The 111,793-nt window shown below is 53.4% G+C and carries 101 protein-coding genes and 2 tRNA genes (1 of these 103 cut by a window edge); 38 read left to right on the top strand and 65 right to left on the bottom strand.

The features are described 5' to 3' along the window. The 12 genes from JOE25_RS22450 to JOE25_RS22395 form a co-directional block, all read right to left on the bottom strand. Positions 1-269: lysozyme (locus JOE25_RS22450; protein WP_209639038.1), on the bottom strand; the 269-nt coding region annotated here is incomplete at its 3' end. Continuing rightward, positions 256-603 (bottom strand): phage holin, lambda family, encoded by a 348-nt coding sequence (locus JOE25_RS22445; protein ID WP_153860781.1) that lies wholly within the window; start codon positions 601-603, stop codon positions 256-258. The genes JOE25_RS22450 and JOE25_RS22445, both read right to left, overlap by 14 nt. Positions 604-937: 334 nt before the next feature. Next, positions 938-1,759: an antitermination protein gene (locus JOE25_RS22440; protein ID WP_209639036.1), complete on the bottom strand. Its 822-nt coding sequence runs from the start codon at positions 1,757-1,759 to the stop codon at positions 938-940. Next, positions 1,756-2,793: a DUF968 domain-containing protein gene (locus JOE25_RS22435; RefSeq protein WP_209639034.1), complete on the bottom strand. Its 1,038-nt coding sequence runs from the start codon at positions 2,791-2,793 to the stop codon at positions 1,756-1,758. The genes JOE25_RS22440 and JOE25_RS22435 overlap by 4 nt, the downstream gene beginning before the upstream one ends. Beyond that, positions 2,790-3,920, bottom strand: coding sequence for a DNA methyltransferase (locus tag JOE25_RS22430; RefSeq protein ID WP_209639033.1), 1,131 nt, complete (start codon positions 3,918-3,920; stop codon positions 2,790-2,792). The genes JOE25_RS22435 and JOE25_RS22430 overlap by 4 nt, the downstream gene beginning before the upstream one ends. Next, positions 3,917-4,159, bottom strand: coding sequence for a hypothetical protein (locus JOE25_RS22425; RefSeq protein WP_209639030.1), 243 nt, complete (start codon positions 4,157-4,159; stop codon positions 3,917-3,919). Before JOE25_RS22425 ends, JOE25_RS22430 begins: the two co-directional genes overlap by 4 nt. Then, positions 4,156-5,253: a hypothetical protein gene (locus JOE25_RS22420; protein ID WP_209639029.1), complete on the bottom strand. Its 1,098-nt coding sequence runs from the start codon at positions 5,251-5,253 to the stop codon at positions 4,156-4,158. Before JOE25_RS22420 ends, JOE25_RS22425 begins: the two co-directional genes overlap by 4 nt. Then, entirely contained in the window at positions 5,250-5,429 is a 180-nt protein-coding gene (locus tag JOE25_RS22415; RefSeq protein ID WP_209639027.1) for a DUF4222 domain-containing protein, read from the bottom strand. Before JOE25_RS22415 ends, JOE25_RS22420 begins: the two co-directional genes overlap by 4 nt. A 1-nt stretch (position 5,430) precedes the next feature. After that, on the bottom strand, positions 5,431-6,108 hold the full coding sequence (locus JOE25_RS22410) for a phage antirepressor KilAC domain-containing protein (protein WP_209639025.1): 678 nt from the start codon (positions 6,106-6,108) through the stop codon (positions 5,431-5,433). Beyond that, complete coding sequence (locus tag JOE25_RS22405; protein WP_142814793.1) at positions 6,105-6,293, bottom strand: hypothetical protein; 189 nt, start codon at positions 6,291-6,293, stop codon at positions 6,105-6,107. The genes JOE25_RS22410 and JOE25_RS22405 overlap by 4 nt, the downstream gene beginning before the upstream one ends. 63 nt (positions 6,294-6,356) lie before the next feature. Beyond that, a complete protein-coding gene (locus JOE25_RS22400) occupies positions 6,357-6,830 on the bottom strand; it encodes a YmfL family putative regulatory protein (RefSeq protein ID WP_209639023.1) in 474 nt (157 codons plus the stop codon). 46 nt (positions 6,831-6,876) lie between these two features. Continuing rightward, positions 6,877-7,116 carry a YdaS family helix-turn-helix protein gene (locus tag JOE25_RS22395; protein ID WP_315902393.1) on the bottom strand — a complete coding sequence of 80 codons (240 nt, stop codon included), beginning with the start codon at positions 7,114-7,116 and terminating at the stop codon, positions 6,877-6,879. Positions 7,117-7,243: 127 nt separating this feature from the next. Here JOE25_RS22395 and JOE25_RS22390 point away from each other — a divergent pair, with 127 nt between their 5' ends. The 13 genes from JOE25_RS22390 (at position 7,244) to JOE25_RS22330 (ending at position 16,326) form a co-directional block, all read left to right on the top strand. Next, complete coding sequence (locus JOE25_RS22390) at positions 7,244-7,936, top strand: helix-turn-helix transcriptional regulator (protein ID WP_209639054.1); 693 nt, start codon at positions 7,244-7,246, stop codon at positions 7,934-7,936. A 1,057-nt stretch (positions 7,937-8,993) separates the two neighbouring features. Further along, positions 8,994-9,365, top strand: coding sequence for a hypothetical protein (locus JOE25_RS22385; RefSeq protein WP_209639021.1), 372 nt, complete (start codon positions 8,994-8,996; stop codon positions 9,363-9,365). Between the two features lie 52 nt (positions 9,366-9,417). Continuing rightward, positions 9,418-10,239 carry a DUF2303 family protein gene (locus JOE25_RS22380; protein ID WP_209639019.1) on the top strand — a complete coding sequence of 274 codons (822 nt, stop codon included), beginning with the start codon at positions 9,418-9,420 and terminating at the stop codon, positions 10,237-10,239. A gap of 83 nt (positions 10,240-10,322) precedes the next feature. After that, positions 10,323-10,856, top strand: coding sequence for an HD family hydrolase (locus JOE25_RS22375; RefSeq protein ID WP_209639017.1), 534 nt, complete (start codon positions 10,323-10,325; stop codon positions 10,854-10,856). Next, positions 10,856-11,038 carry a DUF1482 family protein gene (locus JOE25_RS22370; protein WP_209639015.1) on the top strand — a complete coding sequence of 61 codons (183 nt, stop codon included), beginning with the start codon at positions 10,856-10,858 and terminating at the stop codon, positions 11,036-11,038. The genes JOE25_RS22375 and JOE25_RS22370 overlap by 1 nt, the downstream gene beginning before the upstream one ends. Then, positions 11,035-11,229: a hypothetical protein gene (locus JOE25_RS22365; RefSeq protein ID WP_209639013.1), complete on the top strand. Its 195-nt coding sequence runs from the start codon at positions 11,035-11,037 to the stop codon at positions 11,227-11,229. The genes JOE25_RS22370 and JOE25_RS22365 overlap by 4 nt, the downstream gene beginning before the upstream one ends. Beyond that, entirely contained in the window at positions 11,216-11,782 is a 567-nt protein-coding gene (locus JOE25_RS22360) for a helix-turn-helix domain-containing protein (RefSeq protein ID WP_209639011.1), read from the top strand. The genes JOE25_RS22365 and JOE25_RS22360 overlap by 14 nt, the downstream gene beginning before the upstream one ends. Then, entirely contained in the window at positions 11,779-12,624 is an 846-nt protein-coding gene (locus JOE25_RS22355) for a hypothetical protein (RefSeq protein ID WP_209639058.1), read from the top strand. The genes JOE25_RS22360 and JOE25_RS22355 overlap by 4 nt, the downstream gene beginning before the upstream one ends. Next, on the top strand, positions 12,599-12,835 hold the full coding sequence (locus tag JOE25_RS22350; RefSeq protein ID WP_209639009.1) for a hypothetical protein: 237 nt from the start codon (positions 12,599-12,601) through the stop codon (positions 12,833-12,835). The genes JOE25_RS22355 and JOE25_RS22350 overlap by 26 nt, the downstream gene beginning before the upstream one ends. Continuing rightward, a complete protein-coding gene (locus JOE25_RS22345; protein WP_209639007.1) occupies positions 12,828-13,406 on the top strand; it encodes a 3'-5' exonuclease in 579 nt (192 codons plus the stop codon). Before JOE25_RS22350 ends, JOE25_RS22345 begins: the two co-directional genes overlap by 8 nt. Positions 13,407-13,454: 48 nt before the next feature. Then, positions 13,455-13,673, top strand: coding sequence for a hypothetical protein (locus JOE25_RS22340; RefSeq protein ID WP_013813848.1), 219 nt, complete (start codon positions 13,455-13,457; stop codon positions 13,671-13,673). Next, complete coding sequence (locus JOE25_RS22335) at positions 13,673-14,851, top strand: phage integrase Arm DNA-binding domain-containing protein (protein ID WP_209639005.1); 1,179 nt, start codon at positions 13,673-13,675, stop codon at positions 14,849-14,851. Before JOE25_RS22340 ends, JOE25_RS22335 begins: the two co-directional genes overlap by 1 nt. Positions 14,852-15,168: 317 nt before the next feature. Next, positions 15,169-16,326 carry an acyltransferase gene (locus tag JOE25_RS22330; RefSeq protein ID WP_209639003.1) on the top strand — a complete coding sequence of 386 codons (1,158 nt, stop codon included), beginning with the start codon at positions 15,169-15,171 and terminating at the stop codon, positions 16,324-16,326. Between the two features lie 184 nt (positions 16,327-16,510). Here the strand turns inward: JOE25_RS22330 and JOE25_RS22325 are convergent. The 4 genes from JOE25_RS22325 to blaSPR all read right to left on the bottom strand — a co-directional run bounded on the left by JOE25_RS22325 (position 16,511) and on the right by blaSPR (position 18,265). Beyond that, a tRNA-Thr gene (locus tag JOE25_RS22325) sits at positions 16,511-16,586 on the bottom strand. 6 nt (positions 16,587-16,592) lie between these two features. Further along, positions 16,593-16,680: transfer RNA gene (locus JOE25_RS22320), tRNA-Ser, on the bottom strand. Between the two features lie 156 nt (positions 16,681-16,836). Then, the gene (gene osmE, locus JOE25_RS22315; RefSeq protein ID WP_037420878.1) at positions 16,837-17,166 is read right to left on the bottom strand and encodes an osmotically-inducible lipoprotein OsmE; all 330 of its coding nucleotides are present in this window, start codon (positions 17,164-17,166) and stop codon (positions 16,837-16,839) included. A gap of 202 nt (positions 17,167-17,368) precedes the next feature. Continuing rightward, on the bottom strand, positions 17,369-18,265 hold the full coding sequence (blaSPR, locus tag JOE25_RS22310) for an SPR family subclass B3 metallo-beta-lactamase (protein ID WP_209639002.1): 897 nt from the start codon (positions 18,263-18,265) through the stop codon (positions 17,369-17,371). Between the two features lie 79 nt (positions 18,266-18,344). On the opposite strand from blaSPR, the gene JOE25_RS22305 reads away from it, so the two are divergent. Then, entirely contained in the window at positions 18,345-19,247 is a 903-nt protein-coding gene (locus JOE25_RS22305; protein WP_209639000.1) for a LysR family transcriptional regulator, read from the top strand. A 6-nt stretch (positions 19,248-19,253) separates the two neighbouring features. On the opposite strand, the gene JOE25_RS22300 is transcribed toward JOE25_RS22305, so the two are convergent. Next, positions 19,254-19,712: a nuclear transport factor 2 family protein gene (locus JOE25_RS22300; protein WP_209638997.1), complete on the bottom strand. Its 459-nt coding sequence runs from the start codon at positions 19,710-19,712 to the stop codon at positions 19,254-19,256. 112 nt (positions 19,713-19,824) lie between these two features. Here JOE25_RS22300 and JOE25_RS22295 point away from each other — a divergent pair, with 112 nt between their 5' ends. Beyond that, positions 19,825-20,403 carry a TetR/AcrR family transcriptional regulator gene (locus JOE25_RS22295; protein ID WP_209638995.1) on the top strand — a complete coding sequence of 193 codons (579 nt, stop codon included), beginning with the start codon at positions 19,825-19,827 and terminating at the stop codon, positions 20,401-20,403. On the opposite strand, the gene JOE25_RS22290 is transcribed toward JOE25_RS22295, so the two are convergent. Both JOE25_RS22290 and ompC read right to left on the bottom strand, forming a co-directional pair. Continuing rightward, positions 20,397-20,813, bottom strand: a complete 417-nt coding sequence (locus tag JOE25_RS22290) for a VOC family protein (RefSeq protein WP_209638993.1) — start codon at positions 20,811-20,813, stop codon at positions 20,397-20,399. The two genes, JOE25_RS22295 and JOE25_RS22290, sit on opposite strands and share 7 nt — an antisense overlap. Before the next feature lie 154 nt (positions 20,814-20,967). Next, the gene (gene ompC / locus JOE25_RS22285; RefSeq protein WP_037420895.1) at positions 20,968-22,098 is read right to left on the bottom strand and encodes a porin OmpC; all 1,131 of its coding nucleotides are present in this window, start codon (positions 22,096-22,098) and stop codon (positions 20,968-20,970) included. Between the two features lie 712 nt (positions 22,099-22,810). Here ompC and JOE25_RS22280 point away from each other — a divergent pair. The 4 genes from JOE25_RS22280 to rcsB are packed head-to-tail and all read left to right on the top strand — an operon-like array spanning position 22,811 to position 27,792. Continuing rightward, positions 22,811-23,215, top strand: a complete 405-nt coding sequence (locus tag JOE25_RS22280) for a DUF4186 domain-containing protein (protein WP_209638991.1) — start codon at positions 22,811-22,813, stop codon at positions 23,213-23,215. A gap of 55 nt (positions 23,216-23,270) precedes the next feature. Further along, positions 23,271-24,425 carry an MFS transporter gene (locus tag JOE25_RS22275; RefSeq protein ID WP_209638989.1) on the top strand — a complete coding sequence of 385 codons (1,155 nt, stop codon included), beginning with the start codon at positions 23,271-23,273 and terminating at the stop codon, positions 24,423-24,425. 21 nt (positions 24,426-24,446) lie between these two features. Further along, a complete protein-coding gene (rcsD, locus tag JOE25_RS22270; protein WP_209638987.1) occupies positions 24,447-27,149 on the top strand; it encodes a phosphotransferase RcsD in 2,703 nt (900 codons plus the stop codon). Continuing rightward, entirely contained in the window at positions 27,142-27,792 is a 651-nt protein-coding gene (gene rcsB / locus JOE25_RS22265) for a response regulator transcription factor RcsB (protein WP_037420903.1), read from the top strand. The genes rcsD and rcsB overlap by 8 nt, the downstream gene beginning before the upstream one ends. A gap of 53 nt (positions 27,793-27,845) precedes the next feature. Here the strand turns inward: rcsB and rcsC are convergent, their stop codons facing one another. Together rcsC and gyrA are read right to left on the bottom strand one after the other, a co-directional pair. Then, positions 27,846-30,716, bottom strand: a complete 2,871-nt coding sequence (rcsC, locus tag JOE25_RS22260) for a two-component system sensor histidine kinase RcsC (protein WP_209638985.1) — start codon at positions 30,714-30,716, stop codon at positions 27,846-27,848. Between the two features lie 159 nt (positions 30,717-30,875). Further along, positions 30,876-33,527, bottom strand: a complete 2,652-nt coding sequence (gene gyrA, locus JOE25_RS22255; RefSeq protein WP_209638983.1) for a DNA topoisomerase (ATP-hydrolyzing) subunit A — start codon at positions 33,525-33,527, stop codon at positions 30,876-30,878. A gap of 212 nt (positions 33,528-33,739) precedes the next feature. On the opposite strand from gyrA, the gene ubiG reads away from it, so the two are divergent. From ubiG to yfaE, 4 genes are all read left to right on the top strand, one after another. Next, positions 33,740-34,465 (top strand): bifunctional 2-polyprenyl-6-hydroxyphenol methylase/3-demethylubiquinol 3-O-methyltransferase UbiG, encoded by a 726-nt coding sequence (gene ubiG / locus JOE25_RS22250; RefSeq protein ID WP_209638981.1) that lies wholly within the window; start codon positions 33,740-33,742, stop codon positions 34,463-34,465. A gap of 437 nt (positions 34,466-34,902) precedes the next feature. Then, entirely contained in the window at positions 34,903-37,191 is a 2,289-nt protein-coding gene (gene nrdA, locus JOE25_RS22245) for a class 1a ribonucleoside-diphosphate reductase subunit alpha (RefSeq protein WP_209638979.1), read from the top strand. Between the two features lie 70 nt (positions 37,192-37,261). Then, complete coding sequence (nrdB, locus tag JOE25_RS22240; protein WP_209638977.1) at positions 37,262-38,392, top strand: class Ia ribonucleoside-diphosphate reductase subunit beta; 1,131 nt, start codon at positions 37,262-37,264, stop codon at positions 38,390-38,392. A gap of 3 nt (positions 38,393-38,395) precedes the next feature. Then, a complete protein-coding gene (yfaE, locus tag JOE25_RS22235; protein ID WP_209638975.1) occupies positions 38,396-38,656 on the top strand; it encodes a class I ribonucleotide reductase maintenance protein YfaE in 261 nt (86 codons plus the stop codon). A gap of 129 nt (positions 38,657-38,785) precedes the next feature. Here yfaE and JOE25_RS22230 read toward each other — a convergent pair whose 3' ends face one another. Then, entirely contained in the window at positions 38,786-39,580 is a 795-nt protein-coding gene (locus tag JOE25_RS22230) for a helix-turn-helix transcriptional regulator (RefSeq protein ID WP_314591704.1), read from the bottom strand. Positions 39,581-39,733: 153 nt separating this feature from the next. Here JOE25_RS22230 and JOE25_RS22225 point away from each other — a divergent pair, with 153 nt between their 5' ends. Continuing rightward, a complete protein-coding gene (locus tag JOE25_RS22225; protein WP_209638971.1) occupies positions 39,734-40,936 on the top strand; it encodes an NAD(P)/FAD-dependent oxidoreductase in 1,203 nt (400 codons plus the stop codon). Positions 40,937-40,970: 34 nt separating this feature from the next. Here JOE25_RS22225 and JOE25_RS22220 read toward each other — a convergent pair whose 3' ends face one another. After that, positions 40,971-42,167 carry a nicotinamide mononucleotide deamidase-related protein YfaY gene (locus tag JOE25_RS22220; protein ID WP_209638969.1) on the bottom strand — a complete coding sequence of 399 codons (1,197 nt, stop codon included), beginning with the start codon at positions 42,165-42,167 and terminating at the stop codon, positions 40,971-40,973. A 244-nt stretch (positions 42,168-42,411) separates the two neighbouring features. Here JOE25_RS22220 and tyrP point away from each other — a divergent pair, with 244 nt between their 5' ends. Further along, complete coding sequence (gene tyrP, locus JOE25_RS22215; protein WP_209638967.1) at positions 42,412-43,620, top strand: tyrosine transporter TyrP; 1,209 nt, start codon at positions 42,412-42,414, stop codon at positions 43,618-43,620. Between the two features lie 48 nt (positions 43,621-43,668). Here the strand turns inward: tyrP and JOE25_RS22210 are convergent, their stop codons facing one another. Next, positions 43,669-44,211, bottom strand: coding sequence for a YfaZ family outer membrane protein (locus JOE25_RS22210; RefSeq protein ID WP_209639052.1), 543 nt, complete (start codon positions 44,209-44,211; stop codon positions 43,669-43,671). A 334-nt stretch (positions 44,212-44,545) separates the two neighbouring features. Here JOE25_RS22210 and katA point away from each other — a divergent pair, with 334 nt between their 5' ends. Further along, positions 44,546-45,982 carry a catalase KatA gene (gene katA, locus JOE25_RS22205; RefSeq protein ID WP_209638965.1) on the top strand — a complete coding sequence of 479 codons (1,437 nt, stop codon included), beginning with the start codon at positions 44,546-44,548 and terminating at the stop codon, positions 45,980-45,982. Between the two features lie 42 nt (positions 45,983-46,024). Here the strand turns inward: katA and menE are convergent, their stop codons facing one another. The 6 genes from menE to menF form a co-directional block, all read right to left on the bottom strand. Then, positions 46,025-47,410 (bottom strand): o-succinylbenzoate--CoA ligase, encoded by a 1,386-nt coding sequence (menE, locus tag JOE25_RS22200; RefSeq protein WP_209638963.1) that lies wholly within the window; start codon positions 47,408-47,410, stop codon positions 46,025-46,027. Next, a complete protein-coding gene (gene menC / locus JOE25_RS22195) occupies positions 47,398-48,369 on the bottom strand; it encodes an o-succinylbenzoate synthase (RefSeq protein ID WP_209639050.1) in 972 nt (323 codons plus the stop codon). The genes menE and menC overlap by 13 nt, the downstream gene beginning before the upstream one ends. An 11-nt stretch (positions 48,370-48,380) precedes the next feature. Continuing rightward, complete coding sequence (gene menB, locus JOE25_RS22190) at positions 48,381-49,238, bottom strand: 1,4-dihydroxy-2-naphthoyl-CoA synthase (RefSeq protein ID WP_209638961.1); 858 nt, start codon at positions 49,236-49,238, stop codon at positions 48,381-48,383. Between the two features lie 11 nt (positions 49,239-49,249). Next, complete coding sequence (gene menH / locus JOE25_RS22185; RefSeq protein ID WP_209638959.1) at positions 49,250-50,017, bottom strand: 2-succinyl-6-hydroxy-2,4-cyclohexadiene-1-carboxylate synthase; 768 nt, start codon at positions 50,015-50,017, stop codon at positions 49,250-49,252. Further along, positions 50,017-51,690 (bottom strand): 2-succinyl-5-enolpyruvyl-6-hydroxy-3-cyclohexene-1-carboxylic-acid synthase, encoded by a 1,674-nt coding sequence (gene menD, locus JOE25_RS22180; RefSeq protein WP_209638957.1) that lies wholly within the window; start codon positions 51,688-51,690, stop codon positions 50,017-50,019. Before menD ends, menH begins: the two co-directional genes overlap by 1 nt. 252 nt (positions 51,691-51,942) lie before the next feature. Next, positions 51,943-53,235 carry an isochorismate synthase MenF gene (gene menF, locus JOE25_RS22175; protein ID WP_209638955.1) on the bottom strand — a complete coding sequence of 431 codons (1,293 nt, stop codon included), beginning with the start codon at positions 53,233-53,235 and terminating at the stop codon, positions 51,943-51,945. A gap of 288 nt (positions 53,236-53,523) precedes the next feature. Between menF and JOE25_RS22170 the strand changes: the two genes are divergently transcribed. Beyond that, positions 53,524-62,166, top strand: coding sequence for a glucoamylase family protein (locus tag JOE25_RS22170; RefSeq protein ID WP_209638953.1), 8,643 nt, complete (start codon positions 53,524-53,526; stop codon positions 62,164-62,166). A 44-nt stretch (positions 62,167-62,210) separates the two neighbouring features. Here JOE25_RS22170 and elaB read toward each other — a convergent pair whose 3' ends face one another. The 3 genes from elaB to idnO all read right to left on the bottom strand — a co-directional run bounded on the left by elaB (position 62,211) and on the right by idnO (position 64,429). Then, entirely contained in the window at positions 62,211-62,522 is a 312-nt protein-coding gene (elaB, locus tag JOE25_RS22165) for a stress response protein ElaB (protein WP_209638951.1), read from the bottom strand. A gap of 86 nt (positions 62,523-62,608) precedes the next feature. Continuing rightward, complete coding sequence (gene idnD, locus JOE25_RS22160; protein WP_209639049.1) at positions 62,609-63,640, bottom strand: L-idonate 5-dehydrogenase; 1,032 nt, start codon at positions 63,638-63,640, stop codon at positions 62,609-62,611. A gap of 24 nt (positions 63,641-63,664) precedes the next feature. Then, entirely contained in the window at positions 63,665-64,429 is a 765-nt protein-coding gene (idnO, locus tag JOE25_RS22155; protein WP_209638949.1) for a gluconate 5-dehydrogenase, read from the bottom strand. Between the two features lie 268 nt (positions 64,430-64,697). On the opposite strand from idnO, the gene JOE25_RS22150 reads away from it, so the two are divergent. After that, positions 64,698-65,681 (top strand): substrate-binding domain-containing protein, encoded by a 984-nt coding sequence (locus JOE25_RS22150; protein WP_209638947.1) that lies wholly within the window; start codon positions 64,698-64,700, stop codon positions 65,679-65,681. A gap of 1 nt (position 65,682) precedes the next feature. On the opposite strand, the gene JOE25_RS22145 is transcribed toward JOE25_RS22150, so the two are convergent. From JOE25_RS22145 to JOE25_RS22125, 5 genes are all read right to left on the bottom strand, one after another. Continuing rightward, positions 65,683-66,177 carry a DUF1097 domain-containing protein gene (locus JOE25_RS22145; RefSeq protein WP_209638945.1) on the bottom strand — a complete coding sequence of 165 codons (495 nt, stop codon included), beginning with the start codon at positions 66,175-66,177 and terminating at the stop codon, positions 65,683-65,685. Between the two features lie 225 nt (positions 66,178-66,402). After that, positions 66,403-67,647: an MFS transporter gene (locus tag JOE25_RS22140; RefSeq protein WP_209638943.1), complete on the bottom strand. Its 1,245-nt coding sequence runs from the start codon at positions 67,645-67,647 to the stop codon at positions 66,403-66,405. Positions 67,648-67,831: 184 nt separating this feature from the next. After that, entirely contained in the window at positions 67,832-68,695 is an 864-nt protein-coding gene (locus JOE25_RS22135; protein WP_209638941.1) for a DMT family transporter, read from the bottom strand. A 104-nt stretch (positions 68,696-68,799) separates the two neighbouring features. After that, a complete protein-coding gene (locus JOE25_RS22130; protein ID WP_209638939.1) occupies positions 68,800-69,228 on the bottom strand; it encodes a cupin domain-containing protein in 429 nt (142 codons plus the stop codon). 93 nt (positions 69,229-69,321) lie between these two features. Continuing rightward, positions 69,322-71,154 (bottom strand): thiamine pyrophosphate-binding protein, encoded by a 1,833-nt coding sequence (locus JOE25_RS22125; protein WP_209638937.1) that lies wholly within the window; start codon positions 71,152-71,154, stop codon positions 69,322-69,324. Between the two features lie 336 nt (positions 71,155-71,490). Between JOE25_RS22125 and JOE25_RS22120 the strand changes: the two genes are divergently transcribed. Continuing rightward, positions 71,491-72,366 (top strand): LysR family transcriptional regulator, encoded by an 876-nt coding sequence (locus JOE25_RS22120; protein WP_209638935.1) that lies wholly within the window; start codon positions 71,491-71,493, stop codon positions 72,364-72,366. A 74-nt stretch (positions 72,367-72,440) separates the two neighbouring features. Here JOE25_RS22120 and nuoN read toward each other — a convergent pair whose 3' ends face one another. The 14 genes from nuoN to lrhA all read right to left on the bottom strand — a co-directional run bounded on the left by nuoN (position 72,441) and on the right by lrhA (position 89,285). After that, positions 72,441-73,898, bottom strand: a complete 1,458-nt coding sequence (gene nuoN, locus JOE25_RS22115; RefSeq protein WP_209638933.1) for an NADH-quinone oxidoreductase subunit NuoN — start codon at positions 73,896-73,898, stop codon at positions 72,441-72,443. A gap of 6 nt (positions 73,899-73,904) precedes the next feature. Further along, positions 73,905-75,434 carry an NADH-quinone oxidoreductase subunit M gene (gene nuoM / locus JOE25_RS22110; protein WP_209639047.1) on the bottom strand — a complete coding sequence of 510 codons (1,530 nt, stop codon included), beginning with the start codon at positions 75,432-75,434 and terminating at the stop codon, positions 73,905-73,907. A gap of 205 nt (positions 75,435-75,639) precedes the next feature. Beyond that, the gene (nuoL, locus tag JOE25_RS22105) at positions 75,640-77,487 is read right to left on the bottom strand and encodes an NADH-quinone oxidoreductase subunit L (RefSeq protein WP_209638931.1); all 1,848 of its coding nucleotides are present in this window, start codon (positions 77,485-77,487) and stop codon (positions 75,640-75,642) included. Then, positions 77,484-77,786, bottom strand: coding sequence for an NADH-quinone oxidoreductase subunit NuoK (gene nuoK, locus JOE25_RS22100; protein ID WP_012146014.1), 303 nt, complete (start codon positions 77,784-77,786; stop codon positions 77,484-77,486). The genes nuoL and nuoK overlap by 4 nt, the downstream gene beginning before the upstream one ends. Then, positions 77,783-78,343 carry an NADH-quinone oxidoreductase subunit J gene (gene nuoJ / locus JOE25_RS22095; RefSeq protein ID WP_209638929.1) on the bottom strand — a complete coding sequence of 187 codons (561 nt, stop codon included), beginning with the start codon at positions 78,341-78,343 and terminating at the stop codon, positions 77,783-77,785. Before nuoJ ends, nuoK begins: the two co-directional genes overlap by 4 nt. A gap of 13 nt (positions 78,344-78,356) precedes the next feature. After that, positions 78,357-78,899, bottom strand: a complete 543-nt coding sequence (nuoI, locus tag JOE25_RS22090) for an NADH-quinone oxidoreductase subunit NuoI (protein WP_004947256.1) — start codon at positions 78,897-78,899, stop codon at positions 78,357-78,359. 14 nt (positions 78,900-78,913) lie between these two features. Next, a complete protein-coding gene (gene nuoH / locus JOE25_RS22085; RefSeq protein ID WP_037420984.1) occupies positions 78,914-79,891 on the bottom strand; it encodes an NADH-quinone oxidoreductase subunit NuoH in 978 nt (325 codons plus the stop codon). Further along, a complete protein-coding gene (nuoG, locus tag JOE25_RS22080) occupies positions 79,888-82,626 on the bottom strand; it encodes an NADH-quinone oxidoreductase subunit NuoG (protein WP_209638927.1) in 2,739 nt (912 codons plus the stop codon). Before nuoG ends, nuoH begins: the two co-directional genes overlap by 4 nt. A 77-nt stretch (positions 82,627-82,703) precedes the next feature. Continuing rightward, positions 82,704-84,056, bottom strand: coding sequence for an NADH-quinone oxidoreductase subunit NuoF (nuoF, locus tag JOE25_RS22075; RefSeq protein WP_209638925.1), 1,353 nt, complete (start codon positions 84,054-84,056; stop codon positions 82,704-82,706). Continuing rightward, positions 84,053-84,604 carry an NADH-quinone oxidoreductase subunit NuoE gene (nuoE, locus tag JOE25_RS22070; RefSeq protein ID WP_104410952.1) on the bottom strand — a complete coding sequence of 184 codons (552 nt, stop codon included), beginning with the start codon at positions 84,602-84,604 and terminating at the stop codon, positions 84,053-84,055. The genes nuoF and nuoE overlap by 4 nt, the downstream gene beginning before the upstream one ends. A 2-nt stretch (positions 84,605-84,606) precedes the next feature. Next, positions 84,607-86,403, bottom strand: a complete 1,797-nt coding sequence (nuoC, locus tag JOE25_RS22065) for an NADH-quinone oxidoreductase subunit C/D (RefSeq protein ID WP_209638923.1) — start codon at positions 86,401-86,403, stop codon at positions 84,607-84,609. Positions 86,404-86,499: 96 nt separating this feature from the next. Next, the gene (locus JOE25_RS22060; protein ID WP_004947278.1) at positions 86,500-87,174 is read right to left on the bottom strand and encodes an NADH-quinone oxidoreductase subunit B; all 675 of its coding nucleotides are present in this window, start codon (positions 87,172-87,174) and stop codon (positions 86,500-86,502) included. Positions 87,175-87,197: 23 nt separating this feature from the next. Then, positions 87,198-87,638: an NADH-quinone oxidoreductase subunit A gene (locus JOE25_RS22055; RefSeq protein ID WP_209638921.1), complete on the bottom strand. Its 441-nt coding sequence runs from the start codon at positions 87,636-87,638 to the stop codon at positions 87,198-87,200. A gap of 711 nt (positions 87,639-88,349) precedes the next feature. Beyond that, entirely contained in the window at positions 88,350-89,285 is a 936-nt protein-coding gene (gene lrhA, locus JOE25_RS22050; RefSeq protein ID WP_209638919.1) for a transcriptional regulator LrhA, read from the bottom strand. 862 nt (positions 89,286-90,147) lie between these two features. Here lrhA and JOE25_RS22045 point away from each other — a divergent pair. Both JOE25_RS22045 and yfbR read left to right on the top strand, forming a co-directional pair. Continuing rightward, the gene (locus JOE25_RS22045; RefSeq protein ID WP_209638917.1) at positions 90,148-91,362 is read left to right on the top strand and encodes a pyridoxal phosphate-dependent aminotransferase; all 1,215 of its coding nucleotides are present in this window, start codon (positions 90,148-90,150) and stop codon (positions 91,360-91,362) included. A gap of 208 nt (positions 91,363-91,570) precedes the next feature. After that, complete coding sequence (gene yfbR / locus JOE25_RS22040) at positions 91,571-92,170, top strand: 5'-deoxynucleotidase (RefSeq protein ID WP_037421003.1); 600 nt, start codon at positions 91,571-91,573, stop codon at positions 92,168-92,170. Positions 92,171-92,200: 30 nt separating this feature from the next. On the opposite strand, the gene JOE25_RS22035 is transcribed toward yfbR, so the two are convergent. The 4 genes from JOE25_RS22035 to yfbV all read right to left on the bottom strand — a co-directional run bounded on the left by JOE25_RS22035 (position 92,201) and on the right by yfbV (position 95,907). Next, positions 92,201-94,096 (bottom strand): SLC13 family permease, encoded by a 1,896-nt coding sequence (locus JOE25_RS22035; RefSeq protein WP_209639045.1) that lies wholly within the window; start codon positions 94,094-94,096, stop codon positions 92,201-92,203. Between the two features lie 41 nt (positions 94,097-94,137). Then, the gene (locus JOE25_RS22030; RefSeq protein ID WP_209638915.1) at positions 94,138-94,794 is read right to left on the bottom strand and encodes a sugar phosphatase; all 657 of its coding nucleotides are present in this window, start codon (positions 94,792-94,794) and stop codon (positions 94,138-94,140) included. A 15-nt stretch (positions 94,795-94,809) separates the two neighbouring features. Further along, entirely contained in the window at positions 94,810-95,304 is a 495-nt protein-coding gene (locus tag JOE25_RS22025) for a YfbU family protein (protein WP_037421009.1), read from the bottom strand. A gap of 147 nt (positions 95,305-95,451) precedes the next feature. Next, positions 95,452-95,907 (bottom strand): terminus macrodomain insulation protein YfbV, encoded by a 456-nt coding sequence (yfbV, locus tag JOE25_RS22020; protein ID WP_209638913.1) that lies wholly within the window; start codon positions 95,905-95,907, stop codon positions 95,452-95,454. Positions 95,908-96,262: 355 nt separating this feature from the next. Here yfbV and ackA point away from each other — a divergent pair, with 355 nt between their 5' ends. Then, positions 96,263-97,465 carry an acetate kinase gene (ackA, locus tag JOE25_RS22015; RefSeq protein ID WP_209638911.1) on the top strand — a complete coding sequence of 401 codons (1,203 nt, stop codon included), beginning with the start codon at positions 96,263-96,265 and terminating at the stop codon, positions 97,463-97,465. A 152-nt stretch (positions 97,466-97,617) separates the two neighbouring features. Continuing rightward, on the top strand, positions 97,618-99,780 hold the full coding sequence (gene pta, locus JOE25_RS22010) for a phosphate acetyltransferase (protein WP_209638908.1): 2,163 nt from the start codon (positions 97,618-97,620) through the stop codon (positions 99,778-99,780). Between the two features lie 138 nt (positions 99,781-99,918). Here pta and JOE25_RS22005 read toward each other — a convergent pair whose 3' ends face one another. Beyond that, positions 99,919-100,857, bottom strand: coding sequence for a LysR family transcriptional regulator (locus tag JOE25_RS22005; protein ID WP_209638906.1), 939 nt, complete (start codon positions 100,855-100,857; stop codon positions 99,919-99,921). 220 nt (positions 100,858-101,077) lie between these two features. Between JOE25_RS22005 and JOE25_RS22000 the strand changes: the two genes are divergently transcribed. After that, the gene (locus JOE25_RS22000) at positions 101,078-102,328 is read left to right on the top strand and encodes a dicarboxylate/amino acid:cation symporter (RefSeq protein ID WP_209638904.1); all 1,251 of its coding nucleotides are present in this window, start codon (positions 101,078-101,080) and stop codon (positions 102,326-102,328) included. 48 nt (positions 102,329-102,376) lie between these two features. After that, positions 102,377-103,567 (top strand): cystathionine beta-lyase, encoded by a 1,191-nt coding sequence (gene metC / locus JOE25_RS21995; RefSeq protein ID WP_209639043.1) that lies wholly within the window; start codon positions 102,377-102,379, stop codon positions 103,565-103,567. Positions 103,568-103,621: 54 nt separating this feature from the next. Here metC and yfcD read toward each other — a convergent pair whose 3' ends face one another. Together yfcD and yfcE are read right to left on the bottom strand one after the other, a co-directional pair. Then, on the bottom strand, positions 103,622-104,179 hold the full coding sequence (yfcD, locus tag JOE25_RS21990; protein WP_209638902.1) for an NUDIX hydrolase YfcD: 558 nt from the start codon (positions 104,177-104,179) through the stop codon (positions 103,622-103,624). Between the two features lie 90 nt (positions 104,180-104,269). Continuing rightward, positions 104,270-104,821, bottom strand: coding sequence for a phosphodiesterase (yfcE, locus tag JOE25_RS21985; protein WP_209638900.1), 552 nt, complete (start codon positions 104,819-104,821; stop codon positions 104,270-104,272). 248 nt (positions 104,822-105,069) lie between these two features. Between yfcE and yfcG the strand changes: the two genes are divergently transcribed. The 3 genes from yfcG (at position 105,070) to JOE25_RS21970 (ending at position 107,116) form a co-directional block, all read left to right on the top strand. Continuing rightward, entirely contained in the window at positions 105,070-105,699 is a 630-nt protein-coding gene (yfcG, locus tag JOE25_RS21980) for a GSH-dependent disulfide bond oxidoreductase (protein WP_209638898.1), read from the top strand. 104 nt (positions 105,700-105,803) lie between these two features. Next, a complete protein-coding gene (gene folX / locus JOE25_RS21975) occupies positions 105,804-106,175 on the top strand; it encodes a dihydroneopterin triphosphate 2'-epimerase (RefSeq protein ID WP_012146035.1) in 372 nt (123 codons plus the stop codon). A gap of 26 nt (positions 106,176-106,201) precedes the next feature. Continuing rightward, positions 106,202-107,116, top strand: a complete 915-nt coding sequence (locus JOE25_RS21970; protein WP_209638896.1) for a TIGR01777 family oxidoreductase — start codon at positions 106,202-106,204, stop codon at positions 107,114-107,116. A 41-nt stretch (positions 107,117-107,157) separates the two neighbouring features. Here the strand turns inward: JOE25_RS21970 and hisP are convergent, their stop codons facing one another. From hisP to purF, 6 genes are all read right to left on the bottom strand, one after another. Next, positions 107,158-107,931 carry a histidine ABC transporter ATP-binding protein HisP gene (gene hisP / locus JOE25_RS21965; RefSeq protein WP_209638894.1) on the bottom strand — a complete coding sequence of 258 codons (774 nt, stop codon included), beginning with the start codon at positions 107,929-107,931 and terminating at the stop codon, positions 107,158-107,160. Positions 107,932-107,950: 19 nt separating this feature from the next. Further along, a complete protein-coding gene (locus JOE25_RS21960; protein ID WP_209638892.1) occupies positions 107,951-108,655 on the bottom strand; it encodes an ABC transporter permease in 705 nt (234 codons plus the stop codon). Continuing rightward, positions 108,652-109,338 carry a histidine ABC transporter permease HisQ gene (locus JOE25_RS21955; protein WP_209638890.1) on the bottom strand — a complete coding sequence of 229 codons (687 nt, stop codon included), beginning with the start codon at positions 109,336-109,338 and terminating at the stop codon, positions 108,652-108,654. Before JOE25_RS21955 ends, JOE25_RS21960 begins: the two co-directional genes overlap by 4 nt. An 85-nt stretch (positions 109,339-109,423) precedes the next feature. Next, positions 109,424-110,206 carry a histidine ABC transporter substrate-binding protein HisJ gene (hisJ, locus tag JOE25_RS21950; RefSeq protein ID WP_209638887.1) on the bottom strand — a complete coding sequence of 261 codons (783 nt, stop codon included), beginning with the start codon at positions 110,204-110,206 and terminating at the stop codon, positions 109,424-109,426. Between the two features lie 301 nt (positions 110,207-110,507). Further along, positions 110,508-111,080 carry a UbiX family flavin prenyltransferase gene (locus JOE25_RS21945; protein ID WP_209638885.1) on the bottom strand — a complete coding sequence of 191 codons (573 nt, stop codon included), beginning with the start codon at positions 111,078-111,080 and terminating at the stop codon, positions 110,508-110,510. Between the two features lie 132 nt (positions 111,081-111,212). Next, on the bottom strand, positions 111,213-111,793 hold the final stretch of the coding sequence (gene purF, locus JOE25_RS21940) for an amidophosphoribosyltransferase (protein WP_209638883.1). It continues 937 nt past the right edge of the window; the window shows 581 of its 1,518 coding nt (coding positions 938-1,518); the start codon falls outside the window, past its right edge; it ends in the stop codon at positions 111,213-111,215.

The following is a 111,793-nucleotide window of genomic DNA, read 5'->3' as shown; positions in this document are numbered from 1 at the left end:
TTGAACGCCAGCGACACCATCGCGTCAAACTGGTTCTGCGTCATTGGACGCTTGATAGCGCTGTTTACCGTCAACTCATACACGGCCAAATCATCGGACAGGAATTGCTCCGCCTGCTCCTTCGTGATGCGGTCACCCTGCTTCACTCCCTTGGTATGGCCCCAACCAACCGTCCACGGTTTACCACCAGTGCCTGGGTCTGGATAAGCCACCAGCTCAAGGGACTCGAACCCTTTTATAAAATCACGACCCTTTTTACTTGTTTGCATCCTGATTGCCTCCACCAAAGCGGTTGCCAACGTACCCGGACAGGAACGAGCTGAGTTTTTTCACACCTACGAACCCGATAAAACCGCCGATGCCGACAGTAAGTGCCTTCGGCACATCGAAGTAATCCAGTGCGGAATACGTCGTCAGTGCCAGGGCGCCACACATCAGCCCTTCGAAAATGGTTTCTTTCCAACTGCTGCCGGAGTAAGCCATACGCAATACCGCCATCACGATAGCCATGATGACGCCACCGATCGGCACGTCACCGCGCCACCAGGCAGCGAGAATTTCACTGATATCCGCCCAGCTATGGGGACTGTTTGGCATTTTCATCCCTCCCCCTTGCCGGGGCTTGGCCCGATCTACGGGTGATAAAAACAGAAAAGGCCACGCAGCTAGCGCAGCCCAAGAACGGAAAAGCCCCGGCGTTTATAGCCAGGGCTTGAATGGTTGCCGGTCTTTCCCGGCTGTCACTTCACATCGAGGGGCGCACTTAGAAACTCCCCACCAAAGGGTTCGATAGTGCGTATCAAAACTAAATGCGCCCTTCTGCTGCGTCCATAAAAAAACCTGCACATCGGCAGGTTTTCTGTAACGGGCGTATATACCCCATCGTTAAAGCTGATATTAGGAAAAAACGGCAACTATTGCAAGTGCACGTTTTCCATCACCGCGTGACCTTGCTGAAGACACGCTCTAACTCACTCTCTTCCTGATAGCATTTTGTCAGCAACGACTCATAGAAGGGTTTCCAGCTATACCGCCATGTGCGCTCTGGCAGCTCAGGGATTAGCTTTTTAACCGCGTGGTGGATCACTGACGGCTGAACCCGTTTGAAGCCTCTCCCCTTGCATTTCGGGCACTCCTTCATTACCGGCACACCTTGCAGCTCGCTATTCTTTTTATCCAGCACGGTACCTGTACCCTGGCAGCGGCAACGTGCGCTGATATTGCCTCTACCCTTACATACTGGGCAGGCCACCATCATAACGTCTTCCCAAATTGTCTTTGCGGGTGGCTGGCATTGGTCTTTTATCATCCACAACCCATTCTTGATGCTGAATTTGTTCTCTTCCCACTCGATTGCCAGCTCGTTGCGGTTAATCTGGGTTTTACGCACCAACCCTCTACCCTGGCAGCCCGAACACGACTCAGCTGACAATGCCGAACGACAAAACTCACCGTAAGCCATTGCGGCCATGATACGCAGGCAACGACCAAACTTAGCCCCGGCGGCTCGCTTTATCGCCCTTGGCGCTTTCTTGCTGGCAAATTGAGTCAGCATATCAACCGACCGCTGGCGATCCTCTTCACTGACACCATACTTGCCGAGACAAAGTGCCATGCCAAATACTGCCTTGGCTTCTACCATGCCGAGTGCTGCCATGATGTCAGTACCCGTTAATGCTTCGCTCGCCGTGGCTCTGGACGAGTCGGAAATATTCAGACTTTTAGGGCTGAAGTGTTTCAGTGCTGATTCGAGATTCATCGTTTTGCCCCGCGCTTGTTTGCCGTGCTGATCGCCCCAATACCAAATGCCTTGTTCAACGTGCGCACCAGGTGGAATAACTGGCTGCCGTGCTTGGCCTCCCATGCGTCCACATCATCATGCAGCTCGTCATGGCATTCACGGGTCAGGGGGATGGTGAAAATGTCGTGTGGTTTGGTGCCGGTGCCGCCGAGCCCGTGATCGATAATGTGGTGCGGGTCGTCTGCCGGCCGCTTGCAGCCACAGCAGCACGGCTGTGACTTCACCCACTGGGTGTATTTCACGCACTCCCAGCGGGTAAGCTTAGGCAGCAGCATAAAGCCTTCAGGGGGCGCGGGGTCGACATCAATGGTCAGCGCTGGCTTAACCTTCTCCACGCACTCGTTAATGATCGCCTGTGGGGCTTTCTCCCACACAATATCGGCCTCTCTGCGTGTTCCCGTTGGGATGGTGGCTGGTGGAAGGCGTAGAGAAAAGCGGGCTACCGCATCAGGCAACAGATCAGACACCTCTTTCAGTACCGCCCACCAGCACAATTCCGGCAAGCTAAGCTGGTGGTCTTCACCAAACATGAAATGAGAGCGAGCGCGGTAAACTACCCAGTCCGCGACGTTCTGCGCGGCGATGGCATCCAGCTCCGGCAACGTTTGCTCCCGCAGGAGGTGCTCATGGTGCCAGCACAGGCGGATCGGTCGACCGTCATAGTCCAGGATGTCCATATTATGATGGTGGTAATCGTCGCCGGTGGTCCATTGACATTCTGTGCTGCGCATCAACCACTCTTTCAGGCCTGCAATACCACCAGCTGCATCTATGACCCGTTCATTCTGGAAGAAAGAGGACAAACGCGGATCCGCCGCCAGGTTCTGATCTACTGCTGGCAGCAGGCCGGAAGGCAGCGGTTTTAACTCTTCCGGCTCACTGGCGATCAGCAGACGGCTGCGCCCGCTGAAATAATGCAGCAACTCACTACCTGGGCGTAGCAGCACCACACCCAGCTCACGCTGCAGGTAAGAAGTAAGTAACATCCTCATAATTCACTAACCGCCTTAGCGGAATGCGCAATCCGCGCCGCGGCAGTTGTCAGGTGATCAGGGTCCAGCTCAATACCGATAAAACCCAACCCTTCAAGCAAGGCGGCTTTACCGGTGGAGCCTGAACCCATGAATGGATCAAGGACTACGCCACCAGCAGGTGTAACCAGCCGGCAAAGGTAACGCATCAACTCAACAGGTTTCACTGTCGGGTGGTTATTTCTGGCTCCACCTGTACGGCCAGCGCCGGCGCGTGGGTCATTAAGGCCTGCACTTCCCTCTTTTCTTCCACCGGTCATATCACTGGCCGTGTACGGCACAAAACGCTCCATCCCTTCGTCACGCTCTGATTTACTGACCTTTGCACAGTAGAAGAATCTCGCAGCGCTACCCTGATCACCATGGTGGTAGCTGGCAACCCGATCAATCATGCCGCCAAACTTAACAGGGCCGCTGAAACCATTGGTTGTTGGCTCGGTTCCCTTTACTGGCGCCCGGGCGCCGGCATTTTGTGGGAACTCGGTGATCACCTCTTCACTTCCATCATGCAGGACGTTTGCAGGCCACCGGCCGAACTGGTCCGCTTTCCACTCCCCACACTCGGGGGCTTTCTCGTCACGCACATGCGACAGTAAGCCTCCAACACCACCGGTTAAATCTTCCTCTGTCGGTACCCTGCAAAGATCGATATTTAGAGCACCAGTGCCGAACTGGACAACATTGCCTTCTACCGTGCCAACCAGTGGCTTACGGGCCATTACGATCGGCTCATGCGCGGGTTTTAAGGCGGTACCCTTCCCCTGGTTATCACCGGTGAGGTTTTTCGACTTCGGGAAGCCGCTGCCATAAATCCACATCAGCTGATCGCGGATCTCAAAGCCGGCATCCTCGATGTTCACCACCAAGCGGTGATAAGTACGCGCCCCACCAAATGCCAGCAGATGGCCGCCGGGCTTCAGAACACGCAGGCATTCTGCCCACTGGTCAACAGTCGGTACCTGGTAATCCCATTTATGACCCATGAAGCTCAGCCCATACGGCGGATCTGTGACAATGGAATCAACAGAGTTATCAGCCATACCGCGGAGAACATCCTCACAGCGGCCTACATTGAGTTGATAAATCACAGGAATCCCCTTTGCTGTTCAGCGGTGGCCAGCAGCTTGATGAGGCGATAACGCGCCTCGATGTTGAACTGGGTCAGTACGCGCACCCAGTTACGTTTCCGGGCGATACGGCGTAGATCCTGATTATCAGCCCAATACCCGCGCAAATACCGCAATGACCACCAGCGGCGAACCTGTTGCAGTACGGCCACCAGCGGGAATACGGTGACGCCTAAAATTTGATGTGTTACTGGTTTCATCCTGCCAATCTCCCCAAATCGTTCTCGCTGGCTTGGTCCACGGCCTTCGCCCAAATACCTGTCCATGCCCGGCGGGCGTCGTAATCTGTCATGCGCCCCAGTGATCCAGCCATTTCCTTGGCAAGGCGTTCTACCTCGTTTTGTGGTTTACGGCGCTGGGAGATCAGACGGGTGTACGCGTCGTCCCGGGCTGTGGTGTCCAACCTATGAACCTTGGGCAGATCGTCAGCACGAAACTCCTTGACCTTGAGGTAGCATTTCTCGGTGATCAGGTAGTCGAAATCCTTCTTGCGCCACGTCTTGCCGCTGTTCGTGTCCGGACGGTCTTCCAGCATCCACTGGCATTTCTTGGCGATGTAACGCAGGTAGGCGCCCCACTTGTCCTGGTTTAGGTCGTAATCCTTCCAGAGTTTGCGCAGCACCTTCCGGCGACCATCAGTGATTTTGAGAACCTTTGGCATGGTGGGTAGCGTGGTGTGAAATACGTCCAGCACGGCTTGGTAGTCAATTTTCAGAGAATCATCCGCTTGCGGGTCGGCTGGCTCAGCCAGTTGACCAACAGGTTTTATGATCTGTTTGTTCTGATCTGAGTAATGATCTGTATAGAGATAGGATTCCGTAGAATCGCGGCGTTGTTCCTGCACTTCTGCGTTTTCCACTCCGTGATTCTGCGTAATGGACTCCGTAACTTCGCGTTTTCCATTCCGTGATTCTGCGGAGTCCACTGCTGGTGGGAAAATCAGAGCAATTAGCTTGTCGCCGTCGATACGATAATGGTTCTTCGGAGTGCCATTTACCTTACGTGTAGATACTTCAATAACACCCGGCAAATATTTCTTACGAAGCTTGCTCACAACGCGCTGCACCTGGTCTTCACTGACCCCGCGCAGTTCACTCGCAAGCTCTTCATGCGTCTTGTAAAACCAGCCATCATCTTGTGATGACTTCCCTGTCCAGAACACCAGCTGATTCAGCACGGCGGCCAAAGCAAAGGACTGCTGATCACTGGAAAAGAAATCCAAGTACGGGCCAGGGATCACAATGCAGTTCTTCTGCCCAGACATGGCCTGAACAACTTCAAATATTCTGCTCATACTTCAAACCTGATAAATCGGGACCGAAAAATAATCATCGCCGTGGTGATCGCCCATTCTTGCCCGATTGGACTGTATGTAACCGTCTCGCGCTCCGGATCCGTACTGTGCACCAGTACCACTGAGTTATTGCGGTCGCGGTAATGGCAGCCAGCCTGAATAAGTAAGCTCGCCATATCAGCCTCCCATCAGCTCAGAAGCGTAACGCTCAGCAATCCACTGGATTCCGCGCGGCGTCACGCGTGTTTGCGTATAGGCATGGCCTGAATGGTCGGAGGTGCCCGTTTTCACAGTTAGCAGCCCCTCACGCTGACGTTGCGAATGCGGAAGGAGGTTATTGGACTGACGGAACAAAACCCGATCGCGGATCAGCGCCTCAATCATTGCCTTCTCTGGCATGTTCAGGATTTTTGCTGTCTCACGCAGGCTCTTGGCACCGCTGGCGTCAACGTAGTGATCGACAAAGGCCACTTTCGGCGCATCAGCCTGCACCTTCTGCTCCAGGGCGGCTTTCTGTTCGGCCATATCAGCGGCCAAACGCAATGCTTCAGGCAGTGACTGAGGTACCGACGGGGTGCGCCCTTCTTCCAGCTCCTGCCAACGGTCAACCACTGCGGCGGTGAACTGAGGGGAAAGGCGGGCAACCAGCACCAAAGAATCCCGCTTATTGAAACGGTACTCGGTGTAGGTGTTGCCATTGTGGACAAATTCGAACTCAGCCAACGGCTGGGTTAAAAGATGAGCTGCATGGAGACGTTCAGCCGAGCGCTTCACATCTGAATGGTTGCTCTGAACCAAAGCGGCGATTTCGCGGCTGCTCATGGTTGGCAATACGGAGTTGGTTAAAGTGTTCATATCCCCTCCTGACCACGGGCCAGCCAGTGACCGCTATCTACCACCCAGCGCGCAAACTGGTAGTTGCTGGCAATCCACCGACCCATTACATTTACTTCATACCGGAACGGAGACGCAGATTTACCGCCAGTCATTGCACGGCAACGAATTTGCGGCACCACTGAATTTCTGGTTAAATTGCTCATGCGATTATTTCTCCACACACTGATTTACTCGCGCCGACGCCCAGGGGCTGCAACCTCTGGGCGTTACCCTTTCTGACATTTGGCTTTTTTGCCAAACAACGCCAGTACAGCCCTAACCTCTGCATCACGCGCCTGCAGGTGCTTGCGGTGATAGCGCATAATCTCGGCAGCTTCTTTCTCATCAATGACTCCATCAGCAAGTGACTCCTGAATGATTTGATCCACATGGCCACGGTGCGCGGCGGTGCGGATGCTTTTGCTGAACAACTCCACCTGGTCCAATTCTTCCAGGGCCGGGATCTCAACCACCAGCAAGCCACGGCGCCGGGCGAAATACTCGGTCAGCAAGTTGGTGCCGGAAATATCCTCCATGGCTTCCAACTCGCCGATCTCGAAGAAGCGGCAGCCGTTCTTCTCGTACAGGTTGTTGTTGAAGCCCGTCTCAGACATGCCCAGTGCGCCGGCCATAGCCGATCGGCCACCAGCAACCGCCTTACACATGCCCTTCACTACATCTTTCAAATTTGGCTCTACCATGTTGTTTTTCCTTTGGTAGTTATGACTTGAGTCGTTTATTGATAAATTATTTGTACAAATCGGGACGTAATTCAGTGCGAAGTACTCCTGTCACTTTTTCGATAAGAACGACCTGATTCGAAGGCGTTTTTTTCTCCCGATGCAGCCAGTTCCATACCTGTTGTTGTTTCACCGGCTTTACTGACTGATCAGACATTTTTCGAGCAAGGCCGGATTGGCCGCCAGCGAGGCTGATCGCCTTCATCAATGCTTCTTGCTCCGGGGTATTTGAGATAACGCTGTTCACGCAACCACCATTAGTTGTTAAAGGTTGTTAGATAGTAGCATTACCCAAGGCAGAATAACAACATTAGGGTGTTGGAATGCTAAAACATAAAGTTGTAGTCTCGCAGTGCAATCAATTAGGGGCGCTCGTGATGACACTCGCAGAACGACTACAAAACAGGCGAACTGAGTTAGGTCTTAGCCAAGATGAATTGGCGACTAAACTGGGGGTATCCCAGCAATCAATAGGTAAGATCGAATCAGGTAAAACGCTTAACCCAAGAAACCTTAAGGCAATAGCATTTGCGCTAGGTGTTTCTCCTCAGTGGCTTCAATTTGGGGAGCCAGAAGAGTATGACAATGCAAAACGTACCAATTATCAGGTAGAAGAATGGGAAGATGGTGGTTTTGATCCGTCAGAATTTGTTGAGGTTCCAATATTGGATATAGAACTATCGGCCGGGGACGGATGCACTGCTGAAATCATCGAAGACGCGAAAAAATACCCATTCCGCCGCGATGAGTTAAGAACACATGGCGTTACTCCCCATGATGTCAGAATCGTAAAAATCATCGGAAGTAGCTTATTCCCTGTACTTACAGATGGTGATCTTGTTGCTGTTGATATATCTAAACGTTGGCCAATAAAGGATGGTGATCTGTATGCTATCCGTGACGGTGTGTTGTTACGCGTTAAACTGTTGATAAGCCAGCCAGATGGTGGCGTGCTGATAAGAAGCTTTAATCGCGAAGAATACAAAGATGAAACATTAACATTTCAACAAGTTAGAGATAGAATTCAAATCATTGGCCGCGTGTTCTGGTCATCCCGTCGCTGGTAAACTTTAAGGGGCAATCGCCCCTTTTTTGATCCCCTCTCGTTTCTCTCTTCACAACTTTCACCACCATACGCTCAACCAAATTAACTACAAAAAGTTGTTGACATGAATCTACCAGCCATCTAGATTACAACTTATCGATGTTATAGTTGTTTTGTTTGATACTTCCCGGCACACAACGGCATGCTCACTCGCCCTTTCCCTCAGTTCTGGGAGCGGTGGAGGATCCTAACTCATGAGTGAGCATGCCGTTGTGGATCTGGCTGGTGGACTTCGGGGCGTTGTCCGCCGGCCACCACAACCCGATGCGAACCGCGGGATACATCCCCGCCGGAGCATGTACGCCGGTCACACCGGCCGCCAGTCGACCTGGGCGTTATCAGGAAGGTGAGATGCCAGCACTCTCGACGGCAGTGACAGCTCGGAAGTAGACGGCTGACAGCTGGGAAAGACCAGCACCTAATTTGATTCGAAACGGGCCGCCCGGCGTAAGCCGGTGTGTTTTGGAGAAGGCGAACGGCAAGTAACCCTCCCTGTCACGGCAGTGAAACCGGTTGACGGCGTAATCCCGGTTAAAGAATGCCCCGTGAGGCTTAAACATCGCCCGTCCGCTCCACGTTACGGAGCACCCAACTGAAACGGTTTTTAGGGGGCGCGGTCTGCTTGGCAGCGTGACGAAAGAACCGGAGATAAAGCCGTTTCAGTTGTGGTGAATGCGCAGGCTGATGCGCGATGTGGCCTCTGGAAATGACCTCAACCGGGTAAAGCCGCTGGATGGTTCAGTAACTGAGGGTAGCCCCTTGAACACGGGCAAGCCGGAGTTCAGCACCGGCCACCACAACCAAGTAAGTGCTGTGTGTAGTCTTTGGCGGCCACGCCGAGCTTCTACCCCTCGGAGGTGAAGATAATGTTCGTAGGCTGGCCGCCCTTTTTTACACATCAGGTAGCGCACTGGGCAGTTCAATTTTTCATATTGCACAGTATAAAAACCCTGTACCGGTGCGCTACCAGGTGTGTGGAGAAAACCGCGGCGTTCGCCGCTTCGTGTGAGGAGTATTCAATGAGTGAAGACCGCAAGACCAACGTACCGGACTTTCTGGGCGAACTGGATGCCGGTGTGTTTCAAAATAAAATCTCAGCAGCTTTAAACGCTACAGCTCTGGGTGTTCTCAATAACGGTGGTAAGGGAAAAATTGTTATTACCCTTGACCTCGACCGCTTAAGCAATTCAGTCGAAGAGAAACGTGTTGGCATTAAGCACCAACTTAAATTTGTAACCCCTACCCCACGCGGTAAAGTTTCAGAAGAAGACACCACTGAAACACCAATGTATGTCGGTAAAGGTGGAAAGTTAACAATTCTGCAAGAAGACCAAGGCCAGCTATTTACTGTTAACGGAGAAACCGACGGTAAATTACGCGTCGCTAAGTAATACCGCGACTTATTAATCAACACAGTTATTTTCAATATATAGGATTATATTTATGTCTCAATTAGACGGATCAGCCATCGAACAAATTAAAAGCCTCACCCTTGCGGCTTCTTTCATTCATAAAGTTGAAACCACTGATTGCCCTGTAGCTGTATTGCCGAATGATGTTGATCTGCACAGCCTCGAGCATTTCAACGCAAACCGCTTCCGCTTCCGTGGAAACATGACCACTACCAGCATTGAAGACTTCGTTAAATACTCTTCGGAATACGCTGGTGCAGGCGTCCGCTGCTTCATCGATGCCGACCGCATGCAGGCCGAAACCATCTTCAATCTGGGCACTCTGGATAACCCAGGCCATGCCGACAACAAAGCGGCCATTACCCTGAAGAAAACAGCGCCATTCACTGGCCTGCTGGAGATCAACGGCCGCAAACAGGGCCAGAAAGAACTGGCTGAATGGCTGGAAGATAACCGTGATTTCCTGCTGGCCTTTGATGCTGACGGCACTGTGCTGGATATCAAGCAGGCTGTTGGCGCCGTTCGCCGCATCACCATTGAGTCAATCTCAACTTCCGATCATGAAGAGAACGATTTCAGTGGCAAACGCTCGCTGATGGAAAGCGTTGAAGCCAAGAGCAAAGACGTTATGCCGGCGGCCTTCGAATTCAAATGTGTACCTTATGAAGGCCTGAGCGAACGCCCCTTCAAATTGCGCTACAGCATTATCACCAGCGACAAGCCGATCTTGGTGCTGCGAATTGTTCAGCTGGAAACAGCGGAGGAAGAAATTGCCGCTGAATTCCGCGACCTGCTGATCAGTAAGTTTGATGGCGTTGAAGTTGAATCCTTCATTGGTAAATTTAAAGCTTAATTAGACCTGAATAATACAGCCTCAAATACCCCAGCAATGGGGTATTTGGTGAAGTGTTGCCAAAAACTGTGTGGAGAGAAATTATGTCTTGGATTCTAACATTTACTGGCAAGCGTTTTGATTACGCCGCGCCATCTGTGGACGATATTTGCATTGAAGATATCGCTCAAGCGTTATCACATGAATGCCGCTTTAACGGGCATATCCCTGAATTTTATAGCGTGGCTCAGCACTGTGTTATTGCAAGCCAGATAGTGCCTCCTGAGTACGCACTTGAAGCATTATTGCATGATGCTCATGAAGCTTATTGCAAAGATATTCCATCGCCGCTTAAGCAATTAATTCCTGACTATCGTGGCATTGAAAACAATATTGATTTCGTTATTCGTTATAAATTTAATCTCCCAGCTACGAATAGCCCAGCAGTCAAACATGCGGATCTAGTGATGCTGGCCACCGAGCGCCGTGACCTCGATATTGACGACGGTACACCGTGGCCAATGCTAGAAGGGATCGCCCCTTCTGAAGACTTTCTTGTCTCTCCGGTAAACCCGGTGCAGGCACGGACCATGTTCCTGCACCGCTTCCACCAGCTGACCTCTGAGAGGGCTGCGTGATGTTCGGCCTGTTCCTGCTCGTCTGCTACACGTACCAGCCGTGCGAATTCGTGCCGCAAGGCTGGGTGTATCCAGATCAAAGCAACTGCCTGGCGGATATCCACCAGCAGGGATTACCGCCTCAGTATGAGTGCTTGCCTGTTGATGGTGTTATTTCTGCTCAGCCTCCGGAGGCCAAATGAAAGAACTCAACTTTGACCCAACCGATCCGGACAAAATGAAACTCCCTTCGGGCAAGGCGTGCGGAGACTGTGCGCACATTCGCCGCTGCAAGGCAATTTTCGGCCACGTTGAAACTGACACATATTGCGACTGGTCACCTTCACGCGCGGTGTTCATGGACAAGGTTGAGGTGCGTGATGCCAGCAAATGAACGGAATCTATATCCCAACATAAAGCGAGTAGTTTGGAGCGATTGGGCCGAAGGGAAGGTTCGGCAGCAGCGCTGGCACCCGATGCGCACGGCGATGCTGTACCGGTTAGGCCCACAGATAGGGGCGAAGAAGTTTGCAACGATGTTCGGACTAAATCCAGCGACCGTAAGCAAGAAAGCGGCAAAGTTGGGAATCCAATTGCCCAGAACATGGAGATCCTATGAACCTCAAGAGCTGGCATTTATTCGGCGTAACGCACAACTCCTGACCTATAAACAAATGGCTCAGCACCTGGGCCGCACGGAATCCTCGGTAGCATCCATTGCGCATGCCAAAGGCATCGGGGCAGGTACACCGCAGGGAGAGCACCACCCGTGCTGCAAAGCTACGGATCACGAAGTCGAATTGGCGCGCCATCTGTACGATGAAGGGATCACACAGCGGGAGATTGCCAAGAAGATGGAAGTTAACCAGAGCACGGTGACCCGCTGGTTAAACTTCACTTTTCGAACAAACATAAAACTTGAAGATTATGGGAGAGCGAAGGCATGAAACTAACAACTGAAAGACTGCGCGAAATCGCAGAGCGCAGATCACCAAGCCTGCGATGGGGTGAGGCTGAAAAAATCGCTACCGAGTTGTTAGCTACCCGGGAGACGCAGCCGGTGGGGTACACATCAGCAGCGGCATTGGATTTGCTCTCGCATGGACAGGCGGCGCTTATTCATAAAGACGCTGAAACCACGACGTTTATTGAAGAAGAGTATCGGGATGTAGTGCCGCTATTCACCTACGCCCCAGCCGTTGCCAGCGGTGAAAATTGTTGGTCATGCGGTAAGTTTTTCACCTACGCACAGCATTCTGAATGTGATGGATATTGCCCGCACTGCGAGGCACCAGTTGACCTGGATGAAGGAGAAGAAGGAACCGCCCCGCCAGCGCCAGCAGTGCCGCCGGAGGTGCAGTCGGTGCGCTACTTGAAAAAATTTTCTGGGGTATGCGTGATAGAGCAGCAACCAAATTTTACGATTTATGCCCCTATCTACACCACCCCGCCAGCGCCAGCAGTGCCTGGGAAAATTGGTATTCAGGAAGCCAAGGAGCTATTCAACTATTTGATGACAGAAGAAGAGCTTAACGCAACGGTAAATGGTTATAACGCCTGCCGCGCCGAAATGCTGGCTCAACCTGTTAGTCAGGGTTACACGTTGAACTCTCCGGAAATACCGGATGGTTGGAAGATGGTGCCGAACGAACCGACCACAAAGCAGTGGGCAGCTGGACGTAAGGCCATGGATGGAGGGATAGATAAAGTCACTCTCGCATATAGAGCGATGGTGGAAGTTGCTCCGCCCCCAGGAGGCTCCGATGACAGCCACACCACAGCTACCTGATACGGCCATTGTCGATGACCTGATCGGCACGCTGGCCAGATACGGCTGGAACGTCGACCGTCGATCGCTGAGCCCAATACTGGTGGTGATCCTTACTCAGAACAACGCACATCGTGAGGTGGCCAAGATGTGCACCCATTACTTAGAAGACCCAGAGCGCCTGATGATTGAGCGGGCCATGGATAGCAAGAAGGCAAACGTTAATGAATAATTTGATGGTAGACCTGGAAACCATGGGCAACAAGCCCAACGCGCCAATCGTGGCGATCGGTGCTGTGTTCTTCGACCCTGCCACCGGTGAACTGGGTCCGCAGTTTTATACCGCAGTGAATCTTGTCAGTGAGCTGGCCGCTGGTGCCGTTCCCGATGGCGACACCATTAACTGGTGGTTGATGCAAAGCAGCGAGGCCCGGGCGGCGATCACCAATGACCAGGCGAAACCAATAGCTGATGCCCTCAATGCCCTTTCCAGTTTTGTTGCTCTCAGCTGCGAGCAGTCGAAGTACCTGAAGGTCTGGGGCAACGGTGCCGCCTTCGATAATGTCATCCTGCGCGGGGCATATGAGCGTTGCGGCATTGCGCCATGCTGGAACTGGTACAACGATTTGGACGTGCGCACTATAGTGAGCCTCGGCCGGCAGATAGGCTTTGACCCGAAACGTGATCTGCCATTCGACGGCGAACGTCATAATGCGTTGGCTGATGCCATTCACCAGGCGCGGTATGTGTCGGCAATCCACCAGCGATTACTGGCACCCCACCAGCAACCGACCGAGCTGTAATTCTTACCGGCCCGTTGCAGCGGGCCTTTATCGTGTGGAGACAAAACCATGGCGAATGAAGACAAATTGATGCGCGCCAGCAAATGGCTAAAGCGTGAATTTGAAGAGGGTTCAATCCCTGATAAACGTACTGTTAAACGTTGGATTGAGCACGGACAACTTCGAGGAAGGGTAATAGACGGTATGTCATGGGTTTATTCATCTGAGCGTTGGGGAGTTCAATCCGAAGTTTCCCACGCCGTTAATCAACTGATCAGGGAGTCGTAATGGCTGCCCGCCCGCGCCGACGGGAAAATCGGCATCTTCCTGATTTACTCTATTTTGATAAGGCGACGGGCGTTTATCGCTTCACTCTTGTAACCGGGAAGCGTAAATCACTCGGCAATGATCGCGCTATGGCGATCGCTATCGCGCGTGAATATAACAATAGGATGCGCCCTGAAACGTCAGTATCTATCGACTCGCTGATCCGGGAATCTGGCGGAATTCAAGGTGAGGCATTGCCATTCGCTGAGCATGTCGACCGCATTATGGCGCGCGCGATAGAAGACGAGCAACCGTCCGAGAGCACCCGGGATGACTGGAATAACAATGCGACCCGTGTGAAAGAGTTTTTCGACAAGATCCCGGCATGCGATATCGAGCTGGAACATGTCAACGCGTATATAAAGGAATACCACGCTGATTCATCTGCAAACGTGCAAAACCGTAAAGTCAGTTTTCTGAAGAAGCTTTTCAGCTATGCGGTCGATGAATCGCTGATGCTGGATAACCCAGCCACCCGTAAAAAAATGCGCAGAATTGAAGAGAAGAAAAGACAGCGTTTGTCATTCGACAATTTTATGGCCATTCGCAGAGCTGCAGCCCCATGGTTAAGAACGGCCATGGATTTAGCATTGCAGACAACCCATGCCCGGCTTGAGGTTTCACGGATCCGGTATTCTATACGGGAGCCTAAAAACGGCGTTTGCGGTTGCGTATGGTTGGACCAACCGTTAAATGGCATTCACGGCGCCCTCTATATCCACCGCCAGAAAGTGCAGAAAAAAGAGGCATCTCATGTAGCGATTCCGATCGGGGATGAGTTGAAGCGAATTATTGACGATAGTCGAGACAATGTGGCCAGCCCGTACATAGTACACCGCATACCAGAACGTAACGTAAAACGCAGCAAAGAAGTCGCGCACCCTACCCAGGTAGCACCTGACTATCTTAGCCGTTCATTTTCAAAGCTGCGGGATCAGCTTGGGTTATCCGATCATTTAGAAATGGAAGAGCGTCCAACGTTCCACGAGATCCGGGCATTAGCCGCACACTTGTTCGATAACCAAGGGATAGATCCACAGGGGCGCATGGCTCACAGCGATGCAAAATCCACGAAGATTTATACCCAGAACCATATCGATTGGGTGGTGGTTCCCCACGGTGAAATCAAAACAGGGTGATGGTAAAAGCGACTCTAACCCATTGATGTATATAGACCGATTTTGGCGAGAAATGCACTGTTTGTATGAACAGTCAAAACAGAGGAGAGTCAGTCTTGGCGGGGCTTTCAGCGGTTTAGTGTCGGTGTCATGGGGTGTCGGGGGTCGGAGGTTCGAATCCTCTCATGCCGACCAAAATCCTTAGAAAAACCAACCCTTTGTGGTTGGTTTTTTTATATCAACGAACATTTCAAATTGTCCTTCTATACTAAATATCTACAAAAAGTTCACCTGCACGCAGATAACAATAATGAAGTACTGTTCCACGAGGCTCAGCAATGCAACCTGCTAAAAAATGGTCACAGGAGTTGGAGGGGCTGCGTGGTCTAGCTTCCTTCTGGGTTGTTTTGGGCCATATTTGTATTTTAACCAGTTTCCATTTTCCTATCCTTTCGGATCCAGCAATCGGCGTCGATTTGTTTATTTTGCTCTCTGGGTACTTGATGGCAAAAAATTATGTGGAGCGTAAAGAGAAGGAACCATGGACTGCAATGGCCACCTTCAAGAAATTTTGGCTGCGCCGCTTCTTTCGTATCGCACCGCTTTACTACGTGCTCCTGATTGTAGCCATTGGGTTTGGCAACTATTTCGGTGAAGCACGTGACGTTATCGGTCATTTCTACAGCGAAACCCAAACTAATAGTTCACGTTACAGTGACTCTACGTTCTTAAACGTATTTACTCATGTGACCTTTATATTTGGTTTTCTACCAAGCTACTCATTTAATACTGTACTGCCTGACTGGAGTATCGGTCTGGAAATGCAGTTTTATTTCCTATTCCCCTTCATTATGTTAGCCGTAATGAAGCTGGGCTTTGTCCGAGCCTGTTTCGCGGTCATTGTTCTTTGCGCGCTCGCCAAATACCTAACCCCGAATTACTTTGCAGCTTTTCCAATGCCCTCAATGATTCTGATTAAACTGCACTTGTTCATTGCAGGCATGTTTATTGCTGAGGCCATACGCAGAAAAAGCATGTGGTTTGTTATTTTTGCGCTAGTTGCAGCTTTCGGCAGTATATATATGCCAAATGATGTGAATAAGTATCACTTGATTGCCCAGAACGGCATGATTTTAATGATGGCGGTCATTCTTTGGCCTCGACACGAAGGGAGTACATGGAAAAACATGCTACGCCTCCCTCGCTGGATGCTAACGAATAAAGTCAGCGTTTACATGGGGGATGTTTCCTACTCCGTGTACTTGTTGCATTTGTTAATCGTACTTCCAGTCGTCGCCTTCCTGCTGTCAAATACTCAATTTTCTGGGTTATCTCCCTTCATGAGATTTATTGCCGCCTCAGCGATTATTATCCCTCTGACTTATGGGATAGCGGCTCTACTGTATAGATTTATCGAAAAACCAGGAATCAAACTGGGTAAACATGTGATTAGTCGCAGTGAGGCAAAAAATTCTAGTCCTATTGTAACGAACTAATCAAGGAAGATAAGTCTATACCCAGCGACCCGGCATTTTCTTGCCGGGTTTTTCTTTATTATTCCCAAGCTTGGCTTGTCCGGGCCAACAACACTCATTGTGACAAAACCAGAAAACAAAAAACCCCAGTAATCTTAAAGATTACTGGGGTTCGTAGACGTGTTAAACGTCTGTACTGCGTATATGGTGCCGGCTACCGGAGTCGAACTGGTGACCTACTGATTACAAGTCAGTTGCTCTACCTACTGAGCTAAGCCGGCTAAATTTGGCGGAAGGACAGAGATTCGAACTCTGGGAGCTGTTACACTCGACGGTTTTCAAGACCGTTGCCTTAAACCACTCGGCCATCCTTCCAATGGGCGCAGATATTAGCGCTACCGTTATGAAATGTCTATCGTTTCATTCAAAAAAATGCAGGAAAAAGTGCGTTTGGTTAAACTTCGCACCATCAGTGGTTAAAAAATGAAAAACCCCGCATAAACGGGGCTCGATTACTCAACAACACTCAGATTATTTAGGCTGGGAGTCATAGTCTGAACAGGTCTGATACCCTTTGTTCATTACATGGCCCGTGTCGTTGTAGCTGACAAAATAGGTCTGCACCTTGCCGTCACGCGGTGCCACAGCATAAGTGTCGCAAGTGCCCTGCGCATGAACCAGGGTAGCCGTGGTTGACGGTGGGCCCGCAATGGCCCGAACTTGCTGCTTGGTCATCCCTACTTTTACGTCGCTGACCACCGGCTCATCAACATAACTGGCGGCACGGTCATACGCAGTACAGCCAGCCAGGATGGAAAATGCCGCCGCTGTGCAAACGGCTAAAACCAGCTTCTTCGTCATAGCTTGTCCTCTTAGAGTGCGTTTATTGTCCCCTAACTCTAGAAGAAGAAAGGCTTTTCGACAAATTTCGCTTTATCTCTCGGTGCGCTTTTCCCATTCGTTAGTGGATAACGCAGCAGGCGACTCCCTAAAACCGCTCGTCAGCTAACGTCGATCGGCCGCCCTCATCGTCCTGGCGTCACGGCCCCCTCAACTGCAGGATTTACATTTCCTTCTGCTGTTTTTGCAACTGCGCCTCAAAGGCTTTTTGTGATTCTCTCACATAGCGTTGCAACCCCTGACTGTCGACGAAAGCATCCAAATCACCGGCCCGCAGACGTGCCATTTTATTTTCCAGATCGAAACGCGTTCCCTTATTGGCGATAAAAATATCCGCCTGCTGTTTGGCAAGCCGGGCAAAGCTACCGCGGATATCCTGCACCAGGTCGGGGTAATTTTTATTGTCGATCAAATAGTAATCCGGCGTTGCCAGGCTGTCGGCATACACCAGCCGGTAGTTTTTCTCCCCTTGCCGCAGCGTGGCCAACCACGAGGTCGCCCCTGGCAGATGGCCTGGCGTCATCAAGGCTGTTAACGTCAAACCGCCCAATGTAATGCTGTCGCCGTCACCGACGATGATATCGGCCTTCACGGGGGGGAAGCTCAACGCATCGCCGAGAGCAAAATCGTGTTTTCCTCCCAGCGCCAGCTGCCTGGCATTTGCGGCACTGGCAACCACTTTTGCCCCGCTCCATGCCTTCAACCGCGCGATGCCCCCCGCCTGATCAAGGCGCGCATGGCTGTTGAGGATATAGCGTAGATCCTTAATGTCGAAGCCCAGCGCCTCAATGTGCGCCCTTATCGTAGGCGCACTGGCATCTAATGCAGCGTCGATCAAAATCAGCCCTTCAGGGGTACTCAACAATACGGACGAAAGATTGCGGGTACCGACGTAATAAACATGCGGGAACATTTGAAATGGCGCCACTGGCTGCGCCCACTCTTCAAACAAGATATACGGCGGTGCGCTGGAAAGCGGCTGTGCAGGATTGAGTTGTGCCTGCACGTTGAAACACAACGTGACAGTCATGGCGGCCAAATAACCCAATTTCTTTTTCATATTCCAATTCTATGGAGGTAAACGGGGCTGAAGTATACTCAGAGCAATATTGAGACGTATTCAATTTATAAGGCCATTAATGAATATCCTACAAATGGACATGAACCTGCTGAAAGTGCTCTATCTTTTGACCACCACGGGCTCCAGCCAAAAAACGGCAGATAAACTGGGTATCAGCACCTCAGCGGTCAGCCACGCGTTAGCCCGCCTGCGCGAAGTGCTGGATGAACCGTTATTCCGCAGAGAAGGGCACACTCAAGTACCGACCCTGTTTACCCTGTCGCTGAAAGAAAAACTGACGCCGCTCTTCTCTTCACTGGACAATGAACTGTTCGGCCATGTGCAGGACACGCCACGACACTTCACGTTGGTCGCCCCGCCCGCACTGTACCCGATTTTACTGCCGCTTTTAGCGCAGAAAAGTACGCTCGCCAATGCAGCTATCCGCTGCCAGAATTTTGAGCGCCGTTCATGGCGCAACGAACTGCTGGAAGGCAGTATCGATATGGTCATCGCGGTCGGCGATCATCAACAACGCACCAGCGCACTACGGTATGAACTTATTGGCAGTACGCGTCTGGTGGCGGTATTCGGGCCGCCTTTGCATCAGGCGTTACAGCACAAGAGTGGGTTGAGATTCAGCGAATTAGCGGACTATGCGCACTATTACTGCCACCCGTGGCCACAAGAGGAAAATGAGCTGGACCGCCAGCTAAAACGGCAGGGGCTGCAGCGTAGAATTCAACTCAGCTGCGCCGATTATGCTCAATTACCCCCAGTGCTGCGGACGGCCCCTTTAATGGCTGTCGTTCCACAACCTTGGTTCAGTGCCCAACCGGATAAACAGGGACTGCGAACCCTCCCCATTCAGGACAATCTGGCAGTGGGCCATCTGTTCTCGCATTATCGCCAAGGTGAAATAGAGTGGAAAAAAAGGCTTATATCCACTCTTCATGCAGAACTACGGCCCTACTATCAGTAACAAGGATCAGAAGCCAAACTCGCTCAGGGCCGCAATATCATCTGGGCGACGGCCAAGCGGCCAGTGGAATTTGCGGTCCTGCTCGCGGATAGGCATATCGTTGATGCAGGCATGTCGGTTAATCATCAAGCCTTCTGGATTAAACTCCCAGTTCTCGTTGCCAAAACTGCGGTACCAGTTACCGGAGTCATCACGCCATTCATAAGCAAAACGGACCGCAATACGCGCCTCATCAAATGCCCAAAGCTCTTTAATTAACCGATACTCCAACTCTTTCGCCCATTTCCGTTGTAAGAATGCACACACGGCGTCCCGGCCATCAACGAACTCAGCCCGGTTGCGCCAGTGGGTGTCGACAGAATAGACCTGCGAAACCCGTTCAGGATCGCGGCTGTTCCAGGCATCCTCAGCCAAACGGACTTTCTCAATTGCCGACTCACGGGTAAACGGGGGTTTAATGCTCATCACTCACCTCTTGGGTTTTAGTAATGTAGACAAGTCTGTCTACACAAATAAGCTAGCGCATGTAGACAGACTTGTCTACAATCACTGTGACCAATATTTCTGGAGATGTTTGATGTCTGTTGTCAGCAACACTCTACCGCCGCGCCAGCGTATTCTGCTGACAGCCCATGATTTGTTTTACCGTGAAGGGATACGTGCGACAGGTATCGATCGCATTATTAGCGAGTCAGGCGTGGCCAAGGTCACGTTTTATCGTCACTTCCCTAGCAAGAATGAGCTGATTGAAGCGTTCCTGGCTTATCGCCATGCGCAATGGTTAACTTGGTTCAGCGCATCGCTAGAGAAACATGTCGCGCAACGTGGGGATGTTCTCCTCGCTTTAGTGCCCTGTTTTGAAGAGTGGTTTAACGATCCACAGTATCGCGGCTGTGCGTTTATCAATACGGCGGTCGAACTGGCAGATATGCTGCCTGAAAGCCTGAACATCGCGCACCGGCACAAGAAACAGATGTCTGAAGAGATTGCCCGCCATCTCCCCGCTGGCCCAGAACGGGAACAACGGGCAGAGATGCTGGCGATGTTGATTGACGGCGCGATCGTTAAAGTACAGATTGAGCAGCAGGCACAACATGCACTGCAGCTGCTGGAAGAAATGTTGAAGACGCTAGCCGCAACCTGGAACACTCAGTAGTTGGCCCAGATCCCCGGCGTAACCAGCTCCAACAGATGATTGTCGGGATCACGGAAATAGATACTCTCTCCACCATGTTCCCAACTCATGCGCCCTTCTATCTCTATGCCATGCGCCGTTAGGTGTTGCTCCCAATGCGGCAACTGCTCTTTCGTCACCGCAAGTCCAATATGCAGCGGTCCATTGCCATCATGTGGGGGAATATACCCTTCAGGATAATGTGCCCCCTTTACCGAATCTCCTTCAATAAACAACAGCAACACGCTTTGCTGGCCCACGTTGTAGGCGCGGAAGCGCGCGTTGGCGACCATAACCGGCAACGCTAATATTTGCTGATAGAAAGCGGCGGCGCGCTCGATATCTTTGACATACAACACCGTTTCAATCACCCGCTCAATATTGAGTTTCATACTAACCTCCTGATTTATCTAGATGAAGGAAGTGTAGGTAAACGGCAGAACGTCAAAATGGCAATCCGTGCCACAGTTATGTCAATTCGTGCCAAATCACAGGCAAAAAAAACGCGGCCCGAAGGCCGCGTTGGTCACATTCACACTCTGTTGCTTAGAACTGGTAAACCAGGCCCACGGCAACCACGTTGTCGGTGTTGATACCGGCAGCTTTGGTGAAGTCATTCTCGTCCAGCAGGTTGATTTTGTAGTCAACATAGGTGGACATGTTTTTGTTGAAGAAGTAGCTGGTACCCAAGTCCACAAATTTGACCAGATCTTCGTCGCCATAATCCTTGCCGTTAGCTGCCAGACCCAGGTTTTTACCCTTGGTTTGGTTATAACCAACAAATGGACGCAGGCCGAAATCAAACTGGTAGTGTGCATAGGCTTCGAAGCTTTGTGCCTTGTTGGCATAGCCATAGGCATCGCTGCTTGAAGAACCGAAGCGGGCAGCGTTGTAGGATTGAGTGAACATCACGGCCAGGTAGGTGTCGTTCGCGTCATATTTCAGACCACCTGAATAACCTTCAGCGCGATCGCCACGGCCCATGATGCCGCTATAACCGTCACCGCCGTTCTGCTGAGTAGTACGTTTAGAGTTGAAGAAAGCACCTGCGGCGCTAATGCCATAGCCCAGATCGTAGTTCACCGACATACCGTAGCCGTCGCCGTTTTGACCCAGCACATCACGGCCATTGTTAGACTCTTCACCGCTGCCGTTTTTACCTTGGTACTGCAGGGCAAAGTTCAGGCCGTCCACCAGACCGAAGAAGTCGGTGTTACGGTAAGTTGCCAAACCGCTGGAACGCTGGAACATGAACTGGTCAGCGCCGTACGTAGACCCATCAAACTCAGGCTGCAAGTCGGTATAAGCAGCTACGTCATACAGCACGCCGGTATTACGACCGTAATCGAATGAACCGTAGTCACCAAACTTCAGACCGGCAAAACCGTAACGGGTAAAGTTTTTGTTATCCTGGCTTTCCGCGTGGTTAAGGTTTGCCTGATATTCCCACTGGCCATAGCCGGTCAGTTGATCGCTGATTTGTGTTTCGCCGCGCAGGCCGAAACGCATATAAGACATATCACCATCGGAGCCACTGTTATCGGAGAAATAGTGAAGACCATCGATTTTACCGTACAAATCCAGTTTATTACCGTCTTTGTTGTAGATTTCCGCCGCGCCTGCTGTGCCTGCAACCAGCAGAGCGGGTACTATCAGAGAGAGTACTCGAAGTTTCATTGTTATTATCCTCGTTAATTATGTCGAGCTATGGCCACTGCTCTTTTGAGCATTATTAGCACGACTGTGCATTACCATTCTGGTAACAAGGGTAATATTAATCCAGAAAGAAAATGATACCAAGTATCCGATAGTGTTTCATTGTGATTAATAAAGGTTTCCAAATGTAAACCTGAGCGAACTTTCACAAAACATTACAGACAAACAAAATAAGGCACACAATGCCAAAAAATACACTTATAGATATAAAATCATGCATTTATACAAAACTTTAAGAAAAAACAGACTGGCATACAAAAGTCACACCCAATAAGCACATTGTGCCAAAAGCGCCTCTGAACACTGCCGTTATAATAATCCCGCTATCATCATTATTTTCATTATTACCTTCATTATCTGTAAGATAATTTCTGAACACTTCGACCGGCTTCTGGCCGGTTTTTTATTTCCTCACATTTTCGCCACATTCTGCCGTTAAGCGCACTTTTCGCTAAAAAATAATCACCTACAGATATCATCCCGCCAATTAACTTCCGCACTAATCGCTAATCTTTTCTTCTATTATCGTCTACATATTAAGCGCATTAATTTGGAAAGCGTTGTATTGATTAAATAGCTATCCATTGGGGTATAGAACAGTTTAAGACGGCAACATTGGCCGCACAGTGTCTATTTTGATAGTCTGCAATAAATACCCAAAAGAAAATGACCTATGCTATTGCAACCCGAAGCACTATGGCGTCGGCTACAGAGCTCCCCTTTCCGCGCCAAGTTCCGTCTTAACGCCAAAGACCAACTCTATTTTGAAATCAAAGGTCTGCCGCTGATCCTCAGCCACGCTCGAGACTTTATCGAGCAACGACTTGCCGCGCCGTTTCCAAAAAACGACGGCAAACAAACGCCAATGCGCGGGCATCCGGTGTTTGTCGCGCAGCACGCCACGGCCACCTGTTGTCGCGGCTGTCTGGCCAAATGGCATAATATTCCACCAGGCCAAGCCCTGGACGAACAGCAAAAGCACTATATTGTGGCCGTCATTGCTTTGTGGTTGGAACGCAGAGCCAGCGTAAAGGCCGATGACAGCGCAAATCCTTTCGACCCGGATCGCGGATTGTGATAAAAACACTCCATAACTTTCAGCCCATACTCCCACAACAGATCCTGATGCCCACATGACATCCACCTTGTGCAATGAACAGCAAAAACCTGGCGTTCCGGCGCAGATAGCCACGCGGTTGGCCTTTTTTGTCGCCGGCTTCGGCATGGCCGCTTGGGCACCGCTTGTGCCATTTGCCAAAGCGCGCATCGGTATAGATGACGGTTCTCTGGGGTTGCTGCTGTTGTGCATTGGTGCCGGTTCGATGTTGGCAATGCCATTAACCGGCTATCTGACAGGTAAGCTGGGGTGTCGCCCGGTGATTTTGCTGGCCGGTCTGGCATTGTGTATTGATTTACCCCTGCTGGTGCTGATGAATACCACGACAGGTATGGCGCTTGCCCTGCTGCTGTTTGGTGCGGCAATCGGCATGATTGATGTGGCGATGAACGTGCAAGCCGTGGTGGTCGAACGCGCCAGTGGCAAAGCGATGATGTCGGGTTTCCACGGTTTTTTCAGTGTGGGCGGCATTGCCGGTGCTGGTGGAGTCAGCGTGATGCTATGGCTAGGATTATCGCCCTTAGTCGCAACGTGGATCACCGTATTAACCATCGCCGCGCTATTGATGCTCGCCAGCCGCAATTTACTGCGTGAAAGCGGCGGCGAAGAAGGTGGCCCAATGTTCGTGCTGCCACGCGGTTGGGTCATGTTTATCGGTATTCTGTGCTTTATTATGTTCCTCGCCGAAGGTTCGATGCTCGACTGGAGTGCTCTGTTCCTCACCACCTTGCGGGGTGTCGATCACAGTCAGGCAGGGCTAGGCTATGCATTATTCTCTATCACCATGACCATCGGCAGGCTGAATGGCGATCGGGTGGTGAACACGCTGGGTCGATACAAAGTGTTGCTGCTCGGCAGCCTGTGCGCCGCGATTGGCCTCAGTCTGGCCATTATCTTCAATAATGCCATCATTTCGTTGATGGGGTTTATGTTGGTCGGCCTGGGAGCCTCTAATGTGGTGCCGATTTTGTTCAGTGCCGCTGGCAATCAGCACGATATGCCCGCAAACCTGGCCATTGCCTCCGTCACCACCGTGGGTTATGCCGGTATTCTCGCGGGGCCTGCACTGATCGGATTCATCGCACAATTCTCGAGTCTGACAGCGGCTTTTGCCTGCGTTGCAGTATTACTTCTGGCGGTCACCGCCAGCGCCAGAGCCGTAACCCGTTGATTCAGGAATACGCAGTCAACTATGCAAAATAAACAACTGACGATTAGCTCAAGCAATATCACCCGCTGCTTCCTGTTATTTGCTGTACTGCTGACGATTGCTATCGGCCTGTACGGCTACAACTATACCAATGCCTGGGTGGCAGAAAAAAAGTATGCACTGAATAGCATCGCCAACGCCCTGCAAAAACGTATTGATAGTTACCGTTACATCACCTATCAAATTTACGACAAGTTCGGCAATGCCCCCTCTTTAAACGTAGATCCCAGCCTGCAGGAAACTCGACTGCGTCCGGACGTTTATTACCTGGAAAAACCGCATAAGAAAACGGATGCGATAATTTTCGGCAGCCATGACGAAGGCACCTTGGCGATGATCGCCAACATTTCAGATTATCTGGATACCCGCTGGGGAGCCAAGACCGAAAATTACGCCATGTATTACCTCAATGGCCAAGACAACAGCCTGAGTTTGATCACCACTCAACCGCTAAAAGAACTGGCCTCACGCTTCAAAGAAAGTTACCTGACAACCTCGGCGGAGGATCGCCGGGCCGAGATGCTGCAGCAAGCCAACATGCTCGATGAACGTGAAAGCTTTTCTGCACTGCGTAAGCAGCGCTTCCAAAACGCTTATTCATTTTCAATCCGCACCACCTTTAACCAACCGGGGCATCTGGCCACGGTGATCGCCTTTGATCTGCCGATTAATGACATCATTCCTATCAATATGGCACGCGCCAACTTTATGCTGCTGCCTGATGATATGACTCTGGATGACAGCGCGGTTTCGGGAGATACCGCGACCAATGCCGGTGTCTCAATGACCGGCAACTGGGTCGAGTTCAGTGCCCCACTGCCCAATGCACCGCTGAAAGTGGTTTATCGCGTCTCCGCGATCAACCTCGCCATTGATCTGCTGCGCAACAATATCTGGTTGATCGCCATCAACCTGTTGCTGTTGGCGCTGTCGATGGTGGGCATTTACTTTATTCGTCGCCAATACATTCGCCCGAGCGAAAATATGGCCGTGGAGCTGGAAACCGAGCGCGCACTGAATCAGGAAATCATCGCCAGTTTACCTTCGGGCCTGCTGGTGTATAACTTCACCAGTAACACCGTCATTGCCAGTAATAAGATTGCCCAGCACCTGCTACCTCACCTCAGCCTGCAAAAAATTGCCCATATGGCCGAACAGCACCACGGCGTTATCCAGGCGACAGTCAACAACGAGGTGTATGAGATTCGCATCTTCCGCAGCCAGCTGTCGCCGGAAACGTATCTGTTCCTGCTCAATGATCAGGACAAAGAAGTGATGGTGAACAAGCGCCTGCAGCAAGCACAGCGCGAATACGACAAGAACGTGCAGGCGCGTAAACTGATGTTGCATAACCTGGGTATTGAGCTGAATCAGCCGGTGCGTCAAATGCACGACCTGGCCGACCGCCTACGCACCCAACCCGATGAAGAACAGCAGCAAGCACTGCTGAAACAGCTGACGGCACAGTCTTCATCGGTGCTGGGCCTGATTGAAAATATCACCCTGCTCACCCGCCTGGAAACCCAGGATTGGCAGCCTTCGCGCCATCCTTTCAGTCCGTCTGTCTTGATTGATGAATTACTGCGTGAAGCCCTGCCGTCCATCAATCAAAAAGGGCTGACGCTGTTTAACCATTTCCAACTCGATGTTGAGCAGCACTATGTCGGTGACGCCAACGCGCTACGCAAAGTGCTCTCTCTGTTGGTGCATTACGCCATTATCACCACGTCCTGCGGCAAGATTTCGCTGGTGGTCGATCATGAACCCGAACACCCCGATCGCCTGGTGTTCCATATTAACGACACCGGCTCTGGAATTTCCAATGAGGAAATCAGCAATCTGAACTACCCGTTCCTTAGCCAGACGTTGGTGGATCGCTTTAATCATGGCTCCGGCCTCACATTCTTCCTGTGCAACCAACTGTGCAAAAAGCTTAATGGGCAGTTGGATATACGCAGCAAGGTGGATATCGGCACGCGCTATACCATCCGTGTGCCGATGGAGATGGAGAAAAAAGACGCGGAAGCACAGGAAAAACTGCTCGATGGCGTAACGGCGCTGCTGGACATTACTTCTGAGGAAGTCCGCGGCATTGTCACTCACCTGCTGCATGCCTATGGTGCAAGCTGCATCGTAACCGATGAACGACAGATTAATCGCGATTACGACGTGCTACTGACGGATAACCCACAACGGGCTGACGATTATACCTTGCTGCTGACCAGCGATGAGGCCGGGTGGCAACAGCTTGAAAAACGGTACATTCGAGTAAACTATAACCTGAGTGGTGCAATGATCGACGCCGTTCTCATGCTGATTGAGCAGCAAATGGCCGCTCTGGAACAGCAGGAAAGTGCGCTTTCGCTGACCGCAAATGACATCCAACTCTATGAAAAACAATTGAAATCAAGTGATTACTATGGCCTGTTTGTCGATACAGTACCCGACGATGTCAAAAAACTGTATACTGAGGCGGGCAGCAGTGATTTCAATGCTCTGTCACAGACCGCACATCGCCTAAAAGGCGTGTTTGCCATGTTAAATCTGCTTCCCGGTAAGCAACTGTGTGAATCGTTAGAACAGCACATCGCAGACGGTGATGCGCTCAAGATCGAGAATAACATCAGTCAGATTGATTTTTTCGTCAGTAGACTGCTGCAGCAAGGTAGCCAACAACATGAATAACCTGAACGTAATTATTGCTGATGACCATCCTATCGTACTGTTTGGCATCCGGAAGTCACTTGAGCAAATTGAATGGGTGAATGTCGTTGGGGAGTTTGAAGACTCAACAGCACTGATCAACAATCTGTCCAAACTGGACGCTAACGTCCTGATCACCGATCTTTCGATGCCTGGTGATAAGTATGGCGATGGCATTACGCTGATCAAATACATCAAACGCCATTATCCGCAATTGTCGATCATCGTTCTGACTATGAACAACAACCCGGCAATTCTGAGTGCCGTGTTGGATCTGGATATTGAAGGCATCGTGTTGAAGCAAGGTGCACCCACTGACCTGCCGAAAGCGCTGGCCGCATTGCAGAAAGGCAAAAAGTTCACGCCGGAAAGCGTCTCCAAACTGTTGGAGAGGATCAGCGCCAGTGGTTACGGTGATAAGCGTCTGTCACCGAAAGAGAGCGAAGTACTGCGCCTGTTCGCCGAAGGTTTCCTGGTGACTGAGATCGCCAAGAAGCTCAATCGCAGCATCAAAACCATCAGTAGCCAGAAAAAATCGGCCATGATGAAGCTGGGTGTTGAGAACGATATCGCGCTGCTCAACTACCTCTCTTCCGTCAGCATGGCACCGTTGGACAAAGACTAAAACCGTCCGGTGGTGCTCAAAGGGCGCGGCATCATGCTGCGCCCTTTTGCTTTTTATTTCTCTTCCCGCTCAGCGCGCAGACGACGTACCTGTTGACTGTAATATGCCAGCGTTTGTTCTAACGTTTCTAACGTCACCGGTTTTGACAGGCAGTTGTCCATCCCTGCCTCGATACAACGCTGTTTCTCTTCCGCCAACGCATTCGCCGTCACGCCGATCACCGGTGAGGTAAAGTGCAATTGACGCAAACGCTGAGTCAGGAGATACCCATCCATGTTCGGCATGTTAACGTCGGTCAGCACAATATCGACCCTATTGTGATTCAGCACATCTAATGCATCGACACCATCATTCGCCGTCACCACTTGGTAACCCAGCGAGCTCAACTGATCGGACAACAACCGGCGGTTAATAGGATGGTCATCCACCACCAGCAAATGAATATCGCCGTTGTCTACCTTGCTGGCCTTAACCGGCAAAGGTAATTGCATCAGAGTATTGCCACTTTCATCAAGAGTACCAAATAGCCGGTTAAGCAATGCGATGGTTTCACGCGGCGTCGAAGTACTGTGCATCCAGTAACCCGGCCGGGTCTCCTGCGACGGACCAATATGCTCAATAGAGAATTGGATTTGCGCCAGCAGCGGCGTACCGATCATCAGTGGATGGTCACTGAGCATCACATCACTCGCGGCAGTATTCTCCCCCTGATAGCGTAACATCGTAGCGCCATAACCGCCCAGGATCGCCATCAGATAGCTTTCTAGCCGTTGATTGCGGATATCCAGCCACAGTGTTCTCCCCTGCCAGGTGTCACTGGCCTGCGGGATCGGGAACAGTGCATTAAACAGGGGGATGCGGATAGTAAACATGCTGCCCAATCCCGGTTCGGATTCAACAGCAATGTCACCGTCCATCATGTTAATCAGCTTTTCACAAATCGCCAGCCCCAGCCCAGTCCCCTGGAAATGACGCTGAACGCCAGTCCCCACCTGGAAGAACGGATCGAACAAGCGGGTGATTTCTTTCTCAGGAATGCCGACGCCGGTATCGCGAACGCTGAACTCCAGATAACTGCCGCGCGTGCAGACCTGCAAGATGATACAGCCGGTATCGGTAAACTTAATGGCGTTGTTCAACAAGTTAGATAAGACCTGCTGCAACCGTACCGGATCGCCTGAAATACGTTCCGGCACGTTTTGTTCGATAAAGCAGTACAAGCCCAGACGTTTCTTCACCACCAGCGGCAAATAGTTGCCGGCAATATGGGTGATCACTTCCAGGCAGGAAAACTCGCGTGGCTCAATTTTCAGCTGTTCGGACTCAATTTTGGAGAAGTCGAGAATATCACTGATAATCTTCAGCAGCAGTCCCGAGGAGTTGTTCATCGCATTGACCAACCGATCGACGCCCTGCGGCAGTTCCTTGGTTTGCAACAAATCGAGGTTGCCGATGATACCGTACAAGGGGGTGCGCAGTTCGTGACTCACCGTCGCCAGGAACATCGACTTCGACTGGCTGGCCTGCTCAGCCGCCGCCGCCATCTCCTGCAGCGACTCTTCCATTTTCACGCGGGCGCTGACGTCGACCAACACACAGATCGCCACATCCTCGTTGCGGTAGCGGGAATGAACAAAGCTGATTTGCAGGTTATTGTTATTACTGGTCATCACATCGACAAAATTTGCCTGCTGTTCGCAAATGATGCGTGTAATGCGATCGCGGTCTTCATGAGTGAGTAAATTGATGTAGTTATGCGCCAGCTCGTTACTCAGAATGTTCGTGCCATCGCTGATACGTAAAATACAAATCCCCACCGGCGCCGAAGCAACAATTTTGCGGTTAAACTGCTCATGCTCTTCCAACCGGAACGCATTGTCCTCCGCTGGCAAAAACATTTTCCGCTCAAATAGCCAGGCCAGCGTGAACAGCACAATAGCGGACAGCAAATTAAGCAATATCGCATTGAGTATCAGCATCTTGAAACGCTCAACCACGGTCTTCACCGGCACGGAATACACAATGCTGAGCGATGACGGTGGCAGCGCCTTTTTCATGATGAGATCGCGGTAATTATCCACATAGCCAAAGTAGGCTTGCTCGTCCGGGTAGCTGCTGGACGCTTGCACATCGCGCTCGCCATCTGCCAGCCGCAATATCGGATCGTTATTCTCATCGAGCAGAGTCACCGCAATCGGCAAGTTGCCAGCGGTGACGAAGTCTTCTAAACGTATCGTCTGCTCAATGCCCAGCAACGCCTCGAGCTTGTTGCCAATATAAATTGGGGTCAGCACATACAAATAGCCGACATCCGGCCGCTGTTGGCTTGGGCTTATCCAGTACAGATTATTGTCTTTGTCCTGGTTTTTGGCGTTACGGTATTTGAGGATTCGCTCATGCAGGGTTTTGAGCGCGTCTGCCCGGTTGGCGACACCGCTGCTGCCACCAAACTCCGCCATGCACAGGCTGTCGCCGCCGATGAAGAACACCCTATTGAGGTCATAGGCTGCGACAAAATTCTCTTTCCAGTATTGAATCAGCCCGCTCAGCGACGTAAGCGAACTGCGGTATGTGGTGTTAAGTGAACAGTTGGACTCAGGATACAACGGGAAAAACTCCGGGGCGCTGCTCTTGCCGGGGAAGATGCCGCTGAACATGTCCAGACTATTGACCGAACCATTGAGACGATTTTCTGCCATGTACTTAATATCACGAATGATATCGGCAGAATGACGGATATATCCCTGCGCCTGATCAAAATTCAAATTATAGTCTTGGCGGATGTCAGACTCTTTCTGGTGCAGGATATTCAGGATATAGAAGGTGGTGAGCAACGCTCCCAACGACCACAACATAATCGCCAGTACCCGGAACAGATAGCGGGATATTTTTAACGTGGTGCGAAAAGAGGCTAAATATTTCAATCGGATACCATACAGAAGTAAGTGGCGACCAGCGAATTCATATCAGAGACGGTATCTCTGGTTTGGGTTTGGTAATTAAACCATATAACTGAAAAAGGGCCTAGCATCGCTGCCAGGCCCTTCATACCAATGCAACAGGGGAGACACGCCCCCTACAACTTAGGCGTTATCATCATCCGCATTGTCTACCGCGTCAGAATCATCATCGCCTTCGTCCAGCGGCGCTGCGTCTTCTTCTGCGCCTTCCGCACCCGGCTCCAAGCTGTCGAGCTCTTCGTCTTCCACCGGTTCGGCAACGCGCTGCAGACCGACGACGTTCTCGTCTTCAGCAGTACGGATCAGCGTAACACCTTGGGTGTTACGACCCACCACGCTGACTTCAGATACGCGAGTACGTACCAGCGTACCGGCATCGGTGATCATCATGATCTGATCGGTCGTTTCAACCTGCACCGCACCCACAACCTGACCATTACGCTCGCTCACCTTAATGGAGATAACCCCTTGGGTGGCGCGTGACTTGGTCGGATATTCGGTCACGGCTGTACGTTTCCCGTAGCCGTTCTGGGTGACGGTCAGGATATCGCCTTCACCGCGTGGCACAATCAGGGAAATAACGCTGTCGCCTTCACCCAGATTGATACCGCGAACACCGGTAGCAGTACGGCCCATCGAACGCACCTGCGTTTCTGGGAAGCGAACCACTTTACCATTGGCAGAGAACAGCATGACTTCGTTGCTGCCGTCGGTCAGGTCAACACCAATCAACTCGTCACCCTCATTGAGGTTAACGGCGATGATGCCGGCACTGCGTGGGCGGCTAAACTCGGTCAAGGCGGTTTTCTTCACTGTGCCGCTGGCCGTCGCCATAAACACGTGACGCCCTTCTTCGTACTCGCGTACAGGCAGGATAGCGGTGATACGCTCATTGGCTTCCAGCGGCAACAAGTTGACGATTGGACGCCCGCGCGCACCACGGCTGGCTTCAGGCAGTTGGTACACCTTCATCCAGTACAAACGGCCACGGCTGGAGAAGCACAGGATCGTATCGTGGGTGTTGGCAACCAACAGGCGATCGATAAAGTCTTCTTCTTTGATACGTGCAGCTGACTTGCCTTTACCGCCACGGCGTTGCGCTTCATAGTCACTCAACGGCTGATACTTCACATAGCCTTGGTGCGACAGCGTAACGACCACGTCTTCCTGGTTGATCAGGTCTTCGATATTGATATCTGAAGTGTTGGCGGTAATTTCAGTACGGCGACCGTCGTTATACAGCTCTTTGATTGCAATCAGCTCTTCGCGGATCACTTCCATCAGACGGTCTGGGTTTTCCAGAATAAAGATCAGCTCAGCAATCGCCGTCAGCAGCTCTTTATATTCGTCCAGCAGCTTTTCATGCTCCAGACCGGTCAGTTTCTGCAGACGCAGATCCAAAATCGCCTGGGCTTGCTGCTCGGTCAGGTAGTACTTACCGTCACGGATACCGAACTCCGGCTCCAGCCACTCAGGGCGAGCAGCATTGTCACCGGCGCGTTCCAGCATGGCGCTCACGTTGCCAAGCTCCCACGCTTGAGCAACCAGCGCAACTTTGGCTTCCGCAGGGGTTGGCGCACGACGGATCATTTCAATAATCGGATCGATATTCGCCAGCGCAATGGCTAACGCTTCCAGGATATGGGCACGATCGCGCGCTTTACGCAGTTCAAAGATGGTACGGCGGGTAACCACTTCACGGCGGTGGCGAACAAACGCCTGCAAAATATCCTTCAGGTTCAGCAGTTTTGGCTGCCCCTGATGCAATGCCACCATGTTGATACCGAAGGTCACCTGCAGCTGAGTCAGCGAGTACAGGTTGTTCAGCACCACTTCACCGACCGCATCGCGTTTGACTTCAATGACGATACGCATACCGTCTTTGTCAGACTCGTCACGCAGCGCGCTAATGCCTTCAACGCGTTTTTCTTTGACCAGTTCGGCGATCTTTTCGATCAGACGCGCCTTGTTCACCTGATACGGGATCTCGTGAACAATGATGGTTTCGCGACCCGTTTTGGCGTCGGCTTCTACTTCAGCGCGTGCGCGGACGTAAACTTTACCACGCCCAGTGCGATAGGCCTCTTCGATACCGCGACGGCCGTTGATGATCGCTGCCGTCGGGAAGTCTGGCCCTGGGATGTGCTCCATCAGGCCTTCGATGCTGATGTTTTCATCATCGATATACGCCAAACACCCGTTGATAACCTCTGACAGGTTATGTGGCGGAATATTGGTCGCCATGCCCACAGCGATACCGGACGAGCCGTTGACCAGCAGGTTCGGGATCTTGGTTGGCATAACCGCTGGGATCTGTTCGGTGCCATCATAGTTAGGCACAAAATCGACGGTTTCTTTTTCCAGATCCGCCAGCAGTTCGTGAGCAATTTTGGACATGCGCACTTCGGTATAACGCATCGCCGCAGCGGAGTCGCCGTCGACGGAACCGAAGTTACCCTGACCGTCCACCAGCATATAGCGCAGCGAGAACGGTTGGGCCAAACGCACGATGGTGTCGTAAACCGCGCTGTCACCGTGAGGGTGATATTTACCGATCACGTCCCCGACGACACGGGCCGATTTCTTGTATGGTTTATTCCAGTCGTTACCCAGTACATTCATCGCGTACAGTACGCGGCGATGCACCGGCTTCAGTCCATCACGAACATCTGGCAGCGCACGTCCGACAATGACGGACATCGCGTAGTCCAGATACGAGTTTTTCAACTCGTCTTCGATGTTTACCGGTGTGATTTCTCTGGCAAGGTCGCTCATGGAGCTGCTATCCCTCTACTAATGATTCATCTGCCCGCTGCCATAGTGGCAAAGGTGTAAAACTATATCACAAAGCACGCTTTACGGGAAAATAACCGCCGCTCTTTAACTGAAATTGTGCATATATGTGCGGTAAAAATGCATCGGCGCAGACGGCGCTGCGCCGGAACATGTATAATCCGCGCAACGAGAACCAGGAGCCAAATACGCCCATGAATGCAGAATCATCCAGCCAAGCGCAAAACGTAGACCATCATGAAATCGCCAAGTTCGAGGCCGTTGCCTCACGCTGGTGGGATTTGGAAGGTGAATTCAAACCGCTGCACCGTATCAACCCGTTGCGCCTGAACTACATCCTGCAGCGTGCCGGCGGCATTTTTGACAAAAAAGTGCTCGACGTGGGCTGTGGCGGCGGCATCTTAGCGGAAAGCATGGCACGTGAAGGCGCTCTGGTCACCGGGTTGGACATGGGTGCTGAACCACTGCAGGTCGCTCGGCTGCACGCGTTGGAAAGCGGCATGGCCGTGAATTACATACAGGAAACGGTAGAGAGCCATGCGCAGGCCAACCCGCAACAGTATGATGTCATCACCTGCATGGAAATGCTGGAACACGTCCCCGATCCGGCCTCCGTGGTACGCGCCTGTGCTCACCTGGTGAAACCGGGCGGCCACGTGTTCTTCTCCACCATCAACCGCAACACCAAAGCCTGGCTGATGGCGGTGGTTGGTGCAGAATACATCTTGAAAATGGTGCCGCAGGGTACACACGATCACAAGAAGTTCATTCGCCCTTCTGAACTGATCGGCTGGGTTGATGGCACACCGCTACGCGAAAAACACATGATTGGTCTGCATTACAATCCGATTACCGACCATTTCAAACTGGGTCGTAACGTTGATGTGAACTATATGGTACATACTCAGCACGAAGGCTGAGTCATCCGTCCCGCGCCGGGACTGGCTTGCCAGCTCCGGTGCGCAGCTAACAGTAAGATAAATACCTAATTTATCCGCTTTCGATCAAAATCACCGTTGTAAACAGTTTTTAAGAATATTAAATCAGATCAATATGCCGTTTTTTTCTAACGTTTAATAAAGCGGCAAACGATCACGTTTTTCTGATTATAGGGAAATTCTTATCCCACTTATTGACAAGCTTGTCGCGCCAGTCACAGCGCGCACTTCCAAAGACAAGTCACATTTCACCCCCAAGTTATCCACAAATTAGCCCACTTTTGTTCACTTGCAAACGCCCTGTTTTCTCACTATCTTGTTACCTCACCGACATACACCCCCTATATATAGTGTTTACATACTGAGCAGAGCTACTACACTTCTGCTTAGGGGCACCATACGGACAGGTAAAACACCACATGAACCAAAGTCTGCTTGTAACTAAACGCGATGGCCGTAAAGAGCGCATCAACCTCGACAAAATCCACCGCGTCATCGACTGGGCCGCGGAAGGGTTAAATAACGTCTCGGTTTCTCAAGTAGAGTTGCGTTCCCACATTCAGTTTTATGACGGCATCAAAACTGCTGATATTCATGAAACCATCATCAAAGCTGCAGCCGATCTGATCTCGCGCGATGCGCCGGACTACCAGTATTTGGCAGCACGCCTGGCTATCTTCCACCTGCGCAAAAAAGCTTACGGCCAATTTGAGCCGCCAAAGCTGCTCGATCACGTAGCGCGCATGGTAGAAATGGGCAAGTACGATAAGCATCTGCTGGAAGACTACAGCTCTGAAGAGTTCGAGCAGATGGACTCCTTTATCGATCACTGGCGTGATATGAATTTCTCCTACGCGGCCGTTAAGCAGCTGGAAGGGAAATACCTGGTGCAGAACCGCGTCAGCGGTGAGATCTACGAGAGCGCGCAGTTCTTGTATATCCTGGTGGCAGCTTGCCTGTTCTCCAACTATCCGCGTGAAACCCGTCTGGATTACATCAAACGTTTCTACGACGCGATTTCCACCTTCAAGATTTCATTGCCAACGCCAATCATGTCCGGCGTACGCACCCCAACCCGCCAGTTCAGCTCTTGCGTGCTGATCGAGTGTGGTGACAGCCTGGATTCCATCAACGCGACCTCCAGCGCCATTGTGAAATATGTTTCGCAACGCGCCGGTATCGGTATCAACGCTGGCCGCATCCGCGCACTGGGTAGCCCGATCCGCGGTGGTGAAGCCTTCCATACCGGCTGTATCCCGTTCTACAAGCATTTCCAGACCGCGGTAAAATCCTGCTCTCAAGGCGGCGTTCGCGGTGGCGCAGCCACCCTGTTCTACCCGATGTGGCATCTGGAAGTTGAAAGCCTGTTGGTACTGAAGAACAACCGTGGCGTTGAAGGCAACCGCGTTCGACACATGGACTATGGCGTGCAGTTGAACCGCCTGATGTACCAGCGCCTGATCAAGGGCCAGGACATCACCCTGTTCAGCCCGTCTGATGTCCCTGGTTTGTATGATGCGTTCTTCGCCAATCAAGACGAATTCGAACGTCTTTACACCCAGTACGAACAAGACGACAGTATTCGTCAGAAACGTGTGAAAGCGGTTGAACTGTTCTCACTGATGATGCAGGAACGTGCCTCAACCGGCCGTATCTACATCCAGAACGTCGACCACTGCAATACCCACAGCCCGTTTGATCCGCAGATCGCACCGGTGCGCCAGTCTAACCTGTGCCTGGAAATCGCTCTGCCGACCAAGCCGCTGGACGACGTCAACGACGAAAACGGCGAAATCGCCCTGTGTACGCTGTCGGCCTTTAACCTGGGCGCTATCGAAAGCCTGGACGATCTGGAAGAGTTGGCTACCCTGGCAGTACGTGCGCTGGACGCCCTGCTGGACTACCAGGACTACCCAATCAAAGCCGCTCACCGTGGCGCGATGGGCCGCCGTACTTTGGGTATTGGCGTGATCAACTATGCTTACTACCTGGCGAAGAACGGCGTGCGTTACTCTGACGGCAGCGCTAACGCTCTGACCCACAAGACATTCGAAGCTATCCAGTATTACCTGCTGAAGGCATCGAACCGTCTGGCTCAGGAGCAAGGCGCCTGCCCGTGGTTCAATGAAACCACCTATTCGCAGGGTATCTTGCCAATCGACACCTACAAGAAAGATTTGGATGTCATTTGCCAGGAGCCTCTGCACTACGACTGGGAAACGTTGCGTAAAGAGATCGTGGAAACCGGTCTGCGTAACTCCACCCTGTCAGCGCTGATGCCTTCGGAAACCTCTTCGCAGATTTCCAACGCCACCAACGGCATTGAGCCACCACGTGGCCACATCAGTATCAAAGCGTCGAAAGACGGTATTTTGCGCCAGGTAGTGCCAGAATATGAGCGTCTGAAAAACGACTACGAACTGCTGTGGGAAATGCCGAACAACGACGGTTACCTGCAACTGGTCGGTCTGATGCAGAAATTTATCGACCAGTCGATTTCTGCCAACACCAACTATGATCCGACCCGTTTCCCTGGCGGCAAGGTGCCTATGAAGCAGCTGTTGAAAGACCTGCTCACCACCTACAAGTTTGGTGTCAAGACGCTGTATTATCAGAACACCCGCGACGGTGCAGAAGATGTCCAGGAAGATTTGTTGCCGGCTAAAGACGGCGATGATGATTGCGAAAGCGGCGCCTGCAAGATCTAAAGTTTGACACAGCGGGCCGGAACTCTTCCGGCCCCTCTTAATTCAGCACGGCACTAATGGATTCAGGCTTATGGCTTACACCACATTTTCTCAGAACAAAAACAATCAGTTACTGGAGCCGATGTTTTTCGGTCAGTCCGTTAACGTTGCGCGTTTCGATCAGCAAAAACATGAAATTTTCGAAAAACTGATTGAGAAGCAACTGTCTTTCTTCTGGCGTCCTGAAGAAGTTGACGTCTCCCGTGACCGTATTGACTATCAGGCACTGCCGGATCATGAAAAGCACATTTTCATCAGCAACCTGAAATACCAGACGCTGCTGGACTCGATCCAGGGCCGAAGCCCTAACGTGGCGCTGTTGCCGCTGATCTCGATCCCGGAACTGGAAACCTGGGTGGAAACCTGGTCATTCTCCGAGACCATCCACTCCCGTTCTTACACCCATATTATCCGTAATATCGTCAACGATCCGGCGATCGTGTTTGATGATATCGTCACCAACGAAGAGATCCTCAAGCGCGCGAAAGACATTTCCGGCTACTACGACGATCTGATCGAGATGACGGGTTACTACCACCTGTTGGGGGAAGGCACACACCAAGTCAACGGTAAAACTATCACCGTCAGCCTGCGTGCGCTGAAAAAACAGCTTTATCTGTGCCTGATGAGCGTCAACGCCCTGGAAGCTATCCGCTTCTATGTCAGCTTCGCCTGTTCATTCGCCTTTGCGGAACGCGAACTGATGGAAGGCAACGCTAAAATCATCAAACTGATCGCCCGTGATGAAGCGTTACACCTGACCGGCACACAGCACATGCTGAACCTGATGCGTTCCGGTGCAGATGACCCGGAAATGGCGGAAATCGCCGTTGAGTGTCAACAGCAGTGCTACGACCTGTTCGTGCTGGCGGCAGAGCAGGAAAAAGAGTGGGCAGAGTACCTGTTCCGTGACGGTTCTATGATCGGCCTGAACAAGGACATCCTGTGTCAGTATGTGGAATACATCACCAATATCCGCATGCAGGCAGTGGGCCTCGGCCTGCCGTTCGCAACCCGCTCTAACCCGATCCCGTGGATCAACGCCTGGTTAGTCTCCGACAACGTCCAGGTTGCGCCGCAGGAAGTGGAAGTCAGTTCCTATTTGGTAGGCCAGATCGACTCGGAAGTGCATGCCGACGACCTGAGCGACTTCGAACTCTAAGCGATGTCATCATCCAATGTGACGCTGCGTACCACAGGTACGCAGCTATCCTGCCCCAAGAATGAACGCAGCCTGCTCGATGTCCTGGAATTGCACAACGTCGAAGTGGAATACCAGTGCCGCTCAGGCTATTGCGGCGCCTGCCGCCTGAAATTGGTAAAAGGCGAAGTGACCTATCACCAACAGCCGCTGGCGTTTATCAATGACGGCGAGATCCTGCCCTGCTGCTGCATGCCGCTGACGGACATCGAGCTGGAAATTTGATTTTCAAAAATAACCTTCAATCACCTAAATTATCCGCCTTGCCACACCATGCCCAAGACGAACAGTCTCAAACATGCCTCAATCCCTATATCCTTGTAAAACCCCAGCCCTTACTCGCATTGAGGCCTTTTAGGGGCGTCCCGTAAAATAGCGTGCGGGCGGCTCGCCAAAAGCACGGCGAAACATGGCAATAAAATTACTCGGCGACGCGTAGCCCAGCGCCTCCGCGATCTGCGTGACGGCCTCACCGTTAGCTAGGCGGGCCAAGGCATAGGATAATCGGGCCTGTTGCCGCCACTGTGCAAAACTTAACCCGGTTTCTGCCATCATTAACCGCCGCAGGCTGCGCGACGAGATCGCCCCCCATTTTGCCCACTCCTCTAATGAACGATCACTGCCAGGTTCTTCCAGTAATGCACGCAGAATGCGAGTAAGGCGAGGATGCCGCGGCATCGGTAAATGGAGGGGTTCATCCGGTGCACGGCGTATTTCGTCAAACATCACGGATACCATCCGTTCTTGTTCGGGTTGCAACACGTCGTGTTTTTCCCACGTCACCGCCCGTTTGACCAAGGCCCTGAGAAGTTCGCTGGTGCCAATGACACAGGGCTCTGATGGCAAATCAGCACAAACGTCTGGCGTGATCAGCAGGCTCCAACCGGTCAGAGCACCGCAAACTTGCACTTTATGCACTGTCCCTGGCGGGATCCATCCTGCCCGCTGCGGCGGCAGTACCCAGGAACCTTGTACAGTCTGAACGTGAATCAGCCCCGTCTCGACACAAAACACCTGACCGCGAGCATGCTGATGCCAGTCGTACTCACGCGTGCCGAGCCGGAACTCCGTATCTGGCACATCATCGCCGCCAAGTGCAATCAACGATGGCCCCGCCAACCATTCGCTGAAGTCATGTTGATACTGCACGTTTTCATCCCTCACATTGGCCATTAATCACTATTTATAGTCCATATGCCGTTATATCGGCTTTTGCCATGACTCGCATAATGAAATCTTTCCAGAGCGTCACGGCAATACGCTCACGATCTCAATAGAAAAGAACACATATGGAGAGATGTCATGACAACATTCAGCATTGGAATTGTAGGGGCCGGGCTAGGCGGTTTGTGTCTTGCGCAAGGGTTGCGCAAAACCGGTATCGACGTCGTGATTATTGAGCGCGATGCCACACCGCAGATCCGCAATCAAGGTTATCGGCTACGCGTCGATCCCACAGGCCAACAGGCACTTGCCCGATGCCTGTCGGCTGAACAATACCAACTTTTCTGCGCGACTTGCGCACAAAATCTGGGTGAAAGCCGCTTGCTGGATCCTTTCCTCAACCAACTTCATCATCGCCGCCCTGAACATTGGCTCCCCTCGAGTAAAGTGAAAATGGCAGTGCCCAACGGCGATCTAGCGGTTAATCGGCAAACGCTAAGGGAGATTCTTCTTGATGGCCTGCAAGATCATGTGCGTTTCGGCCAAGCATTAAGCGCGTTTGAGGAAACGTCTCAGGGCATTGAACTCCAATTGGCAGAAGGGCAAAAGATGCGAGTTGATCTGCTGATTGCGGCCGATGGCATAAATTCAGTGGTGCGCAAACAGTGTTTGCCTCAGGCAGAGCCAGTGGATAGCGATACCATCACGCTCTATGGCAAAACGCCAATAACCGTAGAAACGCAAGCCCAACTCGCGTCGGCCTGGCTGCAAAAGGTTTCCGTGGTTTTCGCCGAGGGTTTTACCCTGGTGATTGAGCCGATGATATTTCAGGCTTCAATGCCACAATTAGCGGCAGAATACGCGCCTCGTTGCCGACTCAGCCCGATAGATAATTATCTTTATTGGGCCTTCATTGGCACGTCATCACGCCTTGGTGGCGCGTTAGCCGATAACGGCATCGAGCTAAAAGAACGGATACTCGCGCTCACCCATGGCTGGGACACGCAGTTACGGGCATTACTGGCACTAAGCGCCCCTCTTTCGCTAAGCGCCCGCCCCGTTTATATCGCACAGGATATCCCGCAATGGCCCAATGAACGGGTCAGTTTCTTGGGTGACGCCATACATACCATGAGCCCTGCGGGTGGATTGGGGGCGAATACCGCTCTGGCTGATGCCGCCAACCTGGCTGATTGCCTGAGCAGCGCCAGGACCGTACAGCAAGGCATCGCGGCATTGAGGGGCTATGAGCAGGAAATGAGGGACCGTGCGCAACGCGCTATGCAGTTATCGCGTCAGGCATCGGCGCGGCTATCATTGGGCACTGTTCCCGCAGCCTAAAAAACGAATGGGGGAAAATCCCCCATTCGGCGCATCACTCAATACTCTCGACGATTTCCAGCCAAGCGTTCTTGCCACACACGGGCCCACCGTTCAGCCAACGTCGTAACATGTCCAACGCCAGCATGGCGACCGACTCCTGCCGCAGCCGTAAATGGTGACGTGCAGCCCGATAACGCACCGTCTGGCCCATACCGCCTTTCGGCGTATGTAGCACCACGCTGACCTGATCACCGCGCATGGCACTGACGGCCAACGCCAGTTGCGCCCCGGTCAGCTCAGCCAGCGAACGCGCACGCGCCAGCGTGGTTTCCAGCGTTTCTACACAGTGCGACGGCAATAACTCGCCACCGGCCAAGGGTGCACCTTCACTCTGCAACTGCAGGTTGATCAACCCGGCGCTAAACTGCTCGCTCAACGCCAGCTTCAACCCCTGCTGGGTCAGCTTCTGCGTCAGCACCGCAGGCAAACCCAGTGTGCCTTCAAACAAGGTGTTGTCAGCGGCGACCTGGCGAACCTTTTCCCACGCCTGTTCCATCGCCGCACGTTGGGTCACCGGGCCAGTGAGCTTCAGTTCAATAATCGGGCTGGAAGAACGGTAACCGAGTACCACATCAGGTGGCAACGGCATGCCGTCCAGCTCCGCAGCCAGATCGCTTTCAGACGTGCCAAAGGTGGTTAAGCGCAGGCACAGCGGCGGTTCAGGCAGCGTAAATCGCTCACGTAAACGCGGCACAATCTGCTGCTCGACCATGACTTTAAATTCAGATGGCACCCCCGGCGTGAAAAACATCATGCATCGGTTCAGTTTCAAGGCAAAACCGCAGGCCGTCCCCACCGGATTGTCGAGCATCTCTGCGTTAGCCGGGATCTGCGCCTGTTTACGGTTGGAGGCGGCCATTGGCCGACCACGCTCGGCAAAATAGGCCTCAATGCGGGCCATCCATTCCACTTGCTCAACCAGCTCAACGCCGCAGGCTGTCGCCGCCGCCAGGGCGCTGAGATCGTCACTGGTCGGCCCCAACCCCCCGTTTACGATCAGAACATCGGCGATATGGCTGCGCTCCTGCAATGTCTCGATCAAAGAGGAGAGGTTGTCCCCCACGGTTTCACGGCCGCTCATCGGCATGCCCTGCTGGAACAAATAGTCAGCCAACCAGGCAGCGTTGGTATCTACAATTTGCCCGTGTAACACCTCATCACCGGTGCTGAGCATCTCCACCCTTAACATTGATCTCTCCCACATTTTCTGATCTTTCCACTATAGAAGCCCGTAAATAAGTTTTCACTAAGCATCGCCGGATAATTTCTGTCGGAGGCATTTTTTTACGACATCACGCGGCCCTTAACGGTGTAAATATATCTGAACACCATCCGTAACGCCTGTTTGACACAAAATAATGCATCAACTATCCTGCCGCACTTAGAATAGGATACCTATAATTTTCCAAAATCTTTTGCTGATAGAGAAAAACGTGAAAAATCGCACGCTTGGCAGTGTTTTTATCGTGGCAGGAACCACCATTGGCGCCGGGATGTTGGCAATGCCGTTGGCGGCAGCAGGTGTAGGCTTCGGCGTCACGCTGGGTCTGCTGGTCGGACTGTGGCTCTTGATGTGCTATACCGCCCTGCTGCTGGTCGAAGTCTATCAGCACGAGCAAGCAGATACCGGCCTGGGGACCCTGGCAAAGCGCTACCTTGGTGGTGGGGGCCAATGGCTAACCAGTTTCAGCATGATGTTTCTGATGTACGCGCTGACCGCCGCCTACATTAGCGGGGCCGGCGAATTGCTGGCGGCCAGTATCAGCCAATGGACCTCACAAGATTTCCCCACCACGTTAGGCGTGTTGCTGTTTACTCTGGTTGCTGGTGGCGTCGTTTGCATCGGCACCCACTCGGTCGATCTGTTTAACCGCATCCTGTTCAGTGCCAAAGTGGTGTTCTTGATCGTCATGCTGGGTTTGATGCTGCCAAATATTCACCAAACCAACCTGATGACGTTACCCCTGGAACAAGGGCTGGCACTGTCTGCCATCCCGGTGATCTTCACTTCATTTGGTTTCCACGGCAGCGTACCCAGCATCGTAAACTACATGGGCGGCAACATCCGCAAACTGCGCTGGGTGTTCATTATCGGCAGCGCCATTCCGTTGATAGCCTATATCTTCTGGCAATTGGCTACCCTCGGTAGCATCAGCTCAACCACCTTCGTCGGTATTTTGGCGCAACAGGCGGGTCTGAACGGTTTATTGCAGGCAGTGCGTGACGTCGTCGCATCGCCACACGTAGAGCTGGCCGTGCATCTGTTTGCCGATCTTGCGTTGGCGACCTCGTTCCTTGGCGTCGCTCTCGGGTTGTTTGATTTCCTCGCCGATTTGTTCAAACGCCAGGATAACGTCCGCGGTCGTCTGCAAACCGGTGCCATCACTTTCCTGCCGCCGTTGGCTTTCGCCCTGTTCTACCCACGTGGCTTTGTACTGGCTCTGGGTTTTGCCGCCATTGCGCTGGCGATATTGGCGTTGCTGCTGCCGTCGCTGTTGGTATGGAAAACACGCCAGCAGCATCAAGCGAAATACCGTGTTTGGGGTGGGACGCCTGCATTGGCGTTGGTGTTTGTCTGCGGGATAACGGTGATTGCCATTCAGTTGGGCATCGCCAGCGGCATATTGCCTGCGGTGGGGTGATCGATTGTCAGTAAAACAAGGGGCCCACTGGGCCCCTTGTCGTTTGGATCAGAAGCTCAGACCAACACCGACATACGGGCCATCGGCCAAGGTGTTGTCACGACGCCCATCCTTTCCTTCCATCTTCATGTAGCGGTAACCCACATCCACACTCAGCGGACGGAAGATATTCCAGCGCAGGCCGCCGCTGGCTTCGTTGTAGGCCTTCACGCCGCTGGTCAGCGAGTCTGGTGCAAAATAGCCTTCGCCATGCAGGCTGAAGTAACGGTTGATGGCCCAATCCAGACCACCACCCAATGCTACTGCACCACCGCTTTTACCGTCTTTCGGGCTCAGATACAGTGCCTTACCGCCTACCGTCGCGGTCAACGGCCCCAGTGGCAGGCCGAAATTCAACCCCAGGCTACCAACGTTGCCGTCATGGTCACTGCGCGCCCAGTTGCCTGTTAATCCCAACCCGGAAGTGCCGGTATCCTGGCCAAAGCCAAGATTGGTGTAATGCTGCCCGGCCTCGCCCGACAGGCTAAGCGCACTCGCTGCACCCGTCACAAACAGCATGCTTGCTGCGCAGGCGACCAACGTCTTTTTCATCATCTATCCCTCTTGCTACTTCATCCATTACGGACGATATGAGTTAACCCGTAATAATACCGTCACGAGTCTATACCAAAGCACAACCAGTCTTTAAGGGATAAAGGCGAAAAAATCCTTAATTAATCAAATGAATGTAAAGTTGTGCAAACAAAGGCATCACCCTTGATGGCAATGACAACGATAACTCAGACCTATTTGCCGCGAGCGTTCAATAGGTCTACAACTAGTAGTGGCATTAACCGAGGTCAGGGTAAGCCCCCTTGCAGGATTATATGATGAATGCTTAAGCCACCCGAGTTTTACTCGATTGCAATACGATAAGGAGCAAGTAATGAGCAAGAAAGGACTGACTACTGCAGCCGGCGCACCGGTTGTCGATAATAATAACGTGATTACCGCAGGTAAACGCGGTCCGATGCTGCTACAGGACGTGTGGTTCCTGGAAAAGCTGGCCCATTTCGACCGTGAAGTTATCCCTGAACGCCGCATGCACGCCAAGGGATCCGGCGCCTACGGCACGTTCACCGTCACTCACGATATTACCCAGTACACCCGCGCAAAAATCTTCTCTGAAATCGGCAAGCAAACCGACATGTTTATCCGCTTCTCTACCGTTGCCGGTGAGCGCGGTGCCGCGGATGCCGAACGTGACATTCGTGGTTTCGCCATGAAGTTTTATACCGAGGAAGGCAATTGGGATCTGGTGGGTAACGACACGCCGGTCTTCTATCTGCGCGACCCACTGAAATTCCCCGATCTCAACCACGTGGTCAAACGCGATCCCCGCACTAATCTGCGCAATCCAACCTACAAGTGGGATTTCTTCTCGCTGTCACCGGAAAGTTTGCACCAGTTGACCATAGATTTCAGCGACCGCGGCATCCCGAAATCCTATCGTCATATGCACGGCTTCGGCAGCCATACTTTCAGTTTTATCAATGCCAACAACGAGCGTTTTTGGGTAAAATTCCATTTCCGCTGCGAACAAGGCATTGAAAACCTGATGGATGATGAAGCGGAAGCCATCATCGCCAAAGACCGTGAAAGTTCGCAACGGGATCTCTATGAGGCCATCGAACGGGGTGATTACCCACGCTGGAAACTGCAAATCCAGATTATGCCGGAACACGAAGCCTCACAGACCCCGTATAACCCGTTCGATCTGACCAAAGTCTGGCCGCACGGCGACTACCCGTTAATCGACGTCGGTTTCTTCGAACTGCACCGCAACCCGGAAAACTACTTCTCAGAAGTGGAACAGGTGGCTGTAAATCCGGCCAACGTGGTGCCAGGCATCAGCTTCTCGCCGGACAAAATGCTACAGGGGCGTCTGTTCTCTTACGGGGATGCGCACCGTTATCGTCTGGGCGTGAACCATCACCAGATCCCGGTCAACAGCCCGAAATGCCCGTTCCACAATTATCATCGTGACGGTGCCATGCGGGTGGATGGCAATAGCGGCAACGGCGCAACCTATGAGCCAAACAGCTTCGGTTTGTTCCAGGAGCAACCGGACTTTAGCGAACCGCCATTGAGCATTGAAGGGGCAGCCGACCACTGGAACCATCGTGAAGACGATGATTACTACAGCCAACCGCGCGCACTCTTCAACCTGCTGAGCGCCGAAGAGCATGAGCGCATGTTTACCCGCATCGCCGGGGAGCTGTCGCAAGTGCCGGAACAGATCCAACGTCGTCAGGTTGACTTGTTTACTAAAGTGCATCCGAACTACGGTGCAGGTGTAGCCAAAGCACTTGGCCTGAAATAGCCCCCACCGTGATCATTTAGGCCGCCTTTCGGCGGCCTTTTCTTAGCGACCTGCTATCTGTTGCGCCACCCATTGTTGCAACTTCCGGCGCGATACTTTAATACCACTGCTTTTCAATTCGGTTGGCATCGCCAACAGCGCCATCGGCCGCTGGAAATTCACCAATCGCTCCTGCGACCAGGCCAGCAGCGCTTCCAACGACAGGGGCTCTTCGCTGTCGATCACCGCCACCGGTCGTTGACCAAACTCAGCGTCATTCACAGGCACCACCACCACCATGGAAATCTGCGGGTGAGCCGACAACACGCGCTCAATATCCTCTGGCTGAACGCCTTCTCCACCACTGAAAAACAGATTGTCCAATCGCCCGAGGATCCGTAACTCACCCTGTTCCATCACGCCGCGATCGCGCGTATGGAACCAGCCTTGATCATCGGCAAGGGGCTGTAAGGTGCCGTGCTGCCAATATCCCCGCGCCAGGCTCTGCGCACGGATCCAGACCTCTTCATTGACCAGCTTAATTTCCCGTCCAGCCAGCGGCACCCCAACGCCAGGTCGTGCATCAGCGCGTTTGGCACAGACGGTGGATGCAAGCTCGGTCAGACCATAACCACACCAGCAGCGAATGCCCAGCGCTTCCGCCTGTTCGGTCAGTTCTACCGGGATCATCGCGCCACCGAGCAGCACTTTTTTCAACGTCAGTGACGCTAAGGGTTGCGTCAGCAGGCGCCAAAGCTGAGTCGGCACCAGGGATGCATGTGTACATCCCGCTAACGCGTCAGCCAGCAGATGCATGTCGCGGACGACCAATCCACCACCGGCCGTCAACCAACGCCAGACAATGCCCTGACCGGAGACGTGAAACAACGGCAATGACAACAGCCAACGATCCTGAGCTTGGAAATCCATCAGCTGCAACACACCTTCGGCACTGGCAATATGCGCGGCATAGCTGTGCGCAGCCGCTTTTGGCGTGCCGCTGGAGCCGGAAGTCAACGTCAATGTCGCCAACCGCTGGGCATCCCAGCGCGGCGGATTCAGCCAACGGTGCTCAGTCGAGGGTGGGTTTAAACGGATGACCTTTGCCGGTAATGTCGGCAAAAGATCTGGGCTGAAGGCAAAATCCATATCCAGATCGAGCAGCAGCATTGTCAGCAGAGAATCTGGCAATGCCGGGTTGAGCGGCAACAGCCGTGCACCACACTGTAACAGCGCCAGATAGGCTAACAGCAGTGGATAGCTGTTCTTGCCACATAGCGCAACGCCACAGCCAGGCTCAACGCCCTGATGCTGAAAGTCTGCCGCCAGTTTGTCCACCTGACGCCGCAACGCCAGCCAACTAAGCGGCTGATGACCGACCATCACCGCCGTGGCCTGCGGGCGTCGCTGCGCCCAATGCCGCCACGGCCAGTCGTTTAACTGTGCCATACACACTCCAACGCCTGCCGGTCCAGCAGTGGCAGCGTGCTGTCTGGCCAGCGCCGCAACAGTTGAGCCTGCATCAAATCAAGCGTGTCGAGACCGGGGACCGTGGCCGGTGTCAGCCAGTGCGCAATGCGTGCCAACTGCGTTAGCCCCAGACTCGATTCAATACTGGAGCTGATCACTGCCGTTAACCCTGCCGCATGCGCCTGTTCCACCAGCGCACGACAGCGTGCCAGACTGCCGACCAACGTCGGTTTAATCACGATCGCCGCCACGCCCGGCTCGGCCTCCACCACGAAGTCCGGCTCACGCACACTTTCATCCCAGGCGATGGCAATGCCGGTTGCCCGAGCGAAATCCCGTGATTCATCACGGGTTTTGCAAGGTTCCTCAAGGAAGGCAATGCGTTCGCGCAGAGCCGGAGCCACATATTTAGCGAACCCATCCGCCTTGACCCGCGTCCAACTGCGGTTGGCGTCCAGCCGCAGTCTGAGATCCGGCAGCGCCTCCAACAGCACGTTAACGATCATACCGTCACGTACTGCCTCATACAGCCCGACCTTCACCTTCGCCACCTTCTCGCCCGGTAAAGCCGTCAGCACCGCAAACAATTCATCGGGATCGCCCGAACACAACGGTGCTTTGCGGTAGTCAGCCTGCAGCGGCAGCCGCTGTTCCAGCTCCGCCAGCGCACAGCTTGTGCCAAATGCCACCGAGGGTAACAGGCTGTCTGGCGGTAATACTCCGGCCTGCCAACACTGTACCCAGTTCAGCGTGTCTTGCTCGGCTTGCGCCAGCGTTTCCTGACTAAATTCCGGCAAGGGTGCGATCTCCCCCCAGCCTTCCTGCTCACCTTGTTGCAGATGGATCAGTAAACCGTCACGGGTTTTCAACCGCTGGTTGCGCAGCACCACGCCAGCGTCCATCGGCAGGCTGTAACGGTAAACAGCGGCGTTACGGATAGGGGAAATCATTACGGATTGCGCTTGAATTTGCTGAAGTCCGGCTGACGCTTTTCGTTAAATGCGTTGCGCCCTTCCTGGCCTTCATCAGTCATGTAGAACAGCATGGTGGCATTCCCCGCCAGCTCTTGCAGACCAGCCTGTCCATCACAGTCGGCATTCAAGGCCGCTTTCAGACAACGCAGCGCCATCGGGCTGTTTTGCAGCATTTCACGACACCAGCGTACGGTTTCTTTTTCCAGGTCTGCCAACGGCACTACGGTATTGACCAGGCCCATATCCAGGGCGGCTGCGGCATCATACTGGCGGCACAAGAACCAAATCTCACGCGCCTTCTTCTGGCCAACAATGCGCGCCATGTAAGACGCACCCCATCCACCGTCGAACGAGCCCACTTTCGGACCGGTCTGGCCGAAAATAGCATTGTCTGCGGCGATGGTCAGATCGCACATCATATGCAATACATGACCGCCCCCGATCGAATAACCGGCCACCATTGCCACAACCGGTTTCGGGCAAGTGCGGATCTGGCGCTGGAAATCGAGCACGTTCAGGTGATGCACACCACTTTCATCTTGGTAGCCGCCGTAGTCACCGCGCACTTTCTGGTCACCACCGGAGCAGAAGGCTTTGTCGCCCGCACCGGTCAGGATAATGGTACCGATGCCGTCGTCATAACGCGCGTTGGATAGCGCCTCAATCATCTCTTTTACCGTGTGCGGTCGGAACGCATTACGCACCTGTGGACGGTTGATGGTGATTTTAGCAATGCCGTCGCTGGACTTGTGATACAGGATGTCTTCGAAATCACCGGAGCAATCCTGCCAGTCGATGGCGGCATACAGTTGTTCTTCATTCGGATAGAGCATGTTCTGTTCCTTTAACCAGGGTTAACGAGAAAGTCGTGCAGCTCAGCGGCGAAATCCTGCGGATTGGCCAGATGCGAGTTATGCCCGGCCTGTGGCACGATGCGTAACGGCAACTCAGCGTCGCGCGCCAGCTGTTGAAATTTGTGATCATCCGCGCCACACAGCACCACCAGCGGGACCGTCAGTTGCTGCAATTGCGGTACCAGGTAAGGCTGCTTGCCCAGCGATGTGGCCTCCAGCATGTCCGCGACCGCTGGGCCGGAATTATCAGACCGGGCGTCTATCAGCGCAGTACGGTGCACCGCACTGAGATTGGCGAAAACGGGCTGTTGATACCAGTCAGCCAGAACCTGTGCGATAGGTTCGCGACGAAAACGCTCGGCCCAGGCAGCATCATGTGCCAAGCGTTGAGCTCGCAGCGCAGTGTCAGCCAGCCCTGGGTTGCCGCCTTCAATAACCACACCCTGAAGGCCGGTAGTTTCCCCGTAGCACGCGTGATACATGGCAATGCGCCCGCCGAGTGAATAGCCCACCAGCCAATAGCGCTCGATACCATGCATCTGCAAGGTTGCGCTGATCTGCGCACTGATATCGTCAAAGCTGTTACAGGCCACCGCGACGGAGTCTCCGTGGCCGGGTAAGTCGATCGCCAGTGATGGCCACTCAGGGCAGCGAGAGGCAATCACCCGCCATTCATTATTGTTGCCCAACATGCCGTGCAGCCAGATCAACCATGGGCGATCGGCCTCGCCCTGTTGCAATACCTTTGTTGCCAGCATTATTGCTCCGCCATCAATTGCACCAGATGCTGAAGTGTTTGCGCACCATCGCTCGGTGGCACCTGCAGTTCAATCAGCGTAGCGCCGCTGTGGCGCCAGCCCTGCTCCACCGCTTGCAGCAACTGCCCCCAGTTTTCCGGACAGGCGTAAGCGAGGTGGAACATTGCCGCCGCATGGCTGAACTCGACATCCTGCGGCATACAGTAAAACCGCTCTCGATCTTCTTCCGGCGTGGGCAGCAGTGAGAAAATTTGGCCGCCATTGTTGTTGACCACAATCAACACCGTCGGCGCAGAACATTGACGCAGCAGCGCCAACGCATTCAGGTCGTACAGCGCGGACAGATCACCGACCACGGCCAGCGTTGGTTTGGCGGTCGCCCGTTGTACCCCTGCGGCGGTAGAAATCAGCCCGTCAATGCCACTGGCACCGCGATTGCTAAATACCGGGTAACCGGCCGGCAAGCGGGTCAGGGCATCAATCAGCCGGACAATCAGGCTATTGCCGAGAAACAGTTGGCCATTTTCCGGTAACAACTCCGGTAAACGGTGCGCCAACTGCGCTTCACCAAAGCGGTTGACCAAGTGGCCGGAAACGGCATCCAATGCCTTATCTGCCAGCGCCGTCAGCTCGTCAGCCCACGGGGAACGCGGCTGCGCCGGATGCAGCTCAAGCCACTGCGCCACGCTGGAACGGATCCTGCGGCCACGGTGATGTGCCGGATCGAGCCGTCCCGGTAAATCGTCGATCAGCCAATACTCCGCCGGTCGGCATTGTTCCTGCCACTGCAACAGACGTTTGCCGGTCAGGCTACTACCGAACTGCACCACCAGCTGCGCTTCGGCCAACACTTTCTGCGCTTGCGGCTGAGCCAGCCACAAATCGGCGCAGGGCAGTGGTTGCCCGGTTTGAGACAGCACGTCACCGATCAGCGGCCAACCGAGCATGTCTGCCCATTGTGCCAGCTGCTCGCCCTCTTCCGCGCTCATACGCCCAGCCACCACCACGCCACGTTTTTGCCGCCAGAAGAACCAGTCCGGCTGCTTGAGCACCACGTGTGGATCCACTTCTCTCAGCCAGGGTTGGCTGTCTTGCCACCAGTCACCGAGCGCCGCTGACCAATCCGCATACTGTTGCTCATCACCGCCATACAGGGGTTCGGCAAACGGGCAATTAATGTGCAACGCACCGTGCTGCAAGCGTGCCATTGCACTGTCGACAGTAGACACCAACCAACGGGCGGGAATGTCTGGCGTCGGGCGGGGCAAATCGATATTCAGGGATGGGTGGCTGGCATACAGGCCGTTTTGGCGGATCGCCTGATTGGCGCCGCAGTTGATCAACTCAGGGGGGCGGTCAGCGGTAAGAAACACCAGCCGCTCGCCAGTCAGGCCGGCTTCGATCAGGGAAGGATAAAGGTTGGCGGCTGCGGTCCCGGAGGTCACAATCACCGCGACCGGTTCCCGTGACGCCTTGGCCAGACCAAGCGCCAAATGGCCCAGCCCGCGCTCATCAAAATGGGTATGGCAGATAAAAGACTTGTTAGCCGCCGCAGCCAGCGTCAACGGTGTCGAGCGCGATCCCGGAGCGATACAGACATGCCGCACCCCATGGCGAGCCAGCGCTTCCAACAGCAACGCCGCCCACCGGCGATTAAAAACACTTGTCGACATAATTCGCTCACAAGTCGGTTAACAGAATCTGCCTTTGGCGCGTGCCGATTGGCAGCATGCCAAAAATGATGTTCTGCATTATATGAGTAGTTATCTTTACGACTTTTGCGCCAGCGCAAAAACGCCGTATATCCCGGTGACTTTATGGTAGACAATCAATTGATTTAGAACAAAAAATAAACACAAAAATCACAAGCAGTTTACACTCCCGGCAGCATCCACTCAATAAATCCGGATCATAAGCAGGGAAATTCAGCTCAACGCATCGGGTTGCAATAGCGTCAGCAGTCCGGCGGCCTTGTTTTCGATTTCTTGCCATTCTTCTGCCGGATCGGAACCTGCCACAATGCCGGCACCGGCATACAGACGTAAGGCTTTCTCATCGACTTGTGCACAGCGCAGCGCCACGCAAAATTCACTGCGGGGAAAGGACAGGTAGCCGGCAGAACCGGCATACCAGCCACGGGGAAAAGGTTCATGTTGCAGGATAAACTCACGTGCAGCCTGGCGTGGTAAGCCAGCCACCGCGGCCGTTGGCTGCAAGCGTTGCAGGCAATCGGCGTCGCTACTGTGGTTGAGACGGCCTTCAATACGCCGCCGCAGGTGTTGCACCTTACGTAAACGCACCACTTCAGGCGGCAAGACATCCACCGCGTCGGCACCGCCTTGCAAGCGCTGGCAGATATCATCTACCACCAGTAAATTTTCATGCTGATTCTTACCGTCTTGCAGCAACCACTGCGCTAATGCCTGCGCCTGTTGCCGATCGGGGTGATTGGCCACCGTACCTGCCAGCGCCTCAGTCAGCAAAAGGCGCCCTTCGCGCCGATACAGTCTTTCCGGGCTAGAGCCAAGGAATGCGCGGCGTGCATCAAACCGCAACATATAGTGGTAGCAACGGTGATTCACCTGTCGGCTGGCATCCATCATTGCCGGAGCAGACAGCGGGCTATCCAGCGTTAATAGCGTGCTGCGTGCTAACACCACCTTTTCCATCTGCTGACTGTCGATGGCTTGTAACGCTTCATGCAACATCGCTTCCCAGCCGGCGCGTTCCGGCTGATGCCGAACCTGATCCACCTGCACTTTTAAGGGTGTGATGGGCACGGCTGCTAGCAGTTGATCCAGCCACTGGCTGGCCAACGCCGCATCGTCACGCAGCGCGTTCTCAGAAAACAGATTGAGCGTTAAGTGCGCATCCTCGCCACCATTCCATATTTCCAGCCGAGGCAAAAATAAATACGCAGCGCTATCAAAAGCGTTCAGCCCCCATACGCGTGCGTTCTGATGGGTTCTGAGAAAACTTTGCGCTTGCTGAGGCTGGGTGAACTGAAGCACTGCACCGCACACCGCGGCTTCTTCATGCCCATCGCGATGGCGCCAATAAAACTGCGGGAATGCCGGCTGTGCCGCCAGCCACTCCAGCAAGTGGTTGGCCAACGGCGCCGGAACAGGAAGTGAACGTTGCTGGAAACCGCCATCAGCAGGTACATCGTGTTCAAGCTGCTGGCGTAAGCGTCCTAACAATGCAGAGAGTTGTTCCACAGCGACCTCAATAACCAAACCTAATGTAGGGAATTATACGGTAAATCAGCGCAGAGCGGCGGAAAAATCGTGTCGTTGGATCATCGGTAACAACACCTTATTGTTTATTAAAATTAAACAATTAGCTCAAAAAACGCCCAGCAAGATATTAACCGACTATACTAAGTGAGCATATCCCTGCCTGTTGCGAACCCTCGCCAAATCTAAAAATCGGCTTTAATGGGATGTTCACAATCTCCAAGCGATTTTTTCCGGCTGCCTTTTTGGTCAGATGTAAGGAGCTTTTTTGTGAAAGAAATACTAATCAATTGGTTGAAAAAACAACGCAGAATAACCAAAGTCAAACCTTTGCCCCTACGCCGCAGTAAAGGGGAGCCTGAACCGACCGGTGGAACGATCAAGGCCGAACTGTTTTCTGTCGATCAAATGGAGCGCTACGGCCAGCGTCTGGCACGCTCGCACAAGCTGGCAACGCGTAAAACACCTTACTATTTGCTGAAGCGTCTGGACGATAACGAGCGAATTCTGGCAGAAAGCTGCCACCAACTCAGCAACGGCAAAAAAGCCAGCATGACACCCGCGGGTGAATGGTTGCTGGATAACTACTATCTGATCGAAGAACAAATCCGTGTCGTGCGTCATCATTTGCCAAAAACCTTTGGCCGTGGCCTGCCACAGCTGGGCCCACCGCATAATTGCCCGCGTATTTATGACGTCGCTGCCGAGGCGATTACGCACGGTGACGGCCGGTGGGATGCGGAGAGCCTCACCCGTTATATTGCCGCTTACCAAAAAGAAGTTAACCTGACGTTGGGCGAACTCTGGGCACTGCCCGGTATGTTGCGCTTGGCGTTAATCGAAAACCTGCGACGCGTCAGCGTGGAAGTTGCACAGGCACAACGCGAACGCAATTTAGCCGACGCCTGGGTCACGAAAATGCTGGAATCGGCAGAGAACGACCCGGCCAACCTGATCATCGTGATCGCCGACATGGCACGCTCCAATCCCCCTCGTACCAGCGCCTTTGTTGCCGAGCTGGTACGTCGCCTGCAAGGCCATGGCACCATGCTGGCATTGCCGCTTACCTGGGTAGAACAGCGTCTGGCGGAAGTCGGTCTGACCTCTGATGAACTCATCCATCGCTTTAACCAGCAGTTGGCGGTTAGCCAACTGTCGGTCAGCAACAGTATTTCCGGCCTGCGTCAGCTCAGCGAAATGGACTGGGCAGAGTTTGTCGAAACCATGAGTCAGGTCGAGCAAACCCTGCGTGAAGATCCCTCCGGGGTTTATCCCTTAATGCACTTCAACACGCGCGATAACTACCGCCACGTGATTGAAATGCTGGCGCGCCACTGTCCGCACAATGAGGTACAGGTTGCCCAGCACGTGCTCAACATGGCGCGCGTCGCGGCCGAAGATCCCTCCGGCGATCCGCGCCGTAACCACATCGGCTACTACCTGATTGATGATGGCCGCCCAGAGCTGGAACAACAGCTTGATGTACACATTGGGCGCATTACCCAACTGCGCCATACGTTGAATCAGGCCCCACTGCTTTCCTGGCTCGGTAGCCTGAGCCTAATCACCACCGCGTGCTGTGCGGAACTGCTGCGCCATGCCTATAGCACCGGCATCAGTTGGGGGTTGGTCCTGCTGTTTTTCCCGATGGCCATCGTTGTCAGCCAATTTGTACTCAATCTGCTCAGTGAGGTCACGACCCGTAGTCGTACACCACAGCCACTACCGAGACTCGACTTCTCCTGTGGCATTCCCGCCGAGTTCCGAACCCTGGTGGTAATACCGACGCTGATCGGCAGTAAAAACGACATTGATAAGCTGATCAATACGCTTGAGGTCTGTTATCTGGGCAACGCGATGAAGCATCTGCACTTTGCCCTGCTCACCGACTTCAACGATGCCCCCCACCAGCACCATACTGAGGATGCGGCCTTACTGGATTATGCCTGCCAACAGATGAAAGCGCTGAACGGACGCTACCCTTGTGAAGGCCCAAGCCACTTTTTCCTGTTCCACCGCGATCGCCAATGGAATGAAAAACAAGGCGTCTGGATGGGGCTTGAACGTAAACGCGGCAAACTGAATGCCCTAAATAACTGGCTGCGTAACCGGGAAAACGCCTTCAGCACACTGGTGGGTGACGGCCGTGAGGTTCTGAAAAACGTCAAATACGTCATTACGCTGGACAGCGATACCGTTCTGCCACGCGAAAGCGCCCACCAATTAATCGCCGCCATGGCACACCCGCTCAATCAGCCCCAGTATGATATGAACCAGCAACGGGTGGTGGAAGGTTACGCCATCTTGCAACCTCGTATGGCCGAGGAAATCCCGAGCTACGGCCAGGGACGCTATGCCGCACTGTGCAGCAGCACGCCGGGCAATGATCCTTATACGCTGATGGCGTCGGATATCTATCAGGATCTGTTTGGCGAAGGTTCATTTATCGGCAAAGGCATCTATGACGTCGATGTGTTCTCGCACAGCATGAAAGGGACCTGTCCAGCGAATTTGGTGCTCAGCCACGATCTGCTGGAAGGGTGCTATGCCCGTTCCGGCCTGTTGAGCGACGTGCTGCTGTATGAACAATACCCCAGTAATTATCTGGTGGACGTTGCACGTCGTATGCGCTGGATCCGCGGTGACTGGCAATTACTCAACTGGTTACTGCCACGGGTGAAAACTGAAGACGGCACGCGCACCGCCAACCCACTGAGCACCCTGTCACGCTGGAAACTGTTTGATAACCTGCGCCGCAGCCTGACGGCCCCCAGCCTGCTATTACTGCTGTTTTGCGGCTTCGTTTGGTTGCCCAACACCCCTTACTGGTTGGCGGTATTCGCCATTATTCTGCTGCTGCCGACCCTGCTGGGACTGGTGCAAGATATCGTACGTAAGCCCCCCCGCAGGCCGCTGCTAAAGCATATACTGCTGGTACTGAACGGCTCACTCCACCGTCTGTCGCAGATCGGTCTACGATTGGCAACGCTGCCGCATGAAACGCTGTACAGCCTCAACGCCATCGCCATTACCTTGTGGCGGTTGCTGATCACTAAACGCAACCTGCAGGAATGGACCAGCTACGATCAATCCAAAGCCCGTCAGCAGGTCACGTTGGAAAACTTCTACCGCGCCATGTGGATCAACCCGTTAGCCGGGCTGGCGCTGCTGATTTTCACCCTCATGCATAACCCAATGGCGCTGTTTATTACACTGCCCATCACCAGCTTGTGGATCCTGGCGCCATTCCTGCTGTATTACCTCAGCCAAGAGCCTCAGCGCAGTAAAACCGCCATTAACGATGAACAACGGCGGTTCCTGCGCCACACCAGTCGACAGACCTGGGACTTCTTCAATACCTTCGTCAATCAGCAAGAAAACTGGCTGCCGCCGGATAACTATCAGGAGATACCGGAACCGGTGGTGGCGCACCGCACCTCACCGACCAATATCGGGCTATCGTTGCTGGCCAATATCACCGCCTACGACTTTGGCTATCTGACACTCAGTGAAGCGCTGCGGCGTATTGAACTCACGCTCAATACGCTGGACCGCATGGAACACTACCGCGGACACCTCTACAACTGGTATGACACCCGCACATTGGAGCCGCTAAACCCGCGCTATATCTCCAGCGTCGATAGCGGCAACCTGGCAGGCCATCTGTTAACGCTCAGCGCCGGCCTGCCCGCGCTGGCCCACCAACCCTTCATTGAACCGCAACGGGTTCTGGACGGACTCGGCGACAGCCTGCAACTGCTGGAACAGCACTGGGGCGACGCCGCACCAAAGAACCTGTCAAAACTGCGTAACCACTGGGAACAGGCTCATCACAGCCACCCTGCCGCCCTGTTAGCCGAACTGAATGCAATGCGCAATTACAGTAACGGCCTGCAAGAGCCGGCGCTAAACCATGGCGATGAAACCCGACGTTGGGCCGGCGCACTGCACCAGCAACTTAATGAGCTCTGCGCCGAGTGGGCGCAATGGTTCGGCTGGCTGAGCGACAACGTATCTGAACTGGAAACAGTCCCCAGCCTGCATTGGTTGGCGAATCCCCCCTCGTCATTGACGCTGTCGGTGGAGCAACGGAGTCAACTTGATGCGGTCAGCATCCAGGCACAAGAAAAGCTGACGCAATTGGACAGCCTGCAACAGCGGCTGGAAAAAATGGCGCAGATGGACTTCCACTTCCTGTATGACGAATCGACCCATTTGCTGACCGTCGGCTTTAACTGCGATCAAAACCGGATGGACAGCAGTAAATACGATCTGCTGGCATCGGAAATCCGGCTGACCAATTACGTCGCCATCGCTACCAACCAAGTCCCTCAACGCAGTTGGTTTGCACTTGGCCGTCTGTTTACCCTGATCGAAAATGAACCGGCGCTGATGTCATGGAGCGGTTCAATGTTTGAATACTTGATGCCGCAATTGGTGATGCCCGCGTACCCCGATTCGCTCTTGGTACAAATGTGCCGTGCTGCGGTAGACAGACAAATTGCCTGGGGCAAAGAACGCGGCGTCCCTTGGGGTATTTCCGAGTCCGGCTACTTTGGTTTCGATGCCGATCAAAATTACCAATACCATGCTTTTGGCGTACCCGGTTTGGGCCTGAGACGCGGTCTGGGTGACGACATGGTGGTCGCCCCTTATGCGACGGTGATGGCATTGATTGTCGACCCGGATGCGGCCTGCAATAACCTGGTCACGCTGGAAAAAAATGGTGCCAAAGGCCGCTACGGTTTTTACGAAGCGCTGGATTACACCACCGCACGCCTCAGCCGCGGTCAACTGTACGTAATTATCCGTTCCTATATGGCGCACCATCAGGGCATGAGTTTCCTGGCCCTGTCGCACCTGTTGCTGGATGCGCCGATGGTGGCGCGTTTCGCCGACTACCCGGCCTTCCAATCAGCACGTTTGTTACTGCAAGAACGGGTGCCGGATGCCGTCGAGTTGTACAGCACGCGTCGCCACTTTGAGACCCATGAGGGCACCATTACCCCAGCCAGCTTCGTAGCGCGTGAATTTAACCGGGTGGACTCACCAATCCCGGAAGTGCAGCTGCTGTCCAACGCCAACTACCACCTGATGCTCACCCAGGCTGGTGGCAGTTACAGCCGCTGGCAGAACCTCGCGCTCACCCGTTGGCGCGAAGATGCTACCTGCGATAACTGGGGCGCCTTCTGCTACCTGCGCGATCCGCAAACCGGTGAAGTCTGGAGCAATACCTGGCAACCCATCGGTGGCGCCGCCAAGGGGTACAGCGCCGTATTCAACGATGCCGGGGCCGAGTTCCAGCGCCAACAGGGTGCGCTGACGGTAAAAACCCAGGTGGTGGTATCACCGGAAGATGATATTGAACTGCGGCGCGTGACGCTGATAAATCGCGGCAAACAACCACGCACCATCGAAATCACCAGCTATGCGGAAGTGGTGCTGGCACCGGCAAGCAACGATCTGGCTCATCCGGCATTCAGTAACCTGTTCGTGCAGACCGAATTGCTGCCGGAGCAGGATGCTATTTTGTGCCATCGTCGCCCGCGCGAACCCAAAGAGAAATGCCCGTGGTTGCTGCATATGATGACGGTACAGGGCCGTTCCAGCCAAACATCCTTTGAAACCGACCGTGCCAAATTTATCGGCCGCGGGCGCACGCCCACCAATCCGCAGGCGTTGTATCAAAATGCGCCGCTCAGTAACAGTGCCGGGCCGGTCATTGACCCGATCATCGCTATCCGTCAGCGCGTGGTGCTGGAACCGAACGTACCTCTCACGCTGGATATCTTCTATGGCGTCAGTGAAGACCGCGCCAGTGGAATGGTCATGCTGGAAAAATACCGCGATCGCCATCTGGCAGATCGTGTATTTGAACTCGCGTGGTCGCATAGCCAGGTGGTCCTGCGCCAGTTGAACGCCAATGAAGAGGACGCCAATCTGTTTAATCGCTTGGCGGGCGCAGTGGTCTTCCCGGCGCAAGAAATGCGGGCCGCCGGCAGTGAAATCATTAACAACCGCCGCGGCCAATCGGGACTGTGGGGCCACTCTATCTCCGGCGATCTGCCGATAGTCCTGCTTACGGTGACCGACAGCGAGAACATCGAGCTGGTACGGCAACTGATCCAAGCCCACAACTATTGGCGCTTGAAAGGGTTACAGGTCGACCTGGTGATCCTCAATGAAGACGTCGGCGGCTACCGCCAGGATCTGCAAAACCAGATCATGGGCCTGATCGCCGCCGGTATGGAATCCACCCAAACAGATAAGCCCGGTGGCATCTTCGTGCGCACCAGCGAGCATATGGCACCGGAAGACCACCGGTTGTTGCTCAGCGTTGCGCGGATTTATCTCGACGATCGTCGCGGTGGATTAACGGAGCAACTCAACCAGCGTCTGCAAATGCCGCAGGTTCTGCAGCAACCTCTGTCGCCAGTCACCGCGTCGTCGAAACTGGCCACGGTGGACAATCTGCCGCGTAACCTGCATTCGCCACAGCTGCCCGCCATTGACGCGTTGCAGTTTTACAATGGTCTCGGCGGCTTCTCCGAGAATGGCCGCGAATATGTGATCGCAATGAACGAAAGTAAGATCACGCCCGCCCCTTGGTCGAACGTGATCGCTAATCCGATGTTCGGCACCGTTGTCTCGGAAAGTGGTCAGGCCTACACCTGGTACGAAAACGCCCATGAATACCGCCTGACCCCCTGGGATAACGACCCTATCTGCGACCGCAGCGGGGAGGCCTTCTATCTGCGTGATGAAGAGAACGGGCACTTCTGGTCCCCCACACCACTACCTGCCCGGGGCCGTGGGCACTACCTGACCCGCCACGGTTTCGGCTACAGCGTCTTTGACCACCGCGAAAACGGTATCGACAGTCAGTTCACCGTGCTGGTGGCCAAAGATGCACCGGTCAAACTGTTCCTGCTAACCCTGACCAATACCTCGGGGCGCACGCGCAAGTTGTCGGCAACCGGCTACGTGGAATTTATTCTGGGTGATTTGCGGCAAAAATCGGCCATGCACATTGTCACACAGGCCGCATCGCCTGAAAGCGGCTGTGGCATCCTGGCCACCAACCATTACGGCAGCAGCGGTTCAGATCGCACCGCTTTCTTTGGTGTCACCGGCGTGCATTGTTCCATCAGTGGCGATCGGCGTGAATTTATCGGACGCAACGGTTCGCTGGCCAACCCGGTGGTGCTGAAACTGCGGCGACTGTCGGGCAAAGTGGGCGCAGCTATGGATCCCTGTGGGGCCGTTCAGTCGGCGCTCAGCCTGATCGATGGCGATCAACGCAGTCTGGTGTTTGCCCTTGGGTTGGGGCAAAACGCCGATGAGGCTGAGGCCCTGTTGCAAAAATACCTGCGGGAAGACAACCTGCAAGATGAACTGCAACGCGTTACGGCACATTGGGACAGCATTCTCAACAAGGTGCAAATCGGGACGCCGCATCCCGCCGTCGACCTGCTGGCCAATGGTTGGTTACTGTACCAAACCCTCTCCTGCCGTATTCAGGCACGCAGCGGTTACTATCAGTCCGGCGGGGCCTTCGGTTTCCGCGACCAATTGCAAGACACGTTGGCGTTGACCCATGCGGCCCCAGAACGTCTGCGCGAACAGATCCTGCTGTGCGCTTCGCGCCAGTTTATCGAAGGCGACGTCCAACACTGGTGGCACCCGCCACAGGGCAACGGGGTGCGTACGCGCTGTTCGGATGACTACCTGTGGCTGCCGCTGGCCATTTGTCATTACCTGGATGCCACCGACGATCGGTCCATTCTCGATGAGTCCGTCGGCTATCTGGAGGCGCGCAAACTGGCGCCGGGTGAGGAATCCTCGTATGAGCAACCCGCGTCAAGCGCAATACAGGAAACCCTGTATCAGCACGGCGTACGGGCGTTAAAACACGGATTAACCTTCGGTGAGCACGGCCTGCCGCTCATGGGAGCAGGTGACTGGAATGATGGCATGAATATGGTGGGCCTGGAGGGGCGAGGTGAAAGCGTCTGGCTCGGTTTCTTCCTGTTCCATATCCTGCAGCGTTACGGCAACGTCGCTGCTGCGCGCAACGACAACGAACTGGCGGCACTCTGTCGACAACAGGCCGATACCTTGCGCGATAACCTGCGTGACCATGCCTGGGATGGCGAATGGTATCGTCGGGGCTACTTTGACAGTGGAGAGCCGCTAGGTTCTCAACAATCAACTGAGTGCCGCATCGACGCCATCGCCCAGAGCTGGTCTGTGTTGTCCGGTGCAGCGGATAAAACACGCAGCCTGCAGGCGATGCAATCGCTGGATAAACACCTGGTAGACAACCAAGCTGGCCTGATAAAACTGCTGACACCGCCATTCGATGGCAACGGCCCTAATCCGGGTTATATCCGCGGTTATCTGCCTGGCGTGCGGGAAAATGGCGGTCAGTATACCCACGGCGCAGTATGGGCGGTCATGGCCTTCGCCGAAATGGGCAATATCGAACGCGCCTGGGAACTGATGGCGCTCATCAACCCGATCAACCACAGCCTGAACAGCACCGCCGCCGAGCGCTACAAGGTTGAGCCTTACGTGGCGACCGCCGATATATACGCGGTCGCGCCGCACGTCGGTCGTGGCGGCTGGAGTTGGTATACCGGCTCTGCCGGTTGGATGTACCGGCTGATTGTCGAGTCACTGCTGGGATTGAAACGCCGTGGCAATCAGTTGTCCATCAACACCCGTCTGCCTGCGGACTGGCCACAGGTGACACTGAATTACCGGGAGGGTGGCAGCGAGTACCACTTGATTATCCGGCAGGGAATGGGAGCGACACAGATCACCGTTGATGGTGAAGAACAGCCGGAGGCCGTAATAACGCTGGTAGATGACGGGAAAATCCATCACGTGGACGTCATGCTGGGGCAGTAAAACCAAGGGCGCGGTGAATGACCGCGCCCAATACCTTTACGTCGTTATTTACGCGCCAACAACAGACCCAGCACCAATCCGACCGTCGCCCCAATGCCGACACTGTGCCACGGTTTTTCACGCACATAGCCGTCAGTGCGGCAAACCGCGTCCTTGGCACGCGCATAGTAGGATTCGGTAGAGTCAGTCAGCCGTGACTTGACCTCGCTCAACGCCTCTTCGGCATGGGCTTTAATGTCGATATAGGCCTGATCGGCGCGATCGCCGGAGTACTTCAACACTTCTTCCAGCGTGTCGCTCAGCATTCTCAGATCGTCGTCGAGCGTGGTTTGATCTGCATCCGTATTTCTCGCCATGTTAAGTTCTCCGTATTTAAAAAATGAAGCGGCCCTTAACTATAGACAAGGATAGCCGCTCCCCGCCATCAGACTATTGGCTAAAATTAGAACACCAGCTGGACCTTGGCGGCCAGGCGCTTATCGCCGGCGAATGCCAGAGCTTGTTCCAGTTGCTGATTGTTAAACTCAGCGGAGAGCAGCGGCAACGGATTGATCGTCCCGTCGGACAGCCAGGCAACCGCGATATCAAACTCTTCAACAAAACGGAATGAGCCCAGTAAATTCAACTCTTTGGCGATCAGCAGCATCAGTGGAAAATCGGGGAAACTGCCGCCCATGCCCACTTGCACGACCGTCCCCTTGGCACGGGTGACCTCCAGACAGCGCAACAGGGATAACGGATGGCCGGAAACTTCAAACGCGATGTCAAAATAGCCTTTTTCCTGTTGGTAACGGCTAAAATCGTCATTGCTTGCATGCATGCAGATAGACGCCCCCATCTCACGGGCGATATCCAGGCAACGTGGGCTAAGATCGGCACAAACAATTTCGCTGGCGCCCAGTGCCTTCAATGCAGCCACCAGTAAGCACCCGATCGGCCCTACACCGGAAACAAACACCCTTTTGCCGTTTACCTCCCCTGGCTGTTTTGCGGCATGAATCGCGACGGCCAAAGGTTCCGCAAACACCATCACCTTCTCATCGCGATCGGCGTCAAAGGCAATGCACTGCGCACTATCAACCACTTTGTATTGGGTGAAGGCACCATCCACATGGGGAAAATACATGGCGCTGCCGAAGAAACGCATGTGGGTACACTGGTTTTGCTGGTTCGCCAGGCAATATTTGCACAGCCCGCAGGGTTTGCTGGGGTTCAACGCCACCTTTTGGCCAACAGCCAGTCGCGCAGTATCACTGGCCACCACCTCACCAATCACCTCATGGCCAAGCACCATCGGCTGGCGCACTTGAAAGCTGCCAACCTTGCCTTCTTGGTAGTAATGCAGGTCTGACCCACAGATACCACCACGCGTGATTTTCACCAGCGTGCCCGTCCCTTGGTATTCCACCTCCTGCTCCACCACTGCGACGTCATATTTGCCTTTAACCACGCAGGATTGGGTTTGAATTTTCATCATTATTTTCCATTAAGCAGGCGGTTATACCGCAGCAGACATGCCGCCATCGACAAACAGCAGGTGGCCATTAACAAAATCGGATGCCTTTGATGACAAGAATACGGCAGCACCAATCAATTCCTGCGGATCACCCCAGCGGGCAGCCGGAGTGCGTTTGGTCAGCCACGCGGTAAACTCCGCATTGTCTGCCAGCGCCTGGGTCATTTCTGTTTTGAAGTAGCCCGGAGCAATGCCATTTACCTGAATGTTATAGCGCGCCAGCTCTACACACATGCCGCGCGTCAACATTTTTACCGCCCCCTTTGACGCGGCATAGGGTGTAATGGTGTCACGGCCCAGTTCGCTCTGCATTGAGCCAATGTTGATGATTTTTCCGCTTTGGCGCTGCACCATATGGCGCGCCACGGCTTGCGAGACCATAAAGACCGCTTTTTGATTGACGGCAATAATCTCGTCCCACTCTTTTTCCGGGAACTCGGTAAACGGATGACGGCGCTGAATGCCCGCATTGTTGATCAGCACATCGATTCCACCGCACTCTGCCTCGATTTGCTCAATAGCAGCATGAATGGCCTGAGAGTCGGTCACGTCAAAGGCCGCGGCGTCGGCGCGGAAACCTTCGCGTCGCAACGCTTCAACCGCACGCTGCGCATTTTCCTGAGTGGTCGCATTGACCAGAATATGGGCACCATACTGCGCCAGCCCACGAGCCAGCAGAAAGCCAATGCCCCGAGAAGCGCCGGTAATCAGTATTTTTTTATTATCCAGTGAAAACAAGTTGTTCATAACGCACCCCGGCCATGTCATTCAGAAAGAACAGGCGTCTATCTCAGCGGATCGCTGCCAGCAAAAATGTGATTGAGATCACTTAAAACAGTGTTACTAAAACCTGTTACCTTTAACGTGAAGCTACGCATTCCGCCGAGAAAACACATCAACATAGTTTATTGAAAAATATAGTTTTTATACTTTATGAGGCGGATTGTTATCGCCAGATCGATTTGTTAACATGACATCATGCGGGCTCTTTCCGCCCCCCAGCTAAGGCATCAGAATGAAGAACCAACGCGTCACGCTGCAGGATATTGCGCTGCTCGCCGGTGTGACAAAAATGACCGTCAGCCGCTATCTGCGCACGCCAGAAAAGGTGGCTGCAGAAACCGCCGCGAAAATTGCCCAAGTGATGAAAGAGGTTAATTTCACCGACAGCGATGAAGCGCGCTCAACGCAAAAACCGCGTATAGGCGTCCTGATCCCTTCGTTCAACAATCAGATTTTTGCCGACCTGTTAGCCGGTATCGAATCCATTACGCTGGAACACGGTTATCAGACCCTGGTGGTGAACTATGATTACAGCCGCCAACGAGAGGAAGAGCACATCGTCCAACTGCTGGCCTACCCCATCGCGGGGCTGATTCTTACGGATTCAGAGCACACATTACGGGCAGAGAAATACTTGGCGGCAGCAAAAATCCCGGTAGCGCAGGTGATGGATCTTGAAGCCCCGGAGGGGCGGATTGCCGTGGGGTTCGATAACTATCAGGCCGGTTATGACATGACAGAAGCGCTGCTTGCCAGCGGAAAACGTCAGGTGGTTTATTTTGGTGCCATGTCTGATGCCCGCGATAACAAGCGCTTTCAAGGCTATTGCCAGGCGATGGAAAACCAAGGGTTAGCGCCGCGTCAAATCACACCGCATCGGGTGTCGTCTGTCAGTGTGGGTTCCGATATGCTGGCGATGGCCCGTCAACTCTATCCTGATTTGGACGGTATCTTATGCACCAATGACGATCTGGCCGTTGGCGTGTTGCAGGCGTGTCTCCGGCTCGGGTTACAAGTTCCACAGGACGTCGCCCTGTCCGGTTTTCACGGTTTGGATATCGGCAAAGCCACCACACCGGGCATCGCCAGCGTGATCACACCAAGGTTTGATATGGGTAAAGTCGCTACGGAGATCTTGCTCAAACGCATAAAAGGGCTACCCTGCATTGAGCGCGTGGACCTGCACTACCGCATTTCCCTCGGCGGTACCATTTGAATCAGCGGTTAACATTCTCGGTAACAACAGCGGTCGCTTTGGTTTTCTCATTGCGTGCCGCCAACCACAAGCCGCTGTTTTTCATCGCGTAACCGAACACCAGCCCAACCAGTAAAGACAGGGTCACCAACGGCCAGTCACCGCCACCAGCAAAGGTCGCGCAAGCGCCAATGAAGGTACCAGGCACGAACCCCAGCCACTGTTGCTTTGCCTGAATGCACATCAAAAAAGCCACCACGCCGGTCAGCAGATAACCGAGCATACTCCAGCCTGGAGCGAGCTCACTGCCGTGAATGATCGCCATAGCCCAAAAGACGCCGCTGCAACTGGTCAATGTGCTGATTAACAACCCTTTTAATCCCCCCTGCGGGCAGGCGAAATAGGCTGTGCAGCCGAGAAAACCGGCCCAGCTGATTAACCCCAGGCTCACCGCAACCCATCCCCAAACGCCAGAGAGGATCCCGGTAGTCAAAGCAATGGCAAAAATAACGTTCATAAACCGACCCGCTGAAAAGGAAGCGCGCAGTTTACGCGAAAATCGGCAAAAATATATGATGGGCATCACATAAAATATGTAATGAGAAACATGGTAATTACAGAACTGAGGAATTTGTCACAAAAAAAACCAGCGTGGCAAGCACGCTGGAAATGACACACAACAACACCAGGGAAATCGTTTACCAGATTCACTCACGCCCAAATGAGATCGGGCGCTGAAATCTCAGCGTGGGAAGCCCGCGCGGGTCACCATGAGGCTTAACATTAAGCACACCACGGCACTGACCAGGAATAACAGGTTGACCGCCAGATGCAAGCTGGCATGGTCGATCACTACCCCCAACAGGATAGGGATCCAGTTGGCGATATAAGCAATAACGTAAAACAGCGAAATCAGTCTTGCATGGCTTGCCTTCGGTGAAATCAGATTCACCAATGTGGCACTGCCGACAAAGATAGCCCCGTAGGCATAACCCGCAATCACCATACCGGCACTGGCCAGACCCAACGAATGAATCTGTATGGCTTCGGCGAACACCACGACTGACAACGCTTGCGCCAGGCAGCCAAACATCAGCGAGTGACGAGCATTAACGCGGCGGCTCAGAATCTGGCTAATACCGGCAATCACCAGATAAACCGCGATCACATACCCATAAACACCACGGCTATGCATACCCAACAGCTTTTCCGACACGCTTGGGCCAATCGCCAGAATGCTGGCAGCCACAGCCCAACAGATAAACAGCGCACCGGCACACAGGAAGAACTTGCCCCCTGTCGCTCGCAAGCCATCTCCCAGAGAACTCTTTTCCGTTTCGGCCCCTGTTTCTACGGCTCCATTCAGGGGGACAACCGGAGCAATAGCGGGCCATTTGAGCATCACACCTAACGCAGCGATTGCCGCCACCGCCATAATGATAATGAACGGCAATGAGGTGGTATGGAACCCCGTTTGCAACGCAACGCCGCTGAAAATCGGCCCTAATGCCAGACCGGTGGTAAAAGACAATGTCGCAATCAGTGCCGCATTTTTACCGCCGTCTTTCGGCCCAAAACGCACCAGCGCAATATTCGCGGCCCCTGTCAGGGCGCCGGTACCAATACCGGCCAGCAAACGCGCCATAAACATCATCAGGAACGAATCGGCCATCGAGAATAACAAGGCCCCCGCCAGTACCACCAGCAGCGCAGGAACAATCATGCTGCGCAGGTCCTTCACTTTGCCGGCCATATTGCCCACGCCGAACAATGAGATCAGCACACCCGCAGCATAGGCACCATAAATGACTGTCAGGCTGACCGAGCTTAATGCCAACTCATGTTGATAAAGCGGATAAAGCGGCGTCGGCGCACTGCTGTTGAGCAATGCAGACATTAATGCCAAGGCTAGAAACAATAAGATGGCAAAATGTGACTCGCCCGAATTCGCTTGAGCTGCTTTATCAACAGCCACCCCTTCAGACATTTTTCTCTCCCGAAACAATCTGGATAAACACTAAGCCCTGAAAACCAAACTCATCAGGAAACGCGTTTATCATACCGTTCGGGTATAACCGTAAAAATAGCCAAGAATGCATCATAGTGATTCATTAATGCATTCGCGCTGGCAATACTCGCTGGTCTTTATGAAAGAAACGGGCAGAAAGTGGTTACACCGCCTCCGCTTTTTGGACCTTCGCGGGAGCACGTTTCAAAATAGCCAGCGCACCAGAAAGGATAATCAATGCCATGCCCCCGGCGGCAATGTAAGACAGTTTTTCGCCGAACAGCACATAACCGAGCAAGGTGGAAAAGATGATAGTGCTATAGGAAAGAATGCTAACAATGACCGCATTACCGCTGCCATAGGCGCGAGTCATGGTAATTTGCCCCAGGCTGCCGAATACGCCGATGGCACAGACACACAGTATCATCGCGCTATCCAACGCCGTGAACCCCACCACTGACGTCATTACGCCACCGACCAGCGTGCCCACCAGTGAGAAGTAAAATACCACTCGCAGTTCGGGTTCCCCGCTACGTACCAATTTGCCGACGTTAAAATAGGCCAATGCCGTGAGCAAGCCAGAAAACAGGCCGATCAGGGTCGCCGCATACTCGCCGTTCGGCGCGTCAGGGCGCAATAACACCAAAATGCCGATGAATCCCAGCAGTACCGAGAACAACAGTTTTCCGGTTAACTGACCTTTGGAAGTAACAAAGGCAATCGCCGATTGAAAAATCGGGTTGGTGTAACCCAGCGTAGTGGCGGTGGCGATCGGCAGATGGATCAATGAATAAAAACCGCAGTACATCGCCGCATTACCGATAGCCGCACGTTTCATATGCAGGCCCAGGTGCTGGGTACGAAAACCCAGGTTTTTAATATGAATCAGCGCGGCAACGATCAGGACGTTAATGACGGAACGGTAAAAAATGATGTCGAAAAAGCCAACTTTGGCCGAAGCCAATTTGATGCTGGCCCCCATCAGCGCAAAGAACCCGCTGGCGACAACCATCCATAAAGCAACCATGATTTCCTCAGAATGCAGCCCAAACAGGCTGCAAAAAATAATCTATACCCGTAGATTCCAAGCTGCAGCCAGGTAAAGCGGCAACTTGAAAGACGACACCGGCATTATTCGGCGGCTTTTACCGTCAGCGGTTTATTGTCTGCGCAGGCAAAGAACACCAGCATTTCAGCACCTTTATCACCCGATACCCCCTGATGAACAATATCTACCGTGTCGGTAAAAGAGTCACCCTGTTTAAAGGTGTGCTTCACGCCGGTTTTCTTTACCGTCAGCGAGACGCTCCCCCCTGTCATATACACTGCGCTGATGCACGGATGAGTATGCCAGGCCAGCACCTTGTTCGGCTCAACGGTGACCTTCAACATGGTGATCTGCGGAGCGCCGGCAGGATAATGCTGATAGGGCGACCCCTCCCACGACGTTTCTGTTTTCAGAAGCGTTTCTTTGGTAATGCCTTCACCATGATCGTCAGCGGCCTGTGCATGGCCTTGAAATGCCATCATTAATACTGCCAGAAGTGTCAATTTATACATTGTTATCGCTCCATGACTACTGTGAGTAAAATAGAATGGCGTGATGCAAAGGACAATAATAATGACGGCTCCCGGATTAACAGGGCAACGCTCTTACACGCCTTTGATACGCTGCTCGTATTCTACGATGCTCTCGGCATAGTATCGATTAGGCGCCACATGATTTCCTACTAACACTTCTATCAGGAACGGGCCGTCGTGTTCGGCCGCGGCAACCAGCGCGTCATCGAGCTCTTCCAACGTTGCCGCTTTGGCCGAAGAGACGCCCAGACTGTTGGCGAAGGCTTTCCAGTCATGATTGGGCAGCGCAGTATAATCTGCCGATACCCCCCGGTTCTGCAACGTGTCGATATGCATTGCACCGTGGGCACAGTTGTTCATCACCACGAAGGTCATCTTGACCTGATAACGGGCAGCCGTCTGAATTTCCATGCCGTGCATCAGCATACAGCCATCACCGGTGACCACCACGCAGTTACGATGCGGTGCCGCCAGCTTGATGCCAATACCCGCGCAAATCGCCCAGCCCATCGGGGCCAACGAACTTGATGTATGGTAATCACCACGCCCACTGGCCAGCCAGTGATGTGCCATAAAGATACGGTGCGCGCCAGAGTCGACCACGACGTTAGTATCCTGGTCCATATGGCGACGAATGCGTTTAATGGCATCGCCGGGGTACATGTTTGCCTCTGCCACGGCCAGACGTGCCTGCAAGTCAGGGCGCGGTTGTTCCAAGGGTAACTGATTTACCTGCTCAATCCAGCCATCGCGCAGCACGTTGATATCGGCCAGATGCGCATCTTCGTCACTGACCGCATCTAACAGGTGTTGTAGCGCCCCGGTCAGGCTGGAGAAAATCTGCATATCCGGCTGGTAGTGCGAACTGACCTTGTCAAAATCCTCATCGATCACCACCAGCGTTTTCGTACCGTGCAACCGTGCGTTCCAATTGAGGCTATCGCGCTGGCTGAGATCGCAGCCCAACACCAGCAGGACATCAACGTCATCACCATTGATGGTCTCCACAGCCCGGGTATGGCCGGCAAAACCATACAGACCCAATGCCAGCTCATGCCCTTCCGGGAAGGCGCCCTTGCCGGATAGCGTCGTGGCGACGGGCAAACGGTATTTCTCCGCCAGACGCAGCAGCAATGCCGCATCTTGCGGGTTATTCATCCGGTTACCGGCCAGACAGGCCACCTTCAACCCGCGTAACAGATAGTCGTCCAGCACCTGATCCAGCCCCTGCTGATCGATGGCAACTTCGCGGCACTGCGGCGTTGTGCGCGGCGGGCTGGCATCATGATTGCCGGCAACCACGTTCTTTTGCATATCGACCGGTACGCTCAAGTAAGCGCGGCCTTTACGTTGGGTGTTCAGACACGACAAACTGCGTCGCAGCTCGTGTTGCAACGTCAGGTTGTTTTTCACTTCTATCGCGGCGGAAAGCAATGGCTTGACGATGGTCAGCTCATCGATGCCGCTATTGCTGCCATCCTGGAAAGCACCCTGTGCTTCATGATAAGTGGCGATACCGCCAGCCAGATACAGCACCGGGATTTTATCAGCCTGTGCAGCGGCCATCGCGGGCAAAAAATTCATTGTGCCGGGGCCGGAGATCCCCAGGCAAACGCCAAATTTGCGGTTAGCACGGGCATAACCGTCCGCCATAAAACCACAGGCGGTCTCGTGGGCACCGACGATACCGGTGATGCCTGAATGTTCAATGGATTTAATCAGTGGGTACACCAGTTTACCGGGTACCAGGAAGATGTGCTGAATGCCGCGAGCTTCAATACCCTGGATGATCACATCAGCATTACTTTGCGTTGCCGCTTTCGCGCCGGGTGCTGCAATTACCCTAACACCATCCGCCGTTGCCAGCGCAACGGGGGTGTATAACTTCTCTGCGTGAGACTCCATTTTTAATGTCCAGTCGTGGTGGGTCAACCTGATATAGAGTCGATCCCACCAGGCGATTAGCCACAGAGACAGGCTCTCATGCGTATCTGCTTACGCGTTTAAGGTAACATTGGCACAAAATGTGCGCCAGATCACAGCATAAACGTTGATAAGCATAAAGATTGTCGGGTAAAAATAAAGATGCAAAAGTGCTTCACGTTGATGCATTTATTCATATCCTGAAACATAATAAATAATTATGATACGTGGGCCTCATTTGCAGCCTAAACCAGAGCCAGTACGGTTGCGCAAGAATGAACACTGACAAGACCGATAAGCCTGTACAAAGGAAATGGCATGATGAATTGGGATGATGCACGCTTCTTCCTGGCGGTCGCGCGCTGCGGCACTTTACGAAAAGCCGCCAATGAACTACACGTCGATCAGGCCACCGTCGGGCGGCGCATTACTGCATTTGAAGAGAGCCTGGGCTCCAAGCTGTTTATCCGCACGCCAAAATCCTTTTCCCTCAGTCCATTGGGTGAAGAGATGCTGGCCGACGTGATGAATATGGAAAACGCCGTACAAGCGATTGGCCGCAAAGCCACCAGCGGTGACGACAGCCTGTGCGGTAATGTACGCATCGCCACGACAGATACCATGGCTGAAGCCTTTGTCATCCCGGCGCTGAAAGTGCTGCGGGAGCAACACCCGCTAATTACGGTCACGATGCTGACGGCGGTTAATATCTCTGATATCTCTTATCGCGGTGCCGATTTAGCGATCAGGGGGGCACGGCCAGAGTCCGACGAACTCATTATCAAGCGCATGGCCACCATTGAGATGGGGTTGTATGCAACGCAGGACTACCTCGACAAGCACGGGATGCCGACCAAAGGCGACCATCTGCGCGGTCACGATCTGTTGATGTTCCCACGCGAACTGGTACCCCGCCACTGGAACGACTTCTGTGGCGAAGCGCTGATCGACCCTAACGTGGTGCTTCAATGCAATTCGCAGCTGCTTCTGCGTTCGGCGACACGCAACGGATTGGGAATTGGCCTGCTGTCCTCCTTCCTGGCGGATAAAGACCCAGACCTGGTACGCATCTTCCCGGAGAATAAAGACTGGGTCGATATTTGGTTGGTGCTGCACCCTGACCTGCAACGTGCGGCGCGCGTGCGTGCTGTCGTACAGGTTCTGGAAGAATCGTTTAAAAACAATCCCGGCTGAACATTGGCCCCGACTTCCCCACTCACCATAAAAAAAGGTCGCCGAAGCGACCTTTTTTACTGCCGTGATGCCTATCAGAACATCGGCTGTGCCATCTGCACCAGCGTAATCAGCGGCTGCGGATAAACACCCAACAGCAACACCAACGCGGCAGAAATCAGTACTACGACACCACCGGCGGTCAACGCCCAGTTATTCGGGGTATCACGCTGCAATGCTTCCGGTGCGCTGAGGAACAGGCTGACGGTGACACGCAGGTAGTAGTACAAACCAATGGCACTGCCCAGCACCACTGCGCCGGTCAACCACCACAGGTGAGCACTGACACCCATCGCGATAACAAAGAACTTACCGATAAAGCCCAGCGTCATCGGAATACCGGCCAGTGATAACATCATCACCGTCATCACCGCAGACAGGATTGGCTTATGCCAGAACAGACCACGGTAAGAGAACAGTGAATCAGCATCTGGACCACGGTACGGACTGGACATCAAGCTGACCACACCGAACGCACCCAGGCTGCTGAACAGGTAACCTGCCAGATAAACACCGGCGGTTTCCAGCGACAGCTGATGGGTTTGCACCGCAATCAACGCCACCAGCAGATAACCCAGATGGGCAATCGACGAGTAACCCAACAGACGCTTGATGTTGGTCTGGCTGATGGCCATCAGGTTGCCGAACAGAATCGAACAAACCGCAATGATTGCCAGTACCATACGCAACGCTTCGCTATCGGCAGCCGGGGCATACAGGAACAGACGCATCACTACCGCGAAGATTGCAATCTTGCTGGCGGTGGCCAGGAAGGTTGAAACCGGCGCAGGCGCCCCTTGATACACATCAGGTGTCCACAGTTGGAACGGCACCAGAGACAGTTTGAAGCCCAAACCGACAATCATCATGCCCATACCCGCCAGGATCAGCGGCTGGTGCATCATGTTTTCCTGCAGGCTCTTGCCCAGGCCAGCCAGTGACAGGTCACCAGACTCTGCATACAGGAGCGCCATACCGAACAGCAGGAATGATGATGCCGCAGCGGACAACAGCATGTACTTGATGGCCGCTTCCAATGGGCGCTTTTGGCGGTAGGCATAACCCACCAGGCCAAACAGCGGCAGCGAGATCAGTTCAATACCGAGGAACAGCGACGCCAGATGGTTGGCGCTCGCCAGCAGAATGCCACCCAGGGTAGCAATCAGCACCAGCAGGTAGAACTCTTCGCGGTTGTCCGGGTAACCGACCAGCCAAGGATAGGCAAAGGTACAGGTCGCCAGACTCGCCAGTATCACCAGCCCGGTATAGAACATCGAGTAGCCGTCAACCCGCAGCAGCGGGGTGACGTCCATTGGGCCAGCCTGGCCGACAAAGTACAGCGAAAGCAGCGCCAGGTTGAGACCGATCACGGTGAGAGTGGCGTTGATAAAGTGGTCGCGTCGCCACGCAATGCCAAGCATCACAACCACCACCGTCAATCCGACGATCAACAGTGGTAGCAATGCGATCAGTTGTTGAGGAGTTATTGTCATGGCGAATTACGGCCTTGTTGTTGAAATTGCTGAAACTGATGAACCAAACCAGTGTTGCACGTTGCTCATCGCCGCATGAGAAGTGTCCAGAATCGGCTGCGGGTAAACCCCCAGCAGAACCAGCAACACCACCAGTAGCAGAATGATGAACAGCTCACGCGCGGTCATGCCCGGCAACGGTTGGTCAGACTTGGCTTTGCCGTAGTAGGCGCGCTGCATCATGATCAACGAGTAAACCGAAGCAAACACCAGACCGAAGGTAGAAATCACGGTGATCACCGGTACAACCTGGTAGCTGCCGAACAGGATCATGAATTCACCGACGAAGTTACCGGTACCCGGCATCCCCAACGTCGCCACTGCAAAGAACAGCGACAGCGCAGGAATGTATTTAATACGTCCCCACAAGCCACCCATCTCACGCATGTCACGGGTATGCAGACGTTCATACAATTGCCCGCAGATGATGAACATACCGGCCGCTGACAGCCCGTGCGCAATCATCTGGATCACCGCGCCCTGGTAAGCCAGTTGGCTGCCCGTGTAGATGGCAATCAGTACGAAGCCCATATGGGAAACGGAGGTATAAGCAATCAGACGCTTGATATCGGTCTGTGCAAACGCCATCCAGGCACCGTAGAAGATACCGACCACGCCCAACCACATCGCAATTGGCGCAAACTCATGTGAAGCTTCCGGGAACAATGGCAAGCTGAAACGCAACAGACCGTAGGCCGCGGTTTTCAGCAAGATCCCCGCCAGGTCCACAGAACCCGCGGTTGGTGCCTGGCTATGCGCATCCGGCAACCAGCCGTGCAATGGCACTACCGGCATTTTCACCGCAAAGGCGATGAAGAAGCCCAGCATCAGCAGGTATTGCACGTTATGTGACATTGGCGTTTGCAGCAGGTCTTCGTAATCAAAGGTCCACACGCCGGTCGCGTTGTAGTGCACGAACACCAGGCCCAAAATGGCAATCAGCATCACCAGACCGCTGGCCTGGGTGTAGATGAAGAACTTGGTGGCCGCAGTGATGCGGGTTTTCCCGTCCGACGCCTTGTGACCCCAGAGTGCAATCAGGAAGTACATCGGCACCAACATCATTTCCCAGAAGAAGAAGAACAGGAACATGTCGATGGCGAGGAACACGCCGATTACCCCACCCAGGATCCACAGCAGGTTCAGGTGGAAGAAGCCCTGGTATTTCTGGATTTCACGCCAGGAACAGAGGATAGCCAACACGCCCAGCAGGCCGGTCAGCACCACCATCAGCAGTGAAAGGCCATCCAGCGCCAGGTGGATGGAAATACCAAAACGCGGGATCCACGGCAGCAGGAATTCAGACTGCCACTGCGGAATGCCTTTCGGCGTAGTCAACGTGTAGCCACCCTGCATCCACAGATGCAGAGAAAGCGCCAATGTCAGCCCCATTGCGATCAACGCAATCCAGCGCGGCACCTTAGTACCGAAGCGCTCAAACTGCCAGCACAGCAGACCGCCAATAAAGGGGATAAGAATTAGCCAAGGTAATAGCATGGCGTTTTGTGTCCCTATTCTACCGTTGTCTTTCACGCTGTGGCGTTGTTGGCTACGTCTGTTCACCCCGGTCACTTACTTCAGTAAGCCCCTGGGGATTTGCACACTTGCCGCCTAGCCACAACGCGAAATTCATACGGTATAAAACATTCCGCATAGCGCCGTGTTAACGGACGCTACGCCCGATAATTGTGTCTACTCTCTGTTAAACCAAAATCAACAGAGCTAGCACCACCACTGCACCCACACCCATAGACGCTATATACCAACGCACCTGACCGTTCTCGCTGACTGTCAGACCTCGGTTCCCCCAGCGGGAGAAGATGGCCGGCAGGTTCATCATCGAGTTCAGCGGATCGCGTTGCAGCAACTTCGCAATACCCAGGTACGGCTTGACGAACACTTTGTCGTACAGCCAGTCGAAGCCCCAGGCATGGAACCACCAGGTCGAGAAGAAACGCCCTGGTGCGCTTTTGGCGATACGGGTAACCAGGCTACGTTTGCCCAGCCACAGCGCCGCCGCCAGCAGAATGCCGACGATAGCCACTACGCCGGAGGTGATCTCCAGCTGCAGCACGCTACCGTGCGCCAACTCGGTGGTATCTGGCAGTACACCCTGCAACGGCGGCACAATCATCGCGCCGACGAAGGTGGACAGCACCAGCAGAACCAACAGTGGCAGGTGGTGAGTGATGCCTTTACCGGCATGCGCTTTGATTTTCTCCTCGCCATGGAACACGATGAAAATCATACGGAAGGTATACAGTGAGGTCATGAATGCACCGACCAAACCGGCAATCATCAGGTTAATGTGTCCGTTGGCCATCGCGCCGGCCAGGATCTCATCCTTACTGAAGAAGCCCGCGGTGATCAGTGGCAATGCCGACAGCGCAGCGCCCCCCACCAGGAAGCAGACGTAGACCAGCGGAATGCTCTTGCGCAGGCCACCCATCTTGAAGATGTTCTGCTCGTGATGGCAGGCCAAAATCACCGAACCGGAGGACAGGAACAACAGCGCCTTGAAGAAGGCATGGGTCATCAGGTGGAAGATAGCCGCATCCCACGCCTGTACGCCCAACGCCAGGAACATGTAACCAATCTGGCTCATGGTGGAGTAGGCAAGTACGCGCTTGATATCCGTTTGGACCAGTGCGGCAAAGCCCGCCAGTACCAGGGTCACTGCCCCGATAATACCCACCAGATGCAGGACTTCCGGTGCCATCAGGAACAGGCCGTGAGTACGTGCAATCAGGTAGACACCCGCGGTTACCATGGTTGCAGCGTGGATCAATGCTGAAACCGGGGTTGGACCCGCCATTGCGTCCGCCAACCAGGTCTGCAACGGCAGCTGCGCCGACTTACCGACCGCGCCGCCCAGCAACATCAAGGTAGCCCAGGTGATCGCCGTATCGCCGACCGCCAGTTTTTGCGGTGCCAGGATCATCAGTTCACGGATGTTCAGCGTGCCCAGTTCGTTGTAGAGGATGAACAACGCAAACGCCAGGAACACGTCACCAACGCGGGTCACGATGAAGGCTTTCATCGCCGCCGCACCGTTGGCCGGATCTTTATAGTAGAAACCGATCAACAGGTAGCTGCACAGGCCCACGCCTTCCCAACCCAGGTACAGCAGCAACAGGTTGTCTGCCAGAACCAATACCACCATGCTGGCGATAAACAGGTTGGTGTAAGCGAAGAAGCGTGAGTAGCCTTCTTCACCGCGCATGTACCAGGACGCGAACATGTGGATGAAGAAACCCACACCGGTGACCACTGACAGCATGGTCAACGACAGCCCGTCCAACGTCAGCGTCACGCCGATGTTGAAGTTGCCGACGGTCATCCAGTTCCACAGGCTTTGCTCAAACAGCTGTACGCCGGTGGCTTTCTGGGCGAAGAAGTCCATCGCCACATGCACAGTAACCAACGCAGCCAGGCCGATAGAGCCTACGCCAACGGTCGCCGAAACGTTTTCAGACCAGCGGCCACGGGAAAAGGCCAACAGCAGGAACCCGATCAGCGGTAGCAGAATAGTTAAATATAATAGGTTCATCCGCGCATCTCACTGACAGTATCAATATTCAGGGTATGACGACGACGGTAGAGCTGCAGCAGCAACGCCAGACCAATACTGGCCTCGGCTGCCGCCAAACTGATCGCCAGGATGTACATCACCTGCCCATCCGGTTGGCCCCAGTAGCTACCCGCGACGATAAACGCCAATGCCGCAGCATTGATCATCACTTCCAGACTGATCAGCATAAACAGCAGATTGCGGCGAACCAGTAACCCGGTCAGACCAAGGACGAACAGGATCGCCGCCAGGATCAAACCATGTTGAAGAGGGATCATGCTTGCTCCTCCGATTTTCTTCTCGCCATTTCGCTACTGGCCGGGGCGTTACTCAACACTTCACCCGGTTTGTGCTCACGGCCAATGTGGAAGGCAACAACCAGACCTGCCAACAACAGCATTGAAGCCAGCTCGACCGCCAGAACGTAAGGACCAAACAGGCTGATCCCTACCGCTTTCGCGTCGACCATGTCACCGCTGATGCCCTGATCAGACACGCTACGGATAGCGACAATCAGTACCGCTAATAGCGCCAGCGACAACAGGCCCGGGCCAATCCACACAGACGGCTTCAGCCAATCACGCTCTTGCTGCTGCACCGCGTTGCCGAGGTTCAGCATCATCACCACGAACACGAACAACACCATGATGGCGCCCGCGTAAACGATGATTTCCAGCGCTGCGGCGAAATACGCGCCGAGTGAGAAAAAGACTGCAGAGATCGCCAATAGCGAGACGATCAGATACAGCAACGCATGCACAGGGTTGGTATGCGAGATCACGCGAACTGTCGCGACCACCGCAATCAAACCTGCCAGATAAAAGGCAATTTCCATGCTTGCTGGCTCCTTAAGGCAACAGACCTTTGACGTCGATCGGTTTGGCTTCGTTTTCGGCTTCGCCCTTGGCTTTGCCGTCAATCGCCATACCGGCCATCCGGTAGAAGTTATATTCCGGATATTTACCCGGCCCCGAGATCAACAGATCTTCTTTTTCGTACACCAGATCCTGGCGCTTGAACTCACCCATTTCGAAATCCGGCGTCAGCTGGATCGCGGTAGTCGGGCAAGCCTCTTCGCACAGGCCGCAGAAAATGCAGCGCGAGAAGTTGATGCGGAAGAATTCCGGGTACCAGCGGCCGTCTTTCTGTTCTGCTTTTTGCAGCGAGATACAGCCCACCGGGCAGGCAACCGCACACAGGTTACATGCCACACAGCGTTCTTCACCGTCCGGATCGCGCGTCAGCACAATACGGCCACGGTAGCGCGGTGGCAGGTAAACCGGTTCTTCCGGATACATCTGGGTTTCGCGCTTGGCGAAGGCGTGCAAGCCTATCATCCAAATGCTGCGCACCTGGGTGCCGAAACCAACCAATAACTCTTTCAATGTCATGGTTTATTCACCCCTTATTGAGCGTTGTACAAAATGACTGCGGCGGTCGCCAGCAGGTTCAGCAGCGTCAGCGGCAGGCACACTTTCCAGCCGAAGGCCATCACCTGGTCATAGCGCGGACGCGGCAGAGCAGCACGAATCAGAATAAACATCATCATGAAGAAAGCCGTTTTCAGCGCGAACCAGATGAATGGCGGCAGGAATGGACCCTGCCAGCCACCGAAGAACAACGTCACAATCAGGGCAGAAACGGTGACGATACCGATGTACTCACCCACAAAGAACAGACCGAACTTCATGCCGGAATATTCAATGTGGTAACCGTCAGCCAGTTCCTGCTCAGCTTCCGGTTGGTCAAACGGATGGCGGTGGCACACCGCAACGCCGGCAATCGCAAAGGTCACGAAGCCGAAGAATTGCGGGATGACGTTCCACAGATGCGCCTGAGATTCAACGATGGTTTGCATGTTGAAAGAGTCCGCCTGCGCGACCACACCCATCAGCGACAGGCCGATGAACACTTCATAGCTCAGGGTTTGTGCGGAAGCACGCATCGCCCCCAACAGCGAGTATTTGTTGTTGCTCGACCAACCAGCGAACAGCACGGCATATACCGCCAGGCCAGCCATCATCAGGAAGAACAAAATACCGATATTGAGGTCGGACACTGCCCAGGTCGGGCTGACCGGAACAATGGCAAATGCCAGCAACAGGGAAGTAAAGGCGATCATCGGCGCCAGGGTAAAGATCACCCGGTCGGAGAATTTCGGTACCCAGTCTTCCTTGAAGAACATTTTGATCATGTCGGCGACCAGCTGCAGCGAGCCGCCCCAGCCGACACGGTTTGGTCCATAACGGTTCTGGAACAAACCGAGCAAACGACGTTCGCCGAAGCTCATGAATGCCCCACAGCTCACTACGACCAGCAGGATCACTACCGCTTTAAGAATGGCAATCAGAATGTCGATCACCTCAGGGGTAAACCAGCTCATCGTGTCGCCTCCCGCAGATTTTCAACCGTCGCACCCACCAGTACTGGCGGGATCCCAGGTAAGCCAAGCGGTAACCCCACCTGTCCCTGGGTCAGGGCTTCACTCAGGCGTACTGGCAGACGCAATGTCTGGCCCGCACAGCTGAACTCCACCAGCGCACCGGCATTGACGCCAAGCGCAGCCGCATCCGCCGGGTTCACCATGACATAAGCCTCTGGCATACGTTGCTGAATTACACCAGAACGCTGTGACATTTCGTCACTGCCGAACAAATGGTAATACGGCGCAACACGCCAGCCTTGCTCATGACCAAAGGCGGCAGGCACGTTGGTAAAGTAACCCAGCTTGCCCTCCCCTGCTTCGATCAGGCGTACACCCGGATCACCATGACGCAACTTGCCACCCACTTCGGCCTGGAACTTGTTCCATGCCTGCGGTGAGTTCCAACCTGGCGCCCAGGCGAATGGGATCTGCTGACGATCGGCCAGCGGGCTGTTGTTCCCTTCCATTGAGAAGGCAAACATGGTGTCTTTATCCTGCGGTTGACGCGGTTCATGCACGCTAATATTGGCGCGCATGGCCGTACGGCCGCTGGAACGAATTGGAGAACGCGCCAGTTTCTGACCACGAATACGGAAGCTCGCGTCCGGTGCTGCATCGACGATACCCTGCAGTTGCGGCAGTGCATTAACACAGGCGGCGATCACGTCGTCGAGCTGCGTCCAATCCACGTGGCGACTGGTGTAGGTAGAGTGCAGCGAGTGCATCCAGCGCCAGCTTTCCAGCATCACGGTAAACTGATTCTTTTTGGCATCGTCGTAGTAGGCAGGATCGTAGACCTGGAAGAAGCGCTGTGCGCGGCCTTCCTGGTTGACCAACGTACCGTCACTCTCGGCAAAACTTGCCGCCGACAGGATCAGGTTAGCCTTTTCCATCACAGCAGTGCGTTGATGGTCCGCGACAATCAGGTTGCTGACCTTGGCCAGCGCCGCGTCCACTTTCGCCGCCGACGCATGCCGGTAGAGATCGTTTTCCATGACGATAGCGGTGTCGGCTTCGCCGTTTTCCAACTGCGTCAAAGCCTGATCAAGTGAACCGCCGCCGATCATCGACAAACCGATGCTGTTGGCAGCGCTGGCTACGAAGGTGATACCCACGTCAGAACCGCGATCCTTCAACGCTTTGGCGATGTTGGCCGCCGCTTCGATGATAGCTTCGCTACCGGCGTTGCTGCCGGTGATGATCAACGGTTTGCGCGCGTCGGTCAGCGCCTGCACGATGATGTCGACTTTCTTGTTCAGACCGCCAGCCAGATCGCTAACCGCAGGTGCCGCATTGTCCAGCGCATGGGCAATAGCGAAGCCGAAGCGCGCCTGCTCATCCACCGGTGCACGGTAGTTCCATGCCGCAATGTCATCCAGACGCGTGTCGTCCACGTTGGTCACGAACAGCGGGTATTTGGCATGCTGACCAATGTTTTGGATCGCAGCGATCTGCCAGTCGGCAACACGCTGGGCCGCCGCCATGGCACGGGCCTTGCCTTTCACCGCCTGACGTACCGACAGCGCGATACGCGCACCGGTCTGGGTGAGATCTTCACCCAACACCAATACCGCGTCGTAGCCTTCGATTTCACGCAGTGCCGGCGTGTAAACGCCGCTGTTTTGCAGCACGTTCAGCATCAGGTTCAAACGACCCTGTTCGGCCTGCGAGATACCGGTGTAGAAGTTCTCGGCACCCACCAGTTCGCGCAGTGCGAAGTTGCTTTCCAGGCTGGCGCGTGGTGAACCAATACCGATGGTTTTCTTCGCCTGACGCAGAATGTCCGCCGCGCCCTGCATGGCTTGTTCGGCATTCAGGGTGATCCAGTCGTCACCGCGCAGCTGTTGTGGCTGGCGCGGACGATCTTTCTGGTTCACGTAGCCATAACCAAAGCGGCCACGGTCACACAGGAAATAGTGGTTCACGCTGCCGTTATAACGGTTTTCGATGCGACGCAGTTCGCCATAGCGCTCACCCGGGCTGGTGTTACAGCCGATGCTGCACTGCTGGCAGATGCTTGGCGCAAACTGCATGTCCCATTTACGGTTATAACGCTCGGAGTGCGTTTTGTCGGTGAACACGCCGGTCGGGCACACTTCTACCAGGTTACCGGAGAACTCGCTTTCCAGCGTACCGCTCTCGACGCGGCCAAAGTAGACGTTGTCGTGAGCACCGTACACACCGAAATCGGTACCGTCCGCATAATCCTTGTAGTAGCGTACACAACGGTAGCAGGCGATGCAGCGGTTCATCTCATGCGAGATAAACGGCCCCAGTTCCTGGTTGTTATGGGTACGCTTACTGAAGCGGTATTTACGGAAGCTGTGGCCGGTCATTACTGTCATATCCTGCAGGTGACAGTTACCGCCTTCTTCACATACCGGACAGTCGTGCGGGTGGTTGGTCATCAACCACTCAACCACGCTTTCACGGAACTGTTTGGCTTCGCCATCGTCGATGGAAATAAAGGTTCCATCGGATGCCGGTGTCATACAAGACATCACCAAACGGCCACGCGTATCTTCCGCGTTTTGGTATTGCTTTACCGCACATTGGCGGCAAGCGCCGACGCTTCCCAGCGCCGGGTGCCAGCAAAAGTAAGGAATATCGAGGCCGAGAGAGAGACAAGCCTGCAACAGGTTGTCAGCTCCATCTACGTCGTATTCTTTGCCGTCTACATGAATCGTAGCCATAGTCAGCATGCTTCCAAGTGGCCTGCCTTACGGCAGGCGTTAATCAAAAATTCTGGCCGTGTTCGGGCGAGTTCGGCTTACCAGCGCTGCTTCAGCAGGTTGTTCGGCTGAATGCCGCCAATCGCATGCGCGTTACTGAAATGCTTCACGGCGATGCCCGCTTCGAACTCTTCACGGAAATATTTAATTGCGCTTTGCAGTGGCTCTACGGCACCTGGCGCATGGGCGCAGAAGGTTTTGCCCGGGCCGAGGGAACGGCACAGCTGCTCGAGGGTTTCGATATCCCCCGGCTGCCCTTGGCCATTTTCCAACGCACGCAGGATCTTCACGCTCCACGGCAAGCCGTCGCGACATGGCGTACACCAACCGCAGGACTCGCGAGCGAAGAACTCTTCCAGGTTGCGCACCAACGGAACCATGCCGATTTCGTGGTCCACCGCCATCGCCAGCGCAGTGCCAAGACGGCTGCCGGCTTTACCGATGTTCTCGAAGTCCATCGGCAGATCAAGGTGATCGGCAGTCAGGAAGTCTGTCCCTGCGCCGCCTGGCTGCCAGGCTTTAAAACGCAATCCGTCACGCATGCCGCCGGCGTAATCTTCCAGAATTTCACGCGCGGTGGTGCCAAACGGCAGTTCCCAAACGCCTGGGTTTTTCACCCGGCCGGAGAAGCCCATCAGTTTGGTCCCGGCGTCGTTACTCTTACCGGCGGAGATCCCCTTGTACCAGTCAATACCGTTCGCCAGGATCGCCGGAACGTTACACAGGGTTTCTACGTTATTCACGCAAGTCGGTTTGCCCCAAACACCGGAAGAAGCCGGGAAAGGTGGCTTGGAACGCGGGTTGGCACGGCGGCCTTCCAGCGAGTTGATCAATGCGGTTTCTTCGCCACAGATATAACGACCCGCACCGGTATGAACAATCAGCTCAAAGTCAAAGCCGCTGCCCATAATATTCTTGCCCAAATAACCGGCTTCGGTGGCTTCAGCGATCGCACGGCGCAGATGCACCGCCGCTTCGATGTACTCACCACGCAAGAAGATATAGCCACGGTAAGCCTTCAACGCGAACGCAGAGATCAACATGCCTTCAACCAACAGGTGCGGCAGTTGCTCCATCAGCAGGCGGTCTTTATAGGTGCCCGGCTCCATTTCATCGGCGTTACACAGCAGGTAACGGATGTTCATGGATTCGTCTTTCGGCATCAGGCTCCACTTCAGACCGGTGGAGAAACCGGCGCCACCGCGACCTTTCAACCCGGCGTCTTTTACCAGGGTGACGATCTCGTCCGGGGCCAGGCCCTTAATGGCTTTTTCAGCGCCTGCGTAACCGTTCTTGCTGCGGTATTCATCCAGCCAAACAGGCTGTTTGTCGTCGCGCAGCCGCCAGGTCAGCGGGTGCATTTCGGGAGTGCGTACAATGTCTTTAATCATTGATACTGCTCCAGTAGCGTCTCGATATCTTCAGGCTTCAGCTGACTGTGAGTGTCCTCATCAATCATCATGGTTGGCCCTTTATCGCAGTTGCCCAGGCAGCAGGTTGGCAGCAGAGTGAAGCGACCATCAAAGGTCGTTTGACCTGGTTTGATGCTCAGCTTCTTCTCAATGGCAGCCTGAATGCCCTGATAACCGGTGATATGACAAACAACGCTGTCACAATAGCGGATCACGTGACGTCCTACTGGCTGACGGAAAATCTGGCTGTAGAACGTGGCCACGCCTTCTACGTCGCTGGCAGGAATGCCCAGCACTTCCGCGATGGCATAAATCGCACCGTCCGGAACCCAGCCACGCTGCTTCTGCACAATTTTCAGTGCTTCGATGGAGGCAGCGCGTGGGTCCTCGTAATGGTGCTTTTCGTGCTCGATCGCATCACGTTCTTCCGCGCTCAACTCAAATGCATCAACGCCGCTCTGGGGAGCGGCCGCATTGATGGGTTCAAGCGCTTCGTTATTCGCGTGATTGTCTTTTTGATCATGCATAGTTAGCGGTCCACATCTGACATTACAAAATCGATACTACCCAGATAGACGATCAGGTCGGAGACCAGGCTGCCACGGATTACCGCTGGGATTTGCTGCAAGTGCGCAAAGCTTGGCGTACGTACCCGGGTGCGGTAGCTCATGGTGCTGCCGTCGCTGGTCAGGTAGTAGCTGTTGATCCCTTTAGTGGCTTCAATCATCTGGAATGATTCGTTGGCTGGCATCACCGGGCCCCAGGAAACCTGCAGGAAGTGGGTGATCAGCGTTTCAATGTGCTGCAGCGTACGCTCTTTCGGCGGCGGCGTGGTCAGCGGGTGATCGGCCTTGAACGGACCTTCCGGCATGTTGTTCAGGCACTGTTCAAGAATGCGCAGACTCTGGCGCAGCTCTTCCACCTTTAACATCACGCGGGTATAGCAGTCGCTGTTGCCGTCGCCGACAGGAATTTCGAAATCGAAGTTCTCGTAGCCAGAATAAGGACGCCATTTACGCACGTCGAACTCGATACCGGTGGCGCGCAGACCGGCGCCAGTGACGCCCCACTCCAATGCTTCTTTAGCATTGTAGGAGGCTACCCCAACGGAACGGCCTTTCAGGATACTGTTCTTCAGCGCAGCCTTGACGTAAGAGTCCAGACGTTTTGGCATCCACTCAAGGAACTCACGCAGCAGACGATCCCAACCGCGTGGCAGGTCGTGTGCAACACCGCCAATACGGAACCAGGCCGGGTGCATACGGAAACCGGTAATCGCTTCAACCAAATCGTAGATTTTCTGACGGTCGGTAAAGGCGAAGAACACCGGGGTCATTGCACCGACGTCCTGAATAAAGGTACTGATGTACAGCAAGTGACTGTTGATGCGGAACAGCTCTGACAGCATCACGCGAATCGTGTCTACGCGATCCGGCACTTTGATCCCGGCCAGTTTCTCAACGGCCAGCACATAAGGCATTTCGTTCACACAACCGCCGAGGTACTCGATACGGTCGGTGTACGGGATGTAGCTGTGCCAGGACTGGCGCTCGCCCATTTTCTCGGCACCGCGGTGGTGGTAACCGATATCCGGCACGCAGTCGACGATCTCTTCGCCATCCAACTGCAAAATAATGCGGAATGCGCCGTGCGCAGAGGGGTGGTTCGGACCGAGGTTAAGGAACATGAAGTCCTCGTTCTCGGTACCACGCTTCATGCCCCAATCTTCTGGCTTGAAGGTCAGCGCTTCCATTTCCAGATCTTCTTTCTGTTTGGTCAACACGAAAGGATCGAATTCGGTGGCACGCGCCGGGTAGTCTTTACGCAGCGGGTGGCCTTCCCAGGTTTGCGGCATCATGATGCGCGTCAGGTGCGGGTGGCCGTCGAAGGTAATACCGAACATTTCCCAGGTTTCACGCTCATACCAGTTGGCATTCGGGAATACCTTCGTCGCTGTGGGCACGTGCAAGTCTTTTTCAGACAGTGCCACTTTCAGCATGATATCGCGGTTACGTTCGATAGAAATCAGATGATAGAAAACAGAGAAATCCGCAGCAGGCAGGCCGTCGCGGTGGGTACGCAGACGCTCGTCTACGCCATGCAGATCGAACAGCATGACATAAGGCTTCGGCTGTTTTCTCAAAAACGTCATTACTTCCAGTAACTGGTCAGGCTTGACCCATACCACGGGCATTCCGGTACGGGAGGGCTGAACAGTAAAGGCTTCCGGCCCAAAACGGTTGCGCAGTTCGCCAATAACCGGATCGTCAAGGTGATCCCGGGTTTGCCAAGAAGGCAAGGCGTCGTGCGTCGTTGAATCTGTCATAATTTTTTTTCACCACACTAAAGGGTTATTTCGCCGCAAGTTCACTTTTCGCTGTGTTAACCAATAGCGCACTAAGATGGACGTTAAATGAACGTCTTAAATCTCGTCAGGCGTCCGAAGGTTGGTCACCGCGATACGCTCGCCGTGTTTACGCTCTCTTTCAGACTGCATATTGGCGCGATAAACGCCCTGATCGCCGACAACCCAAGACAGTGGGCGGCGTTCTTTACCAATGGATTCCTGCAGCAGCATCAGTGCTTGCATGTACGCTTCTGGGCGCGGTGGGCAGCCAGGGATATACACGTCGACCGGAAGGAACTTGTCCACGCCCTGCACAACGGAGTAGATGTCGTACATGCCGCCAGAGTTGGCGCAGGCGCCCATGGAGATCACCCATTTAGGCTCCAGCATCTGTTCGTACAGGCGCTGAATGACCGGGGCCATTTTGGTGAAGCAAGTGCCGGCCACAACCATCAAGTCAGCCTGACGCGGTGAAGCACGCAATACTTCAGCACCAAAACGGGCCACGTCGTGAACGGCGGTAAACGACGTCACCATCTCCACATAACAGCACGAAAGGCCGAAGTTATATGGCCATATAGAGTTTTTACGCCCCCAGTTCACCATGTCATGCAATGCATGCTCGAGTTTACCCATGTAAACCGTGCGGTGAACCTGTTGGTCCAGAGGATCAGCGACGATCTCCTGTTTTTGCAGGGGGTAACGGTCGTTCTCACCGTTCGGGTCTATGCGGGTGAGCGTATAGTCCATCTTAATGCCTCGTTTTTAACCGACTACTGCGGATGACTGTTGGTGGCGTTCTTGATTGTGCCCGGTTTGCTCTGACGCTTGGAACGCGCCGGAGTCCAGTCCAATGCGCCAATGCGCACCAGGTAAACCAGACCAGCCAATAGCACCAAAATGAAAATGGCGGCTTCGATAAAGCCAACCCAACCGCTCTCACGAATGGAGACCGACCAGGCGTACAGGTATAAGGCTTCAACATCGAAAATAACGAAGAACATGGCGACCAGGTAGAACTTGGCGGACAGACGCATACGCGCCGTGCCGACGGAGTCGATGCCTGATTCAAATGGGGTGTGTTTGGCGCGTGCGCGGGCTCTCCCGCCCAAGAAGAACGCACCCAGCAGCATTAAGCCGCAAAGCCCGATAGCCACGACAAGAAATACGGCGAACGCCCAGTGATGAGCGATAACTTCAGTGGTTGTTGACATACTCTATGCTTACTCATCAAAAGTGGCGTCGATCGCTCTGCTCTTGTATCTGGCAGTTAGTGCACCACATCGATTTAAGGGAAGGATAAATTAACCACACAAACAAACTGCTTTTACAGCGAGTTAGGCAGCGTTTTACTGTGGGCTTTTTACTCCTTTCTATAACCTTTTGTCAACTTTGACAAAAGTATCTACACACTAGTTTACATACATATCATTTAATTAACATTTCATGCGCCTGGCTTAGGCTAAATCGTGTCAGTTAATTGCTGTGTAGAAACAGATAGATATAAACCAACATGCTCATTTCAGTTTTACTATACCATTGTCTCAGGAATCTCCTGTTCTTCCACTCACTACCTAGGGGTATTTTTTTGATCCAGGACACGTTTCCAGCATAAATCCTCAAAAAAAGTGTGGCCCTTTAATAAATTTTGTCAATTTCGGCGGTCAAACACGCCCGTGACAAACTACCAAAATAACCATATTGATTCCAGGCCTTTAGCTGGCGCAATTAATCGTTCAAAAAATCATCGAAAGCGTTTTATTTCGACTGATAAAGGTTCTCACCCATAAATAAAAACAGAAGAAATAACCTTTTCAGATAACAAATCATGTTAACTGCTTATAAATAGAACTCTCTGTGATTTTAGGCCAAAAAAAACCTCCACCGAGGTGGAGGTTTTTCATCCGGTTTAACGCGTTTTGGCGTTATTCCTCATCATCAACCAGACAAGCATCATCTTGCAGCGAAGCACCTGGCCCACTGAAGCTGTAGTTGCTCGTACCGTTCTGCATGGCGCTGAAAATTGCCATTGCCAGCTCGTTGGCGCACTTTGGATCCTTGCACAAGGCATATTGGGTATCCGGCAACGGTGGCAAACCTTCTACCGCGCCTAACACCCGCAAGTCCGGGCTCATCATTTCGATTGGCCGAACGGTGATCCCCAGCCCTGCCTTGCATGCAGCACGAACGGCAGAGAGTGTCGAGGCAACATAGGCGATTCGCCATGGGATCCCGGCGTCATCCAGGTGCTTGATCGCCATGGCGCGGAACGGACTCGGTTCGTCCATCACCACCAACGGGATAGGTTCCCCCGCCTGGAAATGGTAATCTGCCGAGCAATACCACAGGGTTGGCGAAGTCCGCAGCACAATATGCGGGCGGTCTTCGGTCGCCGTTGTGGTAATCGCCAGATCGACTTCACCGTTTTCCAGCATGTCGTTCATAAACGAGCTAGGTTTCACCCGAACATCAATTGCCAGCTTTGGATACACTGACGTGACGCGGTTGAGCAGGAAAGGCAAGATGGTATCGGCGGTATCGTCAGAAGCACCGATAGTCAGAACACCTTTTATATTGTTGTACATCAGTGAAGTACAGGCTTCGTCGTTGAAGCGCAGGATTTTCCTGGCGTAGCCGAGAAGCTGAATACCGTGTTCGGTCAGTAATTTATTGCGCCCATGACGGGCAAACAACTCTTTGCCAACCAGTTGCTCTAACCGCTGCATTTGTTGACTGACGGCTGATTGGGTACGACAAACGGCAACTGCCGCCGCCGCAAAAGTATTCAAATCAGCAACAGCAACAAAGGTTCTAAGCAGATCGAGGTCGAGATTAAGTATCGGACGATTTGCAGTTGTCATAGTGTTTTCTTCACTTTTTGAATTCTAATTTACAAACTACCCTGGTGTGTTTCTAAGACATCGTTTAAAAGGGACGATGCCAGACATGACAGTACCCCACTCATTAGTGGAGGGCAAAAAAATTACTTTTAATTCGTTACCTCTATCGCCTTTTAAAATGTGATCTATCGCAGATGCTTATAGAACACCGTACTTTATTCGTGGTTAAAGTGTTTAATTTTTACCAGCGTAAATATTTTACTCATTCACCGCGCCTGATTTCCACTCCAATTGTGCTGCACAACTTCCGCACCCAGACTGGCCTCGGCGTCCATCGATACGGTAAAACGTAAATTTTTTTTCCCGTATCTTTCGGTTCATTTTTTAACGAATTTAATAAATTCAACCAGTAACATTTATTCTTTAAATAATCCCGGAATAACTACTTAAATTCGGCTTAAGTTAAAAACTGTAATATTGCTAATGTAATTTGGCCTTAACATTGAGTTTGGATCGCCGATTGACAACTCGCCATCAGACAACTCTGGCATTATCATTTCTTTACATTTTATCTGTTTTAATCCTCGGTCCAGCTTAACAATCGTTGACACCTCAGCACTGATACGCCGATGGCCTTGAGCAATTATACCTGTACGCACCCGTCATGACAGAGCAAAAAACCAGAAAAAAAACAAAAACCAGAGTTAAAACCCATCAAATTACTTTAGCGTTGTTTATACCCCCTGAAATTGCCCTCAGCCCCCTTCGTTTGCACCAAAGGCGTGCACAACCCTTCAAAAGCGCTAACGCCAGGAGTACATTGTGCAGGTTGCGGTGTTCCACGGTAGGAACGCCCCCATCCCAGCAAAAGGCTCAACTTTTTATGTCCCCCATTGAGAAATCCAACAAACTGGACAACGTCTGCTATGACATTCGCGGCCCGGTGCTCAAAGAAGCTAAACGTCTTGAAGAAGAAGGCAATAAAGTCCTGAAACTGAACATCGGCAACCCTGCCCCGTTTGGTTTCGACGCCCCTGACGAAATCCTGGTCGACGTGATCCGCAATCTGCCCACGGCGCAAGGCTATTCTGACTCCAAAGGGCTCTTCTCGGCACGTAAAGCGATCATGCAGCACTACCAGGCGCGTAACATACGTGACATGACCGTTGAGGATATCTACATCGGCAATGGGGTTTCCGAGCTCATCGTGCAATCGATGCAGGCGTTGCTGAACAGCGGCGACGAAATGCTGGTGCCGGCACCGGATTATCCGTTATGGACCGCTGCCGTCTCGCTGTCCGGTGGTAAAGCCGTGCATTATCTGTGTGATGAAGAAGCCGGCTGGTTCCCAGATCTGGATGATATCATCAGCAAGATCACCCCCCGCACCCGCGGTATCGTGATCATCAACCCGAATAACCCGACCGGCGCGGTATACAGCAAAGCACTGCTGGAACAGATTGTTGAGATCGCCCGTCAACACAACCTGATTATCTTCTCCGATGAGATTTACGACAAAATCCTGTATGACGAAGCCGAGCACCACTCTATCGCCGCGCTGGCGCCGGATTTGCTGACAGTCACCTTCAACGGGCTGTCTAAAACCTATCGCGTGGCCGGTTTCCGTCAGGGTTGGATGGTACTGAACGGGCCGAAGAAACACGCCAAGGGCTACATCGAAGGGTTGGAAATGCTGGCGTCAATGCGCCTGTGCGCCAACGTTCCAATGCAGCATGCGATCCAAACGGCACTGGGTGGCTATCAGAGCATCAGCGAATTCATTCAGCCCGGCGGCCGCCTGTATGAACAGCGCAACCGCACCTGGGAACTGTTGAACGAGATCCCCGGCGTTTCCTGCGTGAAGCCTCAGGGTGCGCTGTATATGTTCCCTCGCATCGACGCCAAGCGGTTTAATATTCGCGACGACCAGAAATTGGTCCTGGATCTGCTGCTGCAGGAAAAAGTGCTGCTGGTACAAGGCAGCGCCTTCAACTGGCCATACCCGGATCATGTACGAATCGTTACCTTGCCGCGTGTCGACGAGTTGGAAATGGCGGTGGGTAAACTGGGCCGCTTCCTCGAAGGCTACCGCCAGTAAAAATTAACGGCACCCTCGTAATAGCCGAAATGCTTCGCGTTGCATCAAGGCGGCAACTGAGCACATGTCCGGTCACATAGAGAGCTATGTGACCGGGGTGGGCGAAGGCAGCCAACAAAGAGGCAACGTGAAGCATGAAGGATATTTGCATAAGCCGCCGTCACTGCTCACAATGGAACCCTCACTTGCCGTTGTAAAAGAGAGCACCATGAGCCAGAGCCACTTTTTTGCCCATCTGTCCCGCTTGAAACTGATTAATCGCTGGCCGCTGATGCGCAATGTCCGTACCGAGAATGTTTCCGAACACAGTCTGCAGGTGGCGTTTGTCGCCCATGCGTTGGCCGTGATTAAAAATAGAAAGTTCAATGGCAACCTGAGCGCCGATCGCGTCGCCCTGCTGGCGATGTATCATGATGCCAGCGAAGTGATCACGGGTGACATGCCGACGCCTATCAAGTATTACAATCCGCAGATCGCCCACGAATATAAGAAGATAGAAAAAATCGCTCAGCAGAAGTTGCTGGATATGATTCCTGCCGAATTACGCAACGATTTCCGCTCTATTCTTGACGAGCACTATTATACCGAAGACGAAAAATTGGTGGTCAAGCAGGCAGATGCGCTCTGTGCCTACCTGAAATGTCTGGAGGAATTGTCTGCCGGTAATAACGAATTCAAGCTGGCGAAAGCCCGATTGGAAAAGACCCTGCAGCAGCGCAGCAGCCCGGAGATGGATTATTTTATGAACGTGTTTATTCCCAGCTTCAGCCTATCCCTGGATGAAATCAGCCTGGACTCCTCTCTGTAATCTTCATGGCGCAGCACGCTGCGCCGTTAATTAAAAGGCATACAGCCACGGCACAATGATCACGCTGACCAACATCACCAGCAGTGTGAATGGCACGCCCATGCGGACAAAATCACCAAACTTATAGTTCCCTGGCCCCAGCACCAACGTATTTACCGGCGAAGAAACTGGCGTCATAAACGCAGCCGACGCGGCAATGGCGATAATCATGGCGAATGGATACGGCGAAACGCCCATTTCGCGCGCAGCCGCGATGGCTATCGGTGCCATCAGTACCGCAGTCGCCGTGTTGGAGATAAACAGCCCGATAGTGGCGCACAGTGCAAACAGGCACAGCAGCATCACCCGCGGCCCCGCACCACCGGCAACGTCCATCAATCCGCGGACGATCAAATCCACCCCGCCGGTTTTCTGGAGTGCCTGAGCAAAGGGCATCATGCCGACAATCAAGATAATGCTCGGCCAGTGGATCGACTTATAGGCACTTTCCATGTCGATGCAGCGGAACTTGCCCATCAGTAAACAGGCAATCAATGCGGCGATCGGGTTTGGGATCTCGTCAGTCAGCATCATTGCCACCATCAACGCCAAACAGAATAATGCGTGTGGAGCCTGGGTGATCGCCGGTGCGACCTCGTCGACCTCAGCCGGTAGATTGAGCACGATAAAATCGTGGGTTTTCGCCTGCAGTTGACGAATCGCTTTCCAGTCGCCTATCACCAACAAAATGTCGCCCAATGCCAAGGGCTCATCCACCAGTTTGCCAGACAGGGTTACACCATGGCGACGGATCCCGACTACGTTCAGATCGTAACGGCTTCGAAAGGCAGATTCGCGCAAACTTTTGCCCAATAGCGTTGAATCGGGGATTAACGACACTTCCGCCATACCCACGTTGCGCGATTGTTCGGAGAAATAATCGCCGCGTAATACCATCGGCTCCAGTTGCTGCTCGCTGCAAAACTCGCGGAGATCCACCTGGCTGTCCGACATGTCGAGCAAAAGCACATCCCCTTCGCGCAGTTCAGTGCTGCCGGATGCGCTTACCATCACACGCCGGAAGCGCTTCCAGCGTTCAATCCCCACCACGTTTGCGCCGTAACGGGCTCGCAGGTGCACTTCGTCGAGCGAACGCCCCACCAGCGGAGACCCGTTTCGGATAGCCAGCCGGCGCGCCCTGCCCGTCAGCTTGTAGTCACGGATCAGATCGCGGAAAGTACGCCGGTGCCAGGTTTCCCGGGTTTTATCACCGTCGTCATTGCTCAGCCAGCGGCGGGCCACCAGCATGTAACCCACGCCCAGCACCAATACCGCCAAGCCGACGGGCGTCACGCCGAAAAAGCCAAAACCGCTAATGCCTTCACGCACCAATTCGCTGTTCACCACCATGTTAGGCGGCGTCGCCACCAGCGTCATCATACCGCTAATCAGACCGGCAAAACTCAGCGGCATCATCAACCTGCCCGGGGCAATTTTCATCCGTGCCGCGACGCTCAGCACCACCGGAATAAAGATTGCCACCACGCCTGTCGAGCTCATGAACGCACCCAGGCCCGCCACGGTGACCATCAGCAACATCAACATCTTGGTTTCACTGCTACCGGCAACTTTCACCAACCAGTCGCCCACCTGATAAGCCACACCGGTGCGTACCAACCCCTCTCCGATCACAAACAGCGCAGCGATCAGAATCACGTTGGGGTCGCTAAACCCCACCGTCGCCTCAGACAAGGTCAGTGTGCCGCTCAGCACAAAGGCGATGATGACCAACAACGCCACAACGTCCATGCGCAGCTTATTTGTGGTAAACAGCACAATGGCGATCAACAGTAAACTCAGCACCCACAGTAATTCGCTGTTCAAAACGGCCTCATCCGGCAGAGATATCCAAGGGCTTAAAAAGTAGCATAAAAAAACCCCGCCGATGCGGGGTCTAATCAATTAGGGTGAAGATAGGGAACGTCGCGTTAGACTACCTGACGAATCTCTGCACCCTGTTCCGTTTTGTCTACGGCAATCTGCTCAAGCGAAGTCAGCAACAGATCGACCTGGTCCCGCTTTGGCGCATCGGCAGGTGCATTGACTGCAATCACCTGGCAGCCCGCGGCCAAGCCAGAAAGAATACCGGCAGCGGCGTCTTCAACCACGACGCAATCCTGCGGCGCCAACCCGAGACGTTCGGCACCCAGCAGATACGCATCCGGCTGCGGTTTGCCATGTTTTACCTGTTCGGCAGTAATGAAAACGTCAGGTTCCGGCAAACCACCCGCGCGGCGGCGAGCGGTCGCCACCGGGATCGAGCCGGAGGTAACGATCGCCCACGGGATATCGAGTTGATCCAACCGCGCCAGCAACGCCGCTGCCCCTGGCAAGGCAGTCACACCATCGGTGTCCTGCGCTTCTACTTGTTCCAACAGCAGGAACTCTTGCTGAATGGCAGCCTCACTTTCACCCGGCATAAAGTGACGCAACGAGGTAATGGCCTGTTTACCGTGAATAAAATCCAGTACGTCCTGCGGATTAATGCCACGGCGTGTGGCCCAATTGATCCAGGCGCGCTCTACCGCCGGCAGCGAATCCACCAACGTCCCATCAAGATCGAACAGAAAACCCTTACACTCCACAGGAAACCTCTTTATTCAGGCATTAATAATTTGCGCTATCTCAACGGCGCTCAAATGATACTGACGTGGGCATGACAGCCAGATCGCTAGCATACGCTGGTACTTTTCCCACATTTTGGTTTGGGCGTTAAAGCCGTGGCTGCCGGAATCGAAATGAGTATAACGTCCTTCGGTATTAACAAGGAAACGCACGTAGCTCAAATGACGAGCCTCGGTGGCAGCGTCAAAACCGAGAAACGCCAGCCGACGTGCTTCAATCCCCTGCTTTTCCTTCAGGTTATCCCAGGAAACCTGCAATGCATGGTGCATTTCCATCACATTAATAATGGTGCGGCACACGTCTTCGCTCATCTCACCAAAATCGCGGTCCAGCTCGCGCATCTGCAGACCGAACCCCCGTTCAATGATGGTCTGCAGGCGACGGTAACGTTCGGCGTTATCCGGATCGAGCAGAGTCATCATCTTGTATTGGTTGGACAGGATTAGCCGTTGGGCGTGGGTCATTTCCATCGTAATTTCCTCGATAAATTGCTTATGACGGAAGCATCGCACAGCGCAATATCACAGGAAATCACAACTCGCCGGTTCTTTGATTTGAACGGGGGTTATTCGTCACCGCAGTAAAAAGGCCGCTGAAGAATGCGGCCCTTTTTGATGTTACAGGTCATCCAGGAAGGTTTTATCCAACTGCTTGAAGGCGCGCTTCAACAGGTCGGCCAGAGCCTGGTACGTTGGTGTGCCTTCTACCGGCGCCACAGCCTGGCCAGCCTCCGTTAACTTATTGCGTACCTCGTGGTACCACTGCAACAGCGTTGGCGGCAATGGCGTGATCGAACGACGCCCCAACCACCACAAGCCTTGCATCGGCATGCTACAGGCGAACAACGCCGTGGCAATGGCCGGCCCCAACTGCCCCCCAAGGGCAATCTGCCAGGTCAGGGTAAACACCGCCAGCGGCGGCATGAAGCGGACGGCAAAACGGGTGGCACTCGCAACGCGATTCTCCGGAAAGACCGGAGCCAGACGTTTGTCTGACGGCCAGGTTTTCATGTAATGCTGCCCGCGCTGGAATACCTGAAACCAGCTTACGGAACCGGACGGTTTGCTCGTCATCGCGTACCTCAACGTCACAAAGAAAAATAAGGGCACGGCAAACACAATACTAAAAAATTTGAAGCTTTAAATTTATTTTGTGTTTGCCTCAGGCTATCGGTATCCTAAGCCGGCCTTTTGGCCGGTAGAAGATGACAAGAATTCTGTCAACTTTTAGCCCTATAAAAATCAAGATTACTTAAACCGCAGAGAAATCATCGGTTTTTTCATCGTCATGTGGTTTGTGCAATTCACATGATGTTAATCATAAATGTCAACGGCATTATGCGCTACGCTTGTTGTCTGATTGACGATTAATTCACCACGTGTTTTGGTATTTCCTTTAACAACACGAACTATTTAAGTAGGTACTTCCATGTCGAGTAAGCTAGTACTGGTCCTTAACTGCGGCAGTTCTTCCCTGAAATTCGCTATCATCGATTCTGTCAACGGTGAAGAACACCTCTCCGGCTTAGCCGAATGTTTCCACCTGCCTGAGGCTCGCCTCAAGTGGAAGATGGACGGCGCCAAACATGAAGCTGCTCTGGGTGCCGGCGCTGCGCACAGCGAAGCACTGAACTACATTGTTAATACTATTCTGGCACAAAAACCGGAGCTTTCAGCACAGCTGACCGCTATCGGCCACCGTATTGTGCACGGCGGCGAGAAGTTTACCGCTTCTGCTGTAATCAATGACGATGTCCTGCAGGGTATCAAAGATGCAGTACCTTTTGCACCACTGCATAACCCAGCACACCTGATTGGTATCGCTGAAGCCTTGAAATCCTTCCCTAAACTGGCTGATAAAAACGTGGCTGTGTTCGACACGGCGTTCCACCAGACCATGCCGGAAGAATCCTACCTGTACGCCCTGCCGTACAGCCTGTACCGTGACCACAGCGTTCGTCGCTATGGCGCACACGGCACCAGCCACTTCTATGTCACTCAAGAAGCGGCAAAAGCGCTGAACAAGCCCGTTGAAGAAGTTAACCTGATCACTTGCCACCTGGGCAACGGCGGTTCTGTAACTGCAGTGCGCAACGGTAAATGTGTTGATACCTCCATGGGTCTGACCCCGCTGGAAGGCCTGGTCATGGGCACCCGCAGCGGTGACATCGATCCAGCTATCATCTTCCACCTGCATGACGCACTGGGCATGAGCGTTGATCAAATCAACAAAATGCTGACCAAAGAATCCGGCCTGCTGGGCCTGACCGAAGTCACCAGCGACTGCCGTTATGTCGAAGACAACTACGAAACCAAAGCCGACGCCAAGCGTGCAATGGACGTATTCTGCCACCGTCTGGCCAAGTACATCGGCGCATACAGCGCATTGATGGATGGCCGTCTGGACGCGGTGATCTTCACTGGCGGTATCGGTGAAAACGCCGGCATGGTGCGTGAGCTGACCCTGGACAAACTGGGCCTGCTGGGCTTCGAGATTGACCACGAGCGCAACATGGCTGCGCGTTTCGGTAAATCCGGTGCCATCACCAAAGACGGCAGCCGCCTGGCGCTGGTTATCCCGACCAACGAAGAATTGGTCATCGCGCAAGACGCATCCCGTCTGACCGCGTAATGCTTTCCGACACCGTCAGCCCAGGCTGGCGGTGCTGTTTTAGCCTTCATACTTGAAGCCGCAGCCACATTGACTGCACGCGTTTGCCGTCTGGCTGCAACTTCAACTATTTTGGCTATAGCCTCATGTCAAATCGTGAAGAGGACTATTCTGTGTCACGTACAATTATGTTGATCCCCACTGGCACCAGCGTCGGCCTGACCAGCGTCAGCCTGGGTGTCATCCGCTCCATGGAACAAAAAGGCGTTAGCCTGAGCGTGTTCAAACCTATCGCTCAGCCACGCACTGGCGGCGACTCGCTTGACCAGACCACCACCATCATCCGTAGCAGCAACTCCACGATTACAGCCGCTGAACCGCTGCGTATGAGCTACGTTGAAGGCCTGCTGAGCTCCAACCAGCAAGACGTGCTGATGGAAGAAATCGTGGCTCGCTACCACGAAAACACCAAAGATGCAGAAGTGGTGTTGATCGAGGGCCTGGTACCGACCCGTAAGCACCAGTTCGCCAATGCGCTGAACTATGAAATTGCCAAAACGCTGAATGCGGAAATCGTCTTCGTGCTGGCGCTGGGCAACGATTCCCCAGCACAGCTGAAAGAGCGCATTGAGCTGGCTCGCAGCAGCTTCGGCGGCAGCAAAAATAAAAACATCACCGGCGTGATCATCAATAAGCTTAACGCTCCTGTTGATGAGCAAGGCCGTACCCGCCCTGACCTGTCCGAGATCTTCGACGATTCCACCAAGGCCAGCATCACTCATGTTGAGCCGGCGCAACTGTTTGCCAACAGCCCGCTGCCAGTATTGGGCTGCGTGCCGTGGAGCTTCGATCTGATTGCGACCCGTGCTATCGATATGGCTCGTCACCTGAAGGCCACCGTGGTCAATGAAGGCGACATCATGACCCGCCGCGTGAAGTCTGTGACCTTCTGCGCACGCAGTATCCCGCACATGCTGGAACACTTCCGTCCAGGCTCACTGCTGGTCACCTCAGCGGACCGCCCTGACGTATTGGTTTCCGCCTGTCTGGCAGCCATGAACGGCGTAGAAATCGGCGCCATTCTGCTGACCGGTGGCTATGCCATCGACGAACCGATCAGAAAACTGTGTGAACGTGCTTTCCAAACCGGCCTGCCGGTATTTATGGTCGACACCAACACCTGGCAGACCTCGCTGAGCCTGCAAAGCTTCAACCTCGAAGTGCCGGCAGATGACCATCAGCGCATCGAGAAAGTGCAGAACTACGTGGCCAGCCACATCAACGCCGAGTGGATCGAATCACTGACGGCAACCTCCGAGCGTTCACGCCGCCTGTCTCCGCCAGCATTCCGTTACGAACTGACCGAACTGGCGCGTAAAGCCGGCAAACGCATCGTGCTGCCTGAAGGCGACGAGCCGCGTACCGTGAAAGCAGCAGCCATCTGTGCCGAACGCGGTATCGCAGAATGCGTGCTTTTGGGTAACCCAGAAGAGATCCAGCGTGTCGCAGCCGCTCAAGGCGTTGAATTGGGCAAAGGTATCGAGATTGTTGATCCCGTCGCCGTTCGCGAACAATACGTGCCACGTCTGGTTGAACTGCGTAAAAGCAAAGGTATGACCGAAGTGGTTGCTCGTGAGCAACTGGAAGACAACGTCGTTCTCGGTACGCTGATGCTGGAGAAAGGCGAAGTCGACGGCCTGGTTTCTGGCGCGGTTCACACCACCGCCAACACCATCCGTCCACCGTTGCAGTTGATCAAAACCGCACCGGGCAGTTCGCTGGTGTCTTCCGTGTTCTTCATGCTGCTGCCTGACCAGGTTCTGGTTTACGGCGACTGCGCGATCAACCCGGATCCAACGGCAGAGCAGCTGTCTGAGATCGCTATTCAATCAGCAGATTCCGCTGCCGCCTTCGGTATCGAACCACGCGTCGCCATGATCTCCTACTCTACCGGTAACTCCGGTGCGGGTAGCGACGTTGAGAAAGTGCGTGAAGCGACGCGTCTGGCACAGGAAAAACGTCCTGACCTGATCATCGATGGCCCACTGCAGTACGACGCAGCCATCATGGCCGACGTAGCCAAGTCCAAAGCCCCTAACTCACCGGTTGCAGGCCAGGCTACCGTGTTCATCTTCCCAGACCTGAACACCGGTAATACCACTTACAAGGCAGTACAACGTTCTGCGGATCTGGTGTCCATCGGGCCAATGCTGCAAGGCATGCGCAAACCGGTGAACGACCTGTCCCGTGGCGCGCTGGTAGACGACATCGTTTACACCGTCGCACTGACCGCCATCCAGTCTTCCCAGGCTGATGCGGCAGCAGCCAAAGCCTGATAATTCCTGAATTATCAGATAAAAAGCCGGTCAATTGACCGGCTTTTTCTTTTCCACACCGCTTACTGCAGTTTCCCCCCTCTTCATAAAGTCCCTCTCCTGTGCGCCAAAACATGCTTCTCATTGCGGCGTCCGGTTTTAATGCGTCGAGAACTCGCTTATCCAGCTATCCCAGACGGGGATCGGCTGGAGCTCATCCAACAGATAGTCGATAAATGAACGCACCTTCGGATTGCTATATCTGCTGGGAAAATAGAGGGCATAGAGAGCATGGGTGTCGTGAGTCAATTCGCCATCCAGTGCCAAGGGGACCAGGGCTCCCTGTTGTATAGAATCACTTAACAAATAGGTCGGGAGATAGGCAATTCCCTGATCTTCAATAGCTGACTTGAGTAGCACCAGGCTGCTGTTTGCTTGAATAGGCGTTCGTTTTTTTAACTGGTGCGTCACGCCCTGCTCATCGATACACCTTTCTCTCGGGGTTAAACCCGGATAAATAAGGCAATGATGCCGAGTTAACTCTTGAACGGATTTGGGTTTCCCATATTTTCTGAGGTAATTAGGACTGGCGCAATAGGCCCAGTTAATAGTCGCCAATTTACGCATGGCATAATTATCAGGAGGGGACGAAGACACCCGCAATGCAATATCAACATTGACTTCATTAAGATTAACAAAGTTATCATTAAGATCGATATGAAAATCAACATCAGGACAATTCTTGCGAAAATGATTAACCAGTGTCACCAGGTGTGTATAACCAAAGGCTATAGAACAGGTTATCCTTAATTCCCCTTGAGGGTGATTATAGTAACCTGCCGTTGTATTTATTGATTCATCAAAATCCAACAACAGTTGCGATGCTCTATTGTATAAATACTGCCCGGGCTCGGTAAGGGTAAAACTCCGCGTTGTTCTTTTCAGTAACGTTGTCCCTAATTGATTTTCCAGCTGCGATAGGCTTTTGCTCACCGCAGACGGCGAGACATTCAGCTGAACTGCGGCTTCCGATAACCCACCACACTCGACGATCTTGACCAGGATCTCTAGTTGTTTTAACGAAGCCGGATTGCTCATTTTTTCCTTTCGTTCACGAGTGATTTCATTAAATGGTACGAATGGCGCATTACATTGATTGAAATAAAATGTAATTATTAACAACAGAAACATTATCCGTTTTTAATTTTAAATACAGCACCAAAGGGTGATCGCAATCACAAAATAAATAATCAATAAAAATAGCCAATAAAAAAGTGACTTCAGTCACACGTGAAAAAATGATGAAAAAGGAATCAATATGTGGAAACATTTAGAGCCTTACCGATCCTCACTTATTCTATTGCTCGCATTAACACTGGGGGGAGCATTAGGTATCTATGCACCTGAGATAGCGTTGAAATTACAGGCTATAGGCAAAATATTCCTGAATTTATTATTTATGATAATTGTCCCTTTGGTCAGCGTTAGCGTTATGTCATCAATTGCAGGTATGACGGACCTGAAGAAACTCGGCCGCATCATGGGAATTATCTTCGCCGTTTCCATTATGATGGCGCTGATACCGGCGGCAGGTATTGTGGGTTTGGCAACGCTGTTTGATCCGGCACAGGGCGTGGTGATTGAGCTGACGGAAAAGTTCAACGCCGGGGGCGGTGAGATGGATTTTGTCAGCATGGTTACCGCCAATGACTTTGTTGGGTTATTGTCCAAATCCAACATTCTGGCGTTGATTATCATGTCGGTTATCGCCGGGATCGCCATTGGGCAATCCGGTGAGCAAGGCAAACGGATTTCCAACTCGTTAAACGATCTGAATGCAGTCATCATGAAGATTGTGTCCATCATCATGAAAGCGGCCCCCGTCGGTTTAGGCTGTTATTTTGCTTCAACCATGGCAAGCCAGGACTCACAACTACTGATCACCTTTGCCCGAGCTATTGGCCTGTTTTTCCTGGCAACACTGCTGTATTTCGTGTTCGGTTCCATTTTTTACTCCTGGATTGGCGGCGGCGTCCCTGCGGTACGCGCATTCTGGAAAAATGCCATCGAGCCTTCAGCAACGGCATTGGGAACCTGCTCTTCTCTAGGAACGTTGCCCGTCAATATTCGCGCCGGTAAAGCCATGGGTATCGATCCGGAAATCGTCGATATTGCCTTGCCTCTGTTGGTAAACCTGAATAAAGGCGGTGTGGCGATGATTGCCGCATTGAAAATCGTCTTCATCTTTGCCGTGTTGGGGTTGGACTTCACGATGGAGACCTTCTTACTGACCATGCTTATCTCTGTACTTTCGGCGATTATTGTTGGCGGCGTACCTGGCGGAGCATTCCTTGGCGAAATTTTCATTGTGACGACACTGGGGCTCCCGTTGGAAACCATTCCGATGTTGGTGGTTCTCGGTACCATTACCGATGCCCCCGCCACCTTAATCAACGTCATCCATGATTTAAATGCCGCGCAGATTGTTGAACGTTTTTCTGGCAAGAAATCGGCAGTTACCGCACATCAGACAAATGTTCCCCTAATAAAAGAAGAAAGCGCTTTATAGAACCCCATTCGTTACCCATTGGATTAATAATCGATAATAAGCAGGTAAATTATGACGTCTAAAAAAATAGAAACTGCCTTGGTCACTGCGGGTCGCAAACCGAAATTTACCCAGGGTTCGGTAAACTCGGTAATACAGCGCGCATCCTCATTAATTTTCAGCTCAGTTAAAGCGAAAAAACAGGCCACGGCAAACCGTGCCAAAGGTGAGTTATTCTATGGTCGCCGAGGTACCCTGACACATTTTTCATTCCAGGACGCCATGACGGAGTTAGAGGGTGGCGCAGGATGCTCTCTTTACCCCTGCGGGGCTGCCGCAGTGACCAATGCCATTTTGGCCTTTGTCGCCAGTGGCGATCATATTCTGATGACTGGGGCAGCTTATGAGCCCACACAGGATTTCTGTAATAAGGTATTAGCACGCTTGGGTGTGGCGACGACATATTATGATCCACTGATAAGCGCTGGCATTGTCGACCTTATTCAGCCAAATACCAAAGTGGTATTTCTTGAGTCACCGAGCTCCATCACCATGGAGGTTCAAGATGTCCCCGGCATGGTAAAGGCTATCCGCGCGGTTAATCCTGATATTGTAATCATGATTGATAATACCTGGGCTGCAGGCATCTTATTTAAAGCGCTGGATTTCGGCGTGGATATTTCTATTCAGGCCGGGACCAAATATATCATTGGTCATTCCGATGCCATGTTAGGCACCGCGGTATCAAATGCACGCTGTTGGGATCAACTGCGCGAGAATTCTTATCTCATGGGGCAAATGGCCGATGCCGATACAGCCTATGTTGGCAGCCGGGGATTGAGAACGTTGGGCGTACGATTAAAGCAACACGAGGTAAGCAGTATCGCCGTCGCAAAATGGCTGGCTAATCGCCCCGAGGTGGCGCAAGTCAATCATCCGGCACTCCCTTCCTGTAAAGGGCACGAATACTATCAGCGGGATTTCACCGGCAGCTGCGGATTGTTTTCTTTTGTGCTTAAACAGCGGTTAACCGATGAACAGGTTGCCCATTATCTGGATAATTTTGAGCACTTCAGCATGGCGTATTCGTGGGGCGGGTTTGAATCACTGATCTTGGCCAACCAGCCTGAGGAACTCAACGAAATTCGCCCTGCCGGCAAAGTAGATTTCACCGGGACACTCGTGCGTGTGCACATTGGCCTTGAAAATATCGAAGATTTAATTGCCGATCTGGAAGCGGGTTTTGCACGGCTGGCATAAACAAGGTTAAACAAAAGCCGGTCGACTGACCGGCTTATTCATTGCAAAAGCCCATCAGGCATTTTCGTCGCTATCGCGTAGCGGCTTGCCATAGGCCTGCTCATTGTTGCGTGTCAGCCACAGCGACAGTGCTTTGAGTGAGTCGGGCGTGAATTCGTCACAGCGTGCGGTGATTTCTTCCGGCGTCAGCCAGCTCACCTCGGCCACTTCTTCTTCTTGCAAAGCAAACGGGCCATGGGAAACACAGCTAAACAGTGCACCCCACACCCTGCACTGCTCTTCTTCGAAGTAGAACAGCCCATGTTCGGCAAAAGGCACGCCAGCAATACCCAGCTCTTCTTCTGCCTCGCGGCGCGCGGAATCCAGCACATTCTCCCCGCTTTGCACTACGCCACCCGCAGTGGCATCCAGCCAGCCCGGATAGAAGTCTTTGATGTCGGTGCGACGTTGCACCAGAATTTTTCCCATTCCATCATGCACCACAATATAGGTAGCACGATGACGTAGCCGTTGAGCACGCATCTGTTGGCGACTGGATTGAGCAATCACTTCGTTTTGCTCGTCGACGATATCAACCCACTCGGTATCTGCAGCCTGACCCTGTTCCGCCATCCTCTAAAACCTTCTATTTTGGCGCGATGCATCCCGCGCACTGGTTAATCAATGAGTGTTTTTCAAAGATTTTTATTGTGTGTGTATAAATTAGTGCGTTAATGCCACCTCTGCAACAGCCTTGCCGCTGTCCAACGTGACCACACTTAAAATGCCGTCCTCCAGTATGCCATAGCTGGCGGGAAAGCCCCCTTTCGGAATGCTGACCGACCCTGGATTAAAGCAGTAAATATCCCCCTGCCGTTCCGCCTGCGGCAAATGGCTGTGTCCATAGACCAGCACATCTCCGGCAGATAACGGCGGCAGTGCGGAAGGATGATAAAGGTGACCGTGGGTTAAAAACAATCGTCTTTTTTGCAATAGCACCTGCTGCCAAGACGCTGTGATAGGAAATGACAGTAACATCTGATCAACTTCGCTATCACAGTTGCCGCGAACGGCGATGATCTTGTCGCTATAGCGATTCAAATGTTCAGCAACCTGCGCCGGCTGATATCCCGCGGGTAACGCGTTTCGTGGCCCATGATTCAGCAAATCACCCAGCAGAATCAGCCAGTCAGCACCGCTTTGTTCAAAACGATCCAGCACGCTTTCGGTGGCGGGGAGCGAACCGTGAATATCCGAGGCAAATATCAGCTTCATAACCTTGTCCTTAATAAGGAAATAAGCGCTATTTTAGCGCGCCGCCAGTGCACGGCAAACCGCAGATTTACCTGCGGAGAATTGTGAGGCATCTTGTGGAGATAGCATCAGACGAATCTCACATAGCCTGCTATTCTTAGCTGCTATTGTAGGTAATCCTATAGAAAGATCTTTGATATACCTTTGTGCGCGGCGAAGACCGCAACACCGTGTAATGATTTACAGATCACCTTACCGCAGGAGGCAACATGATTGACCTGTATTACGCGCCTACTCCAAATGGTCACAAGATTACCCTGTTTCTGGAGGAGGTTGGCTTACCCTACCGTATCCACCGCGTAAACATCAGCGCCGGCGATCAGTTCAAGCCGGAATTTCTGAGCATTTCCCCCAACAACAAAATCCCTGCTATCGTCGACCAGCAGCCGGTTGATGGCGGAGCCCCTATCAGCCTGTTCGAGTCCGGTGAGATTCTGCTGTATCTGGCTGAGAAAACCGGCAAGCTATTGAGCAAAGGGCTACGTGAACGCGCCGCTACGCTGCAGTGGTTGTTCTGGCAGGTCGCCGGATTTGGGCCGATGCTTGGACAGAATCACCATTTCAACCATTACGCCCCACAACCCGTCCCTTACGCCATTGAACGTTACCATCTGGAAACCAAGCGCCTGTATGCCGTTCTGGAAGCCGAGCTGCAAAAGCACCCGTACCTGGGCGGTGACAACTACAGCATCGCCGATATTGCGACTTACCCTTGGGTCGTGTCACACCCCCGTCAACGTATCGATCTGGCGGATTACCCGGCAGTGCGTAACTGGTTCGAGCGTATCAGTAACCGCCCGGCAACCGAGCGGGCTTACAAACTGGCTGAGCAGGGCTAAATGTCCAACTCCCCGGCCTCCGGGGAGTTTCCCCCGGCTCGTTATCTTTTCCTTACTTTCCGTGTATTCTGGGCGCAAATAATCAGACCTGTGGAGATTCTCTGATGTCATTCAGTCAACCCGACGCCATTATTCGTATAAAAAACCTGCGGTTGCGTACTTTCATCGGTATCAAGGAAGAAGAAATCAACAACCGTCAGGACATCCTGATTAACGTCGTGATCCATTACCCGGCGGATAAAGCGCGCGACAGCGAAAACATTGACGATGCTCTTAACTACCGAACCATCACTAAAGCCATCATCCGTCATGTGGAAGATAACCGCTTTGCCCTGCTGGAAAAATTAACTCAGGATGTGCTCGATATCGTGAAACAACACGCCTGGGTAACCTATGCTGAAGTAGAAATAGATAAACTATTGGCTCTGCGCTACGCCGACTCGGTTTCGATGACCATGAGCTATCGCCGGGCCTGAAACTACAGCTTCAGGGAGAATCGACCATGCGGATCCTGATCACCGGCGCCACAGGATTGATAGGGAGCAGCCTGACGCAGCGGCTGCTGGGCCTTTCTCACCAAATTACGGTGTTAAGCCGCAACGTGCAGCACGCGCGTGAACGTTTTGGCGAACAGGTAGATTATTGGTCAACGCTGCAAGATAAGTCCTCGCTGGAGGGCTTTGATGCCGTGATTAACCTGGCCGGTGAGCCGATCGCCGACAAGCGCTGGAGCAAGGCGCAGAAAGAACGCCTGTGTCACAGCCGTTGGGATCTGACCGAACAGTTGGCAAAGCTGATTAACGCCAGCAGCACGCCGCCCAGCGTGCTAATTTCCGGCTCAGCAACCGGCTACTATGGCGATCAAGACCAGGCCGTCGTTACCGAAGACGAAGTTCCGCACGACGAATTCACCCATATGCTGTGTCAACGCTGGGAGTCATTGGCGCTCCAAGCGCAAAGCAATGCCACCCGCGTCTGTCTGCTGCGCACCGGCGTCGTCTTGGCAGCCAAAGGCGGCGCACTGGCGAAAATGCTGCCCCCCTTCCGTATCGGGCTCGGTGGGCCAATGGGTACGGGTCGCCAATATCTGCCGTGGATCCATCTGGATGACATGATTAACGGCATTATTTATTTACTGGATCACCAGACCCTGCAAGGGCCGTTCAATATGGTCGCCCCTTATCCCGTTCACAACGAGCAGTTTACCGCGCAACTCGCTAACGTCCTCGATCGGCCGGCATTTTTACGCGTGCCGGCATTCGCCCTGCGTTTATTGATGGGAGAAGCCGCGGTATTGGTGCTGGGCGGGCAACGGGCAGTGCCGAAACGTCTGGAAGAGGCCGGTTTCAGCTTCCGTTTTTTGGAATTGGAACAAGCCTTGGATGATGTTATCAATCAGCGGCAAGACGATCGCTGAAGATCGGAACGGGGCCAGAAAGATCCGGCCCCGCCAAACGGCTATTTCAATGCGCCGGAAAGAAACTGCTGCAACCGGGTACTCTTCGGATTACCAAACAGCTCGGCCGGCGGACCTTGTTCTTCAATCAGCCCCTTATGCAGGAAAATCACGTGGTTGGACACATGGCGTGCAAACTCCATTTCATGTGTCACTACCACCATGGTTTTACCCTCTTCAGCCAGCTTCTGCATGATTCGCAGCACTTCGCCAACCAATTCAGGATCCAGGGCTGACGTCGGTTCATCAAACAGCAAGACTTCTGGTTCCATCGCCAATGCCCGGGCGATCGACACGCGTTGCTGTTGACCGCCGGACAAGTGCACAGGATATTTGCCGCGGGCACGCTCGTCGATGCCCACTTTATCCAGATAGCGGACAGCGCGCTCACGCGCCTCCGTCTTGCTCAGCCCCAACACTTGCACCGGTGCTTCCATCACGTTCTCCAACACCGTCATGTGGCTCCACAGGTTGAAGTGCTGGAACACCATCGTCAGGCGGGTACGCAGCAGTTGCAGCTGTTTCTTATCAAACACCTTCAACTGGCCATCTTTGTCACGCACCATACGAATGTCTTCGTTGTTCAGGCTGATAGAACCTTCGCTCGGTTTCTCCAGGAAGTTAATGCAGCGCAAAAAGGTACTTTTACCGGAGCCGGAAGATCCGATGATGCTAATCACATCCCCGGCGTTGGCCGCCAAAGATACGCCTTTCAACACTTCATGGTCACCGTAGCGCTTGTGCAGTTCAGTGACGGCTAATTTATTTTCAGACATAGTTTCTTCCCGTCATTTATCAGTGGCTAACATGCGCCATCCAGCGCTTCTCCGCTTTGCGGAACAGGCTGATTAACACGTAAGAGATAATCAGATACAGCACCGCCGCAATCCCGAAGGCATAGAACGGCTGATAGGTCGCCGCATTAATGTCGCGTGCGATTTTCAGCAGGTCCGGTACGGTGGCGGTAAACGCCAGCGCGGTGGAGTGCAACATCAAGATCACTTCGTTGCTGTAGGCCGGCAACGCGGTCCGTAACGCCGAAGGCAAAATAATGCAGCGATACATCTTAAAGCGGGAAAAACCGTAGGCGTTGGCCGCCTCGATCTCACCGTGCGGCACCGAACGGATAGCCCCGGCGAAGATCTCGGTGGTGTACGCGCAGGTGTTGAGAGTCAGCGCCAAAATGGTGCAGTTCAACCCACTGCGGAAGAACGCATTGAGGAACTCGCTGCCACGCACAATCTCCAGGCTGTACATACCGGAATAGAACACCAGTAACTGCACATACAGCGGTGTACCACGGAATACGTAGGTATAAAGCCATACCGGGAAGCGGACCCATTTGATGGAGGAGACACGCGCCACCGCCATCGGAATGGCCAGCAGACCGCCCATCACCACCGACGCAATGAGCAGCCACAGCGTGACCGCCACACCGGTGAAACGATAGCCGTCGCTCCAGAGCAGCGATTGCCAGTATTGGTGCAAAATATCGATCATAGCTCGGCCCTCTTCACGCCCAGTGAGTAACGCCGTTCAAGCCACAGCAACACCCCGTTGGAAACCGTGGTGAAAACCAGATAAACCACGCCAGCCACAATCGCGAAGAAGAACGGTTGGTAGGTACCTTTACCGGCCAACTGAGTGGCTTTCACCACATCATTAAGACCAAGAATAGACACCAGTGCCGTTGCCTTCAGGATCACCTGCCAGTTGTTGCCGATGCCCGGCAGGGCGAAGCGCATCATCGCAGGGAACAGAATGCGACGGAAAATCTGCGAACCGGAAAAACCATAGGCGGTTGCTGCTTCGATCTGCCCTTTCGGGACGGCCATATAGGCACCACGGAAAGTTTCAGTGAAGTAGGCACCGTAGATAAACCCGAGGGTAATGATCCCCGCGCTGAGCGGATCGATATCAATTTGTGAGAAGCCAAGCAGTTCGGTGAGGTTGTTGAGCGCAATTTGAAGGCCGTAGAAAATCAGCAGCATCAGCACCAGATCGGGTACACCGCGGATCAGCGTAGTGTAAGCACCGAAAATCATCGATATCAGTGGGTTATGTGAAAGTTTACCGCCAGCGCCGATCAGACCAATCACCACCGCCAGCACTACGGAACTGAGGGCCAGCTCCAGCGTCACCAAAGCGCCCTCAAATATCAATTGGGAATAGCCTTGCAGCATTTACTTCACCCTGTCGTCATTGGATCCCGAACCATCGGGGCCGGTGGACCGGCCCCGAAGTCACAACATGGAACGGTGCGCGGAATTACCCGCCGTAGACGTCAAAGTTGAAGTATTTCTTCGCAAACTTGTCGTAAGTACCGTCTTTGCGCATGTCGGCAAAGGCTTTATCTAATGCGGCCTTCAGTTCGGTATCTGTCTTACGCAAGCCCATACCGGTGCCGACACCAAAGAATTTGTCATCCTTCACCGACTCGCCGGCAAACGCGTAGTTTTTGCCTGGAGGCTGCTTCAGGAAGCCATCGCTGCCTGCCACTTCGTCCTGGAAAGCGGCATCAATACGGCCAGATGCCAGGTCGGCGTAAACCAGATCCTGGTTCTGATAAGGCACAACGGTAATGCCCTTAGGCTGCCACATAGCGTTGGCATAGGCTTCCTGAGTGGTACCTTGCAGCACGCCGATACTTTTGCCTTTCAGCGCATCCACGGTAGGCAGCAGCTTCGAGCCTTTCGGCGCGATCAGACGGGCGTTAGCGGCATACAGCTTGTCGGTGAAGGCAATTTCCTGCTGGCGTTTTTCGGTGATCGACAGAGAAGAGATAATGGCGTCAATTTTCTTCGCCTTCAGGGAAGGGATCAGCGCGTCAAAATCGCTTTCCACAAAGGTACATTGGGTATTTATGCGTTTGCACAGCTCTTTGGCCAAATCGATATCAAAACCGACCAGCTCACCTTTGGCATTTTTAGACTCAAAGGGGGCATAGGTCGGATCGGTACCTATCTTCAGCGTCGATGGTACGGCGGCAAATGCGCTGCTTACCGCGCTCAAAGCCAAGACTAAAGGAAGAACCTTAACCAGCTTTTTCATAAATTACCCTCAAATTGATTTTTTGATGCCACTGCGGGCATTACTTTTCCACCAAATCAATTTGCAGTAATCGTGCCACATTTGTTGCTGTAGGCGGAGGGAACGGCTCCGGCCTTCACAAAACTGTTTCCTGGGACGATAACTGCAAAATTAAATCGGCCAGTCTTGGCCGCGCCACGGGCAGTGGATAAATACCAAAGCCTTGAAACAGTGAACGTGATGAAGTGGGATCATTATGGTGCATGCGCCGCCCTAAATCAGTGCGGTGTTGCACAAATGTACCAAATTGGGGAGAAATTTGTTAATTAGAACCTTGCCAGCGGGCAAATAAATCCTTCGGTAATTCAATGTCGAATTGATCAACCACCCGGTTTACGGTTTGATCGATAATGTCTTCGACACTCTCAGGGCGGTGATAAAACGCCGGCACTGGCGGCATAATGACTGCCCCCATTTCCGCAGCCTGGGTCATCAGCCGCAGGTGGCCAATATGCAATGGCGTTTCACGCACGCACAACACTAACCGGCGGCGCTCTTTCAGCACCACATCCGCAGCACGTGTCAGTAAACCGTCGCTATAGCTATTGGCGATACCCGATAACGTTTTGATCGAACAAGGTAAAATCACCATACCTGCCGTTTTGAACGAACCGGACGAAATGCTGGCGCCAATATCGCGAGAATCATGCACTACATCGGCCAGCGCCTGCACTTCACGCAGGCTGAGCGGAGTTTCCAGCGACAACGTTTGCCGCGCGGCGTTGCTCATCACCAAATGGGTTTCCACCTCTGCAACGTCGCGTAATACCTGCAGCAAGCGCACGCCATAGATTGCGCCACTGGCGCCGGAAATACCGATGATGAGTCGTTTCATAAAACTGGCCTCTGCCACGAAAAAGATAAGATCAGGCAGACTTTGCCGCAATGGCGAGGGATAAGCAAGTCAGGGAGGGATAATGCACTGCGACAGACGCCGCAGTGCACCTTGGTAGCACAACGCAAGCGCTTAACCTTCGTTATGCATTTCCAGATTTTCTGCTTCGGTTTGACCACGCATTTCTTTGGCGTCGTCGTTACGCAGCGATTCCAGATACTCGAGATAGCTTTGATCGACGTCTTTGGTGACGTAAATACCGTTAAATACCGAGCATTCGAACTGAACGATATCCGGGTTCTCTTCACGCACGGCTTCGATCAGATCGTCCAGGTCTTGGAAAATCAGGCCATCAGCACCGATGATCTGGCGGATTTCATCCACTTCACGCCCATGTGCAATCAGCTCATTGGCACTCGGCATATCGATGCCATAGACGTTAGGGAAACGAACCTCCGGTGCCGCGGAAGCCAGATAAACCCGCTTGGCGCCAGCGTCGCGCGCCATCTCGACGATCTGCTCTGAGGTCGTGCCGCGCACAATGGAGTCATCCACCAGCAGCACATTCTTGTCGCGGAATTCAGCACGGTTGGCGTTCAGCTTACGACGTACCGACTTACGGCGTGCCTGTTGGCCCGGCATGATGAAGGTACGGCCGACATAGCGATTCTTCACGAAACCTTGACGGTACGGCTTATCCAGGATGCGTGCGA

The sequence above is a fragment of the Serratia sp. PL17 genome (genome assembly GCF_017832355.1).
Classification (GTDB): Bacteria; Pseudomonadota; Gammaproteobacteria; order Enterobacterales; family Enterobacteriaceae; genus Serratia.
The sequence above is the reverse complement of the archived record's forward strand: the minus strand, read 5'-3'. Positions and strand labels throughout refer to the sequence as shown.

Coding starts and splice junctions, on each gene's coding strand:
- yfcE (WP_209638900.1), bottom strand. CDS start 104,821: ATGAAGCTGATATTTGCCTCGGATATTCACGGTTCGCTCCCCGCCACC.
- menE (WP_209638963.1), bottom strand. CDS start 47,410: ATGGCACAGTTAAACGACTGGCCGTGGCGGCATTGGGCGCAGCGACGC.
- JOE25_RS21945 (WP_209638885.1), bottom strand. CDS start 111,080: ATGAAACGACTCATCATCGGTATTTCCGGCGCCAGTGGCGCAATCTAT.
- yfbV (WP_209638913.1), bottom strand. CDS start 95,907: ATGACGAGCAAACCGTCCGGTTCCGTAAGCTGGTTTCAGGTATTCCAG.
- JOE25_RS22380 (WP_209639019.1), top strand. CDS start 9,418: ATGTCTCAATTAGACGGATCAGCCATCGAACAAATTAAAAGCCTCACC.
- JOE25_RS22005 (WP_209638906.1), bottom strand. CDS start 100,857: ATGAGCAATCCGGCTTCGTTAAAACAACTAGAGATCCTGGTCAAGATC.
- yfbR (WP_037421003.1), top strand. CDS start 91,571: ATGAGCCAGAGCCACTTTTTTGCCCATCTGTCCCGCTTGAAACTGATT.
- JOE25_RS22275 (WP_209638989.1), top strand. CDS start 23,271: ATGACATCCACCTTGTGCAATGAACAGCAAAAACCTGGCGTTCCGGCG.
- JOE25_RS22330 (WP_209639003.1), top strand. CDS start 15,169: ATGCAACCTGCTAAAAAATGGTCACAGGAGTTGGAGGGGCTGCGTGGT.
- menH (WP_209638959.1), bottom strand. CDS start 50,017: ATGCTGGCAACAAAGGTATTGCAACAGGGCGAGGCCGATCGCCCATGG.
- JOE25_RS21970 (WP_209638896.1), top strand. CDS start 106,202: ATGCGGATCCTGATCACCGGCGCCACAGGATTGATAGGGAGCAGCCTG.
- JOE25_RS22120 (WP_209638935.1), top strand. CDS start 71,491: ATGATGAATTGGGATGATGCACGCTTCTTCCTGGCGGTCGCGCGCTGC.
- JOE25_RS22125 (WP_209638937.1), bottom strand. CDS start 71,154: ATGGAGTCTCACGCAGAGAAGTTATACACCCCCGTTGCGCTGGCAACG.
- JOE25_RS22280 (WP_209638991.1), top strand. CDS start 22,811: ATGCTATTGCAACCCGAAGCACTATGGCGTCGGCTACAGAGCTCCCCT.
- nuoL (WP_209638931.1), bottom strand. CDS start 77,487: ATGAACCTATTATATTTAACTATTCTGCTACCGCTGATCGGGTTCCTG.
- JOE25_RS22225 (WP_209638971.1), top strand. CDS start 39,734: ATGACAACATTCAGCATTGGAATTGTAGGGGCCGGGCTAGGCGGTTTG.
- nuoE (WP_104410952.1), bottom strand. CDS start 84,604: ATGCATGATCAAAAAGACAATCACGCGAATAACGAAGCGCTTGAACCC.
- JOE25_RS22220 (WP_209638969.1), bottom strand. CDS start 42,167: ATGTTAAGGGTGGAGATGCTCAGCACCGGTGATGAGGTGTTACACGGG.
- folX (WP_012146035.1), top strand. CDS start 105,804: ATGTCATTCAGTCAACCCGACGCCATTATTCGTATAAAAAACCTGCGG.
- JOE25_RS22290 (WP_209638993.1), bottom strand. CDS start 20,813: ATGAAACTCAATATTGAGCGGGTGATTGAAACGGTGTTGTATGTCAAA.
- JOE25_RS22400 (WP_209639023.1), bottom strand. CDS start 6,830: ATGGTAGAGCCAAATTTGAAAGATGTAGTGAAGGGCATGTGTAAGGCG.
- JOE25_RS22135 (WP_209638941.1), bottom strand. CDS start 68,695: ATGGTTGCTTTATGGATGGTTGTCGCCAGCGGGTTCTTTGCGCTGATG.
- JOE25_RS22210 (WP_209639052.1), bottom strand. CDS start 44,211: ATGAAAAAGACGTTGGTCGCCTGCGCAGCAAGCATGCTGTTTGTGACG.
- yfaE (WP_209638975.1), top strand. CDS start 38,396: ATGTCATCATCCAATGTGACGCTGCGTACCACAGGTACGCAGCTATCC.
- JOE25_RS22060 (WP_004947278.1), bottom strand. CDS start 87,174: ATGGACTATACGCTCACCCGCATAGACCCGAACGGTGAGAACGACCGT.
- JOE25_RS22145 (WP_209638945.1), bottom strand. CDS start 66,177: ATGAACGTTATTTTTGCCATTGCTTTGACTACCGGGATCCTCTCTGGC.
- JOE25_RS22405 (WP_142814793.1), bottom strand. CDS start 6,293: ATGAGCAATTTAACCAGAAATTCAGTGGTGCCGCAAATTCGTTGCCGT.
- JOE25_RS22345 (WP_209639007.1), top strand. CDS start 12,828: ATGAATAATTTGATGGTAGACCTGGAAACCATGGGCAACAAGCCCAAC.
- idnD (WP_209639049.1), bottom strand. CDS start 63,640: ATGAAAATTCAAACCCAATCCTGCGTGGTTAAAGGCAAATATGACGTC.
- nuoC (WP_209638923.1), bottom strand. CDS start 86,403: ATGACAGATTCAACGACGCACGACGCCTTGCCTTCTTGGCAAACCCGG.
- menB (WP_209638961.1), bottom strand. CDS start 49,238: ATGCTCTATCCGAATGAAGAACAACTGTATGCCGCCATCGACTGGCAG.
- rcsB (WP_037420903.1), top strand. CDS start 27,142: ATGAATAACCTGAACGTAATTATTGCTGATGACCATCCTATCGTACTG.
- JOE25_RS22385 (WP_209639021.1), top strand. CDS start 8,994: ATGAGTGAAGACCGCAAGACCAACGTACCGGACTTTCTGGGCGAACTG.
- JOE25_RS22300 (WP_209638997.1), bottom strand. CDS start 19,712: ATGAGCATTAAACCCCCGTTTACCCGTGAGTCGGCAATTGAGAAAGTC.
- JOE25_RS21960 (WP_209638892.1), bottom strand. CDS start 108,655: ATGATCGATATTTTGCACCAATACTGGCAATCGCTGCTCTGGAGCGAC.
- JOE25_RS22340 (WP_013813848.1), top strand. CDS start 13,455: ATGGCGAATGAAGACAAATTGATGCGCGCCAGCAAATGGCTAAAGCGT.
- yfcG (WP_209638898.1), top strand. CDS start 105,070: ATGATTGACCTGTATTACGCGCCTACTCCAAATGGTCACAAGATTACC.
- JOE25_RS22420 (WP_209639029.1), bottom strand. CDS start 5,253: ATGAGCAGAATATTTGAAGTTGTTCAGGCCATGTCTGGGCAGAAGAAC.
- nuoG (WP_209638927.1), bottom strand. CDS start 82,626: ATGGCTACGATTCATGTAGACGGCAAAGAATACGACGTAGATGGAGCT.
- JOE25_RS22055 (WP_209638921.1), bottom strand. CDS start 87,638: ATGTCAACAACCACTGAAGTTATCGCTCATCACTGGGCGTTCGCCGTA.
- JOE25_RS22415 (WP_209639027.1), bottom strand. CDS start 5,429: ATGGCGAGCTTACTTATTCAGGCTGGCTGCCATTACCGCGACCGCAAT.
- JOE25_RS22370 (WP_209639015.1), top strand. CDS start 10,856: ATGTTCGGCCTGTTCCTGCTCGTCTGCTACACGTACCAGCCGTGCGAA.
- nrdA (WP_209638979.1), top strand. CDS start 34,903: ATGAACCAAAGTCTGCTTGTAACTAAACGCGATGGCCGTAAAGAGCGC.
- nuoH (WP_037420984.1), bottom strand. CDS start 79,891: ATGAGCTGGTTTACCCCTGAGGTGATCGACATTCTGATTGCCATTCTT.
- JOE25_RS22365 (WP_209639013.1), top strand. CDS start 11,035: ATGAAAGAACTCAACTTTGACCCAACCGATCCGGACAAAATGAAACTC.
- JOE25_RS22435 (WP_209639034.1), bottom strand. CDS start 2,793: ATGAGGATGTTACTTACTTCTTACCTGCAGCGTGAGCTGGGTGTGGTG.
- JOE25_RS22425 (WP_209639030.1), bottom strand. CDS start 4,159: ATGAAACCAGTAACACATCAAATTTTAGGCGTCACCGTATTCCCGCTG.
- nuoI (WP_004947256.1), bottom strand. CDS start 78,899: ATGACATTGAAAGAGTTATTGGTTGGTTTCGGCACCCAGGTGCGCAGC.
- osmE (WP_037420878.1), bottom strand. CDS start 17,166: ATGACGAAGAAGCTGGTTTTAGCCGTTTGCACAGCGGCGGCATTTTCC.
- nuoM (WP_209639047.1), bottom strand. CDS start 75,434: ATGCTATTACCTTGGCTAATTCTTATCCCCTTTATTGGCGGTCTGCTG.
- JOE25_RS21955 (WP_209638890.1), bottom strand. CDS start 109,338: ATGCTGCAAGGCTATTCCCAATTGATATTTGAGGGCGCTTTGGTGACG.
- ompC (WP_037420895.1), bottom strand. CDS start 22,098: ATGAAACTTCGAGTACTCTCTCTGATAGTACCCGCTCTGCTGGTTGCA.
- JOE25_RS22355 (WP_209639058.1), top strand. CDS start 11,779: ATGAAACTAACAACTGAAAGACTGCGCGAAATCGCAGAGCGCAGATCA.
- nrdB (WP_209638977.1), top strand. CDS start 37,262: ATGGCTTACACCACATTTTCTCAGAACAAAAACAATCAGTTACTGGAG.
- nuoF (WP_209638925.1), bottom strand. CDS start 84,056: ATGATTAAAGACATTGTACGCACTCCCGAAATGCACCCGCTGACCTGG.
- JOE25_RS22130 (WP_209638939.1), bottom strand. CDS start 69,228: ATGTATAAATTGACACTTCTGGCAGTATTAATGATGGCATTTCAAGGC.
- hisP (WP_209638894.1), bottom strand. CDS start 107,931: ATGTCTGAAAATAAATTAGCCGTCACTGAACTGCACAAGCGCTACGGT.
- idnO (WP_209638949.1), bottom strand. CDS start 64,429: ATGAACAACTTGTTTTCACTGGATAATAAAAAAATACTGATTACCGGC.
- nuoN (WP_209638933.1), bottom strand. CDS start 73,898: ATGACAATAACTCCTCAACAACTGATCGCATTGCTACCACTGTTGATC.
- JOE25_RS22305 (WP_209639000.1), top strand. CDS start 18,345: ATGAATATCCTACAAATGGACATGAACCTGCTGAAAGTGCTCTATCTT.
- JOE25_RS22445 (WP_153860781.1), bottom strand. CDS start 603: ATGAAAATGCCAAACAGTCCCCATAGCTGGGCGGATATCAGTGAAATT.
- JOE25_RS22045 (WP_209638917.1), top strand. CDS start 90,148: ATGTCCCCCATTGAGAAATCCAACAAACTGGACAACGTCTGCTATGAC.
- JOE25_RS22350 (WP_209639009.1), top strand. CDS start 12,599: ATGACAGCCACACCACAGCTACCTGATACGGCCATTGTCGATGACCTG.
- hisJ (WP_209638887.1), bottom strand. CDS start 110,206: ATGAAAAAGCTGGTTAAGGTTCTTCCTTTAGTCTTGGCTTTGAGCGCG.
- JOE25_RS22295 (WP_209638995.1), top strand. CDS start 19,825: ATGTCTGTTGTCAGCAACACTCTACCGCCGCGCCAGCGTATTCTGCTG.
- nuoK (WP_012146014.1), bottom strand. CDS start 77,786: ATGATCCCTCTTCAACATGGTTTGATCCTGGCGGCGATCCTGTTCGTC.
- JOE25_RS22360 (WP_209639011.1), top strand. CDS start 11,216: ATGCCAGCAAATGAACGGAATCTATATCCCAACATAAAGCGAGTAGTT.
- JOE25_RS22335 (WP_209639005.1), top strand. CDS start 13,673: ATGGCTGCCCGCCCGCGCCGACGGGAAAATCGGCATCTTCCTGATTTA.
- JOE25_RS22140 (WP_209638943.1), bottom strand. CDS start 67,647: ATGTCTGAAGGGGTGGCTGTTGATAAAGCAGCTCAAGCGAATTCGGGC.
- JOE25_RS22440 (WP_209639036.1), bottom strand. CDS start 1,759: ATGAATCTCGAATCAGCACTGAAACACTTCAGCCCTAAAAGTCTGAAT.
- gyrA (WP_209638983.1), bottom strand. CDS start 33,527: ATGAGCGACCTTGCCAGAGAAATCACACCGGTAAACATCGAAGACGAG.
- blaSPR (WP_209639002.1), bottom strand. CDS start 18,265: ATGAAAAAGAAATTGGGTTATTTGGCCGCCATGACTGTCACGTTGTGT.
- JOE25_RS22410 (WP_209639025.1), bottom strand. CDS start 6,108: ATGAACACTTTAACCAACTCCGTATTGCCAACCATGAGCAGCCGCGAA.
- nuoJ (WP_209638929.1), bottom strand. CDS start 78,343: ATGGAAATTGCCTTTTATCTGGCAGGTTTGATTGCGGTGGTCGCGACA.
- ackA (WP_209638911.1), top strand. CDS start 96,263: ATGTCGAGTAAGCTAGTACTGGTCCTTAACTGCGGCAGTTCTTCCCTG.
- yfcD (WP_209638902.1), bottom strand. CDS start 104,179: ATGGCGGAACAGGGTCAGGCTGCAGATACCGAGTGGGTTGATATCGTC.
- elaB (WP_209638951.1), bottom strand. CDS start 62,522: ATGGCGAGAAATACGGATGCAGATCAAACCACGCTCGACGACGATCTG.
- rcsD (WP_209638987.1), top strand. CDS start 24,447: ATGCAAAATAAACAACTGACGATTAGCTCAAGCAATATCACCCGCTGC.
- lrhA (WP_209638919.1), bottom strand. CDS start 89,285: ATGACAACTGCAAATCGTCCGATACTTAATCTCGACCTCGATCTGCTT.
- ubiG (WP_209638981.1), top strand. CDS start 33,740: ATGAATGCAGAATCATCCAGCCAAGCGCAAAACGTAGACCATCATGAA.
- katA (WP_209638965.1), top strand. CDS start 44,546: ATGAGCAAGAAAGGACTGACTACTGCAGCCGGCGCACCGGTTGTCGAT.
- menD (WP_209638957.1), bottom strand. CDS start 51,690: ATGTCGACAAGTGTTTTTAATCGCCGGTGGGCGGCGTTGCTGTTGGAA.
- JOE25_RS22000 (WP_209638904.1), top strand. CDS start 101,078: ATGTGGAAACATTTAGAGCCTTACCGATCCTCACTTATTCTATTGCTC.
- JOE25_RS22375 (WP_209639017.1), top strand. CDS start 10,323: ATGTCTTGGATTCTAACATTTACTGGCAAGCGTTTTGATTACGCCGCG.
- JOE25_RS22150 (WP_209638947.1), top strand. CDS start 64,698: ATGAAGAACCAACGCGTCACGCTGCAGGATATTGCGCTGCTCGCCGGT.
- JOE25_RS22025 (WP_037421009.1), bottom strand. CDS start 95,304: ATGGAAATGACCCACGCCCAACGGCTAATCCTGTCCAACCAATACAAG.